Genomic DNA, 115,343 nt, shown 5'->3' on the forward strand with positions numbered 1-115,343 from the left:
CTGGCTACCGGAAATAGCTGTCACGCTGTGCAGCGGGGTCTACGGATTAATCGTCACCCGGATACCGAGGTGCATTTCGATCAGTTAAAAGTACCGGGTTGGTATGATCTGGTGCGTTTGGCGGCAAGTTGCTATGAAATGACTGATCTAGGTTACCTGGGTTGCGATATTGTCCTGGACCGCGCGCGGGGCCCGCTTCTCTTGGAAGCTAATGCTCGTCCCGGCCTCGCCATTCAGGTAGCCAATGGCGTCGGTCTGCGACGGCGCCTTAAGTTTATTGAGGAGCTGGATGAGGATATGCTCAATAAAAATGTGGATGAGCGGGTGGCTTTTTCTATGCGCGAATTTGCGGCTGACAAAGGGTTTTAGGGGGAGTCTTGCCACTTGAAAATTTTGATCCCGGCAATGCTAATGCTTGCCGGGATTTGTAAATGAAGCAGGCTGCCCTCTAGGTCGCTGTGAGAGGGCATAAGTGAAATTGATTCATCACCATCTTTAAGCGTTTACTCTGCATTTTTAGGGAATATTCTAATTCCCGGATTTTTGTCTGGATTTCTTTCAGTTCCCACCGGGGTGGGGGCTCTTGCCGCGCTTTATTATTTCGACGGATTTGTAAGTTGCTCCACTTGCTGTTTACGTCGGCAAGATGCTGTTCCTCCTTCGCTAGCCATTTTTGCCAAAACTCTCTGTATCGGGAGTCAGCCAGTCTCTGTCTGGCTTCTTCAAACAAAGTTGTGAGGTGTGCCTTATAGGCCTGAATCGTCGCTGCTTTTTTCAGATTTCGGGTAATACCGACCCAGCTCAGCACCTTGACCATCCACTTGGTTGGGTCGTACTGGTACCAGCGAATACCACTTCGATAGTCAATCTGGAATGTGTGATGGTAGTTGTGATAACCCTCACCAAAAGTAAACAGGTTGAGGAAGGGGTTGTCCCGTGCAGTGATGTCTGTGCGAAATGGGCGCTTTCCCCACATGTGTCCGAGGGAATTAATCATAAATGTGGTGTGATGATTAACGACTACACGCAATACCCCGGCAAGCAAAAACATACCAATAATATCGCCGGTCAAAGCTCCCAGTGCGATAGGTAGGCCGATATTCATTGCCAGGGTAATGGGTACGTAGTGGTTGAACTGCCACATAACAATCTTATCGCGTTTCAGGTCATTCACATTTTTGTAATCCAGGCGACCACTCGGGTAGTCGTGCATCATCCAATCGATATGGGAGAACCAGAAGCCGCGTTTGGCTGAATAGGGGTCTCGATCATTATCGTCAATGTGGCGATGGTGATGACGGTGGGCGGCACACCAGTTTAGCGTGGTGTTTTGCAGTGCAGCGGCAGTAAATAAGGCAAATAAAAGGCGTAATGACCAGTGTGCCTCATAACTCCGATGCGACCACATACGATGGTTGCCTGCAGCAACCGAAAAACTGCATAGGGCGCCGTACACGGCAAAAACAAGCCACTGATACCAATGGTAGCCATGGATCACACCATAGATAGGCACCGCAGTCAGCGCTAAAAAGCCGGTACTGGAAAAAAGTATTGTGGGAATCCAAAAGCATTTGCGTTTATCTGAGTTAACGGTAGAGGCTGTGCGCATGTTTTGTTCCGGTTCAAACTGCTCCAGGTAGAAATGGTGAAATTGACGCTCAGTTCCATGGAAAAATCTGCCTTGGAACCCCGCTTTATCGCCACCTTGTTAGTCACATTGATTCAAAGATAGTCGTTGAGCGAGTCGGAGGTTGGCGGTTAATTCCCAATCTGCTGGTTGATAGGCTGAGTTATGATTCCCAGTGGCGAGAGATGCCTAGAGGTTGGTATCTCACTTCAGTAAGTGTTATTCGGTAGGATCTGGTGCACTATTCTGGCGCAAAAGAAGAAGCTGAAGTCACTTATTGGTTCACGATTGTCAGGATATTAATTAAGGTGCTGGACTGTCGGCCCCCGAGATATTGGAGTTTCAATAGTTGGCATGGCAATTGCTTTGACTAATTGTGCGGGAAGCATGACCCGCACTTCGGGAAGAATGCACGAGGTTATGGCAAACCGTCTCCTCTGAGTAACTTCCCGTTTTCTCTCATCATCGCTGATTACGGCCCCGCTTTGCGGGGCCTTTTTTATCTGTCACAGCATTTCCGTTTGAAACAATTCTTTAAGTTTGTGACCTCTTGTAGAATTCCCGCAGATGTTATTGCCGGGTGAATAGACGCCCTTTTTACTACTCGGTATAAATGACCCATTTCTACCGCAAGCGAATACCAACAAATTGAGCGCAGTGTGTCCGAGTCACAAGTTTCAGGCCAACCTCCCCTCCTATTCCAGCTGGCTACCTCCGATGAGCTGCACACTTTGGATGCTGCTCGGCTTACCCGACAAGCTGCGAACCTGCAGGGATTATTGCAGGATGTAGATTGCGGGCTGTGGGAGTGGCATTTGAAAACCGGTGCCCAGAGAGCCCAGGGAGATATTTGGCTCCTGTTTGCAGACAGCGCCCGCGGTGCATTGGAATCCCTTTGGACTGGCAGTGAGCTGCGTCAGGTCCATATAGATGAGCGCGATCGTATTTTTGCTTTGCGTGAGCAGATTAACGGTGTTGGTGGCTACTTTGATACTTGTTTCCGCGCTTATGATGTCTCAGGCCAGTTGCGTTGGCTGAGGGTATGGGGTAGGACGATTCACAGCAGTGATTCCAATGGAACAATCGCTATCGGCAGCTGTGCCGATTACAGTGAAGCCCTGTCACAGAGCTATCTTTCAAACCTACCGGCTGAGCGCCCCTTACAGGCTCTCTCTGGTGTTGGCGATGGCTTGTGGGAATGGGATCTGCGTGCAGATGAGATGGTGTTAGACGATGCCTGCTGGAGCATACTCGGTTATGAGGTGAGCCCCATTCGCAGTATTGGGCGTTCGGCTGCGGCACAGTGGAAGGCCAGGGTGTTGTCTGAAGATGCTTCCCGGGTCGAGCAGGCCATGCAGGACCACGTGCGTGAGCGCCTTCCCCTTGATGTTGAATTTCGCCTGTGGCGTTCTGATGGAAGTATTGTTTGGGTGCGCTGCCGGGGTAAGGCCCAGCTCAACAGTCGCGGCCAGCCGGTACGGGTATTAGGTACCCTGCAGGATATCAGTGGTAGCCGCGAGACTTTATCGCGAGTGGAGCGGGAGCTACAGCAGCAGCGCGAAGAGAATGCGCATCGTGCAGATCTGCTTTTTAGTCTGAGTCACGAACTGCGTACCCCACTGAATGCGATACTGGGCTATAGCCAGATGGTGGAACTGGACCAGACCCTCAATTCGGACCAGCGGCAGAGGCTGGGAGAGATTCGTCGCGCCGGCCAGCATTTATTGCACTTGGTTGGGGATGTGCTCGAACTGGCTCGTATTGATAGCCGGCGCCTCGGTCCGTCAATGGAATCCATTCGCCCTGCGGAGCTTGTAGCCGAGTGCAAGCGTCTACTTGAGCCCCTGGCTGAAACTCGCCGGGTGAGCCTTGTTTTTGAGCCTCTGGGTTGGGAGTCCGCATATATTTGCGCGGATCCGGTGCGCTATAAACAGGTGGTTCTCAATCTCGCCGGCAATGCGGTGAAGTACAACCGGGAAAATGGTCGCGTCATTATCAACTTTGCCCCAGAGGCTGAAGGCTGGTTACGCTTGAGTATCCTCGATACGGGTAAAGGTATCCCACCGGAGCGGCGTACCGAAGTGTTCGAGCCATTTAATAGGCTGGGCGAGGAAAAAGGTCATATTGAGGGCACGGGTGTGGGGCTTGCGATTGCCAAGCGCTTGACCGAGGCCATGGGTGGGCGCATTGATTTTGATAGCCAGGAGGGGCAGGGATCGATTTTTTGGATCGAGTTTCCCATGATTGATGCTCCTGACGCGCTGATGTCTTTTTCTGCCCAGCCGGAGGTGCCGTCACATTTGCCTGAGGGGCGCCTATTGCTTGTGGATAACCGCCCTACAGCTGCGAGCAGGTTGAAAGAAATGTTGAAAGATACCCCGCAGATCCAGTGCCTGGTAGCCACTGATGTTGTGGAGGCGATTTTTATTGCGCGAACTATGCATCCCGAAGTGTTGCTGTTTCACAGTGAACTGCCGGGTATGTCTGCGGCGGACCTGGTGCGTATCCTTGAGGAGGATATTTCCACTCGGTCGACGCGTTTTGTGTTGGTTGGTGAAAATCCTACAGGGGAGAGTCACCCAATGTTGCCGGATCAATTCGATTTTGTGCAGCTTTCGAAAGTGCTGGCGGAGAGCCTTGTGAGTGCAGGCCGATCTACCTGAAATGCACTCAGGTTGTACTGAGGAAAAGTTGTAAATTACCCGGCCATTAGCCGGGTAATTTACATCGCGGGGTTAGCGGATACCACCGAGGTGCTTGCCCACGATTTGTATCAGGGGCTTGAATACTTTGGGGGTGGCGCACACCAGATTGCCGGAATCCAGGTAGTCTTCCCCTCCGCGGAAGTCACTGATCAGGCCGCCTGCCTCTTTTACTAGCAGGGAGCCCGCGGCGATATCCCAGGTGTTCAAGTACATTTCCCAGAAACCGTCAAAGCGACCAGCTGCAACATAGGCCAGGTCCAGGGCTGCGGCGCCTGGGCGGCGGATACCAGCGGTCTGCCCGGCGATTTCTTTCAGGGCGGATAGGTAGGGGTCGATGTTTTCCAGGGCCGGGCCATTAAAGGGCAGGCCAGTACCGATCAGCGCTCCGCGCATGCCCTGGCGCGGGGATACCCTGATGCGGCGTCCGTTCAGAGCAGCACCGCGACCACGACTTGCGGTGAATTCCTCTCGTTTAATCGGATCCAGCACCACGGCATGTTCAATGCGACCGCGATAGCGGCAGGCGATGGAAATCGCAAACTGGGGTACGCCATGGATAAAGTTAGTGGTGCCGTCGAGAGGATCGATAATCCATTCGTAATCGGGTTCCGCACCCTCCAGCAAGCCGCTTTCTTCAGCGCGAATGCTGTGTTTGGGATAAGCCTTGCGAAGGTGATAGATGATCTCCTGCTCGCTGGCTTTGTCCACTTCAGTGACGAAATCGTTGCGCGCTTTCTCCTCGAATTTCATCAGGTCGCCGCGCTCCCAGGCCCGTTCGATCAGTTCTCCGGCCTTGCGCGCCGCGCGCAGGGCAATATTTAGCATGGGTTCCATAACTATTCCGCACTAAGTGGTTGAAGGGGTTAAAAAGCAGACTGCGAGTTGACCGCAGCGGACGCGATTGTAGGGATTCCCATCCATTTTTGCTACACTCGCGCGCCCCCATGACACCGATTTATTACTTCAGTATGGCCAAGTCCCCTTTAGATACGACTCCGCTCAATGCGCTCGACAATGTGCGCGTGGTTTTGGTTAACAGTGCCCACCCCGGTAATATCGGAGGTGCGGCGCGCGCGTTAAAGAATATGGGCTTGAGCCAACTTTACCTGGTGGCTCCGCGTGAATTCCCGGCGGCCAACGCAATTTGGCGCGCGGCGGGGGCGGCGGAGTTGCTGGATAGCGCTGTGGTTGTAGATACCCTGGAGGAAGCGGTAGCGGATTGTGGTCTGGTGGTGGCAACCAGTGCCCGAGAGCGCCGTATACCCTGGCCACTGCTGACCCCGCGCCAATGTGGTGAGCGAGCGGTCGCGGAGGCGCCAAGCCACCCGGTGGCGCTGGTCTTTGGGCGCGAAGACCGTGGGCTTACCAATGAAGAGCTTCAGGCCTGTAACTTCCATGTACATATCCCGGCAAATCCGGAATACAGTTCCCTGAACCTGGCAACTGCTGTGCAGGTACTGGCTTACGAAGTGCGTATGGCCGCCTTGGAGGCCGAAAAGGGGGAGCCGCTGAACTATGCCGACTGGGATCGCCCCCCAGCCAAGGCCAGCGATATGGAACTGTATTTTGATCACCTGCAGGAGTCTCTCGGCGAGCTGGGCTTTATCGACCCTGACAACCCCCGTCAGACTATGACCCGCTTGCGTCGACTATTTAGTCGAGTGCGCCCTGATGATATGGAACTGGGTATCCTCCGCGGCATGCTGACCTCTATCCAGAATTACATCCATCGCACAGGAGGTAAGGGGCGCCCCGACTAGGTAAATACCCGAGTTGGGCGGGGGGTTATATACTTGACTGTAGTGCTGGGTTATTCCATACTCGCGCCCCGATCGGAAAAGGCTGTACATCAGTTTGGAGCTGATATGCGTTTGACTACTAAAGGCCGCTATGCGGTCACCGCCATGCTGGATCTGGCGTTACACGCAGAGCGTGGGCCGATCAGCCTAGCGGATATTTCCAAGCGCCAGGGTATTTCCCTGTCTTATCTGGAACAGTTGTTTTCCCGCCTGCGCCAATCTGGTTTGGTTTCCAGTGTACGTGGTCCCGGTGGCGGCTATCGCCTGGCCCGTGACGGCGAAGAAATTTATGTGGCACAGATTATCGATGCGGTAAATGAATCTGTGGATGCCACCAGTTGCGGTGGCAATGCCGATTGCGCCAATGGCGAACAGTGCCTGACACACTATCTCTGGTCTGATTTAAGCGACCAGATTCACGGTTTTCTGAGTGGTATCAGCCTGGCCAACCTTGTGGCTCGTGCGGAGGTGCAGGAAGTAGCGCGTCGACAGGATATGCGTGAGACACCGGAAGAGCGCATCGCCGTACTTGGCGGACTATAAGTGCCGGCCCGGTTGGGGCCGGGACGGGGTATTAGAGATTTATTGAGCGGAAACGGTATGACTATGAAGCTTCCCATCTATCTGGATTATTCAGCTACCTGTCCGGTGGACCCGCGCGTCGCCGCAAAAATGGCGGAACAGCTGACGATGGAAGGCAATTTCGGAAACCCGGCCTCCCGTTCCCACCTGTTCGGCTGGAAAGCGGAAGAGGCAGTGGAAAATGCCCGTCGACAAGTGGCGGAGCTGATTAATGCGGATCCGCGTGAAATTGTCTGGACAAGCGGTGCCACCGAGTCCGACAACCTGGCTATCAAGGGTGCGGCCCATTTCTATCAGGGCCGTGGAAAGCACATCATCACCTCAAAGATCGAGCACAAGGCGGTGCTGGATACCTGCCGCCAGCTAGAGCGTGAGGGCTTTGAGGTCACCTATCTGAACCCGCGTGAGGATGGCATCGTTTATCCCGAGCAGGTGGAGGAAGCACTGCGTGAGGACACCATTTTGGTGAGCTTAATGCACGTCAATAACGAGATTGGTGTAATCAACGATGTTGCCGCGATTGGCGAACTGTGCCGTGCACGCAAAGTAATTTTCCATGTGGATGCGGCGCAGAGTGCCGGCAAGTTGCCGATTGACCTGCAGGAAATGAAGGTCGATTTGATGTCCTTCTCCGCACATAAGATTTACGGCCCCAAAGGGATCGGCGCCCTGTATGTTCGCCGCAAGCCACGGGTGCGCCTGGAAGCACAAATTCATGGTGGTGGGCACGAGCGCGGTATGCGTTCCGGCACCCTGCCCACTCACCAGATTGTGGGTATGGGTGAAGCTTTCCGCATTGCCAAAGAGGAAATGGCGCAAGAAGGAGAGCGACTGCTGGCCCTGCGCAATCGCTTCTGGAATCAAATCAAGGATATGGAAGAGGTTCATATCAACGGATCTGCGGAACAACGTGTGCCCGGCAACCTGAATGTCAGCTTTGCGTTTGTAGAGGGCGAGAGCCTGATTATGTCCCTGCGCAACCTGGCGATCTCTTCCGGCTCAGCCTGTACATCCGCCAGCCTTGAACCGAGCTATGTGCTGCGTGCCCTGGGTGTGAACGATGAACTGGCACACAGCTCACTGCGTTTCAGCTTCGGCCGTTTTACCAGCGAGCAGGATGTAGATACTGCTGCTACTGAAGTGCGCAAAGCGGTTGAGAAGCTGCGCGAACTGTCGCCTCTTTGGGATATGTACAAAGACGGCGTAGACCTGAACAAGATTGAATGGGCCGCTCACTAAGCGCGCGCAAGAGTTAGGAGAACAGTCATGGCCTATAGCGATAAAGTAATTGACCATTATGAACATCCCCGCAATGTCGGGCGAATGGATGACAAGGCGGACAACGTCGGAACTGGAATGGTTGGGGCACCTGCCTGCGGTGATGTGATGCGCCTGCAAATCCAGGTAAGTGAAGAAGGGGTCATTGAAGACGCCAAGTTCAAGACCTATGGCTGTGGTTCTGCTATTGCCTCCAGCTCCCTGCTCACCGAGTGGGTAAAAGGGAAGACCATTGATGAGGCAGAGCAGATCAAGAATACCGCTATCGCTGAAGAGTTGGCCTTGCCCCCGGTAAAAATTCACTGCTCGGTACTGGCGGAAGATGCGATCAAGGCTGCGGTGCGCGATATTCGTGAAAAACGCGGTGAATCTGCCAATGCTGGTGAAGCAAAAGAGTCCGCCGCAGGTTAATTCTACTGGGCTATGTGCCCTACAGCAGTGAAGGTATTGTTTTGGCTATTACCATGACCGAGGCCGCCAAGACTCATATCAAGAGTCAGCTGGCCAAGCGCGGCACAGGTATCGGTATCCGGGTAGGAGTTAAGACCGCCGGGTGCTCAGGCTTGGCCTATGTACTGGAATTTGTCGACTCGACAGAAGCCGAAGATGTGGTGTTCGAGCAGGACGATGTAAAGCTGATCGTCGACCCCAAAAGTTTGGTTTACCTCGATGGAACCCAACTGGACTTTGTCAAAGAGGGGCTAAACGAAGGCTTTACCTTCTCTAACCCTAACGTGAAAAATGAGTGTGGCTGCGGAGAGAGTTTCCACGTTTAATCGGAACTCGCCGCAGCGAGGCCGGGTGCACTGTGCATGCCGGCCTTTTTATTGGTCCGGTAGCGACTGCCGGGCGGGGGCGCCGCCGCCCAGTTTTTAAGGCCCAGTGCCGGTAGGTGAACTGAGATGGCAACCAACCTGACCCATTTCGAAATATTCGGGCTTGAGCCCACCTTTGAACTCGATCGCAACGCCCTGGCAGCGCGCTATCGGGAATTGCAGAGGGAATTCCACCCGGATAAATACGCTTCCAAATCTGAGCGTGAGCAGCTGCTGGCTATCCAGATGGCGGCACAGATTAATGAAGCCCACACCGTTCTGCGCGACCCGGTGCAGCGCGCCGCATATCTACTTAAGTTGGCCGGCGTGGAAGTACCGCCGGAGCAGACTACCGCCGATACGGAATTCCTGATGCAGCAGATGTTGCTGCGTGAACGCCTCGAAGAGGTACGGGAGCAACCCGATCCAGCCTCCGCCCTTGAAGAGCTTGCCGTTGAAGTGCAAGGCCTATTCCGCAATGAGCAAAAGCAATTTGCTGAGGTTTTTGATGCTGGCAAGTTGGTTGAGGCCGAGGGCTCCCTGCGCAAACAACAGTTCCTGGTGAAGCTGCAGTTGCAGATTGAAGAACTGGAAGCCGATCTGTTCGGTGATTACTGAGCGACAATTGATAATAACTTGGGATATGGCACTGATTGTGCCGTGGCAACGCCACCCTGACGATAGAAGAGATTAGCAATGGCATTACTGCAAATTTCCGAACCGGGACAGAGCCCCGATCCTCACCAGCGCAAGTACGCTGTGGGGATTGATCTGGGGACCACCAACTCGCTGGTGGCGACTGTGCGTAGTGGTTCAGCAGAGGCCATCGCCGACGAGCAGGGCAGAGTGATACTGCCCTCGGCGGTACACTACGGCAGCGAGACTATCACCGTGGGTGCCAAGGCCCGAGCACGGGCCGCGCAGGACCCATACAACACCATGATCTCCATCAAGCGCTTGATGGGGCGTGGGGTGGCAGATGTCAAAAGTCTTGGTGAGCAGTTGCCTTACCACTTCGCTGACAGCGATGGGGGTATGCCTTCCATCGAAACTGCTGCCGGCCCGGTAAACCCGGTACAGGTATCTGCGGAGATTCTAAAAAAGTTGGCTCAGCGCGGCCGCGAGGCTCTATGCGGCAAGGATGGCGGTGAGCTGGATGGTGCGGTGATTACCGTGCCGGCATACTTTGATGATGCCCAGCGTCAGGCCACCAAAGATGCGGCCAAGCTGGCAGGTTTGAAAGTGTTGCGTCTACTCAATGAACCTACGGCGGCGGCTGTGGCATACGGCCTGGACAGGGGCGAGGAAGGGGTTATAGCAGTCTATGACCTCGGTGGTGGTACCTTCGATATTTCCATTTTACGCCTGTCCCGTGGTGTTTTCGAAGTGATGTCGACTGGTGGTGATACCGCACTCGGTGGTGATGACTTTGATCGTACCATCGCTGCCTGGATAGCCGAACAGGCAGGTCTGGGTACGGACCTGGATGCCGCTACCCAGCGCCAGCTCCTCGATAGTGCCTGTGCGGCGAAAGAAGCCTTGGCCAATGCCGAACAGGCGGAGGTGAGCCAGGGAGATTGGCAGGGTGTATTCGACCGGGCAACTATGGCCTCACTGCTGGATCCCTTGATTGATAAAACCTTACGCGCTTGCAAGCGCGCTCTGCGCGATGCTGCCATCGACGTTGAGGAGGTGCAGGAGGTAGTGCTTGTAGGTGGCTCTACCCGTACCCTGCGGGTGCGTGAGCGGGTCGAGAATTATTTCGGCCGAGCGCCTCATGCAGAAATAGACCCGGACCAAGTTGTTGCTATTGGTGCGGCCTTGCAGGCGGATATGCTTGTGGGCAACAAATCTGATGATGAGCTGTTATTGCTGGATGTGATTCCCCTATCGCTTGGAATCGAGACCATGGGTGGCCTCACTGAAAAATTGATCGCGCGCAATACGACGATTCCGGTGTCTAAGGCTCAAGAGTTCACCACTTTTAAGGATGGTCAGACAGCGATGGCTATCCATGTAGTGCAGGGAGAGCGGGAGCTGGTGAGCGATTGCCGCTCACTTGCGCGCTTTGAGCTGCGCGGTATCCCGCCGATGGTGGCAGGTGCGGCTCATATCCGTGTGACTTACCAGGTGGATGCGGATGGCTTGCTGTCAGTTAGTGCCGTGGAGAAGAGCAGTGGTGTCAGTGCAGATATCACAGTCAAGCCTTCTTACGGGCTTGAGGACAAGGATATCGCCCGTATGTTGCAGGATTCCTATACCCATGCTGCAGAAGATATTGCCCTGCGCGCCCTGCGTGAGGCACAGGTAGAGGCAGAGCGTACCTTGGAAAGCCTGCTGGTTGCACTGCGTGAAAATGGTGCTCAGTTGCTGCAGGAAAATGAATTAAACGAGCTGGAACTTGCTATGGAGGCGTTGCGTCTGGCCCATAACGGTGGCGATGCAGAAGAGATTCGTCGTCGTATGGAAGCTCTGAATAAGCTGTCGGAACCCTTCGCTGCCCGGCGAATGGATGCGTCGATTAAGCGAGCGATGCAGGGCCACAGCCTGGATGAATTCGATAAATAAGCGGCTGGGGCACAGCCCCGTCGGATTGAGACCATAGAGAGTCAGTACCCATGCCGAAGATTGTATTTTTACCCCATGCCGAAATTTGCCCTGAGGGTAAGGTCGTGGAAGCGGAGAGTGGTGTCAGCGTAATAGATGCAGCGCTGGCCAACGATATTGAAATTGAGCATGCCTGTGAGAAGGCCTGTGCCTGTACCACCTGTCATGTCATCGTACGCGAGGGTTTTTATTCCCTTGAGGAGCCTGATGAGCTGGAAGAGGATCTGCTGGACAAGGCCTGGGGGCTGGAGCCCGAATCTCGTCTTTCCTGTCAGGCCATCGTTGAGGATGAAGACCTGGTAGTCGAGATTCCCAAGTACACAATAAACCAGGTTTCGGAAAAGCACTGATCGGTGCGGGTATTGGGGGAGCCAAATAATGAAGTGGACTGACATTCACGATATCGCCATTGAACTTTGCGACACTCACGAAGAGGTGGACCCACTTACCGTTAACTTCGTCGATCTGCGTAACTGGGTAATGGCATTACCGGGGTTTGATGATGACCCTGATCGCTGTGGCGAGAAGATCCTGGAGGCGATCCAGGCCGCTTGGATTGAAGAGCGAGAGTAGTTGAGTGGAGTTAACCGAGTATTGGTAATGGAGTACAAAAGTCGATCAATACCCCGTATAATCCGCCGGCCGCGAAATGCGGTGATCAAAATTTGAGTACCCCCGGCCCGGTGGGTACGGAAGGAATATCAGGAAAGAGCAACTGTGCAGGTTGCTCTTTCTGTATGTAAGTTCAGTAACGAAAAATCACATTGGAGATAACCATGGCCCTGGAGCGTACCCTTTCCATCATCAAGCCGGACGCAGTAGCCAAAAACGTAATCGGTGAAATCGAGAGCCGTTTTGAGAAAGCTGGCCTGAGCATTGTTGCCATGAAGATGGTGCACCTGTCCCGCGAAAAAGCTGAAGGTTTCTACGCTGAGCACAAAGAGCGTCCTTTTTTCAAAGACCTGGTTGATTTCATGACTTCCGGCCCGGTTGTTGTACAGGTTCTCGAAGGCGAGAACGCTATCCTGGCAAACCGTGAGCTGATGGGCGCTACCAATCCGAAAGAAGCTGCTGTTGGCACCATCCGCGCTGATTTCGCTGACAGCATTGACGCCAACGCAGTACACGGCTCTGACTCCGCAGAGTCCGCTGCCCGCGAAGTAAGCTACTTCTTCGCTGACGACGAAATCTGTCCGCGCGCTTAATTTGTGTGCTGAAATCGCACTGGTCCGTCTGGGCCGGTGCAGTTCTTCCCCGAGGTGAAATGAATGACCGCTGAGAAAACCAACCTGCTCGGCCTTTCTGTTGAAAAGCTGGCCGCCTTCTTTGAATCATTGGGCGAGAAGCGTTTCCGCGCTATCCAGGTTTTAAAGTGGATTCACCAAAACGGGGTGAGTGACTTTGCTGAAATGACCAATGTCAGCAAGGCACTGCGCCAGAAACTGGCAGAAGTTGCTGAGATTCGCGCTCCGGAAGTATTGGAGCAGTGGGATTCTGCCGATGGTACGCGCAAATGGCTCATTAAAGTTTCTGGTGATAATGCCATCGAAACCGTTTATATCCCCGATGGGGATCGCGGTACTTTATGCGTATCCTCCCAAGTGGGCTGCTCCTTGGATTGCAGTTTTTGTGCAACCGGAAAACAGGGCTTCAATCGGGACTTAACTGCTGCTGAAATCATTGGGCAGGTGTGGATTGCCTGTAAGTCTTTCGGCCAGCTACAGCCGAAAGGTCCACGCAAGGTAACCAATGTAGTGATGATGGGAATGGGTGAACCCCTGCTCAACTTCGACAATGTAGTCGATGCCATGAACCTGATGATGGAAGACAACGCCTATGGCATCTCCAAGCGCCGCGTAACCTTGTCTACTTCAGGTGTAGTACCCGCATTGGATCGCCTTGCGGATGTTACTGATGTAAGCCTGGCGATATCCCTGCATGCGCCCAACGATGAACTGCGCAATGAGCTAGTACCGATCAATAAAAAATATCCGATTGCGATGCTGTTGGATTCTGCTAAGCGCTATATCGACCGCATGCCAGACACCCATCGTAAGATGACCATCGAATATACGCTGATGCGCGAGGTTAATGATCGCCCTGAGCATGCTGAGCAACTGGCGGAACTACTGCGCGATGTGCCAGTAAAAATTAATTTAATCCCTTTTAATCCGTTTGAGCTTTCCGATTATCAGCGGGTGAGTAATAACGCTTTGCGACGCTTTCAACAGATTTTACTCGACAAAGGTTATACCGTAACCGTCAGAACCACTCGCGGTGATGATATTGATGCAGCTTGTGGTCAATTGGCAGGAAGTGTGAATGACCGGACCCGCCGCTCTGAACGCTATCGCAACGCTGAGCGCCCTGTCCGTATTGTTGGCTGAGTACCAATTTAACCTGAGTGTCTTGAGCTGGCGATTAGCTGGGATGCCAGGTGGTCCTAAAACATCTTCTTCCGATCTGGGTGGCTTAGAGCTGCAGTTTTGGTAGAGGATAGTTTTTAAATCTTTTATTCCTCTCTAAGTGGTAATTCCTCGCACGCCTTGCCTTCGATTTGGTGGTGCCTTTTTTTACTCCGAAGTCAACCAACCCGCAGGGTAACGCGTTAACAGTCCAGAACTTTTTAAAAAGTAGATGGAAGGGACTGTTAAATTATATGAACGTTCAGAAACTGGATCTAATGCTATTTTCCAGAGCCTTATTACGGCTTTTTTTTCTAACACTCGTTTTGATAATGCTTGGTTGTGGCTCGGGGTCGTCCGGTGGTGAGGATCGCTCGGTTCCGGATATTGTAGGGGGTGATACTGATCCCGATCCCGATCCCGATCCCGATCCCGATCCCGATCCCGATCCCGATCCCGATCCCGATCCTGCAGAGGGAAGCTCACCTGCAGAATTGATTGGTCATGCTTACTCTGGAACCAGTATCGGCCTTGTCTGGGAGCGGGATGGTGAAACCTATTTCATCTATCGTAATGGAAAAAAAATAGCGGAAGCCAGCAATAACTTTTTTATCGACCAGAGCTTATCGGTAGATACTGAGTACGCGTACTCTGTCAATACCGTTGATGCGGCCAGCGAGCTGGAAGCCTCCCAGATCATCGTTAAAACATTAGTCAATGATACGAACGAGGGGCTGAATAACGGCACAGAAGATGATGTTTTAAATGAGCGTATATCCGCTTTTGAGGAATGTAAAAATGCTTCCAGTGCGGTGGACTTGCTCGAAGAAGACCTGGATAACTGTTTGGCAGCTATGCTCAAACTCAACCGTATGGCCCCTCTTGTCGAAGACATACGCGCTTTTGCCGCACGTGTTCGCAGTGAGCAGGAGCCTGCTATGGTGGAGCTGGGAATGCGCCTGTTCCACAACAAATCCTTAAGTGCAAATCAAGATGCCTCCTGTTCGTCCTGCCATCATCCCGCGATTGGCTGCGGTGGGGATGACCTCTCAATGCCGGTGGGTATTAATGCTATAGATACCGCCCTGCTGGGGCCGGGGCGCTCAGATGGTGTTAACGAAGTACCTATAGTGCCAAGGAACTCTCAGGCTATTTGTAATGCCTCACTGTGGTCTCGGGGCCTGTTCTGGGACAATCGGGTTTCTTTAAGCCCTGATGGTGTCCTCAGAACAGACTCGAGAGATGTTACGAATAATACCGTCAATGCTGTAGGACCTGGCTCGTTGGCACTGCTTATAGCACAGGCGCATTTTCCGGTAACTGCTCCGCCTGAGATGGGGGATATCACCGACTTTGGATATGATGATTCTGTTGATGAGAATTTTACTTCCTATCGCGAGGATATATTAGCAGCCAGCCTGGATACTGCAGCTTGGGGGGCCTTGTTTACTTCCGCTTTTGGTGATCCCGAGATTAATTTCAGCCGTATTGCTCAGGCAATTGCGGCTTATGAAGCCGTACAGATATTTATCGATAATCCGTTTTTTGAATATGTCGAGGGGAATCTGGAGGTGCTCAACGCTGAAGAGAAGCGCGGTGCAATCACTTTTATGTCAAGAGATGCCGGTTGTACTTTCTGCCATAAAGGGGCTTTCTTTACCTCTGAGGCACTGATGGCTGCCAATTATCCTCAAATAGGCATAGGCACGGATGCAAGCGGAAGTGGTGCGGATTTGGGGGGAGAGGGGTCTTTGGGGCTTGGAGCCTTCCGTGCGCCTACTCTGCTAAATGTAACTATCACGGGCCCTTGGGGGCATAGCGGGCAATTTGGCACTCTGAGAAGAAATGTCGAACACTACAGCGACCAAGGAGCTTCCATCCTTAGATATTTTGAAAATAACGAGATGTGTGATCTTGACCAATTTAAAAATCTGCAGGATTGTCCGAGCAAGGTGGCTCCCAATGGTTTGGCTCACTCCCAAGATATTCTCGATGGGAACGATGGAGGAGGCATCAACCGTTTGACCGAAGACGAAATTGACTTTGTTGTGACATTCCTGGGTACGCTTACTGATCCGAATGCAGCGGATATCAGTTCCAATGCGATTCAGTTCCTGATACCTCCCAGAGATGGTGGCCCAGACGGTAAGCAGCTGGATGCAAAAGACCAGAGCGGAGAAATCTTATAAGTTTCAGTTAGATTTTTCCCGGACTGCATGAAATATTAAAAATAATATGGCGAGTATAGAGGGTATGGTTCCTACAACTCTCTATGCTCGGCAATCATAGCAATCCTAGTATTGTAGAAGCAGCATGCTCTTGCGAATGGCAATTGTAAAAAATACCTACATTGACTGGTACTGCCATTGTGTCGGGCTCGGGTTAAAAATAACAGATAATTCTTGCCCCCGAAGATCACCTTAACCGCACTGACAGTTTGCGACTCCCTCAACAGAAATTGTCGGGTAAAGGCGCTAAATTGTTTACTCCTATGGCTGAAGCGACTGGTAGTTAAATAGCCAGGCTCTGTGGCCAGTTGGCCATCAAAGTAGAATCAGTTTTTTGTTAGCAACAATTGCCACCAAGGCAGTAGATATTGTTTTGGGTTTATTCAAACGGCCAAGGCAAGAGATAATTCAGATCTTTATCCTTTGAAATTAAAAAGGACTTTTGTTGAGTTTCAGCAAACCCTGGGGATGTTAGCTTTTGGTGCCGCAAGGGGCACTAGTTCGCTTATTGCCTGTCCAGAGCTTCTCAAATGAGGTTTTAGTGGCGGGGTCGGTCAGATTTTATGAAAGTTCATAGTAAAAATTCGAATGTATCGATCATGGTATTGCTGCGGCTGTTGATCCTGCCACTGTTTGTGTTTGTAGCGGGTTGCAGCTCGGGCTCTTCCGGTGGGGATGACAATCCGTCCTCTGATCCAGTTGCAGATGGCAGTGGCGGAGATATAGGCACTGGTGGAGATGTAGGTGGTGATGGCGGCTCGGACACCAGTACAGGCGGTGATAATGATACTGGGGGTAGCTCCCAACAGGGAGGTGCTCCCGCAAAGTTAATTGCTAATGCTTTTTCCGGTACCAGTATCGGACTCTCGTGGGAGCGTGATGGGGCAACCTATTCCATCTATCGTAACGGTGAAAAAATTGCTGAAACGAGTAATCACTACTTTGTCGACCAGGGGCTTTCGATAAATACAGAGCACACCTACACAGTGACTGCTGGAGACGTCGATAATGATAGTGACATCGCCCGGGTCAGTGCAAAAACCTTGCTGAACAATACCAATAGCGGGCTCAGCAGCGGTGCGGATATTGAGGTGGACAATGATCGCATTTCTAATTTTGCAGAGTGTAACAATGCACGCAGTGCATTGGATCTGCTTGATGCAGATTTGGATTCCTGCCTTCAGGCCATGCTTGAGCTGAATGGTATGGCCTCTCACTTGGAGGATATACGGGCATTCGCCGCCCGAGTCCGCAGTGAGCAGAGCCCCGCAAAGGTGGAGTTGGGTATGCGCTTATTCCACAACAAAAGCCTCAGCGCCAATAACGACACCTCCTGCTCGTCCTGCCACCAACCGGTTATGGGTTGTGGAGGCGATAACCTTTCTATGCCTATTGGAGTAAGCGCGCTCGATCCGGCTCTAGTGGGGCCGGGGCGGTCAGATGGTTTTAATGAAGTGCCTGTTGTGGCGAGAAATGCCCAACCGATCTGTAATGCCGCACTTTGGACTCGTGGGCTTTTCTGGGATAACCGTGTGGCAATTACAGATCGGGGGCTGAGAACAGACTCCCGTGATGTCAGTAATAATACCGAGGCGGCAGTGGGTATTGGTACCCTGACTCTAATGATGGCCCAGGCTCATTTTCCCGTTACCGATGCTGCAGAAATGGGGGACATTACCCAATTCGGTTACGATAATACTACTGAAGGTGGATTTACCGCCTATCGCGAAGAGATACTTGCGGCAAATCTGGAGAGTGCCAGTTGGAGCTCGTTATTCAGCGCTGCTTTCGGTGATCCTGAGATTAATTTCAGCCGTGTTGCTGAGGCTATAGCTGCTTATGAGGCAGTACAATTATTTATCGATAACCCCTTCTTTGATTATGTGGATGGTAATCCGGATGCTTTGGACAGCGATGAGAAGCGCGGGGCTATTACCTTTATGGCGGGTAATTCGGGCTGCACTAACTGTCATGGCGGCGCCTTCTTTACTACCCAGGGGCTTAGGGCTGTAAGTTATCCACAAATAGGCGTTGGTAAGGATGCTAGCGGTAGTGGTGCCGATCTGGGTGGTAATGGTGCGGGTAGTTTTCGTATTCCAACACTACTCAATGTCGCCATCACTGGCCCTTGGGGACACAATGGCCAGTTCGCCACGTTAAGGAGAAATATCGAGCACTATCGCGATCGATCAGGTTCCATTACCCGATATTTTGCCAACAGCGAAATGTGTGATTTGGAGCAATTTGTGGGGCTGCAGGACTGTGCCAGTAAAGTGGCTCCCAATGGCCTGGCTCATACCCAGGATATTCTCAGTGCGAACGGCGGGGGCGGTGCCAACAATCTCAGTGATACAGAGATCGACCTGGTGGTGAAATTCCTTGGAACACTCACTGATCCGGATGCTGCCAATACCAACTCTAATGCGATTCAGGCTCTGATGCCCCCTCGGGATGGTGGCCCAGATGGCCGGCAGCTAGAGGCGAAAGACCGCGAGGGCAACGCGCTATAAATGGGAGCCAGGAGAATACTATTCCGCAGAATATTGTTAGCTCTGTGATATCCGCACTTTTTCTCTCCTGTAAGCCCGCGACAAGTCGGGCTTGGTAACTGTTAATTGAAATTCATTGGGGTTATGGAGCTGCAACGGGCTGTACTTTACGGCAGTATAGGGCCCGGGAAGCACAGGTTAGGGGCTACGACCGGCTGATGGGACGGCAAATAGTGACTGGGTTTGTGTTGAAAAATTAATCAGCCCTGGGCGTAAAGCGAATTTCGGTTGACGGATGTAGCGTGTCTTACGCCACCTAGCTGGGGTTGACTGCGCCCAAGGTGCTTCCGCTAGATGGACAGATAAAAAATAAATTTACAGGTGATGTTGTGTCTGCAAAATCTTTTGGCCTGCCGTTTTTGGGGCTGTTATTTACTGCTCTGTTGGGGGGCTGTGTAACGACCGGGTTGCCTGAGCGCCAGGAAGTGAACCTGGATAAGGCCCTGGAAACTCACGTGCAGTTGGGGCTGCGCTATCTGCAAAGCGGTGATAACCGTGAGCTGGCCAGGCGTCATTTCAATAAGGCTCTGGAATTAGGCAGGAAAAACCCACTAGCCCACCATGGCCTGGCTTTGTTATATCAGGCAGATGGCGAGCTGAAGGTGGCTGAATCCCACTTCAAGAAAGCCCTGCGTTATGGCGATAACTTTTCGATGGCGCGCACCAATTTCGGGGTTTTTCTCTATAAGCAGGAGCGCTACAAAGAGGCGCTGGAGCAGTTTCGCCACGCTTCAAAAGACCTGACCTATAACCGTCGCTTCTTCGCCCTGGTTAATTATGGCCGCACTGCCAGCCGACTGGGTATGCTGGAGGAGGCTGAACAAGCCTACACTCGCGCTTTGGCCCTGAATGCAAATCTACCTGTGGCCCAGCTTGAGCTGGCTGAGTTGAAGTTTGAGGCTGGCGATTATGCCGTGGCCAAGCAGTACCTGGATAAATACAGCGAAAATAACCGCCAGACACCGCGGTCCCTGTGGCTGGGTATCCGCATCGAAAAGGTGTTTGGGAATCGTGACAAGGAGCTCAGTTACGCGCTTGCCTTGAAGAATTTGTACCCGTACTCTGCGGAAACACTGAAATATCAGGAGTTGAGTGGTAATGACGGATAGTAGTTCCGCGCACCGCGATAGCGGTGAAGCCGTACCCCCGACACAAACGTCCCCAGTTTCTCCAGGTAGCATCCTGCGTGCAGCGCGTGAGGATGCTGGCCTGTCCCGTGAAGATTTATCCCGGCGCTTGTGTATTATCGATAACACGGTGGAATGGCTGGAAGATGATATTTTCGAGCGTCAGCCCGAGATAGTTTATGCACGTGGCTATATCCGCAATATCTGTAGGGAGCTGGGTGTTCCTTCAGAGCCAGTACTCACCGCCTATGATTCCGCACGACCTCAGCCGCAAGCACGCAGTGAAGGCCGCCGTATAGAGGTGAAGGCCGATGCCCTGCGTCCTGCCCGTCGAAAGGGACATGGAGTGTTGGCAATATTGCCTCTGCTTGCTGCCGGGGGCGTCTTTTGGTGGCTCTATGGCGGTCCGGTAAATATTCCCTCTGTACCAATGCCAGTGGTACTGACGGATGAAGTTTCCCAGGCTCCTGAGGAGATACCAGGGCAAAGTACGGCAATTCTAAAGCAGGAAAACAGTGCAATAGAGCAAGGTGATTCTACTTTTGTATTACAGGAAAGCCCTGTTGACCTCAATAGCGAGCAGATTGCCGTTGAGGCCCCCACTGTTGCTCTCGCGGCTCAGTCACAGGCGACTTCTGCTGAGCCCTTATCGGAGCTTCCCGCCGAAGTGGCGCAACTGGATCAGCAACTGCAAGGTGCCTTACGGCTCAGTTTTGATGAGGACTCCTGGATTGAGGTGAAAGATGCAGGTGGTGTAGTACTCTTAGCCGGAGTGCAGGAAGCGGGCACTTCCAAAGAGCTGGATGGGCGCGCACCTTTTGAGTTGATGCTGGGAAATGCCCGCGCGACCAAAGTGGTTTATCGCGAGCAAACGATAAATAGCGACCCTATTGGAAACCGCCGCACTCGACGCCTGATCGTTGGTGATTGAAGTGATTCCCTCAGTTTGGGCGCGAATACTGTAGGTTTGCGCCCAATCTCTCTATAATCTCCCCTCGATTTTTTAGCAGCAATACTGCCAGGTCAGCCCTATGCAATTTGAATCTCCCATTGTTCGCCGCAAGTCGCGCCAGATCATGGTAGGAGACGTACCGGTCGGAGGTGATGCCCCGATATCGGTGCAAAGCATGACCAATACTGAAACCTGTGATGTAGCCGCTACAGTGGGGCAGATCCAACGTTTGCAGAAGGCCGGTGCCGATATTGTGCGGGTATCCGTGCCTAGTATGGAGGCCGCTGAGGCCTTTGGGGAAATTAAAAAGCAGGCCGATGTACCGCTGGTTGCGGACATTCATTTTGATTACCGCATCGCCCTGCGCGTGGCCGACTTGGGGGTGGACTGCCTGCGCATTAATCCCGGCAATATCGGCCGAGAGAAGCGTATCCGCGCCGTGGTTGATAAAGCCCGCGATCTGAATATACCGATTCGTATCGGAGTAAATGCGGGCTCCCTGGAAAAAGATCTGCAGAAAAAATACGGTGAGCCAACGCCTGATGCACTGGTGGAGTCCGCCCTACGCCATGTGGATATCCTTGATGGTCTGGACTTCCAGGACTTCAAGGTGAGTGTAAAAGCCTCGGATATCTTTATGGCAACAGCTGCCTATCGCAAACTGGCCGAGCAAATTGAGCAGCCCTTGCACCTGGGGATCACTGAAGCCGGTGGTCTGCGTGCGGGCACGGTGAAATCTGCGATTGGCCTCGGTGCCCTGTTACTCGATGGTATCGGCGATACGCTGCGTGTGTCCCTGGCGGCGGACCCTGTTGAAGAGGTCAAAGTGGGCTGGGACCTGCTCAAAAGCCTGCGCTTGCGCAGCAAGGGTATTAACTTCATTGCTTGTCCCAGTTGTTCGCGCCAGAATTTCGACGTGGTGAAAACCATGAACGAACTGGAGACACGCCTGGAAGATATCACTACACCGCTGGATGTGGCTGTGATCGGTTGTATCGTCAATGGTCCTGGAGAGGCGAAGGAGGCGGATATCGGCCTTACCGGCGGCACTCCCAGCCATGCTATTTATGTAGACGGTCAGCCGGATCGCAAATTTAAGAATGAGAACCTGGTGGATGACCTGGAACGCCTGATTCGTGACAAGGCTGCAGCCAAGGCTGAGCGCGAAGCGGATATCATCGCCAAGGCGTAGCGGGCTCCAGCCTGCAAGCACCATCCGAATAGTTGAGTTAAATATTAAGGAACAGCGTTGAAACAACTTCGCGCAATTCGAGGCATGAACGACCTGCTGCCGGAACAGTCCCCGGTTTGGCAGTATGTGGAAGCCACTCTCAGTGAACTTTTTACCCGCTATGGCTATAACGAGATTCGTACGCCCACGCTGGAGGCGACCCAGTTATTCAGCCGCGCGGTGGGTGAAGCCACCGATATTGTCGAAAAGGAGATGTACACCTTTGAAGACAAGAGCGGAGACAGCGTTACTTTGCGCCCTGAAGGTACCGCCGGTACTGTGCGCGCAGCGATTCAGAATAACCTACTGATCCAACCCCAGCGCCTGTGGTACTTTGGTCCCATGTTCCGCTATGAGCGCCCACAGAGGGGCCGCCTGCGCCAGTTTCACCAATTTGGTGTGGAAGTGTTCGGTATCGAAGGCCCGGATATCGATGCGGAAATGCTTATTATGACTGCGCGCCTGTGGCGCCAGCTGGGTATCAGTGAGCATGTGACCCTGCAACTCAATTCCCTCGGTAATTCAGACAGTCGTGCGGCCTATCGCGATGCATTGGTGGCCTATCTCAGCGAGCATCGCGAGCAACTGGATGAAGATAGCCAGCGCCGCCTCGAGCGCAACCCGCTGCGTATTCTCGATAGTAAAAATACGCAAACTCAGGAACTGCTCGCCGACGCCCCCTGTCTACTGGACTTCCTTGATAAGGAATCTACCGCCCACTTCACCCAGCTGCGCGAGCTACTGGATGCCGCAGGTGTGAAGTATGAAATCAACTCTAAACTGGTACGCGGTCTCGACTATTACGGTAAAACCGTATTTGAATGGGTGACTGATAGCCTCGGTGCCCAGGGCACAGTCTGTGCCGGTGGTCGCTATGATGGTCTAGTAGAGCAGATGGGGGGGAAAGCCACTCCAGCGGTTGGTTTCGGTCTTGGGGCTGAGCGCTTGGTGCTGATGCTGGAAACCCTCGAAGTTCTGCCGGATAGCCTGGCGCAACAGGTGGATGCCTACCTGGTGGCGGTGGGTGATGTACAATCAGCCGCCTTAGCTGCTGCAGAGCAGCTACGGGACGAGCTGCCCTGGTTGCGCCTGCAGGCGCACTGCGGTGGCGGAAGCTTTAAGAGCCAAATGAAGAAAGCCGATAAAAGCGGTGCCGATTATGCACTGATTATTGGCGAGGATGAGGCCGCAAATGGTCAGATAACAGTGAAATACCTCCGTTCTGAGCAGCAACAACAGACCCTCCAGCTGAATGAGCTGGCCGCACTGTTACAGGGCTGATCAAAATACTCCGGGGGGCGGAGGCCCCCGTCGGGAAAGTTAGAAAACCACAGGAAAGGCGATTTACCCAATGTCTGAGCATCTTACCGAACAAGAACAAATAGAAACGCTGAAGCGCTGGTGGGCGGAGAACGGCAGGGGCATTGTTACCGGCGTGGTCCTGGCTCTCGCCGGCTACTTCGGCTATCAATGGTGGCAGGGTGACCAGCGCGGCAAGGCTGAAGCAGCTTCTGACCTGTATCAAAATTTTGTTGAGGCGGTATCCGCCAATAACAATCAGCCGGACAATAAACAGCTGACGACCGCAAAAACACTGGCGGAGCAGCTCAAGAACGAGTTTGGCAGTCGTATTTATGCCAGCCAGGCGTCACTGCGCTTGGCTGCCATCGCTGCAGATAACAATGATCTGGAAGCAGCTCAGCAACAGTTGCAGTGGGTGATCGATAATACCGAAGAGACTGCCCTGAAGCTGTTGGCCAAGCGCCGACTTGCCTCGGTAATCGCTGCGCGCGGTCAACCCGATGAGGCTCTGAAGCTGATAGAAGGCTCTGTGCCGCCAGCGTTTGCTGCTCTCTACTCTGAAACTCGTGGAGATATCCTGAAGCAAAAAGGGGATAATGCCGGTGCGCGTGCAGCGTATGAGAAGGCAATTTCTGAGTTGCTGCCGGAGCAGGCTGGTAGCACCCAACTGCTTCGCCTCAAGGCTGATAGCTTAGCAGTAGTGAGTGACAAAGCTGTGCAGGAACAGAATCAAAGTGAGCCAGCACCAGAGGGAGATGAGTAATGGGATTTCTCAATCGCGCTGTGGGGCGTACAGCTGCAGTAGCCCTGGCAATCGCCCTGGCTGCCTGTGCCTCCAACGATGAAAAGGAAGATGTCGAGCCGGTTGAGCTGGTGGATATCAATACCAGTGTTGAGCTGCGTGAGGTCTGGTCAGCGAGTATTGGTGATATCGATAAAAAGCGCTATGCCATGCTGCAGCCGGGTCTGGCTGATGGCAAATTGGTTGCGGCCAGTAGTGATGGTGAAGTTACCGCATTTGAACGCAGTACCGGCCAGCCTCTGTGGGAAACTGACCTGGATATCGAGTTAAGTGGTGGCGTTGGTGTCGGTCTTGGTATTGCGGTTGTAGTGGACTACCGTGGTCGGGCCATAGTGCTCGACCTGAACAATGGTGCAAAGTTGTGGAATTACCAGGTCTCTGGAGAAGTGGTTTCTGCCCCTGCGGTCGGTTCCGGGGTTGTGGTTCTGCAAACTGTCGACGGCAAGCTGGTTGGCCTGGATGCAGGTACCGGTGAAGAGCTCTGGAGTCATAATACCACCCTGCCAGTATTAACTCTGCGCGGCACTGCGGCTCCCGTCATCAGCGGTGGCTTGGTGCTCGCTGGTCTGGACAACGGTAAACTGATCGCCCTGGATGCCCGGGATGGCACTCCCCGCTGGGAACAGCGAGTTGCTATACCCCAGGGCTCCGCCGAGTTGGAGCGAGTTGTGGATATCGATGGCTCTCCGGTTGTGCGGGGTGATCTGGTATTTGCGGCGAGTTATCAGGGCAGGGTTGTTGCCCTGTCCAAAGATGGCGGCCGGGGCTTGTGGGCCCGCGACGCCTCCACACATCATGCGGTAGCGGTTGGTGGTGGCCATGTCTACCTTAGCAGTGTCTCTGGTAGTGTGTACGCCTACAATGTGGGCAATGGCCAGATTGTCTGGACGAACAATGAGTTGTTGCGCCGAGAGCTTAGCGGCCCGGCTTATTTCCAGGGTGTCGTTGTTATCGGTGACTTGGAAGGTTACCTACATGTTCTCGATCCAAACACTGGACAGTTTATTGGCCGTGAGCAGGTAGATGGCGATGCGATTCGTATCCCCATGCTGGTGGATGGTGATCTGTTGTTTGTCCTTTCGGATGACGGTGAGCTGGTTGCCCTGCGCCTAGCTCAGGACTAAAAAACCTCAATATTGATGGTGGACAACTGTCTACCACTGGGCCTCGGGCCCGCAAAAGGAGCCTGCTTAGCAGGTGAATTGAAATCGCCCGCCTCGAGCGGGCGTTTGTATTTATTTATTAGGCTAAAAGCCAGAATTTGTATGCTGCCAGTAATCGCCCTGGTCGGGCGCCCCAATGTGGGCAAATCCACCCTGTTTAATCGTCTTACCAGGAGCCGTGACGCCTTGGTGGCCAACTATGCAGGTCTTACCCGTGACCGCAAATATGGTGAGGCGGAGATCGACGGGCGCAAAGTACTCCTGGTTGATACCGGTGGTATTAGCGGCGGGGAGGAAGGTATTGATGCTGCCATGGCGCAGCAATCTATGCAGGCTATAGAAGAGTCGGATATTGTCCTGTTCCTGGTGGACAGTCGTGCCGGGCTCACCCCTGCAGACCAAATGATCGCCGAGCGACTGCGTACTCGCTCCAAGCCCACTTTTCTTGTGGCCAACAAGGTTGATGGGGTCAACCCGGATATTGCCTTGGCTCCGTTCTATGAGCTGGGTATCGGTGAGCTGTTCCCAACTACTGCAACACAGGGGCGTGGCGTTCGCTCATTGATGCAAAGAGTGGTGGAAGATCTACCTGAGGTGATAGAACCCGAAGAGGTTGATGAGGCCACCGGGATCAAGATTGCTATCGTCGGCCGACCCAATGTGGGCAAATCGACCTTGGTCAATCGACTATTAGGCGAGGATCGTGTCGTTGTTTATGACCAGCCGGGAACCACCCGCGATAGTGTCTATATCAATTATGAGCGTGACGAGAAACCTTACACCTTGATCGATACTGCGGGAATCCGCCGGCGCAAGAACATTAAGGAATCGGTAGAGAAGTTCTCTATCGTAAAAACCTTGCAAGCGGTGGAAGATGCCAATGTGGTGGTTCTGGTGATTGATGCCCGTGAGGGCCTGGTGGATCAGGATATGCACCTTATGGGTAGTGTGATCCAGGCTGGGCGTGCCTTGGTTGTGGCTCTGAACAAGTGGGACGGCTTGGAAACGGATCATCGTGAATACGTGAAAGCAGAGCTGGAGCGCCGCTTGCGCTTTGTTGATTTCGCCGATGTGCATTTTATTTCTGCATTGCATGGCACAGGTGTCGGTCATTTGTACGACTCTATCGAATCGGCCTATCAGAGTGCTACAGACAAACTCTCTACTAACCATTTGACTCGTATTCTCCAATGGGCAGTAAGTGAGCACCAACCACCATTGGTGCATGGCCACCGTATCAAACTGCGTTACGCGCACGCAGGTGGACAGAATCCGCCGGTGATTGTGATCCATGGCAACCAGACAGAGCAGGTACCGGCCCACTATGTGCGCTATTTGGAGAAGACCTTTCGCAAAGCCCTGGACCTGCAAGGGACTCCGGTGAAGATTGAGTTTCGTACCAGCGCCAACCCCTATGCCGATAAGAAAAACAAGCTGACGGACCGGCAGAAGGCTAAGAAGCGCCGTCTGATGAAGTTTGTGAAAAAGAAAAAGTAAGGCTTCTAGCGCCAGTCAATCCAAGTGTCGCAAATCCCCTCATAGTGTTGCACTTTGAGGGGATAATTACGGGTTAATATCCTAAGCAGTTGATTCCCATTGCAATGGGAATCGGGCAAGACACCATAAGGAGATGGCGATGCTGGAGCTGAACAACCCTGCGCTGCTGCGCACCCAGTCTTACATCAATGGCCAGTGGATCGATGCCGATTCCGGTGCAACTTTTGATGTCATAGATCCGGCTACTGGCAAAGTTGTTGCCAGCATTGCCGACCTTGGGGGAAACGAAACACGTCGTGCCATTGAGGCTGCCGCTGCCGCGTGGCCGGCCTGGATGGGAACACCGGTCAAAGAGCGTGCCAGGATACTGCGTCGCTGGTATGACTTGGTTATTGCCAATACCGAAGATTTAGCCAAAATACTGACTGCCGAACAGGGGAAGCCCCTTTCCGAGTCATGCACTGAAATTGTCTACGGTGCCAACTATATCGAATGGTTTTCCGAAGAGGCTAAGCGTGTTTATGGTGATGTGATAGCACCGCCTGCCAGCGACCGCCGTATAGCAGTAATCAAGCAGCCGGTGGGTGTTACCTGTTCCATCACTCCCTGGAATTTCCCTAGTGCCATGATTGCCCGCAAGATGGCCCCTGCTTTGGCCGCTGGTTGCCCCTTTATTGCCAAGCCTGCTCAAGAGACCCCGCTCTCCGCACTGTCCCTGGCTGTGTTGGCTGAGGAGGCAGGTATTCCCGCCGGTATCTTTAATATCGTCGCTGGACAGAATGCACCGGCTATCGGTGCCGAGATGACTTCGAATCCCCTGGTGCGCAAGTTCACTTTTACCGGTTCAACCGCTGTAGGCAAGCTGTTACAGGCCCAATGTGCCCAGACCATGAAGAAAACCTCCATGGAGTTAGGCGGTAACGCGCCCTTTATTGTTTTTGACGATGCGGATCTGGATGAGGCGGTAAAAGGAGCCATCATCTGTAAATACCGCAATGCGGGCCAGACCTGCGTCTGTGCCAACCGGATTTTTGTGCAGGAGGGGGTTTATGAAGCGTTTTCACACAAGTTTATTGAAGCGGTCAATAAGCTAACCCTGGGCAACGGCGTAGATGACAAAACCGATGTTGGGCCCATGATTACTACCAAGGCCGTTAAAAAAGTAGAGTCTCTGGTGGAGGATGCCCTGCAGAAAGGTGCGCAGACCCTGGTTGCCGGAGGGCCCAGTCCTATAGGAGATCACTTCTATTCCCCTATGGTACTTGGTAATGCCACGGATCAGATGCATCTATTTAAAGAGGAGATTTTTGGGCCTGTCGCGGCCTTGTATAAGTTCTCCACCGAGGAAGAGGTTGTGAGGATGGCCAACGATACTGAATTCGGCTTGGCCTCCTACTTTTACTCCAGGGATATTGGCCGTGTTTGTCGCGTATCTGAAGCCCTTGAATACGGCATGGTGGGCGTTAACGAGGGCATAATTTCCAATGAGATGGCACCGTTTGGTGGAGTGAAGGAATCTGGCCAGGGACGAGAGGGGTCCAAATACGGTATTGAGGACTACCTGGAGGTAAAGTACTTGTGCATTGGCGGCATTGATAAATAAAAAAACAGCAACTGGTTTAAAATGTCCGGCTCATTAATGGTTACTTGGAATTTCCATGGTTGTTGAGCCTATAGGGCGTGTGCATTCCTGCTTTGGTGAGAAATTTGGTGTGCCCCGGCAGCCAATGCTTGCCGACGCCAGTCGTGCAAGTATTGAACTATTATCACCATTGAATGTAGCGGATGCGGTAGCGGGTCTGGAGGAGAATAGCCATATATGGGTGGTATTTCTGTTTCACCAGGCAGCTGGGCAGTGGTCTGCCAAAGTACGTCCCCCGCGATTGGGTGGTAATAAAAAGCTCGGCGTACTCGCTACCCGCTCACCATTTAGGCCAAACAATATTGGCCTTTCTGTAGTCCGTTTGGTAGAAGTGCGAACCTCACCAAAAGTTGAATTGGTTGTTGCTGGGGCTGACCTGGTAGATGGCACCCCGGTATTGGATATCAAGCCCTATGTGCCCTATGCCGATGCATTACCATCCGCAGAGAGTGCTTTTGCCGGTGCCGCTCCTGAATTGACCCCTGTGTTTATCCCCGAGGAGATTCTGCACCAGGCAAGGGAGTTCTGCGATGACTGGGGAACAGATTTACCACGGTTAATTGAACAAGTACTGGCCCAAGACCCCAGGCCTGCTTATCAGCGGACAGATCCTAAGCGTGTCTATGGGATGAAGCTGTGTGGTTTTAATCTTTGCTGGCGCTATACCGGGAAGGGAATAGAAGTGGTCTCCTTAGTTGCTCTGTAAGATGCCTTAAATTTTCTATCTTAGGGTGTCCCTATATGTCTGGTAAAAACAGGATATCCACTTTCAGCTATTTCAATGTAGCTGCTAGCGTTGGAGTCTAATATAAGTCCAATACATGAGTAATACTATGCGGAATCAATTTTACTTGGAGATAATTTGAGGGTGATTTTTAGGTTAACTTGAAAATAGGGCCTGAATGTTTGCAATCGTTTTCTAAAATTAGGTGCACAATTTTTAAAGGCGCTTAAAAGAGTTCTTCGCGGTTTGAGTAAATAGCTTTCTAGGCGATTGTGGCAATAGTGAAATTATAACCGTAGCGGAAAATATAAATATTTATAAGGTTCTGCCTGGGAGTTTTTTCTTTTAGGTAAATGTTTACCTATATGCTAATGGCTTGATTGTTTGGGTGAGGCCTGCGTGTGATTTACTTAAATTATTTATTTTTTATCCCTTATAGAAAAGGGGTGTTCTTAAAAATTACTTTACACGAAAAAAATGCTAAAAAAATCATATGTAATAAGTCAACTCATGATGTGACTGTTCGGACATGCTTTTTTCAAGTGTATCCAAAAGCATGTCGTTGGATTTCTCTGGTTACCTTTGAAGTAGTAATATGTCACGTATTTTCAGGGAAATTGCAATTTCCTCTTTACTATAACCACATAAGAATAGCGCTCATTGATTTAGAGGGTACCCCATGTCTGTACGTGAATCCTTTCGCTACCAGGATCTTGATGCGTTGCGAGTTGGCCGCTTTAATATGGGAGTCAACACCACTTTTGTTGTATATCGGCTGAATGGCACAGTGATTGACACAGGGCCCAGTAATCAGTGGCGCTATGTCAAATCTTTTATCCAAAGTGGTCCCATCAACCAGCTTTTGCTCACCCATCACCATGAAGATCATAGCGGTAATGCTGGACTTATCCACCGCCTGACCGGTGTCCAGGCTTTGGCTCCTGAGCAAACCATTAGTATTCTCAGGAAGGGGTTTCGCATACCGCCCATGCAGAAACTCTTCTGGGGTACTGCGGGCAAAGCAGAAGTGGCGCCGCTGCCCGGGAATATCTTTATTGGTAAAGAAAGAGTTGTACCTCTGTTTAGTCCAGGGCATGCTAAGGATATGACTTGCTATTTAATACCGAATCGCGGTTGGCTATTCAGTGCGGATCTTTATATTGCCAATTACCTCAAATTTTTGCGGATAGATGAGCATATCCCCACTTTACTGAAAAGTATTAAAGGGGTACTTGATCAGGAGTTCGACGTAATTCTCTGTCCGCATCGAGGAGTGGTAGAGAATGGGTGGAAGCAGCTTAATGAGAAATATGAATTCCTGCTAAACTTAACTGGTGATGCACAAAATTTACAAAAAAAGGGTCTGTCCCTGGAAGAAAGTACTTTGCGTCTGCTGGGTAAAGAGGGTTTGGTTAGCAAACTCACCGGTTATAATTTTTGCAAAAGAAACCTCATTGCTTCCTGTTTGAATGTTAATCTTGATGAAATGCCTCGATTTTAATGCCTCTCTAAGAAATTTTTAATGTCCTTAGTATAATAGTTTTTAGGTCGGCTTGGTTTCATTGACTTGATTGCCTTTGAGGGGTTAATTAAGTTGCTTTGGATTTAGGTGCATAAAGGCCTCTACTGCTATTTTGATTTTTATAGTTGTTGGCTGGAATTATTTTCACTTCGCATACACTGGAGGTGGTCGGTGCTCAATATAGTAGTTTTGGATAGCATTGCACTGGGTATATGATCAATAATCAGTGAGGAGGGATTATATCTGGTGTTGGTCGCAAGCTAGATGGTGGCGAGGTTTCTTGGGGCGCCAGGTGATGAATGAACGATATACCTTGTTTTTGGTCCGGAGTACTGTATGTAAATCTGTTTTTATATTATTTTTCTGCTTCAATAATAAATCTTTTGATTCTTATTCCTGCATTTTTGCGAGTCTTGGGCTCTATCTTTTTAAAATATTTACTCATGACTTGATGAGAAAACTTTTCTCTTTGCGGGGGCTGCAAATGTCTAAACTGGGGTACCCAAGATAAGAAAAACGCTGTGAGCGTGTCTCGGGTCCCAAAGTTTTCCACATGATGAATTTCATCAATCCTGGGTAGGTAAAATCCTGACCCTTCGATATAATTGCGCATTTCGTTGAGCGTATAGTGGTTGTAGGGATCGAGAAAACTCTCAAAATATGGTTGCCAGTCATTATCGTGTTGGAATTCGTATACTGTATCCCAGAAATTCTCATGACCAACCTGAAAACCGACCACAATCTTGCCACCTTCCTTTAAGTGCTTATAGAAGCCATCCCAGACCTTCTTCTGGTCTGCCACCCAATGTAGGCAGCTGAAGGAAAAAATAATGTCGAACTGCTCATTGAACTGAATTTCGTCGGCACTCATCTGCTCGAAGGAAAGATTGGGTATGCCAGTGTGGGCTTTGCGGGCGTGGTGAATCATATCTTCAGTGAGATCCACACCGATAATTTTACCATTCTCAAGGCGTTCGGCTAGATGATGGGTGATTCTGCCATCGCCACAGCCGACATCGAGAATGGCACTGGCCTTTTGATAGTTGCAACGTTGTATGGCTTCCATTGCATGGCGCCATTGCATGGCGGACGCCTTTACATATTCCTGAGCCTGCCATTTATCGTGTCTGATGGGCTTATCCATGGTTTTGGCACCCTGTTACTTATTCGGTGGGAGTTTCTCAGTCTAGCCCAAATACAATTACAGGAAGGGATAACCGCGAGTTGCTTTTCTGTCGGTAAAAGCATATCTGTAAATTAGACTTGATCAGGGATGAAATTTCAGGGAGGGATATCGTGAAACTTAAAGGTTCTTGTCATTGCCAGTCGGTGCAGTTCACCTTGAACTCCGAGCAACCCTATCCTTTCAATCGTTGTTACTGCTCAATATGTCGCAAGACTGCTGGGGGAGGGGGCTACGCAATAAACTTGGGAGGAGATTTCAATTCCATGAAGGTTGATGGCAAGGAATTTTTATCGGTTTATCAGGCTAGAGTAGAGTGCCCTGAGCGGAGTGAGGTTTTTGAAAGTCCAGCTCAACGCCATTTTTGTTCCAGGTGTGGCAGTGCACTTTGGCTCTGGGATCCACGTTGGCCAGAGCTGGTACATCCCTTTGCCTCAGCTATAGATACCGAGTTGCCTATTCCTCCTGAGCGGACCCACATGATGTTGCAGTATGCCAGGCCTTGGATAGAGCCAGATATTCACGAGAGTGATCAAAGCTTCGACGCTTACCCCGAGGAATCCCTGGCAGAATGGCACAAATGCCGTCATCTTAATGTGTAGGTCATTACCCAATGATGATATTAAATGAAGAGAGGCGGAGCGAGCCATTTGGCCGCCCCGCTTCATTGTGTTGTTCAGGCAAGTTATTCTGGGGCTAGGTAGAGAACCAGGTTATTGAGAAAGCTCAGAAGGTCGGCTTTTTCTGTATCACTCAATGCATCAAACTGTTCTTTACTGGATTGAGCTTCACCACCGTGATAGAGAATGGCTTCGGTCATCGTTGTTGCGCGTCCGTCGTGTAAGTAGGGGGCTGTAGAACCTACGCCCCACAAGTTTTCCGTTAGGAACACTGATGCGCCTACATTGCCCTCGTCGAACTCCTCCGCCATGGCCCTACCCATATCGTGCCGTTTAAGGTCGCCATATAGACGTACAATAGCCCCACCATTTTCAGATTCTTCAAATTGTCCCAGGGTTTGTCCTGAGGCGAGTTCCTGAGGGTTATCGAGAATATCAGTCAGTAGGTTGAACTGTAGTGAAGTTGTCGGCAGGCCGGCAATGTCTCCTGCTGGGTATGTCTCGTCACGGAAGCTGGCATGCTTGGAGGGCTCGTAAAATATTGGTGATGCCACTTCCATTTCAGGGCTGTGGCAGGAAGCACAGTCAATAGAATTAAAAATTACTTCACCGTTTTGAATGCCGGCAATATCAGCTTCGCTAAGTGGTAGACCGTAAGTCTCCTGTTCCTCTTCACTCAATGTGCTGATTACACTATTGAGTTCAAGCTTGGTAACGGGACGAGGTTGGGCGGCATTATAAATGGCCAGTGCAGTGATATCCCCAACACTGAGTTCGTTGGTTACTGAGTCAAAATCGCTATCGGCATCCCCCACCAGCTCTGTAGCTTGCATGCCAAGTTCCTGGTGAGCAGCTCCACGTACAAAGGCGCGGACATAACCCGTGAGCCCTTTCCACTCAAAAGGACGAACAACCAGGTCTGTATCAATGCCATCGAGATTATCGTAATTTACATTTCCACAGGAGACACTGATTTCACCAAAGTTAACCCCCTTGGTTGTCATTTCCACTATATGACTTTCTCCTGAGTTACAACTTTCGGAGATGGCGTCGTCGCGTAGTGTATGCAGTTCCGTGGTCATTTCTTCAGCAACTAGCTGTACCGCCCCCATGCCAAAGAGGTGTGGCGATTGACGCTCGATAAAGCCTTTTTGTTTACGTTCCGGGTCCATACGGATCACATTGTCATTCACACCACCACCGCCATCGGCCACGGGTACATTGTGGCAACTAATACAGGAGTCACCATTTGGACCGGTGGTCCTGTGCGGTAGGATATTGGCCCAGGCCATGGGGCCTTTTAGATCCGGCCTTGGAAAACTGGTAAAGCGTTTACCATTGCCGACGTTGACTCCAACTCCGTCTAGGGCGTTGTAATTCATTTCGAACAGTTCATCCCCCTCCTCAAAGGCGTGCACATAGGCCTCTATGGGATCCATGGCTTCCAACTCCGATTGCTCCAGGTGGCCACCAAGGTGCCTCTCTACAGCACCGGCCTCGAGGATTTGCACAGTATTAAAGATTTCACTGAAATCAAAGGGCTGTTGCCGGGATGGTCTGGGTCCTTTTCTGGCATTCTTGGGAACTCGGTTTTTATCGTGTTTGGAACCAAAGTCAGCCAATATGGGTACCGGGGTAAACAATAGGGCTGATAGTGCCATTGAAATAGGTAATAGATGCTTTTTGGAAATCATTAACTGTATCTCCCGATTCTGATGAGACATGGATGGAGCGATTATGTCTATGCAGATACGCTTGATATGAGACTGAATTGACTACTTTCCTGTGGCTAAACAGTCAGCTATAGGAATAATTGCCTATTCATTGAAAATTTAAATTTTTCAGTCTCATTAGGTGCACTTTCATAGAACTAAAGTGCATCCATGCAGGCCTTGAAAAAAAAACGTTCGAGACCTTAGGCTTAAAAATCGGGAAATATAATTGAGAAGACCCATCTTTTGCCCAGGATTGATTATTACTTCCAGCCCAGGCTCCAACCCCGAATATTTATTTTTGCCCATAACCCGTTGCGTGCTTGCACAACTCTGTTGTAATTGTCTGACATGTCTTAGTTGTCATGTTTTGTCCTGTAGTTCCGTGATTCTGAATAAAATTTTCCAAATGTAAATCTTCAAGTTGGCAGTGAGTGGGGAGAATCTGTGAGGTGTGAATGCGAAATGTGTAAAAAATAAGGATGCAGGAAGCAGTGAGGGGATTGCTGGGAAGATTGTGGCTCACAGGTATCTTAGGCCTCAACATTTTGGCGTTCTTTCCTTCTTTTGGAAAGCTGTGAGCTAATTAAGGTGATTAGTGGTTTAGACTAGAAATCTGTTAAAACTGGAGAATGGCGTAAATTACATCAATGTGGCGTGAATTATTGCTTCTTTGACATATATTTCAATAAGTAAAGAGTGAGATAGTTTTACCTGTTCTGACTGCTATAGTTCCGGGGGCATGGTACATGCTCAAGGTTATCTAAATTATGGGATTTAGTGATTAATAAAGTTTGTTTGATTTATAAGTGTGTGAGATTTTCAGGCTGGTTGTGAAGTAGGGTAGCCCAACTGGAAGAGAGTTTTGCTTTGGTTTTATGAAAAAAAATAAAAGAAAGATTAGTTGAAAGAAAACACAGGCTCTTGAGCTGGTATATTAGAGGTATTGTCGCTCAATATCCAGTTTGGGTCTGTCTGAAGTGAGTTCGTTGGGGAAAGTGTTTTTATTATTGGAAGTAAGTTGCTGGAATAGATTCTGATGCACAGAAAATTGAGCATCTAAAGATAAATAGGGAATTTCAGGAAATATGTTCGTAATTTTAATTGAAAAAATATCCTGTTTATATCACCGTTGTCTATTTGAAGTAGTGTCAAATAAGGGAGTGCAAGGTTTGAGTAGCAACTTTGTTGTATGTTGTAGTTAAGGAGTATCAGATATGAAGATATTAATCGCCACTGATACTTACCCACAGCAATTAAATGGTGTTTCCAGAGTTCTTGATAAGACTTATAAAGAACTCACCTTACGCGGGCATGAGGTTAAAATATTATCAGCTGATGATTGTATGGCCTTTCCATGGCCAGGATACCAGGAAATAAAAATTGCAGTTTTTCCTGGGCAAAGAGTAACCCGGATTGTGGATGAATTTTGCCCTGATGCTATTCATATTATGACAGAGGGCCCGGTGGGATGGGCGGTGCGAGGTTATTGTAAACAACGCGGTCTAAGATTTACTACTTCTTGGCTTTCCAGACTTTCAGAATATATATCAATCCGAGTAAAAATTCCTGTCAGCTGGTTACATAATCTTTTATTGCGGTTTCATCAGTCAGCGGCGCACACAATGGTAACAACAGATGGCATGGCATCTGAAGCTAAGGCTATGGGGATTACCAGGGTAAGACACTGGCGGCGTGGAGTGGAGTTGGATAAATTTCGTCCAGTAGAGTCGACAGTCTTCGATGGTTTGCCTAGGCCTGTTATGTTGAATGTGGGGCGTGTTGCCGTTGAAAAATCACTGGAAAAATTTCTCTCGCTTGAGCTTCCGGGAACTAAGGTTATCGTAGGGGATGGTCCCCAATTAAATATATTAAAAAGAAAATTCCCATCAGCAATTTACATGGGGGTTCGTGAGGGGGAGGCGCTGACAGAATGCTATAGCAGTGCAGATGTTTTTGTATTTCCCTCCTTAACTGATACTTTTGGCCTGGTTAATCTTGAGGCATTGGCCTGTGGTTTACCTGTTGCTGCTTACCCAGTTACTGGCCCAAAAGATATTATTGGTGATGCTCCTGTAGGAGTAGTGCATGAAAACCTGAAAGTGGCGATTGAGCGCGCTCTTTTACTTAAAGGAGAAGATTGTATTGCCCATGCCAGAACTTTTTCGTGGGATGTTGCTACAGAAGACTTTCTCTCCGGGTTGGTGCCTGTCAGGGTGGAAGAACCGGTTGCTGTGGAGTTCTAGTTTTCATTCATACCATAGGATGAATTTTTTATAATTTAAGAGGCTGCTTTTCGGTAAATTTGATCTGTAGTGTTTAAGTATAAGCTTATAGATTGGCCATTATATATGGTTAGACATTTACCTTCTCAATCATTTGGTGTTTCAGTTTTATTATATCGATCACATCACCTTGAGCTGCAATCTGTAAAACCTCGGTATAATTTTCAATTATTTTTTGGATATAAGCCGTTATATTCGCTTGTACAGCATGGATCTCCTGGAATCTCAGGATGGCTATTAGGGCTTTATCGGTGTGCGAATTTGTTTGGCGTCAGAGAATTGATCATTCAAAATGATTAGAGAGGCTTAGGAGACGCCATCAATATCACAAGCAAGGAAATGTCCGCCATACACTTATAATGAGAACATACGACACCTGAGTCAGGTTATGTCATAGTTTGTGACTTAATCCCAGACTGTCGGAGTATGTGTTGTAACAATTCCAGGAACAATGCCGCCGAGGAAGCGACAATTGTGATTGATAGAAGAAATTTTTTAATAAATATCCTGGGTTTTTTACTACTGGCGGGAAGTACACATCTCATTGCCCAGGAAAGTATATCTGGAGACCATGTTACTGTTCGTTGGTTGGCGCCTTCAAGTTTTGTAGATCGAGCCAGTGAAAAAATCGGTTTCTACTTTGAAGTTGACCCTGGCTGGCACGTTTACTGGCGTAATCCCGGGGACTCGGGGGCGGCACCGCGATTCACCATAACTCCAAATGGAGCCGAGGTAGGGGCAATTGAGTGGCCATTCCCCTCTCGTCTCAAGATAGAGCACCTGACCAACCTAGGGTATGCAGGGAATGTCGCCTACCTGTTCGATTTAACTCCTGACAGGGGAGGCAAGGTAATTGCCTTAAGCGCCGAGCTTGAATGGCTTGTGTGCAAAATAGAATGTATTCCCGGGTTTGGCACTATGACCTTAACCCGCCCGGTATCAGATGAGACTCGCTGGTCTTCAGCGAACCTGGATTTGCGGAATCACTTTGCAAAGAGGGTTCCCCAGTCAAGTGTGTATAGCCCCTGGAAACCGATTTCTCTGGCGGCGCAGGGCAAAGATCGAATTCATCTTTTACTCGAGTCGGAAACGGCATCTAAAGCACCTAAAGTATTCCCCATAAATGGCGACCTATTTTCCGCGTCAAAGCCGAAACTTCAGCGGGAAGGAAAGACGCTGGATTATACTTTTGGGCGCCAACCTGGTGCTGCCTTGAGTGAATCTGCGGATTTTGTGTTAACGGATGGTACTCGTGCCTGGCGCCTGGATAGAGTTTCGTTTGGTACAGCAATGCCAGAAGCAAAGTCGCGCCCTCTATGGCTTCTGGTCCTCGCTGCCCTAGCAGGTGGGATTATTTTGAATTTGATGCCCTGTGTTTTTCCCGTACTTTCCATCAAGTTATTGGGATTGGTAAACGAGGGCTATAGCGAGAGGGGCAGGTGGCGAGAGGGGCTTTTATATGGCGCTGGGGTGCTTACTACATTTGTCGCCTTGGGAGTATTGCTTCTGGTACTTCGCTCATGGGGTGCGGCTATCGGCTGGGGGTTCCAATTGCAATCCGCTCCGGTGGTAATGGCGCTGATAGCACTTTTCTGGCTTATGGGTTTGTCATTCAGTGGTGTCTTTGAGTTCGGGCACCGCCTGGTAAATCTAGCTGGCGTCAGCCGGGGGGGCTCTTTTGCAACTGGGGTGTTGGCTGTATTCGTAGCGGCTCCCTGTACAGGGCCTTTTATGGGAGTTGCATTGGGTACCGCGGCTGTATTGCCGGCGGTTGAAGCACTGCTTATTTTTCTAGGATTGGGGATGGGTCTTGCCGCACCTTTTGTCTTACTCTGTGCCAGCCCAGTTCTTTTAAAGCGATTGCCGAGGCCCGGTCCATGGATGGAAAAGCTGCGCCAATTCCTGGCTTTTCCTCTCTACGCGACTGTCATCTGGCTGCTTTGGGTGCTGGGGAGGATTCTGGGGGAAAGCGGTTGGTTAATCGGTGCCTTATTATTGTTGGCAGTTACTTTCACTTTATGGCTCGGATATAACTTTTCACGTATCGGCCGTATTATTGCATGGATATTGATGCTGACTTTTTTGGTGATTGGCTATTCGACCTTAACCCCGAAAGAGAAGACGTTTTCCAAGGTTGCTGCCGGTTGGCAGGAGTATGATCGCAGTTTATTGGATCAGGCCTTGGAAGAGGGACGCCCAGTATTTATCGACTACACTGCGGCATGGTGTATTACCTGTCAAGTGAATAAAAAACTAGTTTTGGATACGCCTGAAGTACAAAGATTATTCCATAAGAATAAGGTTTTGCTACTCCGTGCGGATTGGACCAGGCAGGACCCAGAAATCACAGAGGCTTTGGCTGCTTTGGGACGTAATTCTGTGCCGGTCTACGCCTGGTATCCAGCTGGATCCAGAGAACCGCAGCTTTTGCCACAAATATTGCAGGAATCCATAATCGTCGATTTATTCAATGAAAAAAGAAAAACCAAATAGAAAAGGGCAACTGGTCATGGGTATGAAGATTATAAATAGCAGCCTCTTCTCGATAGGCTGCTTATGGTTTTTTTTATTGCTCTCATCCAGTGTGGCGGCAACTGCCGTACCGGGCGAAAAGGCGCCAGATTTCTTAGTTGCTGATGCTCAGGGGGATAAGCATTCATTGGCAGATTATGCGGGTCAATGGCTTGTAATTGAATGGTTTAACAAAGATTGTCCCTATGTAAAGAAACATTATGGCAGTGGTAATATGCAATTCCTGCAGAAAAAATATACTGAGCAGGATGTTAGATGGTTAACAGTTATTTCTTCCGCCGAAGGCAAGCAGGGATACCTGGAGCCGACAGAGGCACTTAGTGTGGCCAAAACCCATAATTTAAGTGCCAGTAGACCTTTTTTATTGGATACCAGTGGTGAAATGGGGCGTGCCTTCGGTGCCAAGACAACACCACATATGTTTATTATTAATCCTGAAGGGGAAGTGGTATATGCAGGGGCAATTGATGACAATGACTCAGCAAATCCCTCAGTTATCGCCAATTCCCACAATTATGTCTCTGCTGCCCTGGATGCATCCCTCAAAGGAAAAGTCGTTCCACGGTCATCATCCAGGGCCTATGGTTGCAGTGTAAAGTATTAGAGAAGAGGTGGTAGAGGTGCGGGATCACTGGGTTCGGCTGGCGGGAAAATTTGCAGTCTTCGCCTTGCTTGCGATTCTGGTGACAACAGCAGTTGCTTACTATCAGCAGCGAGATGTACCAAAAGAGCAGGCACCTCCCCTTAAGGGGGAGTCACTTCACGGCAATCTCCTCGACCTTCAGCAGATGACAACCCAGGGACCGGTACTTATCTATTTTTGGGCAACCTGGTGCCCCTACTGTCGTATAGTTTCTCCAAAAATTTCTGAGTTGGCCCGTGAGCACCAGGTTATTGGTATCGCTATGCAGTCTGGGTCAGAGGAGGTGGTGGAAGAGTATATGCAGCGCTACAACTTAAAATTCCCCACGATCAATGACCCCGGAGGAGTTACCAGTGCCCTTTGGGGGGTCAGGGTTACACCGACTATGGTTATTGTAGGGAGTGATGGAAAGATAGCCTGGGTAACCAGCGGCACTACTACCAAGCTGGGACTGAAGCTGCGCTTGGAGTTGACTGAATAGCAGGCTCATTCTGGCTGGATTCGGTTTTTCTTTAGAGCGAGAGCCGGAATGTCGCCTGAAGAAAATTTGCTGATTTACCGATTTACTGCACTCCAAACAGGATAATCAGCAGGATGGCACGATATGCCTTTCCTGAGGTGAGATTTCAATGCCTACTTTCCAGTGCCGGAGGGTTGTGTGTCGGTTATTGATTCTTTTGACTATAAGGACCTGGATGCACAAAGGGTTGGCAGGTTTGACTTTGGAATCAATACGACGTTTATCGTATATCGATTGAAGGACACCATTGTTGATGCTGGTCCCAGTAATCAGTGGAAATACGTGAAGTGGTTTGTTAAGAATAAGCCTTTCAAACAACTGTTGTTAACTCACCACCATGAGGACCACAGTGGTAATGCCGGCTCCATTTATAAACTTACGGGTATTCAGCCTCGGGCTCCCAAAGCAACTGTCGAAATCCTAAAGAGGGGTTTTCGCATACCGCCAATACAGCGTCTGATATGGGGGGCTGCGGGATTGGCTGAAGCTGCAGAATTACCGAAGGATCTGCGCATAGCTGGTGAGAAAGTAATTCCCATACCAGCTCCAGGGCATGCGAAGGATATGACTTGTTATCTGATGCAGGATCGCGGCTGGATTTTTACTGCGGACCTCTATGTTGCCTGCCATCTAAAGCTGTTGCGCAAAGATGAAAGTATCCCGACCCTGATGCAAAGTATCCGCAGGGTGCTTGAGTATGATTTCGAACTGATGCTCTGTCCGCATCGGGGAATGGTTGAGAATGGAAAAAAGCGTCTGCAGGATAAATATGACTATTTGTTGGAACTGTCCAGCGCAGCACAAGAACTCGGTCGACAAGGGCTGCCACTCAAACAGATTACCAAAAAGCTTCTGGGGCGCGAGAATTTAATGGGTTTGTTGTCCGGATATAATTTCAGTAAAAGAAATCTGATCGCTTCATGTATGGCATTTGATCCATCCAAGTATTCCAAATAGATTTCTCTTTAAGTATGAACGATAGAGTGTCTTGTGGGTGAGTCTCAGCCGTGTTAAAAAAATCAATCTTATAAAAGTATAAGGAATAGGAATTTGAAAAAGTTGGGATTACTCGGTGGTATGAGTTGGGAGAGTACCCAGACTTATTATCAATTGATTAATCAAGGGGTTAATCGTCAGCTTGGAGGACTGCACTCGGCTGAGATTATTCTATACAGTGTGGATTTTGCGGCAATTGAAAAATTGCAAGTTGCTGGAGAGTGGGAGGAATCAGGGCAGTTACTGGCCAGATCTGCTCAGAGGATCCAGGCGGCGGGCGCAGACTGTGTATTGATATGTACCAACACCATGCATAAAGTGGCCAGCCAGGTAGAGCTATCGATTAACATTCCGTTGTTACATATTGCCGATGCCACGGCCGAGGTTCTTGTCCAGAAGGGAATGAAAAAAGTTGGATTGCTGGGTACTGCATTCACAATGGAGCAGGATTTTTATCGAGAGAGAATCCAGAGAAAATATGGGGTAGCAGTTATTGTTCCTGAAAGCAGTGATCGAAAAAAGGTACATTCGATTATCTTCGATGAGCTTTGCAAGGGAGACTTGCGTGAAGATTCCAGAAAAGAGTATCTGAGAATTATTCAATCTTTGTCAGATAAGGGGGCTGAGGCTGTGATTCTTGGGTGTACTGAAATAGGCTTGTTGGTCACTCAGGATGATATCGAGGTTACTCTCCTTGATACTACTCAAATTCATGCGGCTAAGGCAGTTGAGTTTGCTCTTTCATAACTAAAAAGCCGATTGCAACGTTGAGAATTACTCAATTTAGTGCTGGGTGATTCTTAACTATTGCCCACTAATGTAATTTCTTTTCAGAACTTCACTCTCTTTAGGATGGCTTGTTTGATTATCGAATCAAATTATTCTGGTCTTGTTGATTTCGCGATTCCGAATAGAGGTTCATTCTTTTTTGTTCCATAACCGATTTAAATAAAATTTAAATTGATCCAGATATATGTCGGTTGTTACGAATGACATAAATGTCGATTTAATCAGATAAGGCATGATTTAAATTGTCAATATCTGTTATTTAGGTATTTTAATTTCTCATTTTTACTGGCACTTTCTATTTGTGTCACGCTTTTTGCAGTGATCATTAATGATGATAATCTTCGGTCGGTATACGAACTCCTGCAGTATGTTGTCCGTTGTAGTGGTGGCCAGCTTTAAATGTATTTTTTTCTAATAGTGATTTCTCGCTATCAATATATTTTGAGTGTCAGGTAGGTTGGGTAGTTTGGCTAGGAAGATAAAACAGATAATTAACAGGGTAATTTCATGAAAGTAAACAAGAGGCGTTGGTTGGCATCTTGTGGCGCTCCATCGCTGCTGGCGATGGCAGTAGCTGCAGTGTCCAGCCCCGTTATCGCTGAAGATGCACTTATAGAGGAAGTAATCACAATAGGTACTCGAGTTGAAGGCCGCTCGGCTACAGACTCATCTGCACCGATTGATGTTGTCACTGGCGATGAATTTGTGAATCAGGGAGATGGCGATCTCAATAACCTGTTGCGCAACGTCGTGCCTTCCTACAATGTGAATGCTAAGCCAATCTCTGATGCTGCATCGATTGTGCGCCCTGCCAACCTGCGCGGACTACCACCGGATAGCACCCTGGTTCTGGTAAACGGCAAGCGCCGTCACCGAGCTTCTGTGATTGCTTTCCTCGGCAGTGGTGTATCTGATGGCGCCCAGGGGCCTGATATTTCAGCCATTCCCGCAATTGCCCTGAAGCAGGTGGAAGTCTTACGTGACGGTGCAGCTGCACAGTACGGGTCTGATGCCATTGCCGGTGTGATTAACTTCCAGCTGAAGGATGCTGCTGAGGGTGGCTCGGTGGAAGTCAAGCATGCGACTACTGCTGAGGGTGATGGTGATCAGAGTATGGTTGCCGCCAACTTTGGCCTGCCATTGACTGATTCGGGCTTTGTGAATTTCAGTATGGAGTATCGTGAGCAGGACTCTACTAGCCGAAGCACTCAGCGGGATGATGCTGCTCAGCTGATCGCCGATGGCAATACTTTCGTTGCTGACCCTGCACAAATTTGGGGGCAACCAGAAGTTAATGATGACACCAAGTTCTTTATCAACAGTGCTATTGAACTGAGTGATAAGGCGGAGGTATATGCTTTTGGCAATTATGCCAGTCGCTCCACAGACGGTGGATTTTATTTTCGTAACCCGGAAACTCGGTCAGGTGTTTACGCGGATGATGAGGGAAATCCACTGATCGGTGATCTCGATCCAACGAATGGTACCGATAGTTGTGAGAGCGTTTCGGTATCCGAAGCCCATGATTTAGATGAATGTTTCTCTTTTACGGAAATACTTCCCGGCGGTTTTACGCCTCGTTTTGGTGGTGATTTAGAAGATTATTCTATGGTCTTCGGCCTGCGGGGTGAATTTGCCAGTGGTATTGGTTATGACGTTAGCGCCAGCAGAGGGCATAACAAAGTAGATTTCAATATCTACAATACTGTAAATGCCACCATGGGGCCGGACACCCCAACTAAGTTCAGCCCTGGCGGTTATGCACAAACTGAGACAAACTTTAATATCGATCTCACTAAAGCTACAGAGATTGCTGGCAAGACATTGTATATGGCTGGCGGTTTTGAGTGGCGAGAAGAAGAATTTGAAGTTAATTTGGGAGATGAAGCCTCCTGGTACAAAGGCCCCTTAACCGAACAGGAATTTTCGATTGGATCAAATGGATTCCCAGGTTTTGGACCGGAAGTAGTGGGTACTTTTGATCGCGACAATATCGCGCTTTACACCGATTTTGAACTGGAGGCGACAGATAGCTTACGTCTTGGCGCGGCGCTGCGCTGGGAGGACTTCTCTGATTTTGGTGACACTTCTAACTTCAAGTTGTCTGGGCACTATGAAGTTAATGAGATATTGGCGTTGCGCTCTACAATCAGTACGGGTTTCCGAGCGCCTACGCCAGCCCAATCAAATATCAGTAACGTAACTACAGCCTTTACTGAAGGGCAACTTCAAAATAAAGGCACTATCCCACCCACTAATCCCATTGCTGAATTGAAAGGCGGTAAGCAATTACAACCGGAAGAGTCCGAGAGCTTTACTCTTGGCGCTATTGTTTCAGCTGGGGACTGGGAAGTTACCCTGGATTATTTCCAGATTGCCGTAAGCGACCGTATTACGCAGTCAGCTGACCAGAAGTTGAGTGATGATGAGCGTGCTCAGCTAGTGGCAGATGGCATTAGCGGCGCTGATTCTTTGGACTTCTTCCGCTTTTATACCAATGACTTTGATACCAAGACCCGTGGCATTGACCTGGTTGCGACTTACCCTCTGGGTGAGGCCACAGACCTGAGCTTTGCTGCAAACTGGACTGATACTGAAGTAACAGATTATAGGGAAGAGACGATTAGTGATATGCGTCTCAGGCAACTGGAAGATGGACTACCAAATGTTCGTGGTAATGCCACGATTAATCATGTAGGTGATGGCTGGCGCGGTCTAGTCCGACTGAACTACTATGGCAGCTACTGGGAAGCGCATCTGGATGACTACAGCTTGCCTATTGATGCTGGTGATGAGTGGACAGTAGATATTGAGGGTGCTTATGAGTTTAGTGAGTCTCTGTCCCTGATTGCGGGGGCTGAGAATCTGTTCAACAATTATCCCGATAAAAATCCCTGGTCTGGTGTTGCTGGCGCTGAATACCCAGAAACTGCGCCTATGGGCTTCAATGGTGCACTTTATTATTTACGTGCACAGTATGATTTTTAAAGTCAGCAGTGGTGTAGTTAAGCCCGTATAAATATTAGACTCAGCCGATTAATCGGTTGAGTCTAATAATCGGATTCTTATTAAATAAAAAGTCCACTGTAAAAATTAGCACTTACATATCCCAAAGGGAGTTAGTGGCCATTGAAAGGGTGATACGCTCTTTATCCTGGATCTGTTTGAGGTCTTCGAATATTTCCTTTACCTCCATTGACTCTATAGCTCCATAAACCGCCTCGTACAAGCTGGAGAAGTAACGGTCCACCTCACGGCCCATATTGTTAATTTCTTTGATTGTTGGTGGATTACTTAACGGTAGGTGGCGAATAAAGTCCTTTGCACTCTCCTCGTGGGTGTATTGCAGCCACGTTTTCATCACTTTTTGTTGCGCGACTTCGCCATAGTTGGCAAGGTTTCTGGCCATCCGTTGCTCATGCTCGAGCATGTGTTTCAATAATAGTTGGGTTCGGTAGTCGTCTGATTTCTCAAGCAGATCCTCATAGAGGCTCGCCATGTCCAGGTGAAATTTCTCAGCGTCTTCGATAATTTCAAATGCCTGTTTGAAAGTTTTCATAATTTTGCCCTTTGGTACCTGTTGGCTTTTTATTGGGCGGAAAAAACAGGTCGTGCGCTTGTACGGCCATACCCTTAAGTATCGTTATAGTGCATTTATCCAGTTGATCAAGAGTTGGGGAAATATACCAAATACAAGTAAAGCCCCAGTCAGAATAATTAATAGTAAATTCCCGGAGGTGGCGATTTGCACGCTTCCACTGGGTTCTTCGGTAACTATATTATCTCTTTGTACCATGATTAGTAGAAGGCGCAAGTAGTAAAATAGCCCCAGTGCACTACCAATAACTACACTTGCTAGAAGTATCCACAATTGCCCCTCTATACCAGCGGTGAAAATATAAAACTTGCCAATAAAGCCAATAGTTAATGGGATACCGGCAAGGGATAAAAGCATTGCCGCCATGCAGCCGGCGAGCCAGGGGGAGCGCCATAAGAGCCCCCGATAAAAATCGCACTGATATGGATTTTCTGAATTTAGAGTGGGATTTTCAGGGTATTCACCGTTGAGAACTTTCTCTTCAACTGAATCTGCAATTAGACCTACCACAGCGAAGGCACCTAAGGTGGTAATGATGTAAGCTACAAGGTAATAGATAACAGCTTCGGTGCCAAAAGTGCTTTTGCCGATAATAAATGCGACTATCAGGTAGCCAATATGGCCTATGGAAGAGTAGGCTAATAGCCGCTTGATATTAGTTTGCATTAGGGCCAGGAGATTCCCCACCAGCATACTGGCCACAGCCGCAATAGACAGCATATCAATAAGTACCTGGCTTTCATAAAGATCCAAAGTACTAAAAAAGCGCAATAGGAAGCCGATAACGGCACCTTTACCCACAGTGGCGATAAGCGCTGTAGTTGGTGTCGGAGCACCCTGGTAAACGTCTGGAGTCCAAATATGAAAAGGCACCAAGGATAATTTAAAGGCTACTGAAATTAGTAGGAGAGTAACTCCGGTTGCAAACAAAGTGGAGGTTTGTGAAAGCTCCGTCATGTGGGATGCTATTCCACTAAAGCTTAAGGAGCCGCTGGCACTGTAGATCAGGGCGATACCAAATAGCCCCAAAGCTGTGGATAAAGCGGATAGGAGCAAGTACTTAATTGCTGACTCTAGAGATTGCAGCTGCTCTTTTTGTGGGGAGAGGTCACCATTTACGGCAAATCCAAGCATAGGATATAAAGCCAGGCTGATCAGCTCGAGTCCGAGGAAGAAAGTAGCAAAATGGCTTGCGAAAACCAGGGTGGTGGCCCCTAGCATCGCCAGTAACAGGAGGATATAAAACTCCTCCGGATAACTGCCGGAATTTACTTTTGGGTTGCATCTCATGCGTAAGTAACTGTATCCCATGATACATACAGCAATTGCTGTCAGGAGTAACAAAAGGGCGAAGAATAGTGAGGTGTGGTCTACCAGTAACAGTCCAGTTACTTGGATAGAGCTGGCCCCAGTGGACAAGGTGCCAGCTACCCAGAAGCATGAAATGCCGGCGAGCACCAAAGTGATAATAGTGGTCGCTAGTGCTCCGACATGCCCTCGCCAGAATGATACCTGCAGCAAGAGAATGACAATTCCTGCACTTACTAACAATAGAGGTAGTATTCCAAAAAGTTCCTGTGCATTCATGGAGACTTATCCCCTGTTGAAATTAGGATTTCCTGGCGCTGCGATTGGGAGGACAGGAGGTTTTGATCTGGAGCCACTGCTTTAATCTCGGCTATTGCCTGGGTAACAGTGGGTTCAGAAATATTAAAAATTGGCTGTGGGCGCAGCCCTATCACAACTAAAAGTAGTGCGAGAGACAGCAGGGCACAGGATTCCCGAAGGCTGAGGTCAGCTGTATCTCCACTCTCTGAAGGTGATTCAAACTGATTTCTCAGTTTCCCGAAGAAAACCCTCTGCATCATCAACAATGCGTAAAGTGCAGCCCCAATCAGGCCGATAGCGGCGAGTGCGGTGATCCAATGGTTACTACGGAAACTGCCCACCAGTACAGTAAATTCAGCAACGAAGTTCCCCAGCCCCGGAAGTCCGAGAGAAGCGATTGCGAAGAATAGTGCTACTGCTGACAATTTCGGCAGGATGGCCCAGACTCCGCCCAGCTGTTGCATATCCCGTGTATGCAGTCGATGCTGCAATGCACCAACAAGTGCAAAAAGAGCTGCGGTGCTCAAGCCATGTGCAATCATCTGCATCACGGCACCTTGCACCGCGATGGTATCCAGTGCATAGAGACCGAGCAGTACAAATCCCATATGGCTGACACTCGAGTAAGCAACCAGCCTCTTCATATCTCTTTGTGCGAATGCCAACATGGCGCCGTAGATAACACTGATTGCTCCAATAGTCATAGCTACCGGGGCGAATGCCATAGAACTCTCGGGAAACAATGGTAAGTTGAAGCGCAACAAGCCATAAGCCCCGGTTTTTAAGAGAATAGCTGCCAGTAGGATACTACCAGCGGTTGGAGCTTGGGTATGGGCATCTGGCAACCAGGTATGAAATGGTAATGCCGGTAATTTCACAATAAAGGCGATAAAGAACCCGAGCATCAGCCAGTAGGCGGCATTGGCTGTAAGTTCTGCGCCGAGCAACTCGTTGTAGTTGAAGGTAAGCTGGCCGGAGTTCCTATAGTGGATATAAGCCAATCCAACTATAGCGATAAGCATCAACAAGCTACTAGCTTGGGTAAAAATAAAAAACTTAATGGCGGCATAGATTCGCTTTTCATAACCCCATACAGCAATTAAAAAAAGCATGGGAATCAGCATGACTTCCCAAAAGAAAAAGAATAAAAAAAGATCAATAGCCGTAAAAACTCCTACAACTCCAGCAAGTGTCCAAAGAAAATTAAAATAAAAAAATCCACGACGAAAATTAATATCGTTCCAGGTCATGACCAGTCCAAAGATACCCATCGCTATCGTCAGGGTAAGCATCAGGAAACTCAGGCCATCAACTGCGAGATGAAAACTAATACCAAACCTGGGAATCCAGGCTGCTTGTAAGCTGTCCCACCATGGTCCACCTGACACTGATTGTGGAGTACCCAGATAAGACCAATAATTAACAAGAAGTAGCGCTGCCAATAAGAGGCTGACCAAGCTAATCCAGCGCCCACCCTTTTGAAGATAGCGCTCAGAGAGCCAGGCAATGATACCTCCCGCAAATAGAATAATTATGATTGCCAGTAATGTCATAGGGCCACCAAGAGAGCGAGGAACAGAATGGAACCAGCTGCGAAAGTTGCCAGATACCAGCGTATCTGGCCATTTTGGGAAGAGCTGAGCAGGCTATTCAGTTGTTGGCTGAACGCGGCGGTGCCTTTATATATGCTATCGATTATGTCCTTGTGATTTAGACGTGCCAGGTTTCTAAATGGCTTGGCCAAAAGGTTTTCGTAAAGCCAGTCAAAACCCCAGCCGCTAAACCAGAATTGCATAATCGGAGAGCGTTTTTCGCCAGTCTTTTGCTGCTGCCGAGAGAGTCCCCAAGCTATCACAAGCCCGATGAGTGGCATAGCAATGGCAACCCCCTCTACCCAGGCAGCTGGATGCTCCCATGTTTGTGTTCCAAATACTGACTGAAGTGGTGGCGCCAACATCCCACCAAAAAGCGCGAGCGTGGCGAGTATTGCCAAGGGCACACGCATTACTGTGTTATTGGCATCTTTGCAGTGGGATGAGGATGAACCTTCACTCCCTGCGAATACAAGGAAGAGAACCCGGAAACTATAAATTCCAGTGACCAGGGCACCTAAAATGCCGGCTAACCACAGACTGTTAAAACCGTCATGGAACTCCCATGCACGTAAAAGAATCTGGTCTTTACTATAAAACCCAGAAGTAAATGGCAGTGCCGCCAGGCAAGCGCATCCAATGGCGAAACAAATAAATGTAAATGGAATTCTTCGGTAGAGCCCACCCATGGTAAAAATATTCTGCTCATGATGCAGGCTTAGAATCACAGAGCCTGCAGAGAGAAATAGTAGTGCCTTGAAGAAGGCGTGGGTCATCAGGTGAAAGATGGCTCCAGACCAGGCACCTACGCCGAGTGCAAGGAACATATATCCAATCTGGCTGATTGTGGAATAGGCGAGTACACGCTTAATATCGCTTTGTGCAATAGCACTGAAGCCGGCCAGTAGCAGAGTTAGCGCGCCCACCACGGCAACAGCCGTCATTGCAGTCTCTGAGAGCATGTAGAGCGGATGCATACGGGCAATAAGGTAGACTCCAGCCGTCACCATTGTGGCCGCATGTATTAAGGCACTGACTGGTGTTGGGCCAGCCATGGCATCAGGTAGCCAAGTCTGCAGTGGTAGCTGGGCTGATTTACCAACTGCACCACCCAATAGCAACAGCGTGGCAACTGTGATTATTTGTGAATTTGCCCCGGAGCTATCTGCAGCGGAAATGAGTTGCGGGATATTGAGAGTGGAAAACTCAAAGAAAAGCAGAAACAGTCCAATGGCCATGGCGGTATCGCCAATGCGAGTGACGATAAATGCCTTTTGCGCAGCTGCGCCGTTGGCTGGATTTTTGTACCAGAATCCAATTAACAGATAGCTGCATAGACCGACTCCCTCCCAGCCCAAATAGAGTAAAACCAGATTGTCAGCCATTACCAGAATCAGCATGGCGCATACAAAGAGGTTCAGGTAGGCAAAGTAGCGGCGAAAATCTGGATCTTCACGCATATACCCTGCTGAGTAGAGGTGTATCAAAAATCCGACACCAGTAATAATCATCAGCATAACCAGCGTAAGCCAGTCTACATGAAAATTGAAACCCAGCTCCAAGTTATCTACCAGCATCCACTGCCAAAGGGCGATATTCACGACTTCCCCAGGGTTCTGCCAAAAGACAGTCGTCGCGACAATAGCAGTGAGTAGTGCGGAGATTCCGACACTGCCAACCCCGATAGCAGTGACAAATTTTTCTGAGGGTTCTTTTGAATAAAATAATGGGATAGCCACCAACAACAGGAAGCCAATAAGCGGTAGAAGTGGCACCCAGGCCAAAAGTCCCTGCATATTAACCTCTTAGTTCATTTAATTGGTCTATATCAACTGTGTGTTTGCGGTGGTAAAACTGGAGAACCAGCGCAAGAGCAATCGCTACCTCGGCCGCAGCAAGAGTAACCACAAAAACAAACATTACCTGGCCATCGGCATTTCCCCAGTGAGCACCGGCAACAACGAACATCAAAGCTGCGGCATTAGTGCATATTTCGACACACATCAACATAAAAATGATATTACGCCGCATCATTAATCCAGCAAGGCCCAGGCAGAAAAGGATCGATGCTAAAAGCACACCGGCCTCTAGCCCCGGTGCAGTTTCAAATGGCATTGTTTGAATCTCCCTGGTCAATTTTCCTGCGTCGTGCTAAATGAAAAGCACCGACCAAACCAGCGAGTAACAACATTGACGCCAGCTCTACCGCTAATACATAGTGGCTGAAAAGGGCAATTCCCACCTGTTTAGGGCCGATATAGTGAAAGGTCTGTGTAGATGATATCTGGCCACTACTGACCAATAGAATCAATTGAACCAGCAGGAGAGCAGATAGTATGGCAGGACCAACCCAGGTGGTGGGTTGGAGCCAGGCTTGTTCCTGCACAACCGTAGAGTCCCCTTGGTTGAGCATCATAATTACAAAAATAATCAGTACCATTATGGCGCCGGCATAAATGATTACTTCCAGCGCAGCTGCAAGAGGCGCACCGAACTGGTAAAAAATTACCGCCACGGCTAAAAGGGAAGTAACCAGGTAGAGCAGGGCATGCACGGCATTTTTATGAAAAATTACCATGATGGTAGAAATGATAGCGATCGCTGCAGTAAGGTAGAAAACAAAATTCATTCAAGCTCTCCCTCTCAAATTATTTTTATGTTTTCATTTGTAAGGCCACTTTCTCTGCAAGAAGGCCAGCTATATGACTGTTTCCTTACAGATTTAGACTCTTAATATTGATCGGTGCAGCTTCATTTTCAGCTTCACCTTTATCTTTCCCAGTGATGGCCTTGCCGGCCACCTGATAAAAACTGTAATCGTGATACTTTCCCGGGCCGTTGATCAGAAGGTCTTCCTTCTCATAAACCATATTTTGTCGATCGTATTCGCACATCTCAAAGTCAGGGGTCAGCTGTATGGCATAGGTGGGACAAGCATCTTCACAGAGGCCACACATAATGCAGCGTGAGAAATTGATACGAAAATACTCCGGCCTCCAGCGTCCATCTGGGTCTTCGGTTTTCTGTAAAGATATGCAATCAGGGGGGCAGGCTACGGCACAGAGATTACAAGCCACACAGCGCTCATCGCCATTGGGGTCACGAGTGAGAATGATACGGCCTCGATATCGTGGAGCCAGATACGGTTTTTGATCGGGGTATTGTACGGTGACATTACGCCGAAACAGGTGTTTGAAAACCAGCCACATACTGCGGAGTTGACTCGCGATCATGTATTTTCTCCAGCCAGTATTTCAGCAAAGAAGCTTTGGGCTAGGCAGTCCATAACAATACCCCCGCAGTGACAAGTAAATTAATTAATGCCAATGGCAACATTACTTTCCAGCCAAACTTCATCAGCTGGTCATAACGTGGGCGTGGCAAAGAGGCTCGAAGCAAAATAAAAATTGCCACCAGGATTGCGGTCTTCAGACAAAACCAGATAATGGGTGGTAGCCATGGCCCATGCCAACCACCTAGAAAAAGAGTCGTAATTAAAGCTGAGATAAGAATTACGGCCAGGTATTCGCCTACAAAGAACATACCAAATTTCATACCGGAGTACTCGGTATGAAAGCCGGCAGTGAGCTCGTGTTCCGCTTCGGGTAGATCGAACGGGGTTCTCCGGCTCTCTGCAATACCGGCAATGAAGAACACAATAAAGCCGACAAATTGGGGCATGATAAACCAGCGTTCAGCTTGAGCGTTGACAATATCCCGCAGGTTAAAGCTGCCGGACATCATAACCACACCCATCAGGCTCAAACCCATAAAGACTTCATAGGAAACGGTCTGTGCTGCGGCACGTAACCCCCCGAGAAGGGCATATTTATTATTGGAGGCATATCCCCCAAGGATAATGCTGTACACCGCAATAGAGCTCATCGCCAGTACAAATAGTAAGCCAATATTAAGGTCCACCACGCCAATACCTGGGGACATTGGCACTACGGCGAAAGCAATCAGCATGGTGGCCATCACAACTGTTGGCGCCAGTACAAAGACCGGAATATCTGCAAAGCGGGGGATGAAGTCTTCTTTAAAGAAAAGTTTAATCATGTCGGCAAGTACCTGAAGGGTACCGAAAGGGCCTACGCGATTAGGCCCGGGTCTGTCCTGCCAAAAACCGAGTAGACGCCGTTCACCCCAGGTTAAAACTGCCGCGAGTATTACCGTGGCAATTAATACCCCGAAGATATTCAGCAGTGTTATCCAGATCGGTGTGCTCATTGCTCAATCAGTCCTCGGTTATTGCGGGGGCTTCTGCCGGCCGTAGTGACGCGTATCCAGGTAGGAGAGGAGATAAGGTTTCAAAATCTGGCAAACCATACGGTATACCCACAGTGCCAGAGGGAATTGTGGGGCTTATACGGACTTCTGCACGGTATGTCCCGCAGCTGGTCTCCAATTCAATCAATTCCCGTTGATGAATGTCGAAGGCTTTAGCATCTATATGGTTAACCATTACAAAAGGCGCCTCAATGACCTCGGAAATACCCATTGCCTGGTTACTAAGCTCTTCGGAACCAAATAGCCGATATAGCGGTAACATTTGTACATGGCTGGGATCAGCAGCCACTTCTGGAGGTGTGCTAGGTGCGGGCCATTCCGGCATAACCCGCTGAGGCCGTTCAATCCTGATGCCCGAGGGGCCGCCTCTGCGTTCACCACCAACCTCCTCTTGGAACTTGAATATCGATTGGTTGGAGTTCCACCCGGGCGACCAGATATTGGCTTGCAGCGGGGATCTGTTGGGATTGTGGATTCCCTCCATGCTGAAACTCATCGGAGCATCAGGGTCCTGAAGTGGAGGATTCTCTGAAACCTGTTTCTCCGCGTGTATTGCTGTGCGTCCACTGTAGCGGGCGCTTTGGCGCGCTACTTTTAGGCCATCAATACGGAAATCTTCATCGGGCCCGAGCGAGTCGAGAGCCTTAAGTACCGGAAATTCCCGTGCAATAGCATCGCTGAGGTCTGTGCTGTGCTGCCATTCGGCAATCGCTGACAGGTTAGCGGGTTTCTCTGTACAGAAATTTACCGCATCCATCAGCCAGCGCCAGCTTTCCTGGATAAATCCCTTGCCCTCGTAGACAGCATAGAAGCGCTGGGCCAATCCGTTATTATTGATAAATGTACCCTGGGATTCCGCAGTTACCGAAGCTGGAAAAATCCAGTCTGCGCGCTTGGAAGTAGGGTTAAGAAGAGTATCCAGCAGGATAATTTCGTCAGCTTGTGAAAGTAATTGCTCGAGGGACTTCTTATCCAGGCGTCGATAGAGGTCATTCTCAAGAATCATCAGGGATGTAGGGATTTGATTGTCAGTATTTTTTTTCAGGCGTTCGAGCAACTCGTCAAGATTCCCTTTTCCATCATTAAAAAATTGGATAAGTCCTAAACTGTTGACCTCATCGCAGGCCAAATAGAGCATGGTAGGTTGTTTTTTGTAATCACTTAACACAGTGGCAACTTGGGCTACGCTTTTGAGTGTATCAGCGTGTTTACTCGATGTTCCCGAGATGATTAATGGCTTACTGGAACCGCGAAGTATTCCCGCTGTATGAGTAATCAATTCAAGTAGTGATGGTTCAAGGTCTGGAGACAGGCTTGTGGGATCAGAAATTGCCAAGGCGAGGTTACAGGCGAATGAAGCAACTTTTTCAGGTGATTCAAATAATGTATTAGAGGTTATTTTCTCTAAATTACTCAACTCTGTTCCAGCAAAAATAATCGGACTGTAATCTCCCTCCAGTTGCCTTACAGAGGAATCTTGCCACAGTGGAATTTTCAGTGATTTTGCTTGCTGTTTCTGCCGATTGCGTGCGGCCTGGCGAACAGCTAAGGAAATACGTGGTGCGGTATTGTATATATCCTCACCGAGAATCAGTATCGCATCGGCATTCTCAATTTCCGGTGTAGAGGGGCTTTGAATTCGATCATCTTGCTGGATGGTGCTCACCAGATGCAGAAGTTCCTGATCTTTTTGACTCAGGCCTGAGTAAAAATTACCAGAACCTACCAGTTTTCGCAGTGCGTAGTTATTTTCCAAAGAAGTGCGTGGAGATCCAATTCCAATCAGGTTTCTCTTACCTTGATTGGCCATTGCTATTTGTTCCGCCAAATGGAGGACCGCCTCTTGAGGGTTTATTTCCCGATGCATACGGTCGCCTTTTTCCGCCGTAGAACTGATTACGTCCTCTTGGCGAACAGAGAGCACATTTTGGATACGAGTGGCACTGTTAATATATTCGTAGCCAAAGCGCCCCCGGTCACAAAGGAAATAGCCATTGATATCGTGGTGATAAAGGTTGGTGATCCGTCTCAATATCGGCTCATTACTGTTGCCGGATTCCCTGGCTCCCGGTGCAGTGTTACAGCCCACAGCACAATGCTCACAAACAGATGGAGCTGTCTGCAAATCCCACTTGCGCACAAAGTGTGAGCTGAAGGTTTTGTCGGTAAATACGCCAGTTGGGCAGACCTCGACTAAATTTCCGCTGAAGCCATTTTCAAGCCTTCCCTCTTCCTGGCGGCCGAAATAGACCTGGTGATTTCTTCCAAGTGCTTGTAGGTCTTCTCCACCGGCATAATCATTGTAAAACCTGACACAGCGATAACAGGTTATACAGCGATTCATTTCATGGTTAATAAAAGGGCCCAGATATTGGTTGCGATGGGTGCGCTTGGTGCCCCGGTAACGTCGCATGGTATGGCCAGACATTTCTGTCATGTCCTGGAGATGGCACTCTCCTCCCTCTTCACAGACCGGGCAATCGTGTGGGTGGTTGGTCATCAGGTCTTCGATAATACTGCCACGAAACTCCTCCGCTACCTCATCCTTGACGCTATAAATACCGCCGTCACGGATAGGTGTCATACAACTCATAATCAGGCGGCCATGCTGGTCTTCACTATCTTTATATTCCATCATGGCGCATTGCCGGCAAGCGCCCACTGAACCCATTTCCGGGTGCCAACAAAAATACGGCACATTGAGCCCCAGTGTCAGGCAGGTGCTGAGCAGGTTCTGCTCACCGTCGACTTGGTATTTTTCACCGTCAATAGTGATGGTTGGCATCGCTAGTCCATTATTGTTGTATCGATATCAATTCAATTACTGATCTGATAGTGGCCTCTGCTGATGATATAAATTGAATTTATTCATAGGGGCAGCAATGGTTTTCTATGTGGTCGATAAAATCCTGCTCGAATAGTTTCAATGCACTTTGCAGTGGTTCGGCAGCCCCTGGAGCAAGAGCGCAAAATGTCTTACCGGGGCCAATACGCTGGCACTGCTCGCGCAGCAGATCTAAGTCTTCCGGTAAACCTTCGCCGTCCTCTATTCGTTGCAGTATTTTTACAACCCAGGGCAGGCCATCCCGACAGGGGGTACACCAGCCGCAAGATTCACGGGCAAAGAACTGGGAGAGGTTCAGTACCAATCCCACAGGACAAGTCTGATTGTCCAGAACAATGATTGTGCCTGTACCCATACGGCTTCCGGCTTTACCGATGACGTCATAATCCATCGGTAGGTCCAGATGCTCAGGCCCCAGAAAGTCCGTAGAGCCACCGCCGGGCAGGAACCCCCTTAACTCCAGTCCATCCTGCATGCCACCAGCATGTTTCTCGATTATTTCCCGGATAGGAGTGCCCATTGGAAGCTCCCATGTGCCGGGGTTGTTTACTTTACCGCTGACCCCGAAAACCTTGCTGCCAGCGTCCTCTCCGCGCCCTAGGCCTCGGTACCAGTCAACTCCAAGCTCAATCAGGTGGGGGATATTGCAGAAGGTCTCCACATTATTGACCACTGTGGGTTTACCCCACAGTCCGCTCACCTGGGGGAAAGGCGGCTTTGCTCTAGGAATAGCACGGCGTCCTTCCAACGCATTTAGCAATGCGGTTTCTTCGCCACAGATGTAATTACCCGCACTGCGGTGTACGAAGATTTCCAGGCTAAATTTGCTATCAAAAATATTACTGCCAAGAAAACCTTGCTCCCTGGCTTCTGCGATCGCGTTTTCCAGGCGCTCGGCAGCTAAATGGTATTCACCGCGAATAAAGATGTAACCAATAGAAGCACCTATGGCATAGGCGGCTATTGCCATACCTTCCAAAAGCAGGTGAGGATCGCGCTCCATAAGCAGGCGGTCCTTGAAGGTGCCAGGTTCCATCTCATCTGCATTGCAGACAATAAATTTTTGTTCGGGAGATCCTTCACCCCTGGGAACGAAACTCCATTTCAGGCCCGTATTAAATCCCGCGCCTCCACGGCCGCGAAGCCCACCATCCTTTACTTGCTCAATAATTTTATCCGGGGCCATGGTGTGAGCTTTACGCCAACCCCTATAGCCGCCATTTTCCAGGTAGCGTCCAAGATCCGCGGCGACATTTTGGTCGGTGACATTTTTAGTCAGGGGATTTGTCAGCATGGTATTTTTTCTTTTTATCAATGAGATCGTCGATGGCCGATTCATCGAGATTACGGTGCATTTCTTCACCCAGCATCAGAACCGGTGCTTTGTCGCAATCCCCCAGGCAAGGCGTTTCCAATAAAGTGAAGATACCATCTGCGGAAGTTTGTCCCGGTTCTATAGCCAGGGTTTCAGTAATGTGTTTTTGCAGACGGTCACAGCCCATAACCCAGCAACTTGCGCTCTTACAAAGATAGATAACTTCCTTTCCCACAGGCTGGCGGAAAATAAGTTGAAAATAGGTAGCTACACTTTCCAGCTCAGCAACGGGGATATCCAAGTAATTGGAGATAGCCTGGATAGTATCGTCAGAAATCCAGCGGCGATGCTTTTGTACAATTCTCAGGGCCTCCAGCCCCACAGAGGATTTGTTCTCGTAGTGAGAAGCCTCCCGATCAATTTCCTCTTTTTCCTCGGCTGTGAGAGGCCCGGAAAATTTGTCTGAATCCCTGTTGCTATGCTCCATTACTTCGATTAGTTCCGGTTCTAGTAAGCTGGACATATATGCATCCTCAGGCGAAATCGCGGAGGCATATGTGATTCACCTGTGTTGCACATGAACACTGTGGCACTGGCGAATAGAAATTTCCTACGCACTGGTCTCCTCCGCTGCGATGCGACCTGAGGCCGCGTATTTATTATTTACCTATCTACATCAGCCATAACAAAATCAATACTGGCAATAATTGCGATCAAGTCGGCAATTAGCAGCCCCCTAGACATCAGTGGAATCATCTGTAGATGCGGAAATGAGGGGGTGCGAATTCTGGTGCGATATGACGTAGTGCCGCCGTCACTGATAATTTGGTAACTATTTAGCCCTTTCGTCGCTTCTATTGGGAAACATACTTCCCCGGCAGGCATGACTGGCCCCCAGCTGTTATTAACAAAATGCTGGATAAGAGTCTCGATATCCTGCATGGTGCGCCCTTTGCGAGGGGGCGTGGTCAAGGGATGATCGGATTTATAGGGCCCTGAGGGCATATTCTCCAGGCACTGGCGAATTATTCTCAGGCTCTGCCACATTTCATCCACTCGTACCCGGCAGCGATCAAAACAATCCCCGCCATCGTAAGTGGGAATATCAAATTCGAATTGATCGTAGCCGCTGTAGGGTCTTTTTTTACGCAGATCCCACTCCAGACCTGTAGCGCGCAAGCCTGGCCCGGTGACACCCCATTCCATGGCTTCTGCGGTATTGTAGACGCCGATGCCCCTGGAGCGACGTTGTAACAATTTATTCTTGATAACCATGCCATCGTAGTCGCGCAGACGTGCGGGCATATAGTCGAGAAATTCCCGCACCATCTTGTCCCAGCCTTCAGGTAAATCCTGTGCAACACCACCAATGCGGAACCAGGCCGGGTGCATGCGCCCGCCAGTGATTGCTTCTACGATGCCAAATAATTTTTCACGATCAATGAACATATAAAAGACGGGAGACATCTGTCCCACGTCCTGGGCGAATGTGCCGAAAAATACCAAATGGCTGGAGATGCGGAAAAATTCGCACATCATTACCCGAATGACCTGGGCACGTTCGGGAACCTGAATTCCAGCCAGTTGCTCAAGGGCCAATACGTAGGGCAGGTTATTCATAACCCCACCTAGGTAATCGATGCGGTCTGTGTATGGCACATAAGTGTGCCAAGCCTGGCGCTCCGCCATTTTCTCCGCACCGCGATGGTGATAACCAATATCCGGCACGGAATCCACGATTTGTTCGCCGTCTAGTTGCAATGCTACGCGGAAAACGCCGTGGACACTGGGATGGTTTGGCCCCAGGTTGAGGAACATAAACTCTGAATCCTCATTGTGGCGAGCCATCCCCCAATCTTCCGGGCGAAACAGCAGGGCTTCCTGCTCACGACGCTCCTTCTCCTCGGATAATGAGAAGGGGTCCACCTCTGTAGCGCGAGCGTGATGATCTTTCCGTAATGGGTGACCTTTCCAGGTTGTCGGCATCATAATACGCTGCAAGTGCGGGTGGCCGTTAAAGTGGATTCCGAAAAGGTCCCATACTTCCCGTTCATACCAATTAGCGTTTTCCCAGATACTGGTAATCGATGGCGCAGACAAATGAGACTCAGGGAGTGCGATCTTAATACGAATAAACAAGTTACGGCTAAAAGAAAGCAGCTGGTAAATAAGGGTGAAATCACTGGCTGGTTGCTTTTCCGGACCCTCCCCACGATTAACCCGCAAGCGCTCATCAATAGCGCTAAGATCGTACAGCATGGCAAAGGGGCGGGAAATATCCTGTTTGAGAAAGCTTAATAGCGGTATTAGGGATTCGGTATCGACCCACAGCGTGGGCATGTCATTGCTGTCAGGTTGCAGCCAATAATTATGCCGTTGATATTCACGGTTCAGGTCTTGCAAGAAAGCCCGGGCTTCTTTGCTATAGGGAGTCTCGCTGTGGACACTTTTTGCTATGACGCCTGTCATCGGGCATTCCGTTGTTATTGTGTTGTCTGTCAGCGGCAACAGTGTGGCTATACAGTATCTGGTGAGCGCAAAACATCTGCGCGCATGCGCTCCTCACGGTGCAGGTCACGTTGGCTTTGTTTGGGGATTTTCCTCGTACCCTGCTCATCCACCACCCAGCTAAAGCTGCGTCTCTCTGCGGCAACTGATTTTTGTAAAAGAGTAAGTCCCTGTAGCAGAGCTTCTGGTCGGGGTGGACAGCCCGGTACATACACATCTACCGGAAGGAATTTATCCACACCCTGTACAACGCTATAAATATCGTACATTCCACCGGAGTTGGCGCAGGAACCCATGGAGATAACCCACCGAGGTTCAATCATCTGTTCGTACAGGCGCTGCACTACCGGAGCCATTTTCAAGAATACAGTTCCGGAAATCACAATAAGATCAGCTTGACGGGGTGTAGCGCGAATAACTTCTGCGCCGAAGCGAGAAATATCATGACGGCTGGTAAATGCGGTAGCCATTTCCACATAGCAACAGGAGAGCCCAAAATTAAATGGCCACAGTGAGTTTGAACGACCCCAAGCGACAAGCTCTTCCAGTTTTGCAAGCAAGATATTTTTCTTTAGATCTTCGGCTATTGCACCGTTTTCCGTTTGAGAAGAATCGGCGGCAATTACATCTTGGGCTTTGCTTAACTGCCAACGCATAGCATATTCCTATGAGTGCTTATTGATGATTTTCGCGATCAATCAGGCTCTTTTGATGGCCACCCCATTCCAGCGCACCCAGTCGCCAGAGGTATATCAGGCCCACCAGCAAGATCACAATAAACACGGTGGCTTCGATAAATCCAAGTAGTCCTGTTTCATAAAATGCAATAGACCAGCTAAACAGATAGATAGCTTCCAGGTCGAATACGATGAATAAAATGGCAACCAGATAATAGGCAACAGAAATACGTAATCGGGCACTACCTTGAGAAATAATGCCGGATTCAAAGGGCTCGTCGGTGGCGGGGTCTCTGCGCTTCTGGCCAAGGAAATAGGAAAGTCCCAGCATCAATACGATTAATGCAAGCACGGCCAGGCAGTAAACTATTAGTGGCCATACTTCCGGGTTGAACTCTTCTGGATAGTTCAACGTATTTCTCCCCGATTTTCTTCTGGGCCTGAGCCCGGGTTAACCACTGATACTGCGACGAAATTTACAGCGCAAAAATATTGAATGGGGATGCTTTCAGGCAAAATGAAAGCTGATTGAATAAGATGTTCTTATTCTCTGTTTATGGCTATATCTTGGGCGCTTCTATTATGGGCCCATACATATAACTGATCGTTCACTGTTTATAAATCGTTGCGCCACCAAGCGCCAGTACGGCCAAGGAACTTTTAATTCTTATGCACCCCGTTCTTATGAAAGGTGATTCTGTAAAAATAAGCGTCAGGTGGAATTTTACGAAAATTGGGCAATAAAAAGAGGGCTGAGCCCGCTAGCCAGATGTTTAATGCATTGTAGGGATTAATGTAACTCCCACCTTTGGATCAAAGGATACTCATTTCCATCAGCTGCTGCTGTAGGCGCTCCTGGGCACTTTTCATGTGGGTGAGTTTATCTTTTTCCTTGCCGACAACTTCAACCGGTGCTTTTCGACAAACTTCGGGTTATTGAGCTTGCTTTCGACGCGAGGGAGATCCTTGGATAATTTTTCGATCTCTTTTTGCAAGTGTGTGCTTTCAGCTTTGACATCAATCAGGCCGGCCATAGGCACCAGCAGTTCCATATCGCCCACCACAGAGGAAGCCGCTAGTAAAACTACGAGCTGACGAACAGAAACATCCTATAAGGTTTAGCCAGGAGGTGCGGTGGCCCAGGACACCGAAGCCATGTGGCCTAACGGGTAGAGTCAATGATGCAGTTGTGTAGTGAAAGTTTACGTTCTTATCTGGGGGATCTGCTTAACTTGCCGCTATGAAGCTGTCAGTATGGCCGCTGACTCATAACTAGGCCTAACCTGATAGCCACCATCGCGGGGATAGACATAAGTGGTGAGATATAGCAGCGCCTCGGTCAGTAATGATCAAGGCGATTAAACAGAAGTCAGCCGATGGCATAGTAGCCAAATGCCAAGATGAATACCTTGATCATGGTGAAGGCCTAAACCCAAAATCCACGCGTTAAAAGACAGGGCTAGCCTACCGATATGTTTCCAGTCTGATAAAGTTGAAGTAGCGCACTGCCATGACACTTAAATCAAATGAAGAACTGCTCAAGGCTATCGTTGGGCAGAGATGTATTACGGGTAGGAAACTGCCCATGGTGGACACGTATGATGGGTAGTATGAGGGACGGTAGCCAGAAACTACCGGCTACCCGATTTAGATTTTTTTCTCGCTACGATGGAGAATATATGCCAATGATGCGGTGTACCATCTGTAGTTTCTCCTGAAAGGTCATGTTCAGTCCACTTTAATAGCTCAAAGTTACTGAAGCGTTTTCTTATCTTCGATTCATTCATAACCAGAGTATCACTCCAAAATGCTTCCTTATCATACTCAGGCCCAGCCATTGTATCTTTTGGCCCTAGGAATGAACCGCAAAAGATCCCGCCTTCTAGCAAAGAGTTAGTTATTTTCAACCAAACTGACTCAAAATCTTTTTCAGGACAAAAGAAAAGACTAGCATCAGCAACTACCAGTGAGGACTCAGGATAATTGAAAGTATTAAAACTATCCCTGGATAGAATAACCTGCTCATCATCTTTGAATCGTTTACGACATCTAGATATGGATTCATTCTCGATATCAAAGGCATGAACTGTGAAATCATTACTGCGTAAATAAGCTATATCTGATCCTGCTCCACAGCCACAATCAACAGCAATCTTTCTTCCTTTTACTTCGCTAAGAGCAAAAATTAAATCTTCTCGAGTATCACTATGTTCTGTCGAGTCATAATAGTTGGAGATCTCTCTCGTTGACATTCCCTATCTCCGATGAGTAGAAAATCTAACGTCACCAACAGCGGCCGAGCGTAGTGAGATCCAGGCCCGAAGGGGCGATGCTGTCTTTACTTGGTACGCCCAGCATGGGCGTAAACTAATGGGGCGAAAGTCCCCTGTAGGAAGATCAACATTTAATGCTAACTACTAGCGAATGGCAACTGCAACACCGCGCGCTCTTGTAGGGAGGAGGCTGCTAGCAAGACTATGAGCTGACGAACAGAAACATCTTCTAAGGCTTAGCTTGGAGGTGCAGTGGCCAAGGACACCGAAGTCGGGTGATCTAGCGGGTAGAGTCAATGATGCAGTTATGTAGTGGAATGTCACGCTCTTATTTGGGGAGATCTGTTTAGTTTGCTGCGGTGAAGTTGCCAGCGTGGCCGCTGACTCGGTAGTAGCGCACTGCCATGATACTCAACTCATATGAAGACCTGCTCGACACTATCGTTGGATGGAGATTCATTACGGATAGGGAGCTGTCCATTGCTGGCTCGCACAATGGGTGGTGTGGGGATCGGTAGCTAGAAACTACCGACTACCCGATTTAGGGCTTTCACAGCTCAACCTCTGTTAGTTTGGCCATAAAGTCATTAAAGGAATTTGCCACCGGAATAAATTCATTTCTCAACAGTTCGAATTCGCAATCTTCAGGCAAACTTTCTAAATTGTTTATGACTTGAATTGGTTCAAATTGAGCTAATTCATTAGTTTTCTTTACTTGGCCTCGATCAAAGCCATATTTTTCTAGAGTATTTAACAGTTTCTGGTCGTAGTAACAGTAGCCATACTTCTCTAGCATAAATTTACGTCCAACTATCGAATACATATAGTTGTCATAATAGTAATAGACCTGACCAAAATCTCTTTGGTCAGTGGATATTGCAAAGAGACTACCAAATGATTCTTCCTTATATGCAAAAGACATCATATTGTCAGGAAGAACATCAAAGTTTTCTTTAGAGTTTTCATTAGAGGCAAACAGTTCTGGCCAGTTTAAATTTGAAGATTCATTACCGTCAAAGCGGTCATACCAAACGCCAAAAATGCCAGCCACATTTGCCTTTTGTATGAATGGCAAATCAGTTTTAAGCTGGATTCCAATTTCCAAGTCTTCATCATTAGGCGAAATAAACAGCCGTTTGTTTCTTGTAGAAAATCGCCATATTCCCTTGGAAATTTTTTGTATCCAAATCTTTCTTTAAGACGATTACTAACGTCCAAAATATCATCTGGAGTTAACGAAGGAAATTGAGGTATAACATCTATTTTTTTAAAAATATTTAGATTTCTTTAAAGTGTCCTAACACGGCTAGCAGGGGTAGACGAAGCACGTAGCGGTTTGGCTGCCGCTCTGGCTGGCTTTGTTATGCTAACCACTAGTTAAACTCCCTTGGGCAAGGCTCAGACGCACCTGGCAACATTGTAATAGTGGCGTTTCTATTAAAATCTTTCGAACTACCATTCTTGGTAAGATATGTGAAATACCCCTCTTTATATACACACCAATTCCAGAAATATACCTCTGCACCATGAATCATTAGTGCTTCAACTCTCCATTCCTTGATTTTGGGAAATACTGCCTCTCCTTTATAGTTAGTATCTATACTCATTCTTGTTTTTTCGAACCCGTAAGGATATGCATTTGAGACAAGCGTAACAGTCGCATCCTGTAGCGGCTCACCTGATTCGTTTTGAACTGTAATCATTGATGCTGGCTGTAATGTCTTGTTAATGGGATAACAGCCCGACAACAAAAACATAGCTACCACGATAATTAATTTTTTGATACTAAGAGCCATAACGCCTCTCGAAAGCCCTGCTTCGTCGAACGGTATGGCGAAAAACGAGGTACGCGATAGCGTAGAACACTGCGATACACAAGCCAGTGTCGCTGGCCACCATATCCCACAGCTGTGAGCGCGAACCCGGTTCCGTTAAAAGCAGTACAGGAGCCGCGAACTGGAAGAAGAAGTTGTGAGCAGCGTGGGCGATGGCGGCAACCCAGACTGATCCGGAGCGCATTCTGAGCTCGCTAAATACAAAACTCATGGCGATAACACCGAGGCTATAGATCAACGCCATGAGCAACGTATAATCTGTCTGGTAGAAACCTCCGTAAGCAATGAGTGGAAGATGCCAGGACGCCCATACAAGTCCGCTGACGAGATAGGGGTTCTTAACACCACCACCTATTAACTTTGGCAACAGGAATCCGCGCCATCCGAGTTCTTCCCCAAATGCGCCGATCAGGCCAAGCACTAAGACAGACAGAAGAACAGGGCTGAGTAGGATCAGCTGTTCCAATGACACCAGCGAGAATTGCCGGATATCGAGGGCTGCAGATACCAGACCCGTTAGCAATACTAATAGGAATGGAATTGCGACGGCATAGACGTAGTAGCATCCCTTTCCGATCCGAAAGCTGACATCTTCATATCCAGATTTCAGGATGAGTCTCAGCACTATGGAAAGAGCACCAGGGATGCACATCAGGGCGACTATCCAGAGAGGGCCGAAGTTCCTGACACCCCCGCTGGTGATGATGAACGCCTCAAAGCTCCAACTAATTGCAAGCACTGAGACGATGAAGACTAATGCTTGGTTTCTGTCCCTCATCATACCTCCGTGTATTCAACGGCTAACGCTTTGCACGCAGGCGAGCGAAACGTAGTGTAGCGAGTTCAGCCCGCGCTTTTTGTGGGCGATTGTGTCGTAACTTGGTAGGCCCAGCATGGGCGTGAATTAATGGGCTGAAAGTCCCTTGTAGGAAGATTACAGTTTAATGGGTCCATTAAATGCTAACTATTAGCGAATGGCAACTGCAATACTGCGAGGTCTTGTGGAGAGAAAGCCGCAAGTAAAACTACGAGCCGACGAACAGGAAAATCCTATAAGGCTTAGCCTTCTGCTGTGAAGTTGTCAGCGTGGCCTCTGACTCATAAATAGGCTCAATCGCGCTAGCGACCATCGCGTGGGTAGAAATCAAGTGGTGGAACACAGCAGCGCCTCAATCAGTAGTGATCAAGGTTATTAAGCAGAAGTCAGCCGACGGCATAGTGGCCAAATGCCAAGATTAATACCTTGGACATGGTGAAGGCCTGAACCTAAAATCCACAAGTTAAAAAGACTGGGCTAGCTTACCGATATGTTTCCAGTCGGATAAAATTGAGGTAGCGCACTGCCATGACACTCAACTCAAACGAAGAGATGTTCGACACTATCGTTGTGTAGAGATTCATTACGGACAGGGAGCCGCCCATTGCGGGCCCGCAAGAGGGGTGGTGTGGGGCCGGTAGCTAGAAACTGACGGCTACCTGATTTAAATGATGAAACATGCAAAACTAAATAGTATTTATGTTAATCTTCTTAACATAAATTAATTCACAAGCTCCTTTTCCAGTATCTTCACGAGTTTGTGAACTTTTCCAATACCAATTATCGGTGGTAGATTTTACGTTTACCAAACTCCCTGATATTTCTATAATATCCCCCTTACGAATTTCATCAATGAGGCCTTCTATAGCATCGTTACCAGGAATGAGGTGCATATTCGCACTATGGGTTTCAATTTCTCTTCTAGGTATTGGAAATGAGTCTACCCGCCACCAATAAAATCGACGTGATTGTGATATCTCAATTTTTTCTAGGATACTCTCATCAGACATATTCCCCCAACCTAATACTAAATCAGTAGGTGAAAGCTCTGCTTCTCGACCAGTATGATAGTTTTTCTTTGATAGTACTTTTGCTTTAATTCTAAATTCTGCAATTTCCGTAATATTGTATTTTCCAAAACTGAAACTAAAAATCGAGTCAATTTTATCCTGCTGCGGTAGCTCAGGTGCCATTACACCAGGCCCAAACGACACCTCAGGTGAGTGGTTGTAAAATTTCCAAATTCCACCAACTATCAAAACTAAAAAAAGTGCTTTTTTCATATTTATCTAAGATTCACATAACGCTTAAAGCAAGCGCGTATTTATGCGTCGCCTTTCCTTTTTTTGGTGCGCCCAGCATGGGCGTGGACCAATGGGGTGAAAGTTCACACTAGGAAGATCACCATTTAATGGGTTCCATTAAATGCTAACTACCAGCGAATGGCAACTGCAACACTGCCACTTCTTGTGAGGAGGAAGCAGCTAGCAAGACAACGAGCTGACGAACAGAAACATCCTATAAGATTTAGCCAGGGGATGCGGTGGCCAAGGACGCCGAAGCCGGGTGATCTAGAGGGTAGAGTCAATGATGCAGTTATGTAGTGGAATGTCACGCTCTTATTTGGGGAGATCTGTTTAGTTTGCTGCGGTGAAGTTGTCAGCGTGGTCGCTGACTCATAAGTAGGTCCAATCCGCTAGCCACGATAGCGGGGATAGAAGAAAAGGGTGAAACACAGCAGCGCCTCGATCAGTAATGACCAAGGTGATTAAACAGAAGTCAGCTGACGGCATAGTAGCCAAATGCTAAAATTAATACCTTGGATACGGTGAAGGCCTGAACCGAAAATCTATGAGTTAAAAGACAGGGCTAGCCTACGGATATGTTTCCATTCGGATAAAGTTGAGGTAGCGCACTGCTATGACACTGAACTCAATTGAATAGCTGTTCGAAACTATCGTTGGGTAGATATTCATTGCGGATAGGGAACCGCCAATTGCGGGCCTGCATGATGGTTGGTGTGGGGGCCGGTAGCTAAAAACTACCGGCTGCCCGATTTATGTATTGCTGCACTTTTCTTTAAGCAAGGCTAAAGAAATACCACCGAGCCCTCTGATTCTTTCACCACTATATGTGGTTGAATATCTCATACTTGCAGGATTACCCTGCATGAATACAACCGCTTTCTTTGGAGTGAAATCGTCTGACATTTTGTGATGAGTATTTTCTTCATACACTTCACCAACTCTATAATACAAGTCAACTCCATTTTCTTGTTTCAAGATGTCTTCAACCACACTTTTATAATTACCATCTTCACCAGGCTCATATCTCACAGTAAGGATTACAGTAGCCTTTTCGATCATCTCATCCACTGATAACTCATGGAAATTTGGAGTATTAATATATTTCTTTTTTTCTATGGAGGGAACTTCTGTAATAGTCATCTCGGTATCGAAGTTTTCAGTAATTAATGGAGGTATTACGTAAAACATCCAAGCCGTATATAAAGATAAAGCTGCTACAGTAAAACCTGCACCGAAAACAATTCCTGATAAAAATTTCCTTAGCATTTATTTCCCCTAAGACACATAACGCCCGCTACAATGGCGAGCAACTTGTTGCGAGTCCAGCCGCGTAGCGGCGTATTGCCGACACTTGGTACGCCCAGCATGGACGTCGAATACTGGGGTGAAAGTCCCCTGTGGGAAGATCACCATTCAATAGGTTCCATTAAATGCCAACTACTAGCGAATGGCAACTGCAACACTGGGAGGTCTTGTGGGGAGGAAGCTGCTAGTAAGATTACGAGTTGACGAAAAGAAACATCCTATAAGGCTTCGCCTGGAGGCGAGGTGGGGAAGGTCACCGAAGCCGGGTGACCTAGCGGGTAGGGTCGATGATTCAGTTATGTAGTGAAAGTTCAGGTTCCTATCTGGGGAGATCTGTGTAGCTGTCAGCGTGGTCGCTGACTCATAAATAGGCCCAACCCGCTAGCCACCATCGTGGGATGGAAAACAAGCGGTTAAACACAGCAGCGTCTCGGTCAGTAATGGCTGAGGTGATTAAGCTAAAGTCAGTCGACGGCATAGTAGCCAAGTGCCAAGATTAATACTTTGGACATGGTGAAGGCCTGAACCCAAATTCCAAGATTTAAAAGTCGGGGCTAGCCAACCGATATGTTTCCAGTCCGTTAAAGTTGAGGTAGCGCATTGCCGTGACAATCAACCCAAGACCTGCTCGACACTTTCGTTGGGTAGAGATTCATTACGAATAGGGAACCGCCCATTGCGGGCCTGCACGATGGGTGGTGTGGGGGCCGGTAGCTAGAAACTACCGGCTACCCGATTTATGCTGTTAACTATCTTACAGCGACTTTACATTGTTGGCGCACGGTCCTTTTTGCCCTTGCCCCACAACATATTCTACTTTTTGCCCTTCATTCAGAGATTTGAAACCACTCATTTGAATTTCTGAATGGTGAACAAATAGATCTTTGCTTCCATCATCTGGGGTAATAAAACCAAAACCTTTGTCACCATTGAACCACTTTACCGTACCTGTACTCATACTAAATATGACTCTTTTTGGGTGATTGCTGTTACCTATTTTCGTTATCACCATCACGAAAAAGGTTTCTTAACTATATTTACACATACGCCCAGCACACGGGCGGCCGAAACAGAGCGAAGCGGCGTACAGGCCGTCCTGCCCGTTTTTTTTGCTGGGCTTACGTGCTGCTGCTTGGTGCTCCCAGTATGGGCGGGAACTAATGGGGCCCATTAGATGCTAACTACTAGCGAATGGCAACTACAATACCTCGAGGTCTTGTGGGGAGGAAGCCGCTAGTAAAACTGCGAGCTGACGAACAGAAACATCCTATTAGTCTTGGCCTGGAGGCGAGGTGGTCAAGGACACGGAAGCCGTGTGATCCTGGGGTAGAGTCAATGGTTCAGTTGTGTAGTGAAAGTTCACATTCTTATCTGGGGAGATCTGTTTAGCTTGCTACTGTGAAGCTGTCAGCGTGGTCGTTGATAGAGAAGTAGTGCACTGCCATGACACTCAACTCAAGTGAAGCGCTGCTCGACACTATCGTTGGGCAGAGATTTATTACGGATATGAACCGCCCATTGCAGACCCGCACGATGGTGGGTGTGGGGGCCGGTGGCTAGAAACTACCGGCTACCCGGTTTATATGACTGTAAGCGTCATTTGGTAAAATTTATCATCTTCGCTTTCTGTGACAAACCCTAGGCGACCATAAAGTCTATATGCTGGACTACGTTTAAATACTCGTAGATCAATGAATTCTAGTTGTTTTTGCCTTGCAAGCTCGGTTACCTTAGAGATAACTAAAGCGCCTAACCCTTTGTTTTGTTGATTAGATAGAACTTGAATATCTCGCAGTTGACAGCGATTGTTTTCAAATGAGAGTCTAACAATCCCAAAAACTCCATCATCATTCACTACATCATAATTCTCAAGATTTTCAATTGCACTGCATACATCTGATAAAGTCCAGTCAACGCCATACATGTCATAGTACTCCTGCATGTTGGCAAGAGTAAGTTTTGCAGATTTATCTAAGTCTTTGGTTTTAATAAATTGTATCATTGGTCAAGTTATAACGTCTCAAACACCGGGCGTCGCGACAGTGGCGTCCGAATGATTTGACTTATTCGAAGTGAAGTGGTCAGCAATTTGAGCTTCCACTTCTTTTCTACAAATCTCAATTACTTTATCGCCCACCTCGTCATTGAATGAAGATTTAAATATGCATTGAATAAAAACGCCTTTTTCACCAGAACTAAAAGACACATTTTTGTAGCGAAGGCCCAAAAGATTACTTAAATCTTGATCTTGGAGCTCTACAACTTCTTTTTGAATTTGATGATGTAAATTTCCATTCCAGACAAGGTTAGCTATGACAGGGGCGGCCTTGAGGTTCTCCTCATGATTCTGGCCTCCCTCAACTTGAATAGTATAATTCTTTGAAGTGGATACTTCGCAAGCACCAAGAAAAAGAACGGTTATTAATAAAATGGCCCTCATTTGAAACTCCTTACCTTGGTCTTACCTCTAACGCCTAAAGCACCTGTGACAAAAAGAGCGAAGCAGCGGTTTTGACATCGGGTGCCTTAACTTGATGAGCCCAACATGAGTGTGGACTAATTGGGATGAAAGTCCTATGTAGGAGGATCACCATTTAATGGGTTCTATTAAATGCTAACTACCAGCGAATGGCAACTGCAACACCGTGAGGTCTTGTGGGGAGGAAGCCGCTAGCAAAGACTAACAGAAACATCATACAAGGTTTAGCCTGGATGCGAGGTGGCTAAGGATACCAAAGCAGGGTGATTTAACGGGTAGAGTCAATGATACAGTTGTGTAGTGAAAGTTCACGTTCTTATCTGGGGAGGTCTATTTAGCTTGCTGCTGTGAAGCTGTCAGCATGGTCGCTGACTCATAAGTAGGCCTAACCTACTAGCTGCCATCGTGGGGATAGACAAAAGTGGTGGAACACAGCAGCGCCTCGGTCAGTAATGATCAAGGTGATTAAACAGAAGTTAGCTGACGGCATAGTAGTCGAATGCCAAGATTAATACCTTGGACAGGGTGACGGTCGGAACCTAAATCTATGAGTTAAAAGATAGAGCTAGCCTACCGATATGTTTCCAGTCAGATAATATTGAGGTAGCGTACTACCATGACACTTAACTCAAATGAAGAGCTGCTCGATACTATCGTTGGGTAGAGATACACTACGAACGCCCAGACCGCCAGCCTAAGCCGTGGGACTTTTTATTATGCAACAATGAACTTAGTGAATGCATAAGAAAAAGGCCTGTGGTGTAGGGCTAGTGCATTGTCTTGTTATGTATTTTCAAGTCACCTGACCAGCGACCAACCTTTCTTTCTAGCGCTCTCCGTACAACTCATTCCTATAGCTTGAGAAATAATGCTACATGGATGTGCGAGCTGGAATATTTTTCCGTTTTCGATAGTAACCCTACTTTCTAACCTAGTGCCCATGTATATGCTTTCGAAGGCAAGTCTTTTTCGTCTTTGAATCCTATTTCCATCTTTATCAATAAACTCTAATACTTTCGGTGCCCGATAGTAATCAATAGAACTTTCCTCAAGAGCATCTACAAACTGATCAATATTGATTTCTTGAAATTTCACTTCCTCTTCTTCGCCGAAATCAGAATATTCAAATTCCTCACCAGATAAAGAACCCGTAATAGCATCCACCAAATCATTGTCGAACCAAATTACCCATCCTCCATAGCCCCAAATGTTGGCCTCCATAAATTCGTCAATCTCTTCACTTGTTGACGAGCTAGCCCATCCTTTAGGCTCTCCAATCTGGCTGAATAACTTCAGCTTTGGTAGCTCCTGGGTGTATACCCATAAAGTCACCATCATTCAGAAATTTTAATATTTGAAGTTTCATTTTTTCTATACACTCTTACACATAACGCTTTGCCAACGGGCGACCCTGTAGGGTCGTCGCGTTTGGGCAACTTGTTATGTATTGTATTATCTGCACTGTAGGCACAATTTTAATTTCTTATTGAAATCAATGTTTACCCTTAATCTTGGTTACTATCTCATTAATTAATTCAGCAGGTAATAACGATTTAGACAAGTACTGCTGCCCCCCAGATTTAGCTACCAAAATAAGCCCTAAATCGGTTTCAATAATACGCTCGATATCTGCCCATGACAGAGCTGTTATCGTATAAGGATTCTGTGTCTGGATTCCATCCTTATCTATGGTTAATTTCACTTCACTACCGGCACTTTTCCCAAGCATCTGCCGTGCTAACCACCAAGCTCGTCGAAATCGAATGTGAATCAGTTCCAGCACGCCTAATGCAATTAACGTGCAACTTGCGATCTTAGGTTGCTCAGTAAATAACAGTAATCCCGCACCAGAAGATAATAGTAATGTAGGAAGAAGATAATTGGGCTTGACATTTTTCCCATAGGGTAGAGACTGATCATAGCATTCGGCAAGGTAATCTCTAGATAAGGTAAATTGAGTATTAAAAGGCTGCATAAAAACAACTTATTGTGTCTGGTAAATTTGTCGTAGCACTACAGTGAGTGTCAGGATGATTCTTTAAGCTAATGTCAATTACGCCACATCTTTCAATAAGATCTGACTTAGCCCTACATAACGCCCTGAGCAACGGAAAATTACGGAATCGAAGGCGTAGTAATTTGTCCGCTTGCCTAAATTTGGCACGCCCAGCATGGGCGTGGACTAATGGGGTGAAAGTCCCGTGTAGGAAGATCACCGTTTAATGGGCGCCATTAAATGCTAACTACCAGAGAATGGCAACTGCAATACGGTGAGGTCTTTTGGGGGGGAAGCAGCAATACTACGAGCTGGCGAACAGAAACATCCTATAAGGCTTAGCCTGGATACGAGGTGGCCAAGGACACCGAAGCCGGGTGATCTAACGGGTGGAGTCAATGATGCAGTTGTGTAGTGAAAATCCACGTTCTTACCTGGGGAGATCTGTTTAACTTGCTGTTGTGAAGCTGTCAGCACGGCCGCTGACTCATAAGTAGGCCCAGCCCGTTAGCCACCATCGCGTGGATAGAGAAAAAGTGGTGGAACACGGCGGCGCCTCGGTCAGTAATGACCAAGGTGATTAAACAGAAGTCAGCCGATGGCATAGTAGCCTAATGCCAAGATTAATACCTTGGGCATGGTGAAGGCCTGAGTCCAAACTCGATGAGTTGAAAGACAGGGTTATCCTACCGATAAGTTCCCAGTTGGATAAAATTGAGGCTTCGCACTGTCATGACATTCAATTCAAATGAAGAGCTGTTTGACACTATCGTTGGTTAGAGATTCATTACGGATAGGGAGCCGCTCATTGAGGACCCGAATGATGGGTGGTGTGGGGATCGGTAGCTAGAAACTACCGGCTACCCGATTTAGACATTGTTTTGACATAAAACCAAAAGAGTTGCTAAAACTGCAGCCTAAAAAGGTTTTGTCAGTTCTCTACCAACAGCTAATTATTCGCGATCCACACCTGTCCCTTTAACCCATACGAAATAATACTCGATGAAAAACCAAATCAGAGGGGCGAAAATCCAAACTCCTAAAATAACGTGAATATATTTGTATTTTTTAAAACTTCCAAATAAATAGGACAGTCACCGATCTTGTTTGTGAATGACTGTCCATGTTGTTTTGTGAACTTCCCTTAAAGACTTCAAACCATATGATTGTTACTGGGCAGTCCGTATTGAGCTGGTCGATCACAACAAGCCACCCACCGAAAACGGTCAGACCACCAACAGAATGACCAGGAGACGTACTCAAAATTGTGTCCGGCGGTTTCCCAATGGATCAAGACTTGAGGCTCACCAGCATCAGGTACCGAACACCACAGTCCTCCATCGCGTATAAGCTGAGTTTCATCAACGTCGCCACGTTTGATATTCCGGCTCTCAACAGCATTAACATTTCTAACTAGCTTGAATTTAATTATGTATCTTGTGTTCGCGGTAATAGGCGATTCAAACCCACTGGTAGAGAGGTAGAATTGTCCCGCTGGTTCGATACGACCTTCCGCAAAAAAACGATCGTTAGTGCCGTGGTAGAACAATTGATCCGAGTGAAATCTTACGCTCATAAGTATTACACCTTTAACAATAAATAGAAAATTATGATAGCCAACCATAGATACAAGGTATAAGAGTGTTAACCGCTATATTTCTTTACTTCAATGGGTGCCACCAGTTTGGAATATGTAGTAAAACGCAAACGCTATTTACTTTTAGGTCTTTATCTTGGCGGATTTCAAACTCGCCGGATTGATAGTTCAGTGTCTTATATCCCACACTTGCTTTTTGTATTTAACCATTAAACTCTCCTCTATTTAATTCGAGTACTTAGTGTAATGCATAAGAGTGTTGAAAAATATTATCATTACCACCATGAGGAAATTGGTTTATTTAATGTGTTTTTACATGACTCCTCAATAACCCGCAGCTGTAACATAGCGAAGCGGGTTGTAAGCTGTCGGGCGCCGAAGGCACGTAATTCATTGACTGGTACACCCAGTACGGGCGTGAACTAATGGGGTAAATGGGGTAAAAGTCCCTTGTAGGAGTATCACCATTTAATGGGTTCTATTAAATGCTAACTACCAGTAAATGGCAACTGCAACACCGTGAGGTCTTGTGGGGAGGAAGCGGCTTGTAAAGTTATGAGCTGACAGACCGAAATATCCTAGAAGGCTTAGCTTGGAGGCGAGTTGGCCAAGGACACCGAAGACGGGTGATCTAGCGGGTAGAGTCAATGATGCAGTTGTGTAGTGAAAGATCACGCTCTTATCTGGGCAGATCTGTTTAGCTTGGTGCTGTGAAGTTGTTGGCGTGGCCGTTGCCCAACCCACTAGCCGCCATCGCGGGATAGAAAAAAAGTGGTGGAGCACAGCAGCGCTTCGGTCAGTAATGGCTGAGGTGATTCAACAGAAGTCAGCCGGCGGCATAGTAACCAAATGCCAAGATTAATACCTTGGACATGGTGAAGTCCTGAACCCAAACTCCATGAGTTAAAAGGCAAGGCTAGCCTGCCGATATGTTTCCAGTCGGTTAAAGTTGAGGTAGCGCACTGCCATGACACTCAACTCAAATGAAGAGCTGCTCGACATTGTCGTTGGGTAGAGATCCATTACGGGTAGGGAGCCGCCCATTGCGGATCCCTGGATGGGTGGTGTGGGGGCCGGTAGCTAGAAACTACCGGCTACCCGATTTATAGCTTTATCACAAATTTGTCAGACTCTAGCTTCTTCGAGACAAGGTCAAAAACTTTGTAGCGAAGTTCATCTGACACTTGTACAAGCAAGCCCAACGTCTGTTTATCTGAGAAATACTCGTACTGGATGATTTTGTTTAATCCAGTATCAAGGCACTCAAGGGTTGTTCCATCGGTGGCGCTGACACAAGCGCTTACCCCTTCAGATTTAGGGCTAATCTCCACATATATGTAGTCGGATGTCGATTCATTTGTTTGATTGTCATATGTTTTAAGAATGCGATGATTAATAATTTTAGAGTTATTGTCCGGAAGTAACCATGTAGGTTCCTCTCCGATTTGACTTAAGAAAAGTAGGTTTCGAAGGGTTCGGCTATATCCCCCAGACTTTAAAACACCGTCACGCTTTGAATAGACACGTATATACTGGATTCCTTTGTCTCGAATTGTTTCTACATCTGAAAGCTCGATTATTTCTTTAGTTTCTTTGTTAGGAGTTGAGATTTCTACCGCATTTCTCCTTGTGTTTTTCGTTATCTCTTGAAAGATAAAAAAAGCCCCAATTAATGAAGCAATCAATAAGAGTAGAAAGAGTATTGAGTTAACTCTATTGATTGTTAGAAAAATCTTATTATTTTCCATATCTATCCTTGGTTATAACCACTAAAACAGGCACGGCTGGAGCGTAGCGTAGGTCGTCCTGCGAAGGGGCAAAGGCCCGAAGCAACCTGCTTGTACTTGGTACGCCCAGACGGGGGACAACTAATGGCGTGAAAGTCCGTAAGCTGTCCGGCCCCGAAGGCGCGTAGTTAATTGATTTGTTAAGACTTAGCGCTAGCGCTACCATGCCGTGATTAGCCCCCAACCAATGGTTGGCCCTAGAAAAAACGCAATTATATACCGCCAACGAAGACCTACAGCTTTTGGTAGAAAAAGTCCTAAGAGAAAGCCTATGCCTGCCAGAATACTATATAAAAGTAACCCCATTGTAAAAGAAGCCAAGAACATCGAAGGCTCTTCTGAGAGAAAGATGTAATGATCGATAACACCAATAATTAGGAATAGAACCATAGGGGTAACTGCCCCTAGGACAGGAGCGACCAAACTACGTTTAGTCGGTTTCGTTACTATGAGATAAGCCAAAAGTGTTAGAAGACCGAACTCTATCAGCATTGACCCAGTTGTTAAGAGTATATCCATATTCCTCCAAAGGCTTAACGCTATGTTCAGAGGCCTATTCAAGCAAAGCTTGAGCGAGGCCGTAGGTCGGAACGTACTGCAACCTTTTGTTATGCCTATACTCTATAGTTGTCTTTACCTGTCCAGCCCACTGTACCACTACAACTACCAGATTTGACTCGAACCTTTACCCATGTGATTAAACCTTCAGTATATTCGTTCAGTAGATCAACTTTAGAACCGGATTCAGCTTTACATAAAACAGATGAATTCAAGTTAGGCTCTAACCATAACCAACTGTTACTGCCGTTTTCATGATTTAAGTGAGGAACAGAATTTGACACAGGCTGATGCAAGGAAATACTTACATTTATATCTTTAGTAAGCATGCTTAATACCTGGACCTTACAAGTGTTGGCGTCTTTCATTGCACTAGCAAGATCCTTTTGTCTAACACCCAACCAGCTCTCTTTGGTTACGTTGCTATTTATATCGCCACTAAGATCACCTAACTTCTTGAAAACACCCTTTAGTTTTGCATTGGCATCTGCTGACAAGTGCACTTTTGAGTAATGTCCTAACTCCGAGGGTGACTGACATATAGCGTTTGCTGCTGCTGTTAACTCGGATATTAACTCAATTCCTGCATTAGTTGATGCATTTACATTACTGGTAAGAATAAAATGCAACGGCATAAGTAACAAAATTATTTCATCTTTTCTCATTTAGATCTCCTTTCCTTTTTTTGCATAATGCTTAAAGCACCGGCGTGGCTTTATTTGTTAGGGCTGCTCTAGTTTTGGCAATCGCACTAGTCGCTTGCTTTGCGTGCCACTTCTTACCGAGACTATAAAGAACTACCATTTCTCCAAGATCCGCTTTACCGCCACGACACCAACCTAATTTCACTTGAACAAGATTTTCTTGGCTGCCCTTCAGGGTCTCATATACCTTTATTCGGATTACTCTTTCCGCTCCACGAACTAAATAATCTTCTTGTTCTTTACTTAACACTCGATGTTCCAACTCAGGGATAGATATGCTAGACACTCTGCCAATATGAACTTCTTTGGCATTTTCAGCCCACTGTTCTGGGGTCCAATTTAGCTCCTGACATGTAAGTGCATCTTGAGCGAAGAAAGCAAGTATAAGGGTCAATAAAATTTTCATTTCAGGTTTATAATCCTAACGCCCACAGCGTAGGCCGTCTTGCGGAGGCCCGGAGGGCACGTAGCAACGTGCCTGTGATTGTTAGAGCGGTGCTTGCCCGTGAAACCCGACATAGAGCCCCTTTAGATTCTTAGGCATTACTTCCCAGTACGGCCGAGCATTATCGCTATTTACTTGCCAAAACAGATTCTCTAAGAACGCGACGTCAATTGCTTTCATTATTCCACTTTCACCGTGCTCGTACTCTGAACTAATGGTTTCAAGGAGTGCCTGATAATTATCAGCTGCCACTTTATTTTTCATTTCACTATTCATGGCATTCGCTAGTGATTCAAACTAAGAATATGAAGAGAATTCCGTTTGACCAACCTGTTCCAATAGTCATCATATAACTTGTCAGCATGTGCTGATATTTCAGGATAGGCTTCCTTAATTTGTCTATAAAAGGTATCTAAATCCATCTCGCTTCTCGGTCTGGAGTTCTAACGCCCTGCACACGGGCGGCCGAAGTGAAGCGTAGGCCGTCCAGCCCGCGTAGTTTGCGGGCGATCGCGCTGCTGTTTGTTATGTTTTTTCACACTTTACTCTTTCTAGTAACGTAAACACTTTATTTGCGATCTCTGCTAACTGGGTGTTTAGCTTATTTACCTTATCTTCATCTTCGGTTGCATATTCTGTGACCAGCAAATCGTCAATATCACAAGTTGGTGCATATTTAATCCAAAGATCTTCTAAAAAGCTAAAGTCATTTCTCTCTATTTTATTTACCGCCCCTAGGGCTTCAAGTTCCCATTCGGGGATACCACGAGACCGAAAGTAACTAGCGGCTTCAAGCAATGCGATCTTAAGTTCTTCTTTAACCATGATTCGAAACATAACGCCGCCGGCAGGGGCAGCTTACCTTGTGCGCGTTTTGCGCAAAAATGGGAGCGAAGCGACCTGCGCAAAACGCGCACAAGGTAAGCTGTCCCGCGGAGGGCCGCAGGCCCGGAGCAAATTGCCCGGCCTTGTTAACTGTGCTAACCCTCGTACACTTGAGCCCGGAAGTAAAGGCCGACTCCATTGCAAAAACTATTTGGGACGTCATACGTAAAGAGATTGCCATTATTGAGCTCTAGTGCTCCCTTAGCTTCGTTTCCAACTACATACAGAGCTATTCCTGCCCCCGAAAATACTACTTCTTCTTGGGTGAACGGGTTAATCCCTACTCGCCGCGGCTTATGCTCCAAATGTCTGTTCAGACGAATGAACTCGTTCCATTCATCAATCGAAATCTCACCCGATTTTCTCTTTATTATTTTCAACATCCTGGAATCTAAACAGTTAACGCCGCCATAACCGGCGCGAGGGACGAGGGTCCGGCGCCGAAGGCGCTTAGTTAATGGCCTTGTTAGTTGCTTTTACTTTCAACATGGCGTTTAAAATTATTAAGGATGCTTTGCCAGCCTTGCTTTTGCTGCTCTGCTGCGTTTTCATCCTCAGCCTCGAAAGATTCAACAACTCTTACTCCGTTCGCCGTTTCAGTAAATTCAACAATTACAACTCGATCATCATTAAGCGTAAAATGTATCCTTTCCCTAGGTGAAACTTTGGTAAAGGAACCTTCGAAATCGAAACCTATAGACCCATCTTTTGCTTCCATTCGATAGTTAAATTTTCCACCTACGTTCAGATTTATATCTGCCTTAGGGCAGCACCATTCATCTAGTGCGAAATTCCATTGGACAATGTCTTCAGGGTTAACCCAAGCATCCCAAACAACAGGAAGTGGTGCATTTACTTCTGTCTCAATCGTGATCTTCATTCTTTTTCCTAACTTTAATCTTTGCGGGCAACTAACGCCGCCAACACGGGCCGAAATGGAGCAGTGAAGCTGCGGAATGTAGGTCCAGCCAGCTTTGCTGGCGTCCGTGCTTGGCTTTGTTAAGCATTACACTGTAACGTACCCCTCGGACCAATGATCTTTGCCTATCTCATATTCATCAATATAAAACCCACTTTCCTCATCGATCTCAAGAGGATCAATTAGCTTTGGGCAACCAGAGAACCCTGGTTGAGAAGCTAACCTTTCAATGGCGCCTAGAGCATCCTCTTTACTTGCGTAGAGACCAATGACTTTTACACATTCATTATCTTCTGCGATGACGTGTAAGTGCTGTAGTAAAAATGCAGATTTCATATTGTGCTTAACGCTTGGGTATGCGGCGGACCGCGCGAAGCGTGGGCCGTCCGGTGGAGGCCACGTAGTGGCTGGAACGAACATCACCCACTTGTTAGGTGACGATTTTAACTACATCAGCCGTTGACTTATCAAGCTCTTTGGCAAGAATCAGCGCATTTTTTATTACCCAATAAGGCGAGTCGGGATCGAACGGTGCACTGGGTCTTGTCAAATTCCAGAGCATCTTTGCAACAGCCTCTTCAAAGAGATATTGGCTAAGTCTGACTCTATCGTTTTGCTTCTCGGCCTTAACTGTCCGGTCTCTAATTGTGGAATGAAGTCCGTGAGCTTTTACCCATCGGTGCTTTTCATCGCAAAACTTCCAAAGCAGTCTATTCGACTCCCGATCAGGAACACTATCTTCAAAGTAATTTAGAAGTGACTTGATCTCTTCAACGTACATACGAGTCACCTAACAGTGTATTCAAAAGCAGCCGCATTATATCACCAGTCAATATATCCCAAGAGGAGAAAATTCTTCTAGCCAGAAAAAACAAATAAATCAGCATGTTAGCTGATAATGGTGGAAAATTACGCTAGTGGATATATTGCGGCTGCATTATATCCTGATATTTTGCTGCTTTTTATCACAGACGTAACCCATTCAAAATCAATAAGTTAATATGCTTTTTTCTGTGGATATGTGCGGCTGCACTTGATCTTCGAGATTGACAGAGGAAGAAAGCAACAAGGTGCATATAAAAGCAGCAAGGTGAAGCCGCTAGGGATGAGCTGTTGTTTCTGGATTACAAAGTGAGTTTCGGGGAAGAGAACCAATCTTAACGGTTATTTTTATGTGCAACTGAGATTCTCAGTTTGTTAATACACAAAATATAGGCACAAAAATAATCTTATTGGATTTTATTCAGTTTGTTTTAGTGTCAAAGCTGCGTAAAATCGGTGGATATTTATCGATATTTGGGTCGTCATTGAACAGCCTTCTGAAGGCCGATGAGCAAAGCGGTCCAAGAAACTCGAGAGAATCAATAATTTCCTAAAAACCATTCCCTCAAAGGAGAACGGTAGCGTGACGTAAAAGTAAGTAAAAGGCGCTGACCCAAGGTGCGCTAACACCTGGGGCCAGCTAACCAAATTGATACACTCACTATCAAAATGGCTATATGGATCATACGCTAGAAACCCGCTCGTCTTCAATAAAGTGGAGTTCATTCAGTAGTTTGGGGCATGTCCCCTGGCTCTGGAGGCGTTGCGTCTGCCTTTTCTACCTCTATGCCTACCGTTCTCGTGCCCCACCTGATACTTCCTTAACAGTTACTTTCAAATCCTTCCATTAAGGGAGGTCTACGTATGGTTTGAGTATTCATAGGAAGCAATTATGTTGATCTTAAAGCGCCGGACGGGTGAAAACTTACGGATTGGAGCTAACGTCTCAATTACGGTATTGGAAGTTAAGGGTAATCAAGTAAAGATAGGCATACGTGCTCCCAAATCCCTACCCGTTCACCGTGAGGAAATCTATAGACGTTTGCAAAAGGAGAGGGTGTTGGGGGATGGAGGTGGTTGAGATTTCGGAACGCGCGAAGCAAGGGCGCGCATTGGCGTGTTCAGTCCGCCGGGTTTGTTAATAAGAGCGTTAACGCTGCCAGTAGGGGAGGCAAGACCAAAGCGAAGCGGAGGTTTGATATCCCTCTGGCTGGTCTTGTTAACTCTCTATGATGCCTTGTTTAAGTAGTGATTTTTTTACAACCCCTGTAAAGAAATAGATAACGACTGCATGAATAGCTCCGATAATCGCAACTGAGAACAAAGAACTGAACCGATTGCTTCATGACCAGATTCGGAAAGTACGGCAGCTCCGAAAATAGCTTGAATAACCACGTTAATAGTGATAAACCCCATCACTACCCTGGTTTTTTCACTTTTATTGAAATAGCGGCGATTCTTATTAGCAAAAGAAGAACATACCCAAAATATCGAGCCCAATAATATTCCGATATTTACGCCGCTATTACTGCCAACGCCAAAGTAGTTAAGTGTAAATCCTACGAGGATAACCAGTATTATATAAGTTAAAGCAAACTGGGTTAATACTCCTCGAATGCTTATTACTTCTCCTTGTGTAGTGTAGTTAATGCCAACTACTACTGCGTAGTATGCTGGCGGGCTTTTTGGAACAAAAAGCGTGACACTTTACGGAGTTAGATTGATGGTTTTTGTTAGGCTCATCACAACTCGAAACAGTTCGTTTCATTACCTTGTACCCATTGAAAAACTGATTTTGTAGCAGTTTCCCATTTCTTCGAGTCATTGAGTAAATAAACCTTTATATTTGTTGGACAGGCGTCTGTTTTATAAAGTTCAATTAACTGCAAAAAACCACTGTTAACAGGATTAATATGTTCGACGGTTACTTTTGCATTGGCTTGATCTTTAGAAATAGTACCTGCTATTTGGTTCTTTGCTGTCACAGGAATAAATACGCCACCCGCAGGCATGATTAAGCTATCAGCCCCACCGTGACACCGCGCAGTATTTGAGGCTATAACCTCATACGCTTCAGCTAAAGGTGCATCTATGCACTTTTCTACAATTTGATAGTGATTGTTTCTCAACTCTTGTTCTGTTTTTGGGATACTCACGCACCCCGTACAAACCAGTAATATCCCAAATAATGAAAGTCTCAAGTGCTTCCCCATGTAAACCTAACCTTTATATAGTAATCATTCTGACCATTATTATCATGATTACCATCCTGGAATCAATCTAACGAAGAAGTGCGTAAGAACCTTGAGGGATCAATAAAGCACATACAAGCCAGAACTCTTGTCCCAAATTCAAAAATAATTACTTTGGTTACTATCCCCAATGAATAGTCTTTCTATAACTCACTGTTAGACCGAGAGCTTCAATCAATCAGGCTCTTTTTAAAAAATAACAGTAAAACCGATCAAAAATCATGCTGATTTCTTATCAGGCATTTAGGAGGGTTGAAAAATGGAGCGGTGTCTGAAGCGTTTCACCGTGCTTTAGGTCGTATACCACTTCGGTAAAGCTGATTTTGGAGCTGACAAACCCATAAGCGATACAGGTATATTACGCACATACCCGGGTTCTGGAGTTGATAAAAAACCGAAAGGCACTAGGGCAAGAAGGGTTGCTTGATTTATATCAAAAAAAGAAAAGGGGGCAGAGCCCCCTTTTTTAAATCAGATCCGCTCTTTATCGGAGCAGATTACCAGAACCATTAAAGGCTGCTGATTTCCTCAAGTTGCTGTTGCAGGCGCTCGTGAGCACCTTTCATTTCCGCGAGCTTGTCCTTTTCCTTGGCAACAACGGCTTCGGGGGCTTTGTCTACAAACTTGGGATTGTTGAGTTTGCCTTCAACTCGTGCGAGTTCTTTGGAAAGTTTATCAATCTCTTTTTGTAGACGGGCGCTCTCGGCTTTAACGTCGATCAGGCCGGCCATGGGTACCAGCAATTCCATATCGCCTACCAGGGCCGTGGCGGAGGCGGGGGCCGCTTCACCACTTTCCAGCCAGGTAATTTCTTCGAGGCTCGCCAGTTTGATCAGCAGGCTGCGGGCTTGCTCCAGCAGTTCTTTGTCACGGCTGGAACCGCCGCGCAGGATCAGTGGGATTTTCTTCGCTGGGGAAATATTCATTTCACCGCGAATATTACGCACGCCTTCAATAACCTGCTTCAACCAGGCAACAGCCGCTTCCGCTTCTTCATCAATCTTATTCTTGTTAGGTTCTGGATAACGCTGCAGCATAATGGTATCGCCTTCAGCACCGGCGAGGGTTTTTACACGCTGCCAGATTTCTTCGGTGATAAACGGCATCAGCGGGTGGGCCAGACGCAAAATGGTTTCCAGTACGCGGATCAGGGTGCGGCGGGTTCCTTTCTTCACTGCGTCGGAGGCGTTGTCGTCCCACAGTACCGGTTTGGACAGCTCCAGGTACCAGCTGCAGTACTCGCTCCAGACAAAGTCGTACAGGGCCTGGGAGGCGAGGTCGAAGCGGTAGGTGTCCATGGCTTCGCGTACGGTGATTTCGGTGCGCTGCAGCTGGGAAATAATCCAGCGGTCGGCGATGGTCAGTTCATAGTCGCTGCTGTTGTCCTGGCCACAGTCCTGTCCTTCGCAGTTTTGCAGCACGTAGCGGGAGGCGTTCCATATCTTGTTACAGAAGTTGCGGAAGCCTTCGATACGGCCTACATCAAACTTGATGTCGCGGCCGGTGGATGCCAGTGAGTAGTAGGTGTAGCGCAGGGCATCGGTACCGTAGGCTTCGAGCCCTTCGGGGAAGTCCTTGCGGGTTTGCTTTTCGATCTTCTCGCGCAGGTGCGGCACCATCATGCCGGAGGTGCGCTTGGCTACCAGGCTCTCCAGGTCGATACCGTCGATCAGGTCGATAGGATCGATCACGTTGCCCTTGGATTTGGACATCTTCTGGCCGTGATTGTCGCGCACCAGGCCGTGCACGTACACGGTGTTAAACGGTACTTCCTTCTTGAAGTAGAGGGTCAGCATCATCATGCGTGCAACCCAGAAGAAAATAATATCGAAGCCGGTGACCAGTACGGAGCTGGGGTGGAAAGCTTTCAGTTCTTCGGTATCTTCTGGCCAGCCCAGGGTACCGAAGGTCCACAGGCCGGAGGAGAACCAGGTGTCGAGTACGTCGTCGTCCTGGCGCAGGCTGATGTCGGCGCCCAGGTTGTGCTTCTCGCGCACTGCCTCTTCGCTGCGGCCAACGTAGACATTGCCGTCGTTGTCGTACCAGGCGGGGATGCGGTGGCCCCACCACAGCTGGCGGGAAATACACCAGTCCTGGATATCGCGCATCCAGGAGAAGTACATGTTTTCGTAGTTTTTCGGTACGAACTCAACGCGGCCATCTTCAACAGCGGCGATGGCTTCATCGGCCAGGGGCTGGGTTTTTACGTACCATTGATCGGTGAGCCAGGGCTCGATCACGGCGCCGGAGCGGTCTCCGTGGGGTACCTTGAGGGTGTGGGGTTCTACTTTTTCCAGCAGGCCGAGAGCGTCCAGGTCATCGACAATCTGGGTGCGCGCGGCAAAGCGCTCCATGCCTCGGTATTTTTCCGGCACTGCGTCGTTCAGGTGGGCGTCGGCATCGAGGATGTTGATCATCTCGAGGTTGTGGCGCTGGCCCATTTCGTAGTCGTTGAAGTCGTGGGCCGGGGTGATTTTCACACAGCCGGTGCCGAATTCACGATCGACGTATTCGTCGGCAATAATCGGGATTTCGCGATCCGCCAGGGGCAACTTGATGGTCTTGCCAATCAGGTGCTGGTAGCGCTCGTCTTCCGGGTGTACGGCTACGGCGGTATCGCCGAGCATGGTTTCCGGGCGGGTAGTGGCGACCACCAAGTGGCCAGAGCCGTCGGAGAGCGGGTAGCGGAAGTGCCATAGGTGACCCTGCTTCTCTTCGTTTAATACTTCCAGATCGGAGATCGCAGTGTGGAATTTCGGGTCCCAGTTCACCAGGCGCTTGCCGCGATAAATCAGGCCGTCTTCATACAGTTTGATAAAGACTTCCTGCACCGCTTTGTAGAAGCCGTCGTCCATAGTGAAGCGTTCGCGGGACCAGTCGGGGCTGGCGCCCAGGCGGCGCAGCTGGCGGGTAATGGTGCCGCCGGACTCTTCCTTCCACTCCCAGACCTTCTCAATAAACTTGTCGCGGCCCAGGTCGTGGCGGGATACGCCTTCGGCGCCCAGCAGGCGCTCTACCACCATCTGGGTGGCGATACCGGCATGGTCGGTGCCCACTTGCCACAGGGTGTTGTCCCCTTGCATGCGATGGTAGCGAATCAGGGCGTCCATGATGGACTCCTGGAAACCGTGGCCCATATGCAGGCTGCCGGTGACGTTCGGCGGCGGGATCATGATGCTGTAGGGCTTGGCCTCAGTATCCCCGGAAGGCTTGAAGTAGCCGTTCTCCTCCCAGGTTTTGTACCACTGCTGTTCGATGGCGTTGGGCTGGTATGTTTTGTCCATGCGGGCGGGAAACCTTGTGTTTAACTGACTGCGTGCACAGCGTTTTGGCTCAGGATAGTCTGGTGCTTGCTCGGGCTGCGCGGAAAAGGCGGCAATTATACCGCCGGGGTCTGGTGGGCAAAAGGCAGGTTTTGCCTGTATTGGTAATCAGTCCCAGACGCCCAGCTCGTCGACGACTTTTTCTATCTGTGCGCGCAACCGCCTCTCCAGTTGTGGCAATTGCTGTGCAACTAACTGTTCGATCAGGGCCTGGCGCTGCCGTTCCTTCTCGGTTGGCTCCAGCTGGTCGGCAGGCTCCCCTTCTTCAGTAATGGCTTGGGCCATTGCCAGGGCCTGAGTGCGTGTACCTGCGCTGGTGGGGTCTACCGGCTCTGGACTTTGGGCATCCTGGTCTACACCGGTGGGAACCTTGCCACCAGTGAGGCGCGCACGAATATGGGCAGGCAAGAAAGGGTTTTCCTGGGCGGGGCTGCTCTCTGCCTGAGCTTGCTTCGCAGTTTCAGTTATCCCTCTGCCAGTCGCTTCAGGATCTGTCACCTCGGTTTCAGTCTCAGTTGGGGGCAATTCCTGTAGTGGACGCAGCAATGCCAGGTCGGACTCAGCTAGCTGCATTTCGCACTCTGAAGGGGCAACTTCTTCCACCGGCGAGAATAGAATAGGCAGATCCGCCGTATCCAGGGCATCCTCCTCTAATGTAGGAGCTGGTTGTTGCTGAGACATAGAGTCTGTTGATGAAGGGAGATCCGATGGTGGCTCGGCAGTAAGGGTGGGGACCTCTACCTGGGATCGGGGCTCTGGTGTCTGTTGGGGAGTGCCTTGCCCGTGAGGGCCGGCTACTTGATTGAGCAGGGGAATTTCGTCCAGGTCGTCGCTATTAAGGAGGTCGTGCAACGAACTGAGCTCGCTGAGCAATTCGCTGGGCTGCTTGCGTTGTTGTCCGCGCTGCTTGTGTTTGTTCTTTCGACCGGACATAGCGGTAGTGAGTAATTACATGCCTTAGTTGATCTTATGGGATTGTAACGGATATCCGCGATCACGGAAGTGACCAAATCGTAATCGTGAACGCTGCAGTGTATCTGGATGTTGTACAACTATCTCCGCAAGGCGCTCAAAGCGGCTGAACCACTTGGGCACTTTGCTACATAAATTAATCAGCAGTCCATGGTGAGTTCCCGGATCTTCCCCGCTATTAATTTCAATGGCTGAGTGCTGCTCTTCGCTTTGAGCAGCATGTGGGAGAAAGCTGTCTTCGCGAAAAGTCCACAATAGCTGGTCGATCTGGCTGGCGTGGTCCCGGTTATCGACGGCAACCAGCACGCGCAATCCACTGCGGTAAGCCTTTTCCGCAAGGCGACAGGCGAAAATATCCGCTTGTTGGGGCTGGTCGGATGAAAGGATATAAAAGTCGATTCGAGTCATCGAGGGCGCCGGTGAAATTCTTGTCCATGCAGAAAAGACAGACGGCCCCACCGGAGCCGTCCTATCAGCTACCCACCGTAAAGTGGGCGGCTATTGTGCGCGTTTAGCGCTTATTTGCCCAGGAGGTATTCAACTAGTAGTGGAACCGGGCGGCCTGTAGCGCCTTTGGCGGCGCCAGACTTCCAGGCACTACCTGCGATGTCCATATGTGCCCAGTTGTAATCCTTGGTGAATCGCGCCAGGAAGCATGCGGCAGTAACAGAGCCCGCCTCGCGGCCGCCAATGTTTTGCATATCGGCAAAGTTGGAGTCCAGCGAGGGTTGATATTCATCCCACAGAGGCATTTGCCAGGCGCGGTCTCCGGTAGTCTCGCCGGCCTTGATCAGCTCTTTAGCGAGCTTTTCGTTATTGGCATACAGGCCTGTTGCATGGTGACCAAGGGCAATAACACAGGCACCAGTCAGGGTAGCGATATCAATAACAGCACGGGGTTTGTACTTGCCGGCATAAGTAAGGGCATCGCAGAGTACCAGGCGGCCTTCGGCATCGGTATTCAGGATCTCGATGGTTTTACCTGACATTGAGGTCACAATGTCACCGGGCTTGCTGGCGCCGCCACTGGGCATGTTCTCTGCGGCAGCAACCATGCCCACAACATTGATCGATGGCTTCAGCTCTAATAGTGCATTCATCACACCGAAGACACTGGCAGCACCACCCATGTCGTACTTCATTTCATCCATAGCCAGGCCGGGCTTGATGCTGATGCCGCCGCTATCAAAAGTGATGCCCTTGCCGACCAGTACAATCGGCTTGTCACTGGCTTTACCACCTTTGTAGTTCATGGCAATCAAGGCCGGCGGCTGGTCGCTCCCCTTGGCAACACTCAGCAGGGCACCCATGCCCAGGGCTTTCATTTTCTTTTCATCAAGGACCGTGGTAGTGAGTTTTGTGTGTTTTTTGGCCAATGCGCGAGCTTCACTTGCCAGGTAATTGGGGGTACAGATGTTGCCTGGCATATCGCCCAGTTCACGGGCTACATTACTACCGATTGCTTGGGCTGCCCCGATATCGATTCCAGATTGAATAGATTTGAGTTGCTTTCGCTCCAGGCCGTGTACCGTGAACTTGCTCAAGGGATAGGGCTTTGCGTCAGTCTGGCACTGGGTGAAGCGGTAGGTGGCAAGTCCGGCTGCCATTGCAATTTGCTGTGCTTGCCAGGACTTGTCTGCACCGTCTACATCCAGTTCACACAGATAAGAAGTGGCGTCCTTGAACTTTTTAGCCGCTGTAGCGCTGGTCGTGGCCAGCTTGCGGAATTCAGCCTGGGTGAGAGCACCCTTGCCGGCACGAACGACCAGTACGCGATCACTGGGACCTTCGATCAAGTCAATCAGTTGGGTGCTGCCTGGCTTGGTGCCGAGGTCACCGCGCTTGAGGATTTTGCCAATCACTCCCCCGGTGAGTTTATCTAGGCTTTTTCCACTGTGGGTAAGGCTGTTTTTGGCATCTGCCGAAATAATGGAGCAGGCTGTGCGCTGTTTGGTGATATCCAAAACCTTGGCGGAGAACTGCATTTTTAGCTTTCCTTAAAATCTGACAAAAGATTGCATGGCTCAGAGCCGAGACATAGCAAGAATTTTTAGTGATAATGCGTCGCACAAGTTTAACCTGCCCGTCTTTGGAATGCTGTAGTCGGTGGGAAACTTGTTCATTTTGAGTCCAGATTTCATCACACCGCTGTCACCAAGGAATACGTTCGCCCTGTGATTATTTTCCGCTACCTCTGCCGTGAGCTGCTGTTTGCCACGCTGGCAGTCAGCGCTGTTTTACTTTTAATGGTGATGAGTGGCCGATTTGTTAAATACCTGGCGGAGGCTGCCGCGGGTGATATCTCGGCTAATATTCTTTTCTCCCTGATGGGGTTCCGTCTGCCGGGGTTCCTTGAACTTGTGCTGCCTCTGGGGCTTTTCGTTGGGATACTGCTCGCCTACGGTCGCTTGTACATTGAGAGTGAAATGACAGTGTTGCATGCCTGTGGTTTCAGCGAGTGGCGGCTGCTGATGTATACCCTGGCTCCAGCATTGATGGTGGCTCTGGTCGTGGCTTCCATGAGCTTGTATTTCTCTCCTGCAGGTGTGGCACGCTCTACTAACTTGCTCAACATTGAGAAAGCCCGCAACGAGTTCGACCACCTGATACCAAAGAAATTTATCTCCACCAGTGGCGGTCGAGCAGTCTATTACGCTGAGTCCCTTAGCGAGGATAAGTCCACAATGCAGGATGTTTTCCTGGCTGAGTTGGGTGCGACTGAGGAAGAGACACAGGCAAACCACCAAGTGGTGACCCGTGCGCGCGAGGGTGTGCAGCAAGTCGACCCTGAGACAGGGTTGCGTTATTTGGTGTTGCGCGATGGTTATCGTTATGCAGGGGTGCCTGGGCAGCGTGAGTACAGGCAGATGGAGTTTGACACTTATGAGGTGCTGCTCGAGGTTCCTCAATTGCGCAATCGTTGGCGTGACCAGATGGAATCAGCACCCACCTTGCAGCTATTAAAGAGTGATGACCCCAAAGAGAAGGCATTCCTCTATTGGCGCTTCAGCCTTCCAGTTTTAGTACTAGTGGTCGCCGTGTTGGCTGTCCCTTTATCCCGAACAAACCCCCGGCAGGGGCGCTTTGCCAAGATGATCCCTGCGATCCTCCTTTACCTGATATACCTGGTAACTCTGCAGGGCGTTCGTGGTGCCATTGAGGACGGCAAGTTTGCCAACCCCTCTGTGATTTGGCTGGTGCATCCGCCGTTCCTATTGATCGGTTTGTTGTTGCTGGCTATGAGGAACTGGCGGCGCAAACCCAAGTTGCGCCCAGAAGGAGTAGGGGAGGCGACAAATGCTAAGGCTTGATCTGTATATTGGTCGAACCATAGCCCTGGCAGTGGGTGCGGTACTTCTTGTTATCCTCGGGCTGGATATTGTATTTGCCATTGTCGATCAACTGGGAGAATTCAAGGAAGGCTACGGCTTTGCGGAGGCAGTGCAGTATGTTTTGTGGAAGCTTCCTGCACGGATTTATGAGCAGTTAGGTTTTTCCGCACTGGTTGGCTGTATGGTTGGCCTGGGGACTTTAGCCGGGACCAGCGAGTTGACGGTTATGCGCGCTGCTGGAGTATCGATCGGGCGTATTGCCTGGGCTGTGATGAAGCCGATTATCCTGCTGATCCTGATCGGTTTGGCACTGGCCGAATTTGTTATTCCCAAGACAAATGTCATTGCTGAGAACAACCGTGCCCGCGCGCTCGGAGAACTGGAGGCCACCGGTCTGGAGAGTGGTCTTTGGCTGAAAGACAGCGGGGAATTTGTGCATTTCAACGCGGCCCTGCCGGATGGCGAACTATACGGAATAACCCGCTATCACTTTGACAGTGATCAGGAGCTTAAACGCGTAGAGTTTTCTGAGCGTGGGCAGTTCGAAGGGGATAAATGGCAGTTGGAAAACAGTCGTATTACCAGCTTTTCAGCGGAGAATACCCAGAGTGAACTGGTACCGACCAGTAGCTGGAATGCCGAGATTTCCCCAGAGCTTTTTGCGCTCATTGTACCGCTACCCTCAGACCTATCCCCGAGAGATCTCTGGTCCTATGGTACCTTTCTCGATCGCAAGGACGAGGATTCCAGTCGCTACTGGCTGCAGTTCTGGAAAAAGCTTTTGCAACCACTCACCATTGCCAGCCTGGTGATGGTAGCGATCTCCTTTATCTTTGGGCCTTTGCGCGAGGTAACCACGGGGTTACGGGTTTTTACCGGCATTATTGTCGGTATTGTTTTCCAGACAGTGCAGGATATGCTTGGTCCATCTTCATTGGTTTTTGGCTTCCCACCACTACTGGCCGTGGTGGTGCCCATAATTCTGTGCTTCATAGTGGGGTGGTTACTACTTAAGCGCGCCCGCTGAAGCGAATCACTTTTTCTTTTTGGGCAGCAGGCGCACCTGGGACTCAGATATCAGGTCGTGCCAGCTGGCCTTATCAGACCTGGCCCAAGCGGAAAAATAGCCGAGGCCAAGGCATGCCAATGATATTGGTGCCACTACAGCACGCAGGATACATTGACGCCATGAAAGCTGGACGCCATCGGGATTGGCTACGATGAGACGCCAGGCGCGCATACCAACAGTTTGCCCAGCTACACGCCAGGACCAAAAAAAGTATCCTGCGATGACCGCAACTGCACCCAACTGGTAAATCGGGCCGCCCACACAAGGACTGTAATCCATGGCTTCCGGCTGGCAGTTGAGACCTCCAATTGCCGATGCGACAGGTAAGGCGACGAAGCCATAGACCATCATTAGCCCCATCAGGATCAGCAAATCGTACATCAGGGCCGCAAGGCGCCGTCCAACACCGGCTATAGGTAGTTCTGGGAAGGTAGTTGGGGTATTTGAGGTACTCACGGCAGTCTCCGCCAAATTCAGATGGCGGAGATTCTAACAAACCTGAAGCTATGCAAGGAAAGGCCGCTTGCCAGTACTAGAATTCGTACTCGAAGGAGACTTTGAATTTGTCGTTTGAGAGGCTAAACCCATAATCGACAGAGTTGCCAATCTTACCGCGGTTGGTGGTATAGCGCAGTAGGCTGTTCCGGGCTGTGCGTTTATTACGTTGCTTATAGGTCTCAAAACCCATTTTCAGGATTTTGACCAGGGCCTTGCCTCCGGTAGTTGGTCGGTGTTCAGAAGGGTAGGTATGCATCTTCAGCCATTGGTAGTTAAGACGCCTCTGCGTACTGTTCATGGAGTTGTTGCGGAGGAAATCTGCTGCTTGGAGAAGGTCTGCATTGCCCATAGCGAAGGCGCTATCGGAGAAGTAAAGATTGCCGGATTGTAAATTGAGGGCCTGTTGGGAGTCGGGGATAAATAAGTCATCAGCGGAGCAGAAGCAGCAGGCGGGAAGCAGGAGCAATCCCACAGTTGTTGGTAAGGTCTTTCCCTGTCTGATTCTGAAGTTGCAGAGTACCATTCGATTTACCCCAGGGTGTTACTTCTCATCGGGACGCCGTAAGCGGTCGTTAAATTTATTATGGGACACCCAAATCAAAGCGTTATCCCTTATAAAATAGGCGGCTCTTACAACTTCACTTACTGGACAGTCGGGGATTGACGGTTAATTTTCTGCAGGCCGCATTAACTGGACACTTTTCCATTTTTGTCCAAGCAGTCGCAGATGTGAGCAGCAGGGCGCCAATGTTTTTTTATTATTTTTTTGATATTGCTAGATTAATGCTAATGAGAAATTGATCTTGAGTTATGGGTCAATATCCATGGGTCTACCAAGATCCAGATCGGTTAAAACCGCAGCTTGGCGTAGTAATTTTCTATAATGAATTTTTAATGCCACTTTTCCACAGAGAGTAAGTGTTGGCTTGTTTGCTCAGGGCACTACAAAGTGGTTGTTCGCCGGCCGCACAATATAAGTGAGGCTGGAAGTCCTGTTGTGGGATTGAGGGGCTCCTTCAGGGAGAGCAGTGCCAGGTTATTTTGGGTAAACAGATCAACCCAGCTTGATATGGTGCGGAAGTACCAGGGTGCGGCCTCTTCGAAATTCCCTTCGATCCCTTCCCAGGTGCCGGGTCTCCAGCCATCTGTGTAATCCTGCTCTCCGCAAGAAATCAAAGGATGTAATGTCTGGACCAGCAAGTGGCCTCCAGGGTTGAGTAGGCTGCCAGCTTTCTGGAAAAAAACCTCCGTTGCCGATTCACCGATCAGCGAGAAGTTACACACCACTAGGTCAAACTTTTGCCCCAAGGCTTTCGTGTCCAGATCTTCATAGCTGGTTGTCAGGAATTGTTGATAATTCCCGCTGCGATGCTGTGCCTCTGTAATGAGTTCGGCTACGGCATCAATACCGTAGACATCAATGTTTTTAGCTGCCAAGTTGCGGGCCAACCAGCCTTCGCCGCAGCCGACATCCAGGACATTTGTAGGGTTGTGCGCCAAAATAGCTTCGATAATGGCGCGGTTGGTGATTAACTCCCGACTGGGAATAGCCGCTCGATCAATAACATTCACCCACTCCCCAGCATTTTTGTGCCAGCTTTGCAGGATTTTATTATCACTGAACTCGTAATCCTTCACCTTTGATCCTTTTCGTCTATGTAATTTCTTTCTGGTTGAGTGTACCGTCATGACAAATCCAGCTGCAAAGGTGCTGAGGTCCCATGTCCACTCAAATGGTGTTTGATTATGTGATCGTAGGTGCCGGCTCTGCCGGCTGTGTATTGGCTAACCGTTTGAGTGCTGATGAGCAACATCGGGTCTGCCTGCTGGAGGCGGGCCCTCCAGATCGCAGCCCACTGATCTCCATGCCCCTGGGGATAGGTATGCTGCTTTCCGGGACCGGTTACAACCTTCATCACTTTACAGAACCCCAGGAGCACCTGCACGAACGGCGCCTGTTCTGGCCTCGTGGTCGCACCCTGGGTGGCAGTAGTTCTATTAATGCGATGGTTTATATTCGCGGTAATGGTGAAGATTATGATGCCTGGGAAGCTGCCGGCAACCCGGGCTGGGGTTGGCGTAGTATGCTGCCGTATTTCCTTCTGTCTGAAGGTAATGAGCGTGGCAGCGATGCCCATCACAGTGGCTATGGTCCGCTTTCAGTTAACGATCTGAAATGGAAGACTGAGTCGGGACAGGCATTCCTGCGGGCAGCACAATCTGTCGGGCACAGGTTAAATGATGATTTTAACGGCAGCCAGCAGAGTGGAGTCGGCTTTTACCAGGTAACCCAACGTCATGGGCGCCGCTGTTCTGCCGCTGCGGCCTATTTGCATCCAGTCAAGAAACGTCCCAATTTAAGGGTATTGACCCGCAGCCCGGTAGCGCGCCTCATGTTGAAGGGCGATCGGGCAGTGGGGGTGGAGTTGCTCAACGGCAAAAAGATCCTGGCAAATAAGGAGGTTTTACTCTGTGCTGGGGCGATTCAGTCTCCGCACCTACTATTACTCTCAGGTATTGGCCCCCAGGAGGAACTGCGGAAGTTTGATATTCTGCTGCAGAATCACCTGCCTGGGGTAGGGAAGAACCTCCAGGACCATTTGGATATTTCCCAGGTAGTGAAAACCTCGGCCCCAGTCACTTTTGCAAATGACTTGTGGGCGAAACTGAAGCACGCTACGCGCGCGCCTGAGTGGTTCTTCCTGAACCGCGGGCCATTAACCAGTAATGTTGCTGAAGCTGGGGGCTTCGCCAGTTCAACCTTGGCTAATGGCTGCCCGGATATACAGTTTCACTTCACTGCAGTGCCATCTTTTGATCACGGTCTTACTAAACAGTCTGGGTATGGTTACACGATGCATGCATGTGCATTGCGCCCTAAAAGCCGTGGGGAAATCACCCTCAATACTGAGAACCCCAAGGCGCTGCCGAGTATCCAGCCAAATTACCTAAGCGAACCAGATGATATGCAGGTGATGGTGGAATCCTTCGAGATGTCTCGGGACATCATTAACCAGGAAGATTTGCTGCGCTATCAGAAACGGTTGTTGTTGCCCGATCAAAAGCTCACCAACAAGGCTTCTATCAAGCACTATATTCGTCAGCATGCCGAGACAATTTATCACCCGGTGGGAACCTGTAAGATGGGCAATGATGATCTTGCGGTGGTCGATGCTGAGCTAAAAGTGCATGGTGTAGATGGACTGAGAGTTGTGGACGCCTCCATAATGCCCACCCTGATCAGCGGCAACACCAATGCGCCGGTGATCGCTATTGCAGAAAAGGCGGCGGATCTGATCTTGCAGCGTACGCCGCCATCAATGATGAAGAATACTCAAGTTCAGGAAGTTGAATGATTTGGCAATGTCCTCTCTGTGCAAAGCCGTTGACGCTGGGAAAAGAAACCTGGCACTGCAGTAACCGGCACAGTTTTGATCGAGCACGGGAAGGTTACGTTAATTTGTTACCGGTTTATCGCAAGCGTCGTAAGGAACCGGGAGATTCAGCTGAGATGTTGCGCGCGCGGCGCCGATTTCTCAAGGCGGGTTATTACCGCCCATTAGTAGATGCAATTGCAGCGCTGTTGCCACCGAAATCAGGTCGTAAACTCTTGGATATTGGCTGTGGAGAGGGATATTACTTACGCCAACTGGAATCCGCTGGGTGGCATGGTCATGCCCTGGCTGGTGTGGATATTTCAAAGTCCGGCGTGCGTATGGCAGCTAAATCTGATAGTGGCGCCCAGTTTATTGTGGCCAGTAATGTCAACCTGCCGGTATCCTCGAATAGCGTAGATGACTTGCTACGCATTTTTGCGCCGGCCCCGGATGAAGAAATGCTGCGGGTGTTAAAAGTGGGGGGGCAGCTGTTGGATGTTTCACCTGGACCGGACCACCTCTGGACCCTAAAAGGCCAGCTATATAAAGAGCCACGTAAACACCCTGCGCCAAAATTGGTTGAGGAACTTTACCCTGAGGTGGATATGCGCTGTTGCTTTCCTTTTAAGTTGCAGGGGCACGAAGCGATTACCGATTTTCTCGCCATGACCCCCTTTGCCTGGAAAGGCTGCCGAGAGGCCCGTGCAGAATTGGAGCAACAGGACAGCCTGGTTCTGGAAGCCGACTTTATTGTGCGCCGCTTTATCAAGCGTAAGTAGGTTTTACTTAGGGTAGCGAAATGATTTCTCCCATGGCTGCAGCTCGGGTTGATAGAAGTAACTAGAAGAGATTTATGGCAACACCAAAAGACTATGCATTTATGCGCAGGGCCCTGGAATTGGCGGAACTTGCCGCAGAGAGGGGTGAGGTGCCTGTTGGAGCAGTGCTGGTTCAGGATGGCAAGATTATTGGCGAAGGCAGCAATCGTCCCATCGGGAATTGTGACCCCAGTGCCCATGCGGAAATAGTGGCGCTGCGTCGAGCTGCTGAAGGTAAACAGAACTATCGCCTGCCCAATACAACACTTTATGTAACGATAGAGCCCTGTACCATGTGCTTCGGTGCCCTGGTTCACGCTCGCGTCAACCGGCTAGTGTACGGTGCCACCGAGCCCCGGGCGGGCGTGGTGGAGAGCCAGTTAAAGTTAGGGGAGGCAGGTTTTTTCAATCATAAGATCGCCGTAGAGTCTGGAGTGATGGCGGAGGAAGCTGGAAAACTGGTGCGCGAGTTTTTTCATGGTCGACGCTGAACTGGCTTTTGCATTCCTGGTGAACAGCATCATTGTGGCAATTGTCGTGCTGATTCACCATGAGGTCCTCAACGCTCTGGTCCACTTAGGGCGCTGGTTGCCTGTCCGGCATAATTTCGCCATAGTAATTGGAGTATTTGGAGCCCTCCTGGCTCATGTAGCAGAAATCTGGCTGTTTGCTTACGGTTACTACTTTATGGTGAATTCGCCTTATTTTGGGACTTTAGTGGGCAATTTTAATGGCAGCCTGCTCGACTGTGCTTACTTCTCTTTTACCACATATACCTCTTTAGGCTTTGGGGATATCGAACCCCTGGGGCACTTGCGCTTTACTGCAGGGCTGGAAGCGCTGACAGGGTTGGTTATGATCACATGGACGGCTTCATTTATGTTCCTGAAAATGCAAAGGGTCTGGGATATTTAAACTGATTACAACTTCATTCTCGCAGTGCGACCAGGCCTCTGTTTCGGTTTTTGTGCAGGATAGAAGGCCTGGTAATGCCGCAGTAAATAAATATGTCTCTCGACACTGCGCCACAATTTGCCAAATGGATGTACCCAGTAGAGCCAGCGCGCAACTTTTGCTCGTCCCACATTCGACTTTACGATGCTTGAGGTGTGCGCTGTTTCCCAAAGCAAATGAGGCTCTACACCATACAGTTTCAGATCAAACTGCCAGAAGTGATCAAAGACTTTATCAATCGGCTCGAAAATACGATTGGCATGGCCCAGGATCTTTTCCATACCCTTACGGTTAAGCAAATACCCTTGGGCACCGCACCAGCCGCGTTCAGGGCGAACCAGCTTGTGAATGCCGTCATTCAGTGTCTTGATAATCTTGCGTTTGCGTACTTTAAGCCCCATCAGCCGGATCATTTCAATTTCTTCCGGTAGGCGCTCAAGCTCGGCCAGTATTTTGCCAAAATCCGGCTCCAACTGTACATCATCTTCCAGGATGCAAACCCGGTTGAGACCGGTTTGGTAGGCGAGACGGATAGCGCGCAAGTGGGCTAAGTAGCAGCCAACTTCAGAGTTTTTAAGTGCGCATAGGTGGCGCCAACGGGTTGTACGATTGCAAAGGACTTCATCACCTTCAAACCTGGGAAGGGCAGAGCGTCCATCGACACCGCTGACTAAAGCGGTTCGCAGTCTTTGGGACTTGAGGGTTTCCAGAAGGTTATAGACGGTTCCTCCCTCTGGGTGGAGGCTGATAATCCAGCAGGGAGTTTGAGCTATAAAAAGAGGGATCTTCTGCGGTTTGCGCTGCAGCCTGGGGCGAAGACTAAGCGGCAGGCGCCGTTTTAGGCGGTGTTGGGGGAATAGAGGTTGCCGTAAGCGGACGGGCTTGGTCACAACTACAGCAGGGCTCTCAATTTCGGCGTACACATAGACTCCCAACCCCCAGAGGGAGAAAAGTGACCGTAACTAGAAAGCTTCTGCATAACGTTAACCTCAGTCACTGCAAGCAAACTGGTAGTGTTGGCAAAGCCTTACTTCCATTTAGGCGATCAAGTGGTGAATGGTTTTCTCAATGGATATTAGTGATCGACTAAAAAGTCAGAGCATTACATGCACCGTTACAGCTGGATGGTGCTAGGCCTAAAATAAGTTGCTTTCTAGTCTGAGTGGGTGATTGATTTTTCTCTAAGTGCAAGGGAGGCTTTGGAATGAAAACAGAGCAACAAAAGTGCTAAAGGGAATATGCAAACCCATTTGATATTGGCCAAAAACTATTGGCAATAATTGTTTGATACCACATAAGAATTTTATAGGTACTACGGAAATTTATATGAAGTCAGATTTAATTAAGATGGCGCTGATTCTTGGGCTATTGAGCTGCGTTGGCCCAGTCGCTATCGATATGTATTTGCCGGCATTGCCGGATATTGCAACAAGTTTTGGCGCCCCTATTGAGGCAGCACAGTACACCCTGATGTCTTATTTCATTGCTTTTGGAGTTTGCCAGCTTATTTATGGGCCGGCTTCGGATATGTTTGGGCGCAAGCCCCCCCTGTACTTCGGGCTACTTCTTTTTACCCTTGCATCAGTTGGCTGCGCTGTGGCCCCGACCATTGAATCGCTAATAGCTTTGCGCTTTTTGCAGGGAGTAGGTGCTGCTTCAGTAATGTCTATTCCACGAGCGGTTATACGTGATCATTATACCGGTGCCCGTGCGACCCGCTTGATGACTACCGTAATGCTGGTAATTTCTATCTCCCCGATGCTGGCGCCGCTGATTGGCAGTATCTTAATAGTACCCTTTGGCTGGCGCAGTGTTTTTATCCTGATTGCCCTGTTAACCCTCGCCAGTCTACTTTTGGCTGTAAGCAGTTTACCGGAGACGCTTGAGCGAAAGCATCGTGTTCCATTCCAGTTCAGTGCCATGTTGGGGGCTTTTTCTACACTTTTACGCGATCCGGTTTACATGGGATTGACTTGCATAGGTGGCTTGGGCATTGCCAGTTTCTTTTCCTTTCTTGCCACGGCTTCTTTTTTGTATACAGGGTTTTACGGTCTTACTCCGACAGAGTTCAGCCTGGCGTTTGCTTTAAATGCCCTTGGTTTTTTTGTTTCAAGTCAATTTGCTGCAAATCTTGGAATGCGTTTTGGTTCAGTAGCAGTGGTGAAGTGGGCCACTGCCGGTTTTGCCATAAGTTCTCTTGTGATGTGCGCTGTGACTTTTGCCGGTTTTGATGAGTTTGTTTTATTAGTGGCAATGCTACTGGCGACCAACGTGTTTCTCGGCCTGGTAATCCCCACTTCAATGGTGCTTTCCCTTGAGGAGCATGGGCCTATTGCAGGCACCGCTGCAGCGTTGGGCGGAGCCCTGCAAATGTTACTGGGTGCATTGTCGATTGTGTTAACCAGTCTGGTATTTGATGGAACTCCCCAGCCTCTGACTGCTGCCATCGCAACTTGTGGTGTGGCCGCATTGGTAATATCTCGGTTGACCCTACGCGGTATTGCGCACCTGGCGGTACCCTCGAGCTGAGGAGCTCATTAATCCGATAGGTTTTTTAGTGGCTCAATGGAGTTATGTAACAATGGAAAATGTATTGGTTTACTCTGACAGTGTTTCCTGGGGCGTCATCCCTGATACCAGGAAGCGTATGGCTTTTCACTTGCGTTGGCCTGGAGTACTTGAGCGAAACTTGAATGAAAAAGGCTGTGACGTGCGGGTGATAGAAAACTGCCTGAATGGTCGTAAAACAGTGTGGGATGATCCGTTCCGGGAGGGGCGGAAGGGGGTTGATGGCCTGGCGCAAGTGATAGAAATGCACTCACCACTAAAGTGTGTTCTGTTGATGTTGGGAACCAATGATTTCCAGGATACGCATGATAATAAAGCCTGGATGGCCGCTCAGGGGGTGGCAAAGTTGGTGTCAGTAATCAGACAAGCACCCATTGAGCCCGGCATGTCGATTCCTAAAATATTGATTATTGCTCCATTGGCTATCAATAACCCCAAAGGTATTATCGGCCATAAATTTGCGGGGGCTGAGCAGCGCTGTAAGGACTTTCCAGCAGAACTGGAAAAAGTATCCCGGGAGCTAGGCACCCACTACCTGGATGCCAACACTTTAGTCAAGGTTAGTGATATTGATGGTATTCATCTCGATGAAGACCAGCATTCCATTCTTGGCCAGGAAGTTGCTGATTACCTGCGGAAAATAAAAGTCTTAAGTTGGCCCTAGAAGTATACTTCCCAAATAGAAAAGGGCACCGGAAAATCTCTGGTGCCCTTTTCTAACCCAAGCTTTTAAGATGTACAGTATCAGGTGTAGGCACCGCTACTATAGATCAGCTCGTAGCTATGGCTGTAGAGTTCCAGGATGTTTCCGAAGGGGTCTTCCATATAAATCATGCGATAGGGTTTCTCTCCCGGATAGTAATACCTGGGCTTGGGCATGCGCTTTTTACCACCGGCGGCGACTATCCTTTCAGCCAGCTCTTCAAGGTTTGGGTCCTGCACGCAAAAGTGGAATATACCAGTCTTCCAGTATTCAAAATTATCTTTTGGGTTTTCCTGGTTAGGAAACTGGAATAGTTCTACTCCGATACGGTCACCGGTCGACAGGTGGGCAATGCGAAAGCTACCCCATTTGGCCCCAAAGACATCGGTGCACATCTCTCCAATAGCGCTATGATCTTCATTGATTTCCGTTGGCGGCATAATCAGATACCACCCCATGACCTCTGTGTAAAACTTAACAGCCGCCTCAAGGTCTGGCACCGATATGCCGATGTGAGAAAAATTTCTCGGATAAACATTCTTCATTGGTGGTTCTCCAAAAGTTACGTCCGTTTCTAAGTTACTGTGGATTGTCCATTACGTATAATTATGATTTGTGATTATTTTGAGTAATTTTTGTAATGATAAATCCTGTGTGGCTGCGCAGTTTCTGTGCATTGGTAGAATTGGGCAGCTTTACCAGAACGGCGCAGCACCTGCACATGACCCAGTCTGGCGTCAGTCAGCACTTGCGTCGGTTAGAGGACTTTCTAGGGCTATCTCTGATCCAGAGGAATGGAAAGCAATTCACCCTTACCCAGGCGGGTGAAAAGTTATATATCGAAGCCCAAGATATCGTCGATTCTCTCTCTACACTGGGTCAACGCCTTAGTGAAGATCCGGCTTATGAAGGGCAAGTGAGAATCCAGTCTCCTGGTAGTGTCGGGCTAAAGCTATACCCCAAATTACTGAATTTGCAGAAGACATACCCGAAACTCACCATAGACTATCGCTTCGCCCCTAATAGTGGCGTAGAAGAATCCATACTTGGATACAAGGCGGATATCGGGTTTATGACCACCCCCTCGACGCTGACGGAAATAGCAAGCCAGCCCGTGGGGAGGGAGGAGCTACTTTTGGTGACCCCTGCGTCAGTTAAGAGGTTGAGTTGGCACTCATTGGTACAGCTCGGATACATCGGCCACCCAGATGGCGCCCATCAGGCGGGCTTGTTGCTGGGCGCTAATTATCCCGACTTTCAACATGTGGATATGTTTGCTCTTAAGGGATTTTCTAACCAAATTAGCTTGATTCTAGAACCTGTCAGTATGGGCTTGGGTTTTACTGTACTGCCTGCCCATGCAGTAAATGCATTTAAGAATTTCGGGCAGATTAAACCCCATCGCTTGGAGCACTCTATTAGTGAGACTTTGTTTCTGGTTACCCGCCGCCACAAAGTGATGCCGGCGCGGATAGAAACTGTGATCGCGCTAACCAAGGAATGGCTTTAATCAATTGGAACGCCTCGGGTATTGTATGTTGCGTTTTACCTCATATTTGCTTTTCGGAATGCTTGCCTTGAGTGCGAAAGCTGAGTTAATACCCAATTCACCTATCCAGCAGGAAAAAGACGAGATATTGATGTTGCTCGCATACTCGGTTGCTTACTTGGATTGGGTGGATCCAAAAGAAAAGCAAAAGCGAGGGTACAATATTGCAGCGGTCCTGTATGACAATAAGCAGGACAAAATTTTAGGAGTGCAGCGCAATGCTGTTGGCTTGTGTCGAGATAAAACCCAACATGCTGAAGTGCGAGTAGTGCAGCAGTGTATTGGTAGTAAGTGCAGGGGTAAAGAGACTGATTACCTGGCTGATACTACGATTTATAGCACTCTGGAGCCCTGTATGATGTGTGGAGGTATGATGATTTTTCTTGAAGTTTCCAGAGTTGTTTATGGTCAGTCAGATCCGAATTTTGGGAAAAATATAGAAAGACTAAAGCAGGATTTTAAATCCAACTGTGAATATAAAATTGAGTCGAAGCAGCATGTGGAAAATATCTGTAAGATAGATATTCCCGCAACCTATAGAGCTAGGAATATTTCTTCTGGGCCATCTACTTTGCTACAGAGAGCACAGCTTGAAGGGGCATTTTTCAGTTATCGTTTGTTATTTGGTAGTGTAATGACAGATTTTCTGATGAGTGCAGAAGCGAAGAATATATATCGCACTGCCCACCAGCGTTTGGTGGAGTTCAAACCTAAATATCAAGCAAATAATATTGTGCTGTCTGAGAGCCAAAAACAGTTGAAGCAATTAAAAAATACTCAGGGAGATATTGATCGATGTATGGTGGGGGAGCTGCGCTAACACTAACATGATATAATTTTATCTGAAAAATATTGGAGTGTTTACTCCAGAACAATCAGCTAAACTGTTAAGGGAGCGAGTGATATAAGCCAAGCCATAGCTATATACTCGCTAATAGTATTTGAACTCACTGTAATATTAACGACCAGATCTTTAGAGTTTAAATAAGCTCATCTTGGTGGAAAACATATTGATTTACTTATTGCCTGGCTTGTTTTGACATTGACTTATTTGATCAAGTATTTCTCCAGCGTTTATAGGATTCTTCATATGCAACAACCGTTGAGAATCCCAATGCTTTTGCAATTTGCATTTTATCCATGGATTGGATATCCAGTGAATTCAACTTCTCCCTCCGAGCTAAATCCAGTATACGCCTGAAAGAAGTATTTTGTGCATTTAGACGAATCTGCAAGGAGCGCTTATTAACTTGTAGTATATCTGCCAAAAAATCCAGACTGGCCGCACCCTCAGGTAAGTAATCTTTGATAATATCTTTGCATCGATTAGGTAGAGACTCATCTGATTTCATCTTCTGGAGCTGTTTTTTGGCAGCCAGTTTATTGAAGTCAAGGGAGGGTTTCCCTGGACTGCATAATTGTTTATCAAGTATAGAGTTGTCAAAACTGATGCAGTTTTTGTGATGTCCAAATTCAATGGGAACATTAATCAATGATGCTGCATTGTTCATCAATTCGGAATTATGATGAGTGAAGTGGATGACCGGGTGGCAGCTTTCATAATCGACAACAATATCTGAAATTAGTTTGAAGATGATTCCAATATTCAATTCGACTTGTTGTGTGGTGAATGGTGAAAAGCTGGGAATTAAAATATCAAAGCTGGAGCGCTCAGCCCCCTCACTGAATAATCCCTGATAGCCTTGCGTGCCAAGTTGCTGGAATTGCGTGCCAAGGCTAACAAGATGGCGAACGGTAGGGCAAGCCATTAAGACATGCGCAAATGCCTGAATGCTGGAAATTGATACATCTAGGCCGGTACGAAACGCTATGGTGTTATCACTGAAGTAGTTGGATACTTCTTGAAGTGCTTGCCCGGTCAACCTTACTGGTACACGATGTTGTAGGTTCTGTAACTTAGAGTAATGATCATCATATATATTCTTTAACTTATCTCTTGGAAACCCTAAGTTTTGCCAGTATTGCACGTGACGATAAGTGGATGTTGCCAACCCTGTTGGCTCAGAAGCATAAAGTTCCTGGATGTTGGTAGTCATACTGAATTTTTGTACTGCTAATAATCTATTGAACCAGTCATTAAATGATAAATAGATTGTTTTTGTGAGTTTCTTAAGCCAATGTATAAAGTAATGCTATTGTAGTATGAATTTAACACTTAAAGTGTGAAATTGAACCATTTTTTTGACCAGTAATTTGGATTAAACAGACAAGGTTCTTTCTCGGCTTACGAGTGATAACCTTTTGCTGTACTGGTGGGAATGTTCCCAGTTTTGGTGATTATTAGGGAACAATTGATGTCTCAATTTGTCTCATCAGCGGAGATGTAACTAACAAAGGGTATTCTTATATTTCCGAAGCATGGGAATAGCTTCTCTATTAGAATATCACTCAAAAGCTTTTAATGATATCCGAAACTCTGAATTATCGGGATATGTCACCATCGCTGTCGAAACGGATAGCTTTTTCAGTGAGCTTATATTTTAAGTGAAACATAGCACCGTCCAGGGATTTGTTAGTATTTATTATCTCTATTTGGCATCTGAATGTTCCTAGATGGATCACTTCATTTTTAGATCGATAATATAAGTCTATAGCTAAGTTTTATCTGTTTGAATTAGTCCTGATGTAAGTGATATCTCAATAACAAAATTAAATTTTCTTATATTAAGCTGGTAAGTAAGTATATTCTGGATATCTAAGTGGAAGATTATAGCTTTCGAATACTTATCTTGGGTGTTTTCTGTGTAATAGAGATAACCTAACGGCCTAATAATATTTTTTATCTTTTTTTTACCATTTTGGCTTGTCGAAACTAGTTGAGTCATTAGTTCTATTCAGAGTTTTTTGTCGACTTTTTAATCTCTTTAGGGTTTCAGTAGGGGTAATCCGGATATTATTAAAATAGAGGTAGTTCAAAATTTCCTTACTAGAAAATACGAAAAAAATTACTCTTTTTCGTCAATCTATAAGCTGTGGAACTAGTCCTGACTGCATGTGACTGAATTCACGGTCGATATGTATCTGTGCGATTTAGTATCTGGCCAGTGCTGCATGTTGCAGCCGATTTCTATATGCCCATTAAATTCTGTAATTAGTAAATAATTGTTTGCTTCTAAAGTAGAGAATACTAGAAATGAATAACAGTAGCTTGCCTCTGGCACTTCTGATTAGCGCCGCATTAGCTGGTTGTGGTGGCGGTTCGTCATCAGGCGAATCCGACGATGAGACCACGCCCCCTCCGGCAAATTCTGATATACCTAACCCTGGAAACGGATTAGTAATATCGTCTTTCACCTTGGTCAATTCACAGGGCAACTCGGATATTGTTTCACTAACCGATGGTACAGACATATATCTAAGTCAGGTTGGAAGTCAATTAAATATTAGAGCAAATAGTGATCAGGCAGAGAGTGTGGTATTTGAGTTAACAGGGGCTCAGACACACAATATGATTGAAAACGTCTCGCCATATGCTCTATTTGGTGATGATCAGGGTGATTTCAATCATTGGACCCCCTTAGTTGGAACTTACACCCTTACCGCTACACCTTACTCCCAGGATGATGGGGCAGGTTCTGCCGGAACCAGTGCCTCAATTACATTTACTGTAAAGCAGAACGATGGAACCGACCCGACAGATCCGGACCCAGATCCGACGGATCCTCCGGGGCCAGTCGACCCGGATGATATTGGCCATAGTGAACATTGTACTGTTTCCGGTACGCTGGAAAAGTGGCACCGTATAACGATTACTTGTGATGATTTGTACGCATCTGAAAATAATGATGCTACGTTTACCGATTATCGATATAACGTGACATTTACACAAGGTGACTTGTCTTACACAGTGCCTGGTCATTTCGCTGCTGATGGCAATTCAGCAAATACGGGTGCTACTGAAGGAACAAAATGGCGTGCCTACTTTTCACCGCCAACTTCAGGTAAATGGTTCTTCGATGTATCTATGAGACAAGGGAGCCAAGTTGCAGTTAATCTAGATACAAATGCAGGCAATCCTATTTCATTTGATGGTGAAAATGGTTATTTCCCGGTATTGCAATCCACGGCGCCTGAGCTTGATATGAGGAGTAAGGGGTTACTGGTACATAAAAAAGGAACCCGCTACTTACAGCATTTGGGGGATAAGTCGGTATATATAGAAGGTGGAATGGATAGTCCTGAAAACATTTTTGGTTATTCAGGCTTTGATAATACAGAAAAACACTACAACGTAAATTCCTGCAAAGGCATATTACACAGTTTTGAGCCCCACCTTGGTGATTGGAATAATGGAGATCCCACCTGGAAAGATGGTAAAGGAAAAAGCCTTATTGGTTTGGTTAACTATATAGCCGAAAAAAATGTCAATGCAATTTATATCATGGCAAATACCGAAAGTGGTGATGGCTGCGATGCCCACCCTTGGACAGTATACGATGCTAACCATCGGGCTTTTGATGTCAGTAAATTAGACCAGTGGGAGGTCGTAATGGATCACATGACCAGTAAGGGCATGTTGATTCATTTTATGACACAGGAAACAGAGAATAATAAAATCCTGAATAACGGTAACTTAGGGCTTGAACGCAAATTATATTATCGGGAGATGATTTCCCGCTTTGGTCATCACCCGGCGCTTCAATGGAATATGGGTGAGGAGACAACTCTTAGTCAAGAGCAACACAAGGCAATCGCTCAATACTTAAAAGACGTGGATCCCTACGATCATCCCACTCTACTCCATACTTATGGTGGCCAATGGGATCAGCACTATCGACCATTGTTGGGAAATAGTAATTTTGATGGACCGAGCATTCAGATTGATAATATTCCTAGCGATGCGAACCATCGCAACGCCCCTTATCAGATGAGTAGAAAGTGGCTGACTGAATCCCAGAATAATAACCATCTTTGGTATGTTACCTTCACTGAAGCTTCCGGCGGGCAAGCGCCTGTACCCTATTCTGAGGTTACCCAAGTTCAGAGGGTCAATTGGATGTGGGGCAGTGTTATGGGAGGCGGTGCAGGATTTGAGTGGTACTTAAAAAATCCTAATTCTGGTCACGCCTATGACTTAGCAGTAGAGAACCTGAGAGAGTTTGATAACCATTGGGAGCAAACAGGCCACTTCGTTAAATTTTTTAACGATATTATGCAAAACCAACTTGAAGTTAATTTACACAGTTTAAATGTGGATAATGAAGTAACTTCAACCAATAACGATTGGGTACTTTCAGATAGCGGTAATGTCTATTTAATTTACTTGCGAGAAGGTGGTACGACAAATATTGAGATTCCAAATGAGGATACCTATAAGGTTTACTGGTTCAATCCAAGAAGCGGCCAGTTGACTCCGGGTAATCAACTTGACGGAATGGGTACTCATAATATTGGCACTGCCCCAACAAAAGCTAATCATGACTGGGCAGTAGTAATCAAAGCGGAAGGTATAAACAGTAATGTTCATCCGGATATTGTAAAAGTTATACCAATTAACCCTGATGATGTTTTACTCGAACCTCAAACTAGTTGGATGGATAGCTACTCTATTGGTGATCAATGTTTTTGTGAGTCAAATTTTGACCACAATGTTGCCGATATTATGGTTTCGACCGACCATGGAACAATGACGGTTAAAGAAGCTTGTGACCTAATTGGCCCGGGTCCAGGATCGGCTGGCCGTCCCAAGTACAATGATATTCAGTGCGGTAACGGCCCGGCAAATGATGCTGGTGATGAAAACTACTGTCCTGGCCGTGTGGATATAGGTAAAGAAGGATGTGGTCATATCGGTCCGATTTGGAATTTTGATAAGTTAAATCCAGATCAACCTGAAGGTGACTACACAGAACAAAATGGTCTGGTAATTATGGAGGCTGAAAATACCTACTCAAATCTAGATGAATGGATCAAGAAAAATGATATTGGCGGCCATGCAGGGAGCGGTTATCTTGAATTTAATGGCAATACACCACTAAATGGTCCACCTAAATCTCCCCTAGAATATACTTTCAATATTACAAGAAGTGGTTTGTATTATTTACATCTGCACGCTGCAAAAGAAAACTTAGTGTATGAAGGTGAATTCCGTACAGACCTGGCAAATGACGCTTACTTTCGACTTGAAGGGGATTATGAAGCGGGACCTAATGCCGGGAATAGTCATGGTAAAGATGCGCCTCTGGAGCTATTGAAAAAAGATACAAAGTTCTTTGGTGGAGAACACAATAAATTTGTCTGGGAATCTGGCAATCATTTAGATCCAGGCGGTCATGACAATAAACGTGTTGCTGTTTATAAGCTAAAAGCAGGCGAAACGTATAAACTGGTGATGTCAGGTCGTTCGCAGAAATTTAAGGTGGATAGAATAGTTTTTCGGCATATTGATGTACCTGAATCTGATGCAGAGAATATAAATAATCCAGAAACCGTTGAGTAGTAACTGTTGCAGTGAGAGCCATGGATGGCTCTTTCGGCTGGGATAGTATCGTCATTCAATCGCGACTATTTCATTGCTAAAGGCTGGAAATAAGGCTGTATGAGGTTTTGGGCCTCATGAATTATTGGGTTTCTAAAGTACACTGTTGGTGAATAATGAATTTTCAAATAATAAAAAGTTTATTTTGGTTGTCGATTGCTTTTAATTCTGCCCACGCTCAAGCTTTTGAACCAAAATCGGATTTTTCGGTGAATTTGGAGCGGGTTCGGTATTGCCAGGAATTTTGGTGCCTAAACCAAGACACTCTATCTGAGTATCGCGCCTGGGAGGTAGAGGGCGTCAGTAATAGTCGACAGCTTCATACTCAGATTGCTAGAGTGCAAGACCCAGTACGTAATAATGTAAAAAACTTGGTATTTATTGCTGCGGGACAACAGCCTCCAGGAAATGGTGCGGAAAGTTCTGTGACAGGCCAGAGAGCTGGCTATAAAAAAGACTGTGGGGTATTAAAAAAATCTTGCTCTCGCAGCATAGATGGCCGCTCACTTGCTCGGCAGTTGCTAGATTCAGAGCATTTCCCAACAGATGAGACCTTTTTGGCGATTGCTTTTGATACGCAATTTAATCAGATGATTAGTAGTAATGAGAAGTCTCGTATAGAAAGGGCATACCTCAGTTGGCTAAAGTCAAAGGCTTATGCCTCCAATCTTGAGACTATTTACTTGGCGGGTTCTTCTCGTGGTGGTTGTCTCGTGATGAGACTGGCGAAAGCTATGCGAGCTGATCCAGATTTTCGTAATATCCGAACTGTTGTCCACAGTTTTGATGGTGTTTGTAAATGGACTCAAAATGAGTTGGGATTAACTTCTTCATTTTATCGTAATCCCATGAATTCTAGTTACTTAAGCTATTATACTGATCTCCATACACAATTTCCTTATAAAGATAATTTATACCTTCGGCAATTGACTGGCGGGGCTGAGGTCATTGAATTATCTGGGGTTCACTCTTTTGCTTATACAGCTCAAGATACTGACTTGGGGTGGTATTCACAGAGATGGGTAAATTTGGATCATACTACTATCGGTCGGGACATGAGTCAGGACGTGAGGAATCAAACAATAGTACCCTTTTTACAGCACTTAGATGATGTGCTTTAGTTTTAGAATATTTTTTATCCACTTATCTTTAGGCGTTGGTAGCTACTAAGCCACGGCCATGATAACTACATTGAGTAGTTATCATGGTGGCTACACTCTTTTTCTAATCTCCAGCAGTGGATTTTCTTATTTGAAAGTATATTTTGTATGCTTTTCATTCCTATTGCTAAAAAATTTGTACTCACGTATGGAGTGATCTAAGCAGAAAATTAAAGCATTGTTAGCATGAAGATATTGGAAGTAATTGAGTCACTTCTAAATAATGTTTATGTCAATCAGGCCATTTTTGCTTAGGGCTTGGTAGTTTTCTATTGAGAAAGTGCGCTTATAAACCGGGTTTTCAAGCCCTTTAGGGAATGGCGATTGCATCTACTTATGGGTGTACTCTTAGTGGTTCAGTTTCTAAATGAAAATGGATGACACTACTCGATACATACCAAACAATAGGCACAGTAGAGATACATTAAATTGAGGTTGAATTAAGTGACTTTTTTCTAAGATGCATATTACACAATATTGTATGATTGGGTTTTCTCTGTAATATTACACAAAAAAATAAATAGGGACTATTGTCGTAATATTCACTATGTATCAGTTTACTTATGAGCCCACTCCAAAAAATGTTCTGTTGGATCTAATGGGTGTTAATAAACGACATGAGCTGGCGACTAGCCAGCTGGGTTATATATCTGATGCATTTGATATTTCTATCAATAATCTGCGGGTAACATTAAATAGATTGGTCGGTGCCGGTCTGATTACTCAGAATGGGCGAGGCATGTACCGTTTAACGGAAAAGGCTCTGGCCAAACGTGCTTTTATTAACCGTTGGCAGCAAAATACCTTTCACTATGATAATTGGGATTATCGCTGGCTCGCCTGCCATTTGCCCAAAGGTGTATCGCGTGCGGTCCGCGCAAAATCAATACTGGTACTTGAATGGTATGGCTTTGCCGCTGGTCTAGATCACCTATGGGTGCGCCCGAACAATTTAATCATCAATCATGCGGAATTGACCGTAACCCTGATAAGGCTTGGTCTCGAAGAGAGTGCTCATTGCTTTGTGTTGCAGGACGTACCGGACATATTAGTTAGTCACTGGGCGCACCACTTATGGGATATCGAACGGCTCGATAGTGAATATGATGCTCTTATACATTCGCTTGAAAGCAGCCTTACATCCCTGGCAGCAAAGTCTGTTAGTGCTTCGTTGTATGAAACATGTCGCTTGGGTGGTGAGGCGATCCACCGTTTAGCGGTCGATCCTTTACTACCAAAAGTTATTAGGCCACAAAAGAAGTATCAGCAACTAAAGAAAATTGTACGTAAATATGATCGTGTAGGCCGCAATATTTGGCTGGAGCAACTGCAGAAATTAGGTGTTGACACATAATCAAAAAAGGTACCCCGCGATGAATATTCCTGTGAGTAAAGAAGAGGTAAAGCCATTTCTGGAGCGCAGTGATGCCAAAGCCTGGTGGGTGGTAGTCAGCACTTGGCTCGGAATAATAGGTATTTTCGTCGTGGCAGCACTACTGCCACACTGGTCAACTTACATTATTGCAGTATTCTTACTAGCGGGGCGGCAGCAAGCTTTGGCGGCTATTATGCATGAAGCGGGTCACAAAACACTTTTCGCAACTCGCTCCTATAATAAATTTGTTGCCAAATGGTTGTCTTCACCATTTTTATTGATGGATGGTGAAACTTATATAAAAAGCCACATGCTTCATCACCGGAGAGCAGGGACAGATCAAGATCCAGATCTACAGAACTATAAAGATTACCCCGTGACCAAATTGAGCTTGGTGAGAAAGTTTACCAGGGATTTTTTGGGGATTACTGGTTTAAAGGCTAATTTATACTTATTTCTAAGTGGACGAGATCTATTAAGCAGAAAAAAGCGGATTAATTTTCAGTTAACACGTGGTTTATTTGTTAACGGTGTTATGTTTTCGATGTTATGGGCTTTTGGCTTTCCACAGCTTTATATATTATGGGTTATAGCCTACCTCACCGTATATATGGCTATTATACGGATGCGCCAGATCGCCGAACACGCAGGTGTTAAAGACCTCTACCATCTGGAACCTAAATATAATACACGTTCGGTTCCAAGGGGTATCTTGGGATTACTGTTTGTTAGCCCCACTGATGGTCTGAGTTACCACTGTGAACATCATGCATTTATGGCGGTCCCCACATATAACCTCAAAGCGCTGCATAAATTGCTGAAGGAGCGCGGTTATTACGATGATGTTAAGTTGGCCGATAATTACCTAGGTGTTTTGAAGCAGGTGGTAAGGTAAGGATTAGCGACAGCTAAATTTTCACTTGTACGTTGTTTCTCACCAATTGTATTCCCCCTAGAGCTGACTAAAGGCCATAGTATTGATGATAGTTACCTCGATAAAGCCCGGCACCGGTCTCTCACTGGTGCAGGGCCTTGTGAGCAAACTTTGCAAGGGTATTGGTAATTTGCTTGATCAGAGAGGATTTTAGATTCCATACATGCCAGTACAGCGGAATTTTCAGATGTTGATCTGGGGTGAGCTTTATCAGGGTGCCCCTTTTCAGTAAATCGGCAACTTGAATATCCGGTGCCATTCCCCATCCAAGTCCTAAAGTCAGGAAGTTGAGAAAGCCCTTTGAGGATGGGATTTCGTGTGAGGGATACTGTCCTGCCTCAATTCCCCAAAACTGCTTAAGATAACGGCTCTGTAACTGGTCTTTGTAATTGAACTCGACGGCAGGAGCATAGCGAAATTCATCCACATCTACCGGATCGGAGAAGTACTGCTCCTTGAAGGCCTGAGTGCATACCGGGTAGTAGGCCATATGTCCCAGTAGCAGGGACTGGCATCCCTGCAGATTACTGGTTACAGAACTAACACAGCCGATAACTTCACCGTTCTTCAGTAATTCATGGGTGGCATCCTGGTCATCTACCTTCAGGTCTACGAGCAGGTGCTGTGAGCGGATCAAGGGTGTGATGGCTTTTAAAAACCAGGTATCCAGACTGTCCGAATTGAGGGCAATGCGCACCTTGTTTTGGTTGCTATAGCGGGTCTTGCTACCCTCTGGATCGATATCCTCCAGCAGCTCATGTTGCAGCAGGTTCATCTGTTGGTAGTAGCCCATTACTTTCAGGCCGGCTTCCGTTGGACGTAGGGGGGTAGACCTGATCAGCAGGGCCTGACCAACCTGTCCCTCCAGGGCTTTGATACGCTGGGACACCGCAGATTGGCTTACATGAAGCAGTGATGCGGCCTTGTCAAAGCTCTGCTCCTCCACCACAAAGGCGAACGCCTGTAGTTGCTTTAGATCTAGCATAAGATTTTCTTATGATGTCTCAAAATAATTAAATTTACTTATTCTAGCGCCCCTCTTAATCTCTCGCCACTTCCCAGGTCCGCAGGCCCGCGGACAAGACTCAATAGCTACAGGAGGCACCGTGGTTTCGGGTTTGTTACTGGCCCCTATGACAAAGGGCTTTATCACCACTATCAGTTTGATCATGGCGATTGGCGCGCAGAATGCGTATCTACTAACGCAGAGTATTCGTCGCCAGTATCACTACAGTATCGCCGCGCTGTGCGTCTTGATGGACATTGTTCTGATCACCTGTGGTGTTTACCTCGTATCACACCTGGCCCAAGCGGAAGGCAACTGGATGGTCTGGTTGACCTGGTTGGGAGTGGCCTTCCTGGTTGGCTACGGCGCTATGGCATTTCGCTCCGCTTTAACCAATAAAGGGCTTGAGGACAAGAAGGAATGGGTTAAATCGAGACGCTCGGCTCTGATCACCGCGGTAGCTCTGACCTTGCTAAACCCCCATGCCTATGTGGATACCGTAGTGCTGATCGGGTCGGTCGGTGCCCAGTATGCCGGGGAAGGTACTCTGTTCTTCGTGATTGGTGCCTGCAGTGCCTCGGTACTCTGGTTCGCGCTGTTATCAGTAGGTGGCAGTATGATGCAACCGCTGTTTAAGAATCCGAAGACCTGGCGTGTACTGGATGTTCTGGTGGGTATTATGATGTGGTCGATTGCGGCAAGCCTGCTTTGGGCTAGCTAATTTTACAAAAAGTTATCAATCGATGTGAAATTGGGGTCTACCGATTTATCTCGTAGGCCCCTATATAGGCCCTTATAGAAGCTAGACCAGTTTCAACTCCAGTGAAGGGGCACAGTTGTATGGGCCTTCACTAAATATACGGTTTTTCAGAGTATTGGTGAATGGGTTACGTTCTTATGGCAACCTTCTCACTTTCTTGTTGTTGGGCACTCTCCGCATCTTGAGCACTGGTACTTAAAGAGCGCCCCAACTTGACAAATGGCCTTTCAATAAGCCAGTAAATCAAGGTTGCCAGCGCTATACTGGCCAATGTTGTTACAGACAGATAAACGGATAAAGGGAAGCCTGAAAAAGCTTGGCCCCAAGGCTGGGATATAGACCATTTCATCACGTATATCATGCATAAGTGAAATAAATAAATGGAATAGCTGATTGTTCCCAGGGTGGCGAAATGTCGTATGGAATTTAAAGGTAATGATATTACTGAGAGGAAAATACCCAGAGCAATCAGGTGCGACAGTCCAAAGCGAACGGGCTCACTACTAATGGAATTACCGAAAAGGTGCAAGCTTAGCACCAGTATAGGGATAGAGAACGTTGAAGCTATAGCCAATACAGCATAGCGATGAAACCTCTTGGTCTCAAAACAGTAACGGAGTAAGGCTCCACAGAACATTACGGCTATACCATAAGGGATATAAGTGATTGTTACCGGTAGTTGTAGCTGTAAAGCTGGTGAGTGTTCGAAAAGCTGTAGACAGATAAATAAAGACAGCGTCGCCCAACAAAGCAATAAAAGGTTCTTTGGATTCCCTAGTAGTTTAAGGGCAAACATCATTGCACATAGTAAGTAGAAAATAAGCTCTGCAGTAAGGGTCCAGTATAACTTCTGCACATTTTCAAAGCCCAGGAGTCCTTGCAGCATAGTGGTATTTGCCAAGATGGCTACTGGCGAGAAAATGTGACCAGTAAATAACCATGTAAAGCTAACTGCGATAATGAGAGAAACCCAGTACGTAGGGTAAAGTCGAAAGAAGCGTCGTATAGCAAAGCACTTTAGAGGGCGATTCGCTTCAAGCAGACTATGAGGAATTACATAGCCAGATAACAAAAAGAAGCAGAGAACACCTATTCTGCCAAAATCCAACTGGCTAATAAAATTAGCGAGGTCTGTCCCATGCAGGGCAATATTAGGTATTTGAATGAATACTTCGCTACTATGCTGCCAAACAACCAAAAGGGCTGCCAGTCCACGTAGGGTATCAAGATTAAGTAAGCGCTTACTCATGGTTGACAGCCTCTATCCCTGGCCAATCGTAAGAAGTTGAACACTTCTTGTTACTACTCTATTACTATTGCCATAAAATGAATTGACTAAAAGCCAATCAAAAGGCTTATTTTGGTAACTACTTTCCTTTGATACTACCATAAATCAACAAGATGTAGCTCTGTCTAATTTTTTCTTATTGAATGATTATGAGGTTCTCCGATGACTCTTTTTTGCGAAAGAGTTAGTGATAAGAATCAAACTTCTAATCTGATGAATATATTGATAAGTATGTCTCTGACGAATCAAAATTTTCCTTTCGAAATTAAAAAAGAGAAAGTGATGTATGGAAAGAGATCATTTCTTATAACAATATCTTTTCAGCCAAATTTTTAAAAAATGTGGGTCTTTGTTAATCAAAATCGTAGGGGTACAAACTGATTCGTTATTAGAATTGTAAATAGAAGAAAAATAAGGGTGCACGCTATCCAAGTGATTGCAATTGAAAGAGGCAGGGTGCGCATTTTCATACCATGTTCTTTATGGTTCTTATCGGTGGGATGGCTTTCAAGCGAGCAGTGTCCTAAATGAGGTGCAGGCCCATCCCGCCCTGGTAAAGTCATACACCCATGTTTCAAGTGGTTTTTAACCAAGTAATAGTTAATAGGGTAAGCGATTATTCCACCGACGATAGTTGCAAGGCTCATTCGGAACCAAAATGTGGCATTTGTGGGTTCTTCTGATCCGGGCCATAGCGAAGCCAGTATTACCATAGTTGGAATCATTCCTCCCATCACCATATTCATAGAAACAGTCTCGGCGAAGAATGTTTTACGTACAGCTTTTAGATAGCTTCCCTGATACATACCACGCATCATCAGTGCTTGGAAAATAAAGAGCCCACAGATAAAACCGGCAATGTATTCAATAGTGGCATCCCAGCCATTAGTGAGTCCGAAAATAGGAA

At 47.9% G+C, this 115,343-nt stretch carries 102 protein-coding genes and 2 pseudogenes (2 of these 104 running past the window's edge); 49 read left to right on the forward strand and 55 right to left on the reverse strand.

What is annotated here, in order from left to right; translation table 11 throughout:
- On the forward strand, nucleotides 1–369 hold the end of the coding sequence (locus G367_RS0105735) for an alpha-L-glutamate ligase-like protein (RefSeq protein WP_020412155.1). 636 nt of this gene lie to the left of the window's left edge; 369 of the gene's 1,005 nt are visible here — the last part of the coding sequence; the start codon falls outside the window, past its left edge; the stop codon is at nucleotides 367–369.
- A 79-nt stretch (nucleotides 370–448) separates the two neighbouring features.
- Here G367_RS0105735 and G367_RS0105740 read toward each other — a convergent pair whose 3' ends face one another.
- A complete protein-coding gene (locus G367_RS0105740) occupies nucleotides 449–1,609 on the reverse strand; it encodes an acyl-CoA desaturase (RefSeq protein ID WP_020412156.1) in 1,161 nt (386 codons plus the stop codon).
- Nucleotides 1,610–2,286: 677 nt separating this feature from the next.
- On the opposite strand from G367_RS0105740, the gene G367_RS0105745 reads away from it, so the two are divergent.
- Nucleotides 2,287–4,290: a hybrid sensor histidine kinase/response regulator gene (locus G367_RS0105745; RefSeq protein ID WP_020412157.1), complete on the forward strand. Its 2,004-nt coding sequence runs from the start codon at nucleotides 2,287–2,289 to the stop codon at nucleotides 4,288–4,290.
- A gap of 72 nt (nucleotides 4,291–4,362) precedes the next feature.
- Here G367_RS0105745 and G367_RS0105750 read toward each other — a convergent pair whose 3' ends face one another.
- On the reverse strand, nucleotides 4,363–5,166 hold the full coding sequence (locus G367_RS0105750; protein ID WP_020412158.1) for an inositol monophosphatase family protein: 804 nt from the start codon (nucleotides 5,164–5,166) through the stop codon (nucleotides 4,363–4,365).
- A 134-nt stretch (nucleotides 5,167–5,300) separates the two neighbouring features.
- Here G367_RS0105750 and trmJ point away from each other — a divergent pair, with 134 nt between their 5' ends.
- From trmJ to G367_RS0105865, 23 genes are all read left to right on the forward strand, one after another.
- Nucleotides 5,301–6,092 (forward strand): tRNA (cytosine(32)/uridine(32)-2'-O)-methyltransferase TrmJ, encoded by a 792-nt coding sequence (gene trmJ, locus G367_RS0105755; protein WP_051089477.1) that lies wholly within the window; start codon nucleotides 5,301–5,303, stop codon nucleotides 6,090–6,092.
- Nucleotides 6,093–6,197: 105 nt separating this feature from the next.
- Nucleotides 6,198–6,674: a Fe-S cluster assembly transcriptional regulator IscR gene (gene iscR / locus G367_RS0105760; protein ID WP_026304944.1), complete on the forward strand. Its 477-nt coding sequence runs from the start codon at nucleotides 6,198–6,200 to the stop codon at nucleotides 6,672–6,674.
- A 63-nt stretch (nucleotides 6,675–6,737) separates the two neighbouring features.
- Entirely contained in the window at nucleotides 6,738–7,952 is a 1,215-nt protein-coding gene (locus tag G367_RS0105765; RefSeq protein ID WP_026304945.1) for an IscS subfamily cysteine desulfurase, read from the forward strand.
- A 27-nt stretch (nucleotides 7,953–7,979) separates the two neighbouring features.
- A complete protein-coding gene (gene iscU / locus G367_RS0105770) occupies nucleotides 7,980–8,402 on the forward strand; it encodes a Fe-S cluster assembly scaffold IscU (RefSeq protein ID WP_020412162.1) in 423 nt (140 codons plus the stop codon).
- Between the two features lie 14 nt (nucleotides 8,403–8,416).
- Nucleotides 8,417–8,767: an iron-sulfur cluster assembly protein IscA gene (gene iscA / locus G367_RS0105775; protein ID WP_020412163.1), complete on the forward strand. Its 351-nt coding sequence runs from the start codon at nucleotides 8,417–8,419 to the stop codon at nucleotides 8,765–8,767.
- Nucleotides 8,768–8,893: 126 nt separating this feature from the next.
- The gene (gene hscB / locus G367_RS0105780) at nucleotides 8,894–9,424 is read left to right on the forward strand and encodes a Fe-S protein assembly co-chaperone HscB (RefSeq protein ID WP_020412164.1); all 531 of its coding nucleotides are present in this window, start codon (nucleotides 8,894–8,896) and stop codon (nucleotides 9,422–9,424) included.
- 78 nt (nucleotides 9,425–9,502) lie between these two features.
- On the forward strand, nucleotides 9,503–11,374 hold the full coding sequence (gene hscA, locus G367_RS0105785; protein WP_020412165.1) for a Fe-S protein assembly chaperone HscA: 1,872 nt from the start codon (nucleotides 9,503–9,505) through the stop codon (nucleotides 11,372–11,374).
- Nucleotides 11,375–11,424: 50 nt separating this feature from the next.
- The gene (gene fdx, locus G367_RS0105790) at nucleotides 11,425–11,763 is read left to right on the forward strand and encodes an ISC system 2Fe-2S type ferredoxin (protein ID WP_020412166.1); all 339 of its coding nucleotides are present in this window, start codon (nucleotides 11,425–11,427) and stop codon (nucleotides 11,761–11,763) included.
- A gap of 28 nt (nucleotides 11,764–11,791) precedes the next feature.
- A complete protein-coding gene (iscX, locus tag G367_RS0105795) occupies nucleotides 11,792–11,986 on the forward strand; it encodes a Fe-S cluster assembly protein IscX (RefSeq protein WP_020412167.1) in 195 nt (64 codons plus the stop codon).
- A gap of 203 nt (nucleotides 11,987–12,189) precedes the next feature.
- Nucleotides 12,190–12,618 carry a nucleoside-diphosphate kinase gene (gene ndk, locus G367_RS0105800; RefSeq protein ID WP_020412168.1) on the forward strand — a complete coding sequence of 143 codons (429 nt, stop codon included), beginning with the start codon at nucleotides 12,190–12,192 and terminating at the stop codon, nucleotides 12,616–12,618.
- A gap of 63 nt (nucleotides 12,619–12,681) precedes the next feature.
- On the forward strand, nucleotides 12,682–13,800 hold the full coding sequence (rlmN, locus tag G367_RS0105805; protein WP_020412169.1) for a dual-specificity RNA methyltransferase RlmN: 1,119 nt from the start codon (nucleotides 12,682–12,684) through the stop codon (nucleotides 13,798–13,800).
- A 272-nt stretch (nucleotides 13,801–14,072) separates the two neighbouring features.
- Complete coding sequence (locus G367_RS0105810) at nucleotides 14,073–16,007, forward strand: cytochrome-c peroxidase (RefSeq protein ID WP_020412170.1); 1,935 nt, start codon at nucleotides 14,073–14,075, stop codon at nucleotides 16,005–16,007.
- A gap of 602 nt (nucleotides 16,008–16,609) precedes the next feature.
- On the forward strand, nucleotides 16,610–18,556 hold the full coding sequence (locus G367_RS0105815; RefSeq protein ID WP_157533370.1) for a cytochrome-c peroxidase: 1,947 nt from the start codon (nucleotides 16,610–16,612) through the stop codon (nucleotides 18,554–18,556).
- Between the two features lie 368 nt (nucleotides 18,557–18,924).
- Nucleotides 18,925–19,704, forward strand: a complete 780-nt coding sequence (gene pilW, locus G367_RS0105820; protein WP_040628362.1) for a type IV pilus biogenesis/stability protein PilW — start codon at nucleotides 18,925–18,927, stop codon at nucleotides 19,702–19,704.
- Nucleotides 19,694–20,653 carry a RodZ domain-containing protein gene (locus G367_RS0105825; protein WP_020412173.1) on the forward strand — a complete coding sequence of 320 codons (960 nt, stop codon included), beginning with the start codon at nucleotides 19,694–19,696 and terminating at the stop codon, nucleotides 20,651–20,653. The genes pilW and G367_RS0105825 overlap by 11 nt, the downstream gene beginning before the upstream one ends.
- A gap of 100 nt (nucleotides 20,654–20,753) precedes the next feature.
- Nucleotides 20,754–21,866, forward strand: coding sequence for a flavodoxin-dependent (E)-4-hydroxy-3-methylbut-2-enyl-diphosphate synthase (gene ispG, locus G367_RS0105830; RefSeq protein WP_020412174.1), 1,113 nt, complete (start codon nucleotides 20,754–20,756; stop codon nucleotides 21,864–21,866).
- Nucleotides 21,867–21,923: 57 nt separating this feature from the next.
- Nucleotides 21,924–23,186 carry a histidine--tRNA ligase gene (gene hisS, locus G367_RS0105835; RefSeq protein WP_026304948.1) on the forward strand — a complete coding sequence of 421 codons (1,263 nt, stop codon included), beginning with the start codon at nucleotides 21,924–21,926 and terminating at the stop codon, nucleotides 23,184–23,186.
- 70 nt (nucleotides 23,187–23,256) lie between these two features.
- Nucleotides 23,257–23,970: a YfgM family protein gene (locus G367_RS0105840; RefSeq protein WP_020412176.1), complete on the forward strand. Its 714-nt coding sequence runs from the start codon at nucleotides 23,257–23,259 to the stop codon at nucleotides 23,968–23,970.
- Nucleotides 23,970–25,133: an outer membrane protein assembly factor BamB gene (bamB, locus tag G367_RS0105845; RefSeq protein WP_020412177.1), complete on the forward strand. Its 1,164-nt coding sequence runs from the start codon at nucleotides 23,970–23,972 to the stop codon at nucleotides 25,131–25,133. Before G367_RS0105840 ends, bamB begins: the two co-directional genes overlap by 1 nt.
- 141 nt (nucleotides 25,134–25,274) lie before the next feature.
- Entirely contained in the window at nucleotides 25,275–26,669 is a 1,395-nt protein-coding gene (gene der, locus G367_RS0105850) for a ribosome biogenesis GTPase Der (RefSeq protein WP_020412178.1), read from the forward strand.
- Between the two features lie 139 nt (nucleotides 26,670–26,808).
- The gene (locus G367_RS0105855; protein WP_020412179.1) at nucleotides 26,809–28,272 is read left to right on the forward strand and encodes an NAD-dependent succinate-semialdehyde dehydrogenase; all 1,464 of its coding nucleotides are present in this window, start codon (nucleotides 26,809–26,811) and stop codon (nucleotides 28,270–28,272) included.
- Between the two features lie 55 nt (nucleotides 28,273–28,327).
- Nucleotides 28,328–29,017, forward strand: coding sequence for a tRNA (N6-threonylcarbamoyladenosine(37)-N6)-methyltransferase TrmO (tsaA, locus tag G367_RS0105860; protein WP_020412180.1), 690 nt, complete (start codon nucleotides 28,328–28,330; stop codon nucleotides 29,015–29,017).
- A 697-nt stretch (nucleotides 29,018–29,714) separates the two neighbouring features.
- Nucleotides 29,715–30,536, forward strand: a complete 822-nt coding sequence (locus G367_RS0105865; protein WP_020412181.1) for an MBL fold metallo-hydrolase — start codon at nucleotides 29,715–29,717, stop codon at nucleotides 30,534–30,536.
- 376 nt (nucleotides 30,537–30,912) lie between these two features.
- Here G367_RS0105865 and G367_RS0105870 read toward each other — a convergent pair whose 3' ends face one another.
- Nucleotides 30,913–31,701: a class I SAM-dependent methyltransferase gene (locus G367_RS0105870; protein WP_020412182.1), complete on the reverse strand. Its 789-nt coding sequence runs from the start codon at nucleotides 31,699–31,701 to the stop codon at nucleotides 30,913–30,915.
- Between the two features lie 152 nt (nucleotides 31,702–31,853).
- On the opposite strand from G367_RS0105870, the gene G367_RS0105875 reads away from it, so the two are divergent.
- Nucleotides 31,854–32,342, forward strand: coding sequence for a GFA family protein (locus G367_RS0105875; protein ID WP_026304950.1), 489 nt, complete (start codon nucleotides 31,854–31,856; stop codon nucleotides 32,340–32,342).
- Between the two features lie 83 nt (nucleotides 32,343–32,425).
- On the opposite strand, the gene G367_RS23215 is transcribed toward G367_RS0105875, so the two are convergent.
- Complete coding sequence (locus tag G367_RS23215; RefSeq protein WP_020412184.1) at nucleotides 32,426–34,054, reverse strand: di-heme oxidoredictase family protein; 1,629 nt, start codon at nucleotides 34,052–34,054, stop codon at nucleotides 32,426–32,428.
- Between the two features lie 1,235 nt (nucleotides 34,055–35,289).
- Here G367_RS23215 and G367_RS0105885 point away from each other — a divergent pair.
- From G367_RS0105885 to G367_RS0105915, 7 genes are all read left to right on the forward strand, one after another.
- The gene (locus G367_RS0105885; RefSeq protein WP_020412185.1) at nucleotides 35,290–36,318 is read left to right on the forward strand and encodes a glycosyltransferase family 4 protein; all 1,029 of its coding nucleotides are present in this window, start codon (nucleotides 35,290–35,292) and stop codon (nucleotides 36,316–36,318) included.
- A gap of 513 nt (nucleotides 36,319–36,831) precedes the next feature.
- Nucleotides 36,832–38,850, forward strand: a complete 2,019-nt coding sequence (locus G367_RS23220) for a protein-disulfide reductase DsbD family protein (RefSeq protein WP_020412186.1) — start codon at nucleotides 36,832–36,834, stop codon at nucleotides 38,848–38,850.
- A 22-nt stretch (nucleotides 38,851–38,872) separates the two neighbouring features.
- Nucleotides 38,873–39,493: a thioredoxin family protein gene (locus tag G367_RS0105895; RefSeq protein WP_026304951.1), complete on the forward strand. Its 621-nt coding sequence runs from the start codon at nucleotides 38,873–38,875 to the stop codon at nucleotides 39,491–39,493.
- A 16-nt stretch (nucleotides 39,494–39,509) separates the two neighbouring features.
- On the forward strand, nucleotides 39,510–40,013 hold the full coding sequence (locus tag G367_RS0105900; RefSeq protein WP_245556662.1) for a protein disulfide oxidoreductase: 504 nt from the start codon (nucleotides 39,510–39,512) through the stop codon (nucleotides 40,011–40,013).
- A gap of 177 nt (nucleotides 40,014–40,190) precedes the next feature.
- Nucleotides 40,191–41,009 (forward strand): MBL fold metallo-hydrolase, encoded by an 819-nt coding sequence (locus G367_RS0105905; protein WP_020412189.1) that lies wholly within the window; start codon nucleotides 40,191–40,193, stop codon nucleotides 41,007–41,009.
- A gap of 93 nt (nucleotides 41,010–41,102) precedes the next feature.
- Nucleotides 41,103–41,795 carry an aspartate/glutamate racemase family protein gene (locus tag G367_RS0105910; protein ID WP_020412190.1) on the forward strand — a complete coding sequence of 231 codons (693 nt, stop codon included), beginning with the start codon at nucleotides 41,103–41,105 and terminating at the stop codon, nucleotides 41,793–41,795.
- A 549-nt stretch (nucleotides 41,796–42,344) separates the two neighbouring features.
- Complete coding sequence (locus tag G367_RS0105915) at nucleotides 42,345–44,825, forward strand: TonB-dependent receptor plug domain-containing protein (protein ID WP_020412191.1); 2,481 nt, start codon at nucleotides 42,345–42,347, stop codon at nucleotides 44,823–44,825.
- A gap of 112 nt (nucleotides 44,826–44,937) precedes the next feature.
- Here the strand turns inward: G367_RS0105915 and G367_RS0105920 are convergent, their stop codons facing one another.
- The 36 genes and pseudogenes from G367_RS0105920 to G367_RS0106105 all read right to left on the reverse strand — a co-directional run bounded on the left by G367_RS0105920 (nucleotide 44,938) and on the right by G367_RS0106105 (nucleotide 79,958).
- On the reverse strand, nucleotides 44,938–45,396 hold the full coding sequence (locus G367_RS0105920) for a hypothetical protein (RefSeq protein ID WP_020412192.1): 459 nt from the start codon (nucleotides 45,394–45,396) through the stop codon (nucleotides 44,938–44,940).
- Nucleotides 45,397–45,480: 84 nt separating this feature from the next.
- A complete protein-coding gene (locus G367_RS0105925) occupies nucleotides 45,481–47,022 on the reverse strand; it encodes an NADH-quinone oxidoreductase subunit N (RefSeq protein WP_020412193.1) in 1,542 nt (513 codons plus the stop codon).
- Complete coding sequence (gene nuoM / locus G367_RS0105930) at nucleotides 47,019–48,596, reverse strand: NADH-quinone oxidoreductase subunit M (RefSeq protein WP_020412194.1); 1,578 nt, start codon at nucleotides 48,594–48,596, stop codon at nucleotides 47,019–47,021. Before nuoM ends, G367_RS0105925 begins: the two co-directional genes overlap by 4 nt.
- Complete coding sequence (gene nuoL / locus G367_RS0105935) at nucleotides 48,593–50,431, reverse strand: NADH-quinone oxidoreductase subunit L (RefSeq protein ID WP_020412195.1); 1,839 nt, start codon at nucleotides 50,429–50,431, stop codon at nucleotides 48,593–48,595. Before nuoL ends, nuoM begins: the two co-directional genes overlap by 4 nt.
- A gap of 1 nt (nucleotide 50,432) precedes the next feature.
- The gene (gene nuoK / locus G367_RS0105940) at nucleotides 50,433–50,750 is read right to left on the reverse strand and encodes an NADH-quinone oxidoreductase subunit NuoK (protein WP_020412196.1); all 318 of its coding nucleotides are present in this window, start codon (nucleotides 50,748–50,750) and stop codon (nucleotides 50,433–50,435) included.
- Nucleotides 50,740–51,264, reverse strand: coding sequence for an NADH-quinone oxidoreductase subunit J (gene nuoJ, locus G367_RS0105945; protein WP_020412197.1), 525 nt, complete (start codon nucleotides 51,262–51,264; stop codon nucleotides 50,740–50,742). The genes nuoK and nuoJ overlap by 11 nt, the downstream gene beginning before the upstream one ends.
- Before the next feature lie 85 nt (nucleotides 51,265–51,349).
- Nucleotides 51,350–51,868, reverse strand: a complete 519-nt coding sequence (gene nuoI / locus G367_RS0105950) for an NADH-quinone oxidoreductase subunit NuoI (protein WP_020412198.1) — start codon at nucleotides 51,866–51,868, stop codon at nucleotides 51,350–51,352.
- 40 nt (nucleotides 51,869–51,908) lie between these two features.
- Nucleotides 51,909–52,865 (reverse strand): NADH-quinone oxidoreductase subunit NuoH, encoded by a 957-nt coding sequence (gene nuoH, locus G367_RS0105955; RefSeq protein WP_020412199.1) that lies wholly within the window; start codon nucleotides 52,863–52,865, stop codon nucleotides 51,909–51,911.
- A gap of 7 nt (nucleotides 52,866–52,872) precedes the next feature.
- The gene (nuoG, locus tag G367_RS23225; protein WP_020412200.1) at nucleotides 52,873–55,710 is read right to left on the reverse strand and encodes an NADH-quinone oxidoreductase subunit NuoG; all 2,838 of its coding nucleotides are present in this window, start codon (nucleotides 55,708–55,710) and stop codon (nucleotides 52,873–52,875) included.
- Nucleotides 55,711–55,789: 79 nt separating this feature from the next.
- The gene (gene nuoF, locus G367_RS0105965; protein ID WP_020412201.1) at nucleotides 55,790–57,064 is read right to left on the reverse strand and encodes an NADH-quinone oxidoreductase subunit NuoF; all 1,275 of its coding nucleotides are present in this window, start codon (nucleotides 57,062–57,064) and stop codon (nucleotides 55,790–55,792) included.
- A complete protein-coding gene (nuoE, locus tag G367_RS0105970; protein ID WP_020412202.1) occupies nucleotides 57,042–57,608 on the reverse strand; it encodes an NADH-quinone oxidoreductase subunit NuoE in 567 nt (188 codons plus the stop codon). Before nuoE ends, nuoF begins: the two co-directional genes overlap by 23 nt.
- A gap of 140 nt (nucleotides 57,609–57,748) precedes the next feature.
- Complete coding sequence (gene nuoC, locus G367_RS0105975) at nucleotides 57,749–59,554, reverse strand: NADH-quinone oxidoreductase subunit C/D (RefSeq protein WP_020412203.1); 1,806 nt, start codon at nucleotides 59,552–59,554, stop codon at nucleotides 57,749–57,751.
- 47 nt (nucleotides 59,555–59,601) lie between these two features.
- Nucleotides 59,602–60,249, reverse strand: a complete 648-nt coding sequence (locus G367_RS0105980) for a NuoB/complex I 20 kDa subunit family protein (protein ID WP_020412204.1) — start codon at nucleotides 60,247–60,249, stop codon at nucleotides 59,602–59,604.
- Nucleotides 60,250–60,268: 19 nt separating this feature from the next.
- Nucleotides 60,269–60,682 carry an NADH-quinone oxidoreductase subunit A gene (ndhC, locus tag G367_RS0105985; RefSeq protein WP_020412205.1) on the reverse strand — a complete coding sequence of 138 codons (414 nt, stop codon included), beginning with the start codon at nucleotides 60,680–60,682 and terminating at the stop codon, nucleotides 60,269–60,271.
- A gap of 401 nt (nucleotides 60,683–61,083) precedes the next feature.
- Nucleotides 61,084–61,322, reverse strand: a pseudogene (locus tag G367_RS0105990) (hypothetical protein).
- A 579-nt stretch (nucleotides 61,323–61,901) separates the two neighbouring features.
- Nucleotides 61,902–62,522, reverse strand: coding sequence for a class I SAM-dependent methyltransferase (locus G367_RS0105995; RefSeq protein ID WP_020412206.1), 621 nt, complete (start codon nucleotides 62,520–62,522; stop codon nucleotides 61,902–61,904).
- Between the two features lie 571 nt (nucleotides 62,523–63,093).
- Nucleotides 63,094–63,648 (reverse strand): hypothetical protein, encoded by a 555-nt coding sequence (locus G367_RS0106000; protein WP_020412207.1) that lies wholly within the window; start codon nucleotides 63,646–63,648, stop codon nucleotides 63,094–63,096.
- Between the two features lie 268 nt (nucleotides 63,649–63,916).
- The gene (locus tag G367_RS23230; protein WP_020412208.1) at nucleotides 63,917–64,339 is read right to left on the reverse strand and encodes a hypothetical protein; all 423 of its coding nucleotides are present in this window, start codon (nucleotides 64,337–64,339) and stop codon (nucleotides 63,917–63,919) included.
- On the reverse strand, nucleotides 64,329–65,159 hold the full coding sequence (locus tag G367_RS0106010; protein ID WP_083922684.1) for a CPBP family intramembrane glutamic endopeptidase: 831 nt from the start codon (nucleotides 65,157–65,159) through the stop codon (nucleotides 64,329–64,331). Before G367_RS0106010 ends, G367_RS23230 begins: the two co-directional genes overlap by 11 nt.
- A 722-nt stretch (nucleotides 65,160–65,881) precedes the next feature.
- Nucleotides 65,882–66,478: a hypothetical protein gene (locus G367_RS0106015; protein WP_020412210.1), complete on the reverse strand. Its 597-nt coding sequence runs from the start codon at nucleotides 66,476–66,478 to the stop codon at nucleotides 65,882–65,884.
- Between the two features lie 774 nt (nucleotides 66,479–67,252).
- On the reverse strand, nucleotides 67,253–67,768 hold the full coding sequence (locus tag G367_RS0106020) for a hypothetical protein (protein ID WP_020412211.1): 516 nt from the start codon (nucleotides 67,766–67,768) through the stop codon (nucleotides 67,253–67,255).
- 793 nt (nucleotides 67,769–68,561) lie between these two features.
- Nucleotides 68,562–68,765 (reverse strand): cold-shock protein, encoded by a 204-nt coding sequence (locus tag G367_RS0106025; RefSeq protein ID WP_020412212.1) that lies wholly within the window; start codon nucleotides 68,763–68,765, stop codon nucleotides 68,562–68,564.
- Between the two features lie 621 nt (nucleotides 68,766–69,386).
- A complete protein-coding gene (locus tag G367_RS0106035; RefSeq protein ID WP_020412214.1) occupies nucleotides 69,387–69,809 on the reverse strand; it encodes a GNAT family N-acetyltransferase in 423 nt (140 codons plus the stop codon).
- Between the two features lie 18 nt (nucleotides 69,810–69,827).
- Nucleotides 69,828–70,247, reverse strand: coding sequence for a hypothetical protein (locus G367_RS0106040; protein ID WP_020412215.1), 420 nt, complete (start codon nucleotides 70,245–70,247; stop codon nucleotides 69,828–69,830).
- A gap of 837 nt (nucleotides 70,248–71,084) precedes the next feature.
- Nucleotides 71,085–71,624 (reverse strand): hypothetical protein, encoded by a 540-nt coding sequence (locus G367_RS0106045; protein WP_020412216.1) that lies wholly within the window; start codon nucleotides 71,622–71,624, stop codon nucleotides 71,085–71,087.
- Between the two features lie 154 nt (nucleotides 71,625–71,778).
- Nucleotides 71,779–72,261: a YcxB family protein gene (locus G367_RS0106050; RefSeq protein WP_020412217.1), complete on the reverse strand. Its 483-nt coding sequence runs from the start codon at nucleotides 72,259–72,261 to the stop codon at nucleotides 71,779–71,781.
- 1,174 nt (nucleotides 72,262–73,435) lie between these two features.
- Nucleotides 73,436–73,858: a hypothetical protein gene (locus tag G367_RS0106055; protein WP_157533373.1), complete on the reverse strand. Its 423-nt coding sequence runs from the start codon at nucleotides 73,856–73,858 to the stop codon at nucleotides 73,436–73,438.
- 924 nt (nucleotides 73,859–74,782) lie between these two features.
- Entirely contained in the window at nucleotides 74,783–74,923 is a 141-nt protein-coding gene (locus G367_RS26035; RefSeq protein ID WP_157533374.1) for a hypothetical protein, read from the reverse strand.
- Between the two features lie 59 nt (nucleotides 74,924–74,982).
- Entirely contained in the window at nucleotides 74,983–75,627 is a 645-nt protein-coding gene (locus tag G367_RS0106060; RefSeq protein WP_020412219.1) for a hypothetical protein, read from the reverse strand.
- A gap of 653 nt (nucleotides 75,628–76,280) precedes the next feature.
- Nucleotides 76,281–76,889, reverse strand: coding sequence for a hypothetical protein (locus tag G367_RS0106070; RefSeq protein ID WP_020412221.1), 609 nt, complete (start codon nucleotides 76,887–76,889; stop codon nucleotides 76,281–76,283).
- A 31-nt stretch (nucleotides 76,890–76,920) separates the two neighbouring features.
- Nucleotides 76,921–77,334, reverse strand: a complete 414-nt coding sequence (locus G367_RS0106075; protein WP_020412222.1) for a hypothetical protein — start codon at nucleotides 77,332–77,334, stop codon at nucleotides 76,921–76,923.
- 81 nt (nucleotides 77,335–77,415) lie between these two features.
- A pseudogene (locus G367_RS0106080) lies at nucleotides 77,416–77,658 on the reverse strand (DUF7674 family protein); the annotation flags it as partial.
- A gap of 240 nt (nucleotides 77,659–77,898) precedes the next feature.
- On the reverse strand, nucleotides 77,899–78,210 hold the full coding sequence (locus G367_RS0106085) for a hypothetical protein (protein ID WP_020412224.1): 312 nt from the start codon (nucleotides 78,208–78,210) through the stop codon (nucleotides 77,899–77,901).
- 514 nt (nucleotides 78,211–78,724) lie between these two features.
- Nucleotides 78,725–79,138 carry an SRPBCC family protein gene (locus G367_RS0106095; protein WP_020412226.1) on the reverse strand — a complete coding sequence of 138 codons (414 nt, stop codon included), beginning with the start codon at nucleotides 79,136–79,138 and terminating at the stop codon, nucleotides 78,725–78,727.
- Nucleotides 79,139–79,264: 126 nt separating this feature from the next.
- Complete coding sequence (locus G367_RS0106100) at nucleotides 79,265–79,513, reverse strand: DUF7336 domain-containing protein (RefSeq protein WP_026304956.1); 249 nt, start codon at nucleotides 79,511–79,513, stop codon at nucleotides 79,265–79,267.
- A gap of 94 nt (nucleotides 79,514–79,607) precedes the next feature.
- Nucleotides 79,608–79,958 (reverse strand): hypothetical protein, encoded by a 351-nt coding sequence (locus G367_RS0106105; protein ID WP_020412228.1) that lies wholly within the window; start codon nucleotides 79,956–79,958, stop codon nucleotides 79,608–79,610.
- 933 nt (nucleotides 79,959–80,891) lie between these two features.
- Between G367_RS0106105 and csrA the strand changes: the two genes are divergently transcribed.
- The gene (gene csrA, locus G367_RS0106110; protein ID WP_020412229.1) at nucleotides 80,892–81,080 is read left to right on the forward strand and encodes a carbon storage regulator CsrA; all 189 of its coding nucleotides are present in this window, start codon (nucleotides 80,892–80,894) and stop codon (nucleotides 81,078–81,080) included.
- A 176-nt stretch (nucleotides 81,081–81,256) separates the two neighbouring features.
- Here csrA and G367_RS27070 read toward each other — a convergent pair whose 3' ends face one another.
- The 6 genes from G367_RS27070 to G367_RS0106135 form a co-directional block, all read right to left on the reverse strand.
- A complete protein-coding gene (locus G367_RS27070; RefSeq protein ID WP_211214902.1) occupies nucleotides 81,257–81,649 on the reverse strand; it encodes an ABZJ_00895 family protein in 393 nt (130 codons plus the stop codon).
- A gap of 92 nt (nucleotides 81,650–81,741) precedes the next feature.
- Nucleotides 81,742–82,155 (reverse strand): hypothetical protein, encoded by a 414-nt coding sequence (locus G367_RS0106115; protein WP_211214885.1) that lies wholly within the window; start codon nucleotides 82,153–82,155, stop codon nucleotides 81,742–81,744.
- Between the two features lie 605 nt (nucleotides 82,156–82,760).
- Nucleotides 82,761–85,535: a valine--tRNA ligase gene (locus tag G367_RS0106120; RefSeq protein WP_020412231.1), complete on the reverse strand. Its 2,775-nt coding sequence runs from the start codon at nucleotides 85,533–85,535 to the stop codon at nucleotides 82,761–82,763.
- 147 nt (nucleotides 85,536–85,682) lie between these two features.
- Entirely contained in the window at nucleotides 85,683–86,507 is an 825-nt protein-coding gene (locus tag G367_RS0106125; protein ID WP_020412232.1) for a hypothetical protein, read from the reverse strand.
- Between the two features lie 24 nt (nucleotides 86,508–86,531).
- The gene (locus G367_RS0106130; RefSeq protein ID WP_020412233.1) at nucleotides 86,532–86,954 is read right to left on the reverse strand and encodes a DNA polymerase III subunit chi; all 423 of its coding nucleotides are present in this window, start codon (nucleotides 86,952–86,954) and stop codon (nucleotides 86,532–86,534) included.
- Between the two features lie 110 nt (nucleotides 86,955–87,064).
- Nucleotides 87,065–88,531: a leucyl aminopeptidase gene (locus G367_RS0106135; protein ID WP_020412234.1), complete on the reverse strand. Its 1,467-nt coding sequence runs from the start codon at nucleotides 88,529–88,531 to the stop codon at nucleotides 87,065–87,067.
- A 189-nt stretch (nucleotides 88,532–88,720) separates the two neighbouring features.
- On the opposite strand from G367_RS0106135, the gene lptF reads away from it, so the two are divergent.
- Nucleotides 88,721–89,857, forward strand: coding sequence for an LPS export ABC transporter permease LptF (gene lptF / locus G367_RS0106140; RefSeq protein WP_020412235.1), 1,137 nt, complete (start codon nucleotides 88,721–88,723; stop codon nucleotides 89,855–89,857).
- Nucleotides 89,844–90,905 (forward strand): LPS export ABC transporter permease LptG, encoded by a 1,062-nt coding sequence (lptG, locus tag G367_RS0106145; protein ID WP_026304958.1) that lies wholly within the window; start codon nucleotides 89,844–89,846, stop codon nucleotides 90,903–90,905. The genes lptF and lptG overlap by 14 nt, the downstream gene beginning before the upstream one ends.
- A gap of 6 nt (nucleotides 90,906–90,911) precedes the next feature.
- Here the strand turns inward: lptG and G367_RS0106150 are convergent, their stop codons facing one another.
- The 3 genes from G367_RS0106150 to G367_RS0106160 all read right to left on the reverse strand — a co-directional run bounded on the left by G367_RS0106150 (nucleotide 90,912) and on the right by G367_RS0106160 (nucleotide 93,083).
- The gene (locus tag G367_RS0106150) at nucleotides 90,912–91,403 is read right to left on the reverse strand and encodes an RDD family protein (RefSeq protein WP_020412237.1); all 492 of its coding nucleotides are present in this window, start codon (nucleotides 91,401–91,403) and stop codon (nucleotides 90,912–90,914) included.
- Nucleotides 91,404–91,479: 76 nt separating this feature from the next.
- On the reverse strand, nucleotides 91,480–91,968 hold the full coding sequence (locus G367_RS0106155) for a hypothetical protein (RefSeq protein ID WP_020412238.1): 489 nt from the start codon (nucleotides 91,966–91,968) through the stop codon (nucleotides 91,480–91,482).
- Between the two features lie 419 nt (nucleotides 91,969–92,387).
- Complete coding sequence (locus G367_RS0106160) at nucleotides 92,388–93,083, reverse strand: class I SAM-dependent methyltransferase (RefSeq protein WP_020412239.1); 696 nt, start codon at nucleotides 93,081–93,083, stop codon at nucleotides 92,388–92,390.
- Nucleotides 93,084–93,166: 83 nt separating this feature from the next.
- On the opposite strand from G367_RS0106160, the gene G367_RS0106165 reads away from it, so the two are divergent.
- The 4 genes from G367_RS0106165 to G367_RS0106180 all read left to right on the forward strand — a co-directional run bounded on the left by G367_RS0106165 (nucleotide 93,167) and on the right by G367_RS0106180 (nucleotide 96,555).
- Nucleotides 93,167–94,801: a GMC family oxidoreductase gene (locus G367_RS0106165; protein WP_020412240.1), complete on the forward strand. Its 1,635-nt coding sequence runs from the start codon at nucleotides 93,167–93,169 to the stop codon at nucleotides 94,799–94,801.
- Entirely contained in the window at nucleotides 94,798–95,601 is an 804-nt protein-coding gene (locus G367_RS0106170) for a putative RNA methyltransferase (RefSeq protein WP_020412241.1), read from the forward strand. Before G367_RS0106165 ends, G367_RS0106170 begins: the two co-directional genes overlap by 4 nt.
- Before the next feature lie 74 nt (nucleotides 95,602–95,675).
- The gene (gene tadA, locus G367_RS0106175) at nucleotides 95,676–96,131 is read left to right on the forward strand and encodes a tRNA adenosine(34) deaminase TadA (protein ID WP_020412242.1); all 456 of its coding nucleotides are present in this window, start codon (nucleotides 95,676–95,678) and stop codon (nucleotides 96,129–96,131) included.
- The gene (locus tag G367_RS0106180) at nucleotides 96,118–96,555 is read left to right on the forward strand and encodes an ion channel (protein ID WP_020412243.1); all 438 of its coding nucleotides are present in this window, start codon (nucleotides 96,118–96,120) and stop codon (nucleotides 96,553–96,555) included. Before tadA ends, G367_RS0106180 begins: the two co-directional genes overlap by 14 nt.
- A gap of 5 nt (nucleotides 96,556–96,560) precedes the next feature.
- Here the strand turns inward: G367_RS0106180 and G367_RS0106185 are convergent, their stop codons facing one another.
- Nucleotides 96,561–97,517 carry a glycosyltransferase family 25 protein gene (locus tag G367_RS0106185; RefSeq protein ID WP_020412244.1) on the reverse strand — a complete coding sequence of 319 codons (957 nt, stop codon included), beginning with the start codon at nucleotides 97,515–97,517 and terminating at the stop codon, nucleotides 96,561–96,563.
- 403 nt (nucleotides 97,518–97,920) lie between these two features.
- On the opposite strand from G367_RS0106185, the gene G367_RS0106190 reads away from it, so the two are divergent.
- Both G367_RS0106190 and G367_RS0106195 read left to right on the forward strand, forming a co-directional pair.
- Nucleotides 97,921–99,123, forward strand: a complete 1,203-nt coding sequence (locus G367_RS0106190) for a multidrug effflux MFS transporter (protein WP_020412245.1) — start codon at nucleotides 97,921–97,923, stop codon at nucleotides 99,121–99,123.
- A 52-nt stretch (nucleotides 99,124–99,175) separates the two neighbouring features.
- Entirely contained in the window at nucleotides 99,176–99,826 is a 651-nt protein-coding gene (locus G367_RS0106195; RefSeq protein WP_020412246.1) for an SGNH/GDSL hydrolase family protein, read from the forward strand.
- Nucleotides 99,827–99,906: 80 nt separating this feature from the next.
- Here the strand turns inward: G367_RS0106195 and G367_RS0106200 are convergent, their stop codons facing one another.
- A complete protein-coding gene (locus tag G367_RS0106200; RefSeq protein ID WP_020412247.1) occupies nucleotides 99,907–100,410 on the reverse strand; it encodes a lactoylglutathione lyase family protein in 504 nt (167 codons plus the stop codon).
- A gap of 95 nt (nucleotides 100,411–100,505) precedes the next feature.
- Here G367_RS0106200 and G367_RS0106205 point away from each other — a divergent pair, with 95 nt between their 5' ends.
- Both G367_RS0106205 and G367_RS24940 read left to right on the forward strand, forming a co-directional pair.
- On the forward strand, nucleotides 100,506–101,375 hold the full coding sequence (locus G367_RS0106205; RefSeq protein ID WP_020412248.1) for a LysR family transcriptional regulator: 870 nt from the start codon (nucleotides 100,506–100,508) through the stop codon (nucleotides 101,373–101,375).
- Nucleotides 101,376–101,442: 67 nt separating this feature from the next.
- Nucleotides 101,443–102,234: a nucleoside deaminase gene (locus G367_RS24940; protein ID WP_169337097.1), complete on the forward strand. Its 792-nt coding sequence runs from the start codon at nucleotides 101,443–101,445 to the stop codon at nucleotides 102,232–102,234.
- A gap of 235 nt (nucleotides 102,235–102,469) precedes the next feature.
- Here G367_RS24940 and G367_RS0106215 read toward each other — a convergent pair whose 3' ends face one another.
- Nucleotides 102,470–103,471 (reverse strand): AraC family transcriptional regulator ligand-binding domain-containing protein, encoded by a 1,002-nt coding sequence (locus tag G367_RS0106215; RefSeq protein WP_020412250.1) that lies wholly within the window; start codon nucleotides 103,469–103,471, stop codon nucleotides 102,470–102,472.
- A 1,097-nt stretch (nucleotides 103,472–104,568) separates the two neighbouring features.
- Here G367_RS0106215 and G367_RS0106225 point away from each other — a divergent pair.
- The 4 genes from G367_RS0106225 (at nucleotide 104,569) to G367_RS0106240 (ending at nucleotide 111,343) form a co-directional block, all read left to right on the forward strand.
- On the forward strand, nucleotides 104,569–107,874 hold the full coding sequence (locus G367_RS0106225) for a DUF5060 domain-containing protein (RefSeq protein WP_020412252.1): 3,306 nt from the start codon (nucleotides 104,569–104,571) through the stop codon (nucleotides 107,872–107,874).
- Nucleotides 107,875–108,029: 155 nt separating this feature from the next.
- A complete protein-coding gene (locus tag G367_RS0106230) occupies nucleotides 108,030–109,034 on the forward strand; it encodes an alpha/beta hydrolase family protein (protein WP_020412253.1) in 1,005 nt (334 codons plus the stop codon).
- Nucleotides 109,035–109,620: 586 nt separating this feature from the next.
- Entirely contained in the window at nucleotides 109,621–110,427 is an 807-nt protein-coding gene (locus tag G367_RS0106235) for a hypothetical protein (protein ID WP_020412254.1), read from the forward strand.
- A gap of 19 nt (nucleotides 110,428–110,446) precedes the next feature.
- Nucleotides 110,447–111,343, forward strand: a complete 897-nt coding sequence (locus G367_RS0106240; RefSeq protein ID WP_020412255.1) for a fatty acid desaturase family protein — start codon at nucleotides 110,447–110,449, stop codon at nucleotides 111,341–111,343.
- Nucleotides 111,344–111,464: 121 nt separating this feature from the next.
- Here G367_RS0106240 and G367_RS0106245 read toward each other — a convergent pair whose 3' ends face one another.
- Nucleotides 111,465–112,367, reverse strand: a complete 903-nt coding sequence (locus tag G367_RS0106245; protein ID WP_020412256.1) for a LysR family transcriptional regulator ArgP — start codon at nucleotides 112,365–112,367, stop codon at nucleotides 111,465–111,467.
- Nucleotides 112,368–112,488: 121 nt separating this feature from the next.
- Between G367_RS0106245 and G367_RS0106250 the strand changes: the two genes are divergently transcribed.
- Nucleotides 112,489–113,109: a LysE/ArgO family amino acid transporter gene (locus G367_RS0106250; protein ID WP_020412257.1), complete on the forward strand. Its 621-nt coding sequence runs from the start codon at nucleotides 112,489–112,491 to the stop codon at nucleotides 113,107–113,109.
- A 166-nt stretch (nucleotides 113,110–113,275) separates the two neighbouring features.
- On the opposite strand, the gene G367_RS24945 is transcribed toward G367_RS0106250, so the two are convergent.
- Together G367_RS24945 and G367_RS0106260 are read right to left on the reverse strand one after the other, a co-directional pair.
- Nucleotides 113,276–114,397: an acyltransferase family protein gene (locus G367_RS24945; protein ID WP_020412258.1), complete on the reverse strand. Its 1,122-nt coding sequence runs from the start codon at nucleotides 114,395–114,397 to the stop codon at nucleotides 113,276–113,278.
- Nucleotides 114,398–114,792: 395 nt separating this feature from the next.
- Nucleotides 114,793–115,343, reverse strand: partial view of a DUF4396 domain-containing protein gene (locus G367_RS0106260; RefSeq protein ID WP_020412259.1) — the 3' portion only. 292 nt of this gene lie beyond the right edge of the window; 551 of the gene's 843 nt are visible here — the last part of the coding sequence; its start codon lies off the right edge, out of view; its stop codon occupies nucleotides 114,793–114,795.

It is taken from the genome of Microbulbifer variabilis ATCC 700307, from assembly GCF_000380565.1.
GTDB lineage: Bacteria > Pseudomonadota > Gammaproteobacteria > Pseudomonadales > Cellvibrionaceae > Microbulbifer > Microbulbifer variabilis.

Coding starts and splice junctions, on each gene's coding strand:
- G367_RS0105740 (WP_020412156.1), bottom strand. CDS start 1,609: ATGCGCACAGCCTCTACCGTTAACTCAGATAAACGCAAATGCTTTTGG.
- G367_RS0105750 (WP_020412158.1), bottom strand. CDS start 5,166: ATGGAACCCATGCTAAATATTGCCCTGCGCGCGGCGCGCAAGGCCGGA.
- trmJ (WP_051089477.1), top strand. CDS start 5,301: ATGGCCAAGTCCCCTTTAGATACGACTCCGCTCAATGCGCTCGACAAT.
- iscR (WP_026304944.1), top strand. CDS start 6,198: ATGCGTTTGACTACTAAAGGCCGCTATGCGGTCACCGCCATGCTGGAT.
- G367_RS0105765 (WP_026304945.1), top strand. CDS start 6,738: ATGAAGCTTCCCATCTATCTGGATTATTCAGCTACCTGTCCGGTGGAC.
- iscU (WP_020412162.1), top strand. CDS start 7,980: ATGGCCTATAGCGATAAAGTAATTGACCATTATGAACATCCCCGCAAT.
- hscB (WP_020412164.1), top strand. CDS start 8,894: ATGGCAACCAACCTGACCCATTTCGAAATATTCGGGCTTGAGCCCACC.
- hscA (WP_020412165.1), top strand. CDS start 9,503: ATGGCATTACTGCAAATTTCCGAACCGGGACAGAGCCCCGATCCTCAC.
- fdx (WP_020412166.1), top strand. CDS start 11,425: ATGCCGAAGATTGTATTTTTACCCCATGCCGAAATTTGCCCTGAGGGT.
- iscX (WP_020412167.1), top strand. CDS start 11,792: ATGAAGTGGACTGACATTCACGATATCGCCATTGAACTTTGCGACACT.
- ndk (WP_020412168.1), top strand. CDS start 12,190: ATGGCCCTGGAGCGTACCCTTTCCATCATCAAGCCGGACGCAGTAGCC.
- rlmN (WP_020412169.1), top strand. CDS start 12,682: ATGACCGCTGAGAAAACCAACCTGCTCGGCCTTTCTGTTGAAAAGCTG.
- G367_RS0105810 (WP_020412170.1), top strand. CDS start 14,073: ATGAACGTTCAGAAACTGGATCTAATGCTATTTTCCAGAGCCTTATTA.
- G367_RS0105815 (WP_157533370.1), top strand. CDS start 16,610: ATGAAAGTTCATAGTAAAAATTCGAATGTATCGATCATGGTATTGCTG.
- G367_RS0105825 (WP_020412173.1), top strand. CDS start 19,694: ATGACGGATAGTAGTTCCGCGCACCGCGATAGCGGTGAAGCCGTACCC.
- ispG (WP_020412174.1), top strand. CDS start 20,754: ATGCAATTTGAATCTCCCATTGTTCGCCGCAAGTCGCGCCAGATCATG.
- G367_RS0105840 (WP_020412176.1), top strand. CDS start 23,257: ATGTCTGAGCATCTTACCGAACAAGAACAAATAGAAACGCTGAAGCGC.
- bamB (WP_020412177.1), top strand. CDS start 23,970: ATGGGATTTCTCAATCGCGCTGTGGGGCGTACAGCTGCAGTAGCCCTG.
- der (WP_020412178.1), top strand. CDS start 25,275: ATGCTGCCAGTAATCGCCCTGGTCGGGCGCCCCAATGTGGGCAAATCC.
- G367_RS0105855 (WP_020412179.1), top strand. CDS start 26,809: ATGCTGGAGCTGAACAACCCTGCGCTGCTGCGCACCCAGTCTTACATC.
- tsaA (WP_020412180.1), top strand. CDS start 28,328: ATGGTTGTTGAGCCTATAGGGCGTGTGCATTCCTGCTTTGGTGAGAAA.
- G367_RS0105865 (WP_020412181.1), top strand. CDS start 29,715: ATGTCTGTACGTGAATCCTTTCGCTACCAGGATCTTGATGCGTTGCGA.
- G367_RS0105870 (WP_020412182.1), bottom strand. CDS start 31,701: ATGGATAAGCCCATCAGACACGATAAATGGCAGGCTCAGGAATATGTA.
- G367_RS23215 (WP_020412184.1), bottom strand. CDS start 34,054: ATGATTTCCAAAAAGCATCTATTACCTATTTCAATGGCACTATCAGCC.
- G367_RS0105885 (WP_020412185.1), top strand. CDS start 35,290: ATGAAGATATTAATCGCCACTGATACTTACCCACAGCAATTAAATGGT.
- G367_RS0105895 (WP_026304951.1), top strand. CDS start 38,873: ATGAAGATTATAAATAGCAGCCTCTTCTCGATAGGCTGCTTATGGTTT.
- G367_RS0105915 (WP_020412191.1), top strand. CDS start 42,345: ATGAAAGTAAACAAGAGGCGTTGGTTGGCATCTTGTGGCGCTCCATCG.
- G367_RS0105920 (WP_020412192.1), bottom strand. CDS start 45,396: ATGAAAACTTTCAAACAGGCATTTGAAATTATCGAAGACGCTGAGAAA.
- G367_RS0105925 (WP_020412193.1), bottom strand. CDS start 47,022: ATGAATGCACAGGAACTTTTTGGAATACTACCTCTATTGTTAGTAAGT.
- nuoM (WP_020412194.1), bottom strand. CDS start 48,596: ATGACATTACTGGCAATCATAATTATTCTATTTGCGGGAGGTATCATT.
- nuoL (WP_020412195.1), bottom strand. CDS start 50,431: ATGCAGGGACTTTTGGCCTGGGTGCCACTTCTACCGCTTATTGGCTTC.
- nuoK (WP_020412196.1), bottom strand. CDS start 50,750: ATGCCATTTGAAACTGCACCGGGGCTAGAGGCCGGTGTGCTTTTAGCA.
- nuoJ (WP_020412197.1), bottom strand. CDS start 51,264: ATGAATTTTGTTTTCTACCTTACTGCAGCGATCGCTATCATTTCTACC.
- nuoI (WP_020412198.1), bottom strand. CDS start 51,868: ATGATCGCGAGTCAACTCCGCAGTATGTGGCTGGTTTTCAAACACCTG.
- nuoH (WP_020412199.1), bottom strand. CDS start 52,865: ATGAGCACACCGATCTGGATAACACTGCTGAATATCTTCGGGGTATTA.
- nuoG (WP_020412200.1), bottom strand. CDS start 55,710: ATGCCAACCATCACTATTGACGGTGAAAAATACCAAGTCGACGGTGAG.
- nuoF (WP_020412201.1), bottom strand. CDS start 57,064: ATGCTGACAAATCCCCTGACTAAAAATGTCACCGACCAAAATGTCGCC.
- nuoE (WP_020412202.1), bottom strand. CDS start 57,608: ATGTCCAGCTTACTAGAACCGGAACTAATCGAAGTAATGGAGCATAGC.
- nuoC (WP_020412203.1), bottom strand. CDS start 59,554: ATGACAGGCGTCATAGCAAAAAGTGTCCACAGCGAGACTCCCTATAGC.
- G367_RS0105980 (WP_020412204.1), bottom strand. CDS start 60,249: ATGCGTTGGCAGTTAAGCAAAGCCCAAGATGTAATTGCCGCCGATTCT.
- G367_RS0105995 (WP_020412206.1), bottom strand. CDS start 62,522: ATGTCAACGAGAGAGATCTCCAACTATTATGACTCGACAGAACATAGT.
- G367_RS23230 (WP_020412208.1), bottom strand. CDS start 64,339: ATGGCTCTTAGTATCAAAAAATTAATTATCGTGGTAGCTATGTTTTTG.
- G367_RS0106010 (WP_083922684.1), bottom strand. CDS start 65,159: ATGATGAGGGACAGAAACCAAGCATTAGTCTTCATCGTCTCAGTGCTT.
- G367_RS0106015 (WP_020412210.1), bottom strand. CDS start 66,478: ATGAAAAAAGCACTTTTTTTAGTTTTGATAGTTGGTGGAATTTGGAAA.
- G367_RS0106020 (WP_020412211.1), bottom strand. CDS start 67,768: ATGCTAAGGAAATTTTTATCAGGAATTGTTTTCGGTGCAGGTTTTACT.
- G367_RS0106025 (WP_020412212.1), bottom strand. CDS start 68,765: ATGAGTACAGGTACGGTAAAGTGGTTCAATGGTGACAAAGGTTTTGGT.
- G367_RS0106035 (WP_020412214.1), bottom strand. CDS start 69,809: ATGATACAATTTATTAAAACCAAAGACTTAGATAAATCTGCAAAACTT.
- G367_RS0106040 (WP_020412215.1), bottom strand. CDS start 70,247: ATGAGGGCCATTTTATTAATAACCGTTCTTTTTCTTGGTGCTTGCGAA.
- G367_RS0106045 (WP_020412216.1), bottom strand. CDS start 71,624: ATGATGGTGACTTTATGGGTATACACCCAGGAGCTACCAAAGCTGAAG.
- G367_RS0106050 (WP_020412217.1), bottom strand. CDS start 72,261: ATGCAGCCTTTTAATACTCAATTTACCTTATCTAGAGATTACCTTGCC.
- G367_RS0106055 (WP_157533373.1), bottom strand. CDS start 73,858: ATGAGCGTAAGATTTCACTCGGATCAATTGTTCTACCACGGCACTAAC.
- G367_RS26035 (WP_157533374.1), bottom strand. CDS start 74,923: ATGGGCGGCTCCCTACCCGTAATGGATCTCTACCCAACGACAATGTCG.
- G367_RS0106060 (WP_020412219.1), bottom strand. CDS start 75,627: ATGGAAAATAATAAGATTTTTCTAACAATCAATAGAGTTAACTCAATA.
- G367_RS0106070 (WP_020412221.1), bottom strand. CDS start 76,889: ATGAGAAAAGATGAAATAATTTTGTTACTTATGCCGTTGCATTTTATT.
- G367_RS0106075 (WP_020412222.1), bottom strand. CDS start 77,334: ATGAAAATTTTATTGACCCTTATACTTGCTTTCTTCGCTCAAGATGCA.
- G367_RS0106085 (WP_020412224.1), bottom strand. CDS start 78,210: ATGTTTCGAATCATGGTTAAAGAAGAACTTAAGATCGCATTGCTTGAA.
- G367_RS0106095 (WP_020412226.1), bottom strand. CDS start 79,138: ATGAAGATCACGATTGAGACAGAAGTAAATGCACCACTTCCTGTTGTT.
- G367_RS0106100 (WP_026304956.1), bottom strand. CDS start 79,513: ATGAAATCTGCATTTTTACTACAGCACTTACACGTCATCGCAGAAGAT.
- G367_RS0106105 (WP_020412228.1), bottom strand. CDS start 79,958: ATGTACGTTGAAGAGATCAAGTCACTTCTAAATTACTTTGAAGATAGT.
- csrA (WP_020412229.1), top strand. CDS start 80,892: ATGTTGATCTTAAAGCGCCGGACGGGTGAAAACTTACGGATTGGAGCT.
- G367_RS0106120 (WP_020412231.1), bottom strand. CDS start 85,535: ATGGACAAAACATACCAGCCCAACGCCATCGAACAGCAGTGGTACAAA.
- G367_RS0106125 (WP_020412232.1), bottom strand. CDS start 86,507: ATGTCCGGTCGAAAGAACAAACACAAGCAGCGCGGACAACAACGCAAG.
- G367_RS0106130 (WP_020412233.1), bottom strand. CDS start 86,954: ATGACTCGAATCGACTTTTATATCCTTTCATCCGACCAGCCCCAACAA.
- G367_RS0106135 (WP_020412234.1), bottom strand. CDS start 88,531: ATGCAGTTCTCCGCCAAGGTTTTGGATATCACCAAACAGCGCACAGCC.
- lptG (WP_026304958.1), top strand. CDS start 89,844: ATGCTAAGGCTTGATCTGTATATTGGTCGAACCATAGCCCTGGCAGTG.
- G367_RS0106155 (WP_020412238.1), bottom strand. CDS start 91,968: ATGGTACTCTGCAACTTCAGAATCAGACAGGGAAAGACCTTACCAACA.
- G367_RS0106165 (WP_020412240.1), top strand. CDS start 93,167: ATGTCCACTCAAATGGTGTTTGATTATGTGATCGTAGGTGCCGGCTCT.
- G367_RS0106170 (WP_020412241.1), top strand. CDS start 94,798: ATGATTTGGCAATGTCCTCTCTGTGCAAAGCCGTTGACGCTGGGAAAA.
- tadA (WP_020412242.1), top strand. CDS start 95,676: ATGGCAACACCAAAAGACTATGCATTTATGCGCAGGGCCCTGGAATTG.
- G367_RS0106180 (WP_020412243.1), top strand. CDS start 96,118: ATGGTCGACGCTGAACTGGCTTTTGCATTCCTGGTGAACAGCATCATT.
- G367_RS0106190 (WP_020412245.1), top strand. CDS start 97,921: ATGAAGTCAGATTTAATTAAGATGGCGCTGATTCTTGGGCTATTGAGC.
- G367_RS0106195 (WP_020412246.1), top strand. CDS start 99,176: ATGGAAAATGTATTGGTTTACTCTGACAGTGTTTCCTGGGGCGTCATC.
- G367_RS0106200 (WP_020412247.1), bottom strand. CDS start 100,410: ATGAAGAATGTTTATCCGAGAAATTTTTCTCACATCGGCATATCGGTG.
- G367_RS0106205 (WP_020412248.1), top strand. CDS start 100,506: ATGATAAATCCTGTGTGGCTGCGCAGTTTCTGTGCATTGGTAGAATTG.
- G367_RS0106215 (WP_020412250.1), bottom strand. CDS start 103,471: ATGACTACCAACATCCAGGAACTTTATGCTTCTGAGCCAACAGGGTTG.
- G367_RS0106225 (WP_020412252.1), top strand. CDS start 104,569: ATGAATAACAGTAGCTTGCCTCTGGCACTTCTGATTAGCGCCGCATTA.
- G367_RS0106230 (WP_020412253.1), top strand. CDS start 108,030: ATGAATTTTCAAATAATAAAAAGTTTATTTTGGTTGTCGATTGCTTTT.
- G367_RS0106235 (WP_020412254.1), top strand. CDS start 109,621: ATGTATCAGTTTACTTATGAGCCCACTCCAAAAAATGTTCTGTTGGAT.
- G367_RS0106240 (WP_020412255.1), top strand. CDS start 110,447: ATGAATATTCCTGTGAGTAAAGAAGAGGTAAAGCCATTTCTGGAGCGC.
- G367_RS0106245 (WP_020412256.1), bottom strand. CDS start 112,367: ATGCTAGATCTAAAGCAACTACAGGCGTTCGCCTTTGTGGTGGAGGAG.
- G367_RS24945 (WP_020412258.1), bottom strand. CDS start 114,397: ATGAGTAAGCGCTTACTTAATCTTGATACCCTACGTGGACTGGCAGCC.